This is a genomic window from Streptomyces sp. DH41 (genome assembly GCF_029813785.1).
In the GTDB taxonomy this organism is placed as follows: Bacteria; Actinomycetota; Actinomycetes; order Streptomycetales; family Streptomycetaceae; genus Streptomyces.
Genome location: NZ_JARVKY010000026.1, coordinates 1 through 112,571 on the forward strand (window position 1 = coordinate 1; position 112,571 = coordinate 112,571).

Consider the following 112,571-nt stretch of genomic DNA (forward strand, 5'->3'; position numbering starts at 1 on the left):
GTCTCCCGCCGGGCCCGCGCCGGTTCCGTGGTCCGCCGTTCTTCGGTCCGCGGTCCGCGGTCCGGCGGGGGCTCAGACCTCCAGTTCGGTCTCGATCCGGCGCAGTTGGTGGCGGGCCATCGCCAGGTTGGCGCGGCTCGCGTCGAGCACCAGGTAGAGGAACAGCCCGTTGCCGCCACGGCCCTTGAGCAGGCGGATCATGTGGTACTGGGTGTTCAGGGTGATCAGGATGTCCTCGATCTCCTCCTTCAGACCGAGGTGTTCCATCGTGCGCAGCTTGGACCGCACGACGTCGGTGTTGCCGGCGGCGGCGACCTCCAGGTTGAAGTCCTTGCCACCGCCCAGCGTGCCGAGGGCCATCCCACTGGTGTAGTCGACCAGCGCGGCGGCGGTGGCTCCGTCGATGGAGCTGAGGCATTCCTTGAGCGAGGTCTCCAGGTTGGCCATGCGTGGGTTCCTTTCCGGACGTGATCGGTACGCGATCGGTTGATCAGGTCGGCCGGCGGTGGCCGCCGGTCTGGGTGCTCGGTTGGTGGGTGGGCCGCTGCGGAGTGCGCACCGGCAGGGTGCCGATGGGGCGGGCCGGGTCAGCGGGAAGCGTCGTGACGTGTTCGGCGTCCGGGGTACGACCGCGGTCCTGGCCGATCCGGGCGACGACCAGCTCCCCGATCCGGGCGCCGCTGCGCCGGCCCTCCAGGTGCAGCCGGCCCACGTTGACCCGGCCGTCGGCGAGCAGGGTGAGCACGGCGGCCTGGCCGGCGGCGTAGGTGGCGACGTAGCCGTCGGCCCCGCGCAGCAGCAGTTCGCGGAACCCGCCGCGCGCGGTGGCGTCGGCCATGCGGTGCGCTACGCCGAGGGCGGCGGCGGTGAGCGCGGCGAGGCCCTCGGGTTCGGTGCCCGGCGCGTCGTGGGCCAGGACGAGCCCGTCGACGGTGGCCGCGAGCGATCCGGTCAACTGGGGTACCCGGTTGCGCAGTCGGTGCAGTTCGTCCAGGACGTCGCTCTCGACGGCCATGAGCAGTCTCCTTTCGGCACGCTGGCGACGCGCGCGGATCACAGGGCCTCCAGGGCGTGTCGAAGCCGTCGCAGCAGGGCCGTGTCCGGGTCGTCCCACACGACACCGTGCGGCTGAGGGGCCGGCGTGGGAGGCGTGGAGGCGGGCGGCGCGGCGGTGACGAGGCCGTCGGCGGCCAGGCGGCGCAGTTCGACGAGGGTGTGGTACGTGCGGCAGGCGAGCGCCGAGGCGATCTGAGCGGCGGTGCGGACGCCGTCGACCTGCGTCAGGATCCGGCCGCGCCGTACCGGCAGGTCGGCGGCGCCGGCGTCGGGCGCCCGGGTGAGGGGGACGGTGTCGATGTCGGGGCTCGGCCAGATGCGGTCCAGCAGGGCGCGTCGGCGGTCGGACTCGCGGACGACGACGTCCACCGGTACGGAACGCACCGCGCCGAGCCAGTGCACCGCACCCGGCCGGAAGCGGTGCGCGCGCGTGTCGTGGGCGAGGAGGAAGTACGCGGCGTCGAACAGCGCGCCCAGGTGGCAGACCTCCAGCGCCCCCGCGGCGAGCCGGCCGCTGTCGACGAGCCGGTGTCCGACCCGGGCCTGTGTTCCGCCGCGGTCGACCGCGTCCCACCAGCCGTCCGGCGCGACGGCGCCGCTGCGGGTGAGCAGTGCCTGGAGGTCCGGGGCGAAGGCGGACTCCACGTGTACGACACGGCCCGCCGACAGGTAGACGATGCCCCGCTCGCCCGACAGGGCGCCGGTCGCCCCTTCGGCCGCGAGCGTGCCGAGGGCCGCCGACGTCGTTTCGTGCGTGGTCCAGGTGGCCGTCACTCCGGTCATCCGAGCACCAGACGATCGGCTATCTCGGCGAGCCGGATACGGGCCAGGGCGAGGTTTCCCTCGTTGCGGTCCAGCCACAGGTGGAGGAAGACGGTGCTGTCGAACGGGGTGCTGACGAACCTGAGCAGGTGGTAGACGTCGGCGGTGGTGGCGATCAGGTCCTCGACCGGCGGCTCCTTCTCCGGCCCGACGGCGGGGTCGCTCACGCCGGTGGCTCCGGTGGTTCCGGTGGCCCGGGTGGTGGCCTTCTGGTCGCCGGCCGCCGCCAGGGAGCCGCTCTCCGCGACATGCCGGGCCAGTTCGGCGGTCTCCGCCGCCGTCGCCTCCCAGTCGCCGCCCGGCGCGTCGCCGACGGCGCCCAGGGCGAGACCGCTGATCCAGTCGACCAATGACGCGCCCCGAGCGCCGGGCAGGCGCATGGCTTCGAGCAGACTCTCGTCGATCCCGGGCACGCCGGATCCCCTCTCCTGCACGGCTGTGTACCGCGAACGTGACGCCGAGACTACGGAAAGTGCACCCACCCGGTCAGCGCTTTGGCATTTTCCAGAGGAACGTGCGCGCGCTCCGGCATACTGCGTTGTTTCGGCCGTGCGAGGGGCCTCGGGGTTCCCGCGGGCGCGGGACGGCGCGGGCGGGCTCGCCCCCCGGTGCGGGCGGTCGCCGCACACCCCGCGCCCGGGTGCGTGGGCACGCCGAGACGGGCAACTCGGGGTCCATGGCCCGACAGCATCTTCCCCATCGCGGGAAACACACGAAGGACGACACGGCCGACACCGCGAACGGGACGGCGCCGGACAGGACGACGCCCGGGGACTACGGTCCGGGCTCCTCCACCGAGCGCGCCGCTCCCGACTCCCCGACCGAACTGCCGAAGCGCTCGTGGTCCGCGCTGCTGCGGCGCGTGATCGCCGAGTTCAAGGACGACGAGCTGACCGACCGCGCCGCCGCCCTGACCTACTACGGGATCCTGTCGCTGTTCCCGGCCCTGCTGGTCCTGGTCTCGCTGCTCGGGATCGCCGGGCAGTCCGCCACCCAGGAGGTCCTGGACAACATCCAGAAGCTCGCCCCCGGTGCCGCGCGGGATGTCATCACCAACGCGGTGGAACAGCTGCGGGCCAAGGCCGGTCTGGGCTCCGTACTGGCGGTGGTCGGCCTGGTCGGCGCCATCTGGTCGGCCTCCGGCTACGTCGCCGCGTTCATCCGCTCGGCGAACGCGGTCTACGACATGCCCGAGGGACGCCCCGTGTGGAAGGTGCTGCCGCTGCGGGTGGCCCTGACCGTGGTGCTGCTCGTACTCGCCGTGGTCAGCGCGCTCATCGTCGTGTTCACCGGCAGCCTGGCCCAGCAGGTGGGCACCGCGCTCGGCGTCGGCGACACCGCGATGACGGTGTGGTCGATCGCCAAGTGGCCCGTGCTGGTCCTGCTCGTGACCTTCATGATCGCGATCCTGTACTGGGCCACCCCGAACGCCCGCGTCAAGGGCTTCAAGTGGGTCTCGCCGGGCAGCTTCATCGCCCTGCTGATCTGGCTGGTCGCCTCGGCCGGGTTCGCCTTCTACGTGGCCAACTTCGGCTCGTACAACAAGACGTACGGCACCCTGGCCGGTGTCATCATCTTCCTGGTGTGGCTCTGGGTGACGAACCTGGCCATTCTGCTCGGGCTGGAGTTCGACGCCGAGCTGGCCCGGCAGCGGGTGATCGACGGCGGCCATCCGCCCGGTGACGAGCCGTACGTGGAGCCGCGCGACACCCGGGCGTGGGACGAGACGGACCGGCGGCGCGCGGCACCGGGAGAGTGACTACGGGAGGATCGAGTCTACGTATCCCCCGTCGACGCGGACGGCCGCGCCGGTCGTGGCGGACGCCTGGGGCGAGCTCAGGTAGACCACGAGGTTGGCGATCTCCTCGGGCTCGATGAGCCGCTGGAGCAGCGACTGCGGGCGGTGCTCGCGCATGAAGACGCGCTGTGCCTCGTCCCAGGGCAGGTCCCGGTCGACCAGCTGGTACACGAAGTCCTCGACACCCTCCGTGCGGGTGGGCCCGGCGATGACGCAGTTCACCGTCACGCCGCTGCCCGCCGCCTCCTTGGCGAAGCCGCGGCCGACCGCGAGCAGCGCCGTCTTGGACACCCCGTAGTGGATCATCTCGGCCGGCACGGCGACGGCCGAGTCACTCGCGATGTACAGCACCCGGCCCCAGCCCCGTTCCCTCATGCGGGGGAGATGGGAGCGCGTCAGCCTGACGCCCGCGAGGACGTTGATCTCGAAATACCGGCGCCACTCGTCGTCGCTGATCTCCAGCGCGGGCACCGCGCCGAAGACGCCGAGGTTGTTCACGAGGATGTCGACGTCGGGCAGCGTCCGAAGGGCCCGCTCGGCGCCCTCCTCGGTCCCGAGGTCGGCCGCGACCGGCACGAACACGCCGTCCGGCACCTCGGTCCGCAGTTTCCGGGTGCTCTCCTCCAGGCGGGCCGCGTCGCGTCCGTTGACACCCACGGTGGCGCCTGCCCGGGCCAGTCCGGCGGCGATCGCCGCTCCGATGCCCTGCGAGGAGCCCGTCACCAGCGCGGTTCGTCCTCCGAGATCGAGGTTCATCGGATCGCTCCCTGTCGTGCCGTACGGTCGGTTCGCCGTGCTTCTGCCCACCCTCGCCCACGTCGCGCCCGGGGCCCCGCCGACCGCGCCGTTCACCGTGCCGCGACCCGCCCGGTCGGCGGACCCCGGGTGCGCTCCGCTGACCTGCGGCGTCGATACTTGCCTGTGTCCGTGCCCCTGATTCCCGAGGACTCATGCCGACCTCTGCCACCGCCCGCCCCACGACTCCGCCCACGGTGTGGCCCGCTCGCGGCCGCCATGTCGGTTCCGCCGCGGAGGACACCGTCCGGCACACCCTGCAGCGGCTCAAGGACAGCCACGTCATCGACGACTTCCTGGAGCTGCCCGACGAGCGGCCGGACGACGCCGCCGCCGGTGTCCGGATCTTCGAGGCGCGCTGGAAGGCCCCCGGGGCCGTCACCGTGCGGGCCAGGCTGCTCCTGGAGCCGGGCTCGGCGGGCGGGCAGGAGTGGACCGTCCTCGCGGAGGCCGAGGAGGCCTGGGATCCCTCCTGGCCCTCCCCCGCCACGATGTTCTGGCCCGACGACCCGGACGTCACCTGGGACCGCGACGCCGCCACGGGGCTGCGGCTGCGGGGCCTGAACACATTGCCGGACGACGACAAGGCCGTACGCCGGCTGCTCAAGGCGGCCGGGCGCAGCCCGTGGAACGTCCACGTCGTCGTGCACGAGGCGATGACCCCCGACCACCGCGGCCGGGTGCCGCTGGCACAGCGGCTGCCGCCCGGTCTGCGGCACCGCGTGGTCGAGCACCGCGCCGCGCCGCAGCAGCTGCGGGTGGTGAACTGGGCCCTGGAGGACTTCGGGGTCCAGGTGCCGCGCGGCGGCGCCGTGGTACTGCCCGGCACCCCCGCCCCGTCCGGCTACGACGCCCAGGACTTCTCCGTCCGCACCGTCTTCCTGGACGGCTCCGAGCCCACCGGCCTGATCGCGGCGGTGACGTCCTTCGACGCGCTGAGCCGGCCGCTGCCGGACGGCGCGGAGGAGGCCCTCACCGCGCTGCGCGAGGACTGGCGGCTGCTGACCGTGGAGGAGGAACTGGAGCGCGAGCGCAAGCTGGTGGCCATGTACGCCGAGGCGCTGGAGGCCATGACACAGTCCCGGGACCTGTACCGGGAGGCGGCGGAGAGCGCGGCCGAGGCCCTGGCCGCGTACCGGGAGTCCGCCGGGTCCGCCCCGGCCGGACCACCGCCGCCCGCGACTCCCGCGACCTCCCCACTGCGGCAGCTGACCCGCACGCTGGAACGGTTCAGGGTCTCCGGCAGGACGCCCCGCCCCGCGCCCGGCCAGGACGCCTCCCGACCGCCGGCCGAGCCCGGCGACTGACACCGCCGGACCAACGGAGCTCCGGACCACCGAACGCCGGGCGCCGGGCGCCGGCGCTCCGGCACGCTCGGCGCGAGACCGTCCCGACGGTGGGCGACCGCCGGCTGAGGGCACCCTCACGTGTCAGTCGGCGCGACGTGGATACGCGGACGGCACAGCCGCACGGCCCGTCCCGGAAGGTCACCGACGCCATGGACAGCCAGCACGAGAGCGCCGCCCCCGCTTCACCACCGGAGTCGTCCCGCTCGCAGACCACGCTCCGCGTCAACGGCAAACCGCACACCCTCACCGTCGACCACCGCCGGGTCCTGCTGGACCTCCTGAGGGAGGATCTCGGGCTCGTGGGCGCCAAGAAGGGCTGCGACCACGGTCAGTGCGGCGCCTGTACGGTCCTGGTGGACGGTCGCCGCGTCAACAGCTGCCTGCAGCTCGCCGTCACCCTGGACGGCTGCGAGATCACCACCGTGGAGGGCCTCGCGGGGGACGGCGAGGACCTGCATCCGATGCAGCGGGCGTTCCTGGAACGCGACGCCTTCCAGTGCGGATACTGCACCCCGGGTCAGATCTGCTCCGCCGTCGGCGTGCTCGCCGAGGCCGCGGCCGGGCACCCGTCCCACGTCACCGAGCCGGGGGCGCCCTCCGGCGAGCCCGTCGCGCTGGACCGGGAGGAGATCCGGGAGCGGCTGAGCGGGAACCTGTGCCGGTGCGGTGCGTATCCGCGTATCGCCGACGCGGTCGAGGACGTGATCTGAGTGAAGCCCTTCGCCTACGTACGGGCCGGCAGCGTCGAGGAGGCCACCGACGCGTTCGCCGCCCACCCCGGCGCCCGCTACCTCGGCGGCGGCACCAACCTCGTCGACCTGATGAAGCTCGGTGTGGAGACGCCCGCCGCCCTCGTCGACGTCACCCGGCTCCCGCTGGACGCGGTGGACGAACTGCCCGACGGATCGCTGCGCGTCGGCGCGACGGTCCGCAACAGCGACCTCGCGGCGCACCCCGCCGTCCGCGACCGCTACCCCGCGCTGTCCCAGGCACTGCTCGCGGGCGCGTCGGGACAGCTGCGCAACGCCGCCACCACGGGCGGCAACCTGCTCCAGCGCACCCGCTGCCCCTACTTCCAGGACCTGTCCAAGCCCTGCAACAAGCGGGAGCCCGGCACCGGCTGCGGCGCGCTGGAGGGCGTGCACCGCGACCACGCGGTGCTCGGCCACTCCGAGCAGTGCGTCGCCACCCACCCCTCGGACATGGCGGTGGCGCTCGCCGCCCTGGACGCGCGCGTCGAGTTGCACGGCCCCGAGGGGACGCGGAGCGTGCCCGCCGCCGACTTCCACCGGCTGCCGGGGCAGCACCCGGAGCGGGACACCGAGATCCACCCCGGAGAGCTGATCACCGGCGTGCTCCTGCCGTCCGCCACGGCCGGACTGCCCTCCGCGTACCGCAAGGCCCGCGACCGGGCGTCGTACGCCTTCGCCCTGGCCTCCGTCGCCGCCGTCCTGGACCTGCGGGACGGGGTGGTGGAACGCGCCGGGATCGCCTTCGGAGCACTGGCGCACCGGCCCTGGCGGGCCCGGCGGGCCGAGGACGCGCTGGTGGGCGCGGCGCCCACCACGGCGGCGTTCGAGCACGCCGTCGATCTGGAGCTGGCCGCCGCCGAACCGCTGCGGGACAACGCCTACAAGGTGCCGCTGGCCCGGCGGCTCGCCCTGGACGTACTGGGCCGGCTCGCCCCGCCCGCCACGACCTGAACCCGGCGTCCACGAGGAGGACTCCATGACCGGCACCGAGACCGTCCTGGGCGCTCCAGCCGAGCGCCGGGAAGGGCGGGAGAAGGTCACCGGCACCGCCCGGTACGCCGCCGAGTACGACTTCCCGGGCCGTGCCCAGGCCTGGCCCGTGCCGGCGGCGGTCGCGCGGGGCCGGGTGACCGGCGTCGACCCCGCCCCCGCGCTCGACATGCCCGGCGTCCTCACGGTGCTCACGCACGAGAACGCGCCCCGGCTCGGGGACCCGGACGACCCCACCCTGGCGCTGCTGCAGAGCCCGCACGTCCCGCACCGGGGCTGGTTCGTGGGCCTGGTGGTGGCCGAGACGCTGGAGGCGGCGCGGGCCGGCGCCGCCGCCGTCCGGATCACGTACGAGGCGGAGAGCCACGACGTGACGCTCACCGCCTCGCATCCGGAGGCGTACGTCCCCGAGTCGGCCAACGGAGGATTCCCGGCCGTCACCGGCCACGGCGACCCCGACGCTGCCTTCGCCTCCTCGGCGACGCGTGTCGACGTCGAGTACCGGATTCCGCCGCTGCACAACCATCCGATGGAGCCGCACACCAGCACGGCGGGGTGGGACGGCGACCGGCTGACGGTGCACTCCTCCAGCCAGGGCACCAGCGCCGTGCGCACGGAACTCGCCAGGCTGTTCGAGCTGCCCGAGGACCGGATCACGGTCCTCGCCGAGCACGTGGGCGGCGGTTTCGGGTCGAAGGGCACGCCCCGCCCCGACGTGGTGCTGGCCGTGATGGCGGCGCGGGTGACCGGCCGGCCGGTCACCGTCGCGCTGCCGCGCCGCTACCTGCCCGCCGTCGTCGGCCACCGCGCGCCGACCCTGCACCGGCTGCGTCTGGGCGCCGACGCGGGCGGCCGGCTCACCTCCCTCGTGCACGAGGTGACCACGCACACCTCCCGGGTGAAGGAGTTCGTGGAGCAGGCCGCGGTCCCCGCGCGCGTCATGTACGCCGCCCCCGCCCTGCGCACGCTCCACCGCGTCGCGCGGCTGGACGTGCCCACGCCGTCCTGGATGCGCGCCCCGGGTGAGTGCCCCGGCATGTACGCGCTCGAGTCCGCGGTGGACGAACTGGCCGCCGAGGCCGGCGTCGACCCGGTGGAGCTGCGGATCCGCAACGAGCCGGAGACCGAGCCCGACAGCGGCAAGCCCTTCAGCAGCAGGCATCTGGTGGAGTGTCTGCGCGAGGGCGCCCGCCGCTTCGGGTGGGAGGACCGCGATCCGCGCCCCCGCTCCCGCGGCGCCGGGGACCTGCTGGTCGGCAGCGGGGTGGCCGCGGCCACGTACCCGGTTCTGGTGTCGCCGTGCGCCGCCTCCGCTCGGGCCCTGCCCGACGGTGGGTTCCTGGTGCGCGTCAACGCCACCGACATCGGCACCGGCGCCCGGACGGTCTGCGCCCAGATCGCCGCCGACGCCCTCGGTGTCCCGCTGGACCGGGTCCGGATCGAGGTCGCCGACAGTGACATCGGTTTCGCGCCCATGGCCGGCGGCTCCTCCGGCACCGCGTCCTGGGGATGGGCCGTGCACGAGGCGTGTGTCCGGCTGACCGGCCGGCTGGCCGAGCACTCGGGGCCGCTGCCCGACGAGGGCGTCACGGCCGACGCCGACACCTCCGGCACCGCCGACGCCGAGAGTCCCTTCGCACGCCACGCGTTCGGCGCGCACTTCGCCGAGGTCACCGTGGACACGGTCACCGGTGAGGTACGGGTGGCACGGCTGCTGGGCGTCTTCGCGGCGGGGCGGATCCTCAACGCCCGTACGGCGCGCTCGCAGTTCATCGGGGGCATGACGATGGGCCTGGGCATGGCGCTGACCGAGGACAGCACCGTGGACCCGGCGTTCGGCGACTTCGCCGAGTCCGACCTGGCCTCGTACCACGTGCCCGTGCACGCCGACGTGTCGGCCGTCGAGGCGCACTGGCTCGACGAGGACGACACCCACCTCAACCCCATGGGCAGCAAGGGGATCGGCGAGATCGGCATCGTCGGCTCGGCGGCGGCCGTCGGCAACGCCGTCCACCACGCCACCGGCATCCGCTTCCGGGAACTCCCGCTCACTCCGGACCGGGTGCTCACCGCTCTGCTCGAACACGGCCATCCCGCGGGCATGCTGGGGACGTGAGCACACCGACTGGTCCGCGACGGATCTCCGGCGCGGACCAGTCGGTGTGCGAAGGACACCTGGCGGTCAGTCCGTCGCGCCGCTCGTCCCGGCCACCGGGCGGGCCGGCCGGCGCCCGGCGGGCGCCTGCGAGGCCACCCTCGCGCACAGGGCCGTGAGCGCGACCAGTGACGTCAGTACGGCGACGGCGACGGCGACCCAGGTGGGTGCCAGCGTGAGGTCCACGGCCTCGGACACGCGCGCCGACGGTGTCGCGCTGCCGTACAGCTTGGCCGAGGCCAGCGCCGCCGGACCCACGACCGCCGCGGCGAGCAGGGGTACGGCGGGCCGCACGGTCAGCAGCAACGCCAGCACCAGGCAGAGCGCCGACAGACCGAGGGCGGCTCCGTAGGCGCGGACGGACGCGTCGTTCTGGTGCAGCGGGAAGTAGGCCACGCCGCACCCGGCCAGGACGGCGACGGTGAGCCAGACCGGCCAGGCCGCGCCCCGGGCCGTACGGCGGGCCGTACGCTCGTGGGCGTGGGCGTGGTCGTGGTCGTCGTCGTGCGGTGCGTGGTCACGCGGCGCACCATCCTCGTCGCGGCCGCGTTCGCGGCGCGGTGTCCTGCGGGACGGGCGCGGTGTCCTGCGGCGTTCGCGGCCGCGGCGGTCACCTTCGCGTCCCCGGCGGTCCGCCGCGGCGAACACGCCGGCCAGTCCCGCCGGTCGGGGGGCGGGTTCCGGTGCGTCGTCCTCGCCGGCACCGTCCAGGGCCGCCCGCAGGCGGCGGGCGTCGGGGCTGTCCGGGCGTGCCAGTCCGTCCTCGGCCAGCCGGCCGATCAGCTGGACCAGTTCCTCGACGGGCCGGCCGGTGGCGGCGGCCCGTACGGCCTCCTGCCCGCAGTGCGGTTGCAGGGGTGTGCGGTGCAGCAGTTCCATCAGCCGGGTGACGTCCTCCACCGAGCGGCACTCCGCCGCGGCCCTGATCGCCTCGTCCGCGCTGTTCGAATGGCGCGGCGGCCGGGTCAGCAGGCCGACCAGCCGGGTGACGTCCTCCACGGACCGGTTCACGCCGACCGCGCGGAGCGCGTCGACCGTGGCCTGCGCGTGCTGCGGGGACCGCTCCAGCATCGTGATCAGGTCGACGATCTCCTCCAGCGGGCGGTCGGCCACGGCGGCACGGACCAGGTCGCCGACCGGATCGCCGTACTCCCGTACGACTGCGTCGGGGGCGGCCGGTTCCTGGCCGAAGGGCTCCTGAACGCCGAAGGGCTCCTGAAGGAAGGGGTCCTGTGGGACGGGCGCGGCTTCCTGCCGCGCAGGTGCCTGGGGCGGGGGTTCCCGGAAGGCGGGTTCTTCACGATCGGATTCTTGGCGACCGGGTTCGTGGCGGCCGGGTTCTTGACGGGAGGGTTCCTGACGGGCAGGCGAACGGGCGGCGAAGGGAGGGACGATCGACGCCTCCGCCTCGGCCTGCGCGCCCGGCGGACGTACCGGGTGCGTGCCGGTCGCCGTGGTCGTCTCCCCGGTGGGCAGATCCACGGCGGATATCGCGTACTCGGGCGAACGGGGTGATGAAGAGCCGGTAGTCATGATCTCTCCGTATGGGTGGGGGTGCGGCCGCCCTGCGTCCCCGACATGCGACTCGCGCTGTGTGCTGACCATTACTAAGCACGTCCACCACGCCGTGCCACTGGAGTGGGCCACAGGGATGAGAGACCCGTCCTCACTGTCTTATCGCCGCGCCGAGCGGGCATCCGGGAGAGCAGGCGCGTACCGCGCGCCATAAGGAGGGGCGGGGTGGATACGACCACGGTGGTGATCGTCGCGGTGGCGTCGCTCGCGGCGATCCTCCTCGCGACGGCGGTCGGCGTGCTGGTGCGGCTGGTCCGCACCCGACGGGACCTCAGGCGGGCCGGGCTGCCCACCGGTCCGCGATGGGTCTTCTGGGGCGCCGTCCTCTACTTGGTGCTGCCGGCGGACCTGGTGCCCGACCCGGTCTATCTGGACGACATCGGTGTGCTGCTGCTCGCTCTGCGCTCCGCGCGGAACTCTCTCGGCGGGCGGGGGGACGCGGCGGACGGGCGGAAGGACCCCGGCCCGCCCCATGACTACGCTGCGTAAGGAAACCATTCACCCGTTCGATTCGTATAAGTCTCTGGAAGCCGAAGGAAGTCGGCGGACCGGGCGACGGCGCACAAGGACCGTCGTCTGATCGGCGCAGCACCGACCAGGGAGAGACGATGCAACCGTTCGCGCTCAACTACGCACGGCCGGCAGTGGAGTTGGAGGCCACGACTCCCTACGTCTACGACTCCGGGCTGCAGTTGAACGTGCTTCTGGACGGGCGGGTGGCCGCCTGTGACCACGCGCTACTGAGAGAACTGGGGACCACGACCTCCACCGCGGGGTCGAAGACTCACTTCGACGACTGAACACGGGCCGTCGACAATGACCGTGTTGATCCTTACCTGTGAAGAGGACGTCACCGCGGACATGGTGGTCGTGCACCTGAACGCGTCGGGGGTACCGGTGGTCCGCCTGGACCCCGCCGACCTGACCGACTCCGTCGCGCTCTCCGGTGAGTTCGTGCACGGCTCCTTCCGGGGCCATCTGTCCTCGGGGGGCCGCCTGGTGAGCATCGGCGGACTGCGGTCCGTCTGGGTGCGCAGGCCGGGCGGCGCCGCCACGCGGGCCGCCGAGCCCTCCGCGTGGCTGACCGAGGAGTCCGGGCAGGCGCTCTACGGCATGCTCCGCGGCTGCGGGGCGCGCTGGATGAACCAGCCCGACGCGGCGCACCGGGCCCGGTACAAGCCCTGGCAGCTGCGGCTGGCCCAGCGGTGCGGGCTGCCCGTGCCGGCCACACTGATCACGACGTTCCCCCGGGCGGCGCGCGAGTTCGCCGGGCGCTACCCGGATCTCGTGGTCAAGCCCGTATCCGGCGCGCATCCGCAGGATCCGCCCCTGGCGGTACCGGCCAGCAGGGTGCCGCCCGAGGCCGACTTCTCCGCCGTCGCCCACGGCCCGACGCTGCTGCAACGCCGGGTCGCCAAGCGTGCCGACATCCGGCTCACCGCCGTCGGCGACGAGTTGCTGGCCGCCCGGAAGACGACCCTCGCGAGCCTGGGGCCCGACGACGTGGACGTCCGCTTCGCGGCGTCCCCCGAGCCCTGGCGGCCCGCCGAGGTGCCACCGCGCGTCGCCGAGGCCGTCCGCGCCTACCTTCGTGCGGCGGGCCTGTCCTACGGCGCGCTCGACTTCGCCGAGGACGGCGACGGCACCTGGTGGTTCCTGGAGTGCAACCAGTCGGGGCAGTTCGGCTTCGTCGAGGTGGACACGGGCCAGCCGATCGCCCGCACCATCGCCGAGTGGCTGGCCCGGCCCGGCGCCGAGGACCCGGCGGACGTGGGCGGCCCGGATACGACGGTCGTCGGATGAGGCCCGGGATCCCCGGCCGGCCGTCCCCTCAGTGCGGGCGCGGGCCGGGCAGCAGGGCGGCGGTGCGCTGCCAGCCGGCGCCCGGGGACGGCTGTCGTTCGGCGCCGGGCAGATGGCCGGGCGAGCGCAGCGGGCGCATGACGACCTCCAGTTCCCTGCTCACGCGCTCGGCATCCCGTCGCACCTGCTCGGGGACGTCACCGCGTTCGGCGACGAGTCGGTCGTAGATGGGAGAATCCTGGAACACCCGTCAACGTGCCTTTCGTGTCGTCCGCCCCCGCACGGAGGCGCGACTGAGCAGTCTAGGCGCCCGTCCACCCGATGGTGTGCATTCGGTCCAGGAGGTGACGGCCGCTCACGCGCCGGTGGTGGAGCCGGGCCGGACGATCATGAGGACCGTGACGGTGGCCCACAGCAGGTTGAACAGGCCGGTGAACATGGCGAGCCGGGCGGTACGGGCGTGCTCGACGGTCTGCCCGCCGTTCAGCCGCTCCAGTAGTTCCTCCTGCCGGGGCAGGACGAAGGCGACCAGGATGCCGGCGGCGGCCGCGGTCAGGGCGATGGACGTGATGAGCCACGCGTCCCCCAGGACGCCCATCGCCGCGGCGGTGGCGAAGCCGAGGACCGGCACCGCGATGCCGAGGCCGGCGTAGACCCGGCAGATGCGGTGCAGCAGCCGGACGGTGCCCACGTCCCCCGCGTCGGTCCCGCCTCCGGCCCCCACGGGCAGCGCCACCCCCACCCGTCGGGCGGCCGGCGGGAACATGCTGGCCGCGACGGTGACGGGCCCGACGGCGATGATGGCGGCCAGGACGTGGAGGGACAGCAGGATCTTGGTCATCGGTCGGGGCTCCGGAAGGCAGGATCGGTCGATGCGGTGGGAGCCACGTTAGAAAACCGCCGGGAGAGCGCACAGAGGCTGAAACGACAGCTTCCAACTGATTCCCGCCAACCCTCTGACCAGCCGGTGTCCGTCCCCGTGTCCGGCGGTGTCCGGCAGGACCGGACGGAACAAGGACTGTCCCGGGGTTCTGCGCCCGGCGGGAATCCGCCTATCGTGGCGCCCATGCACTCCGTGGCGATCCTGGTCCTCGACGGCGTGGTGCCGTTCGACATGGCGGCACCCATGCAGACGTTCGACTGGACGCGGCTGCCCGACGGGCGCAGCCCGTACCGGGTCCGGCTGTGCGCGGAGTCGCCCGACGTGCGCACGGAGGGACTCGCCCTCCGGATCGACCGGGGGCTGGAGGCGCTGGAGTCCGCCGACACGATCATCGTGCCGGGACGTTCCGAGGAGCACGGCCCGCCCTCGGAACGCGTCCTCGCGGCGCTGCGGCGGGCGGCCGGTGCCGGTACCCGGATCGCCTCGGTGTGCGTGGGCGCCTTCGTCCTCGCTCAGGCCGGGCTGCTGGACGGGCTGCGGGCCACCACCCACTGGATCGCGGCGGCGGAACTGGCCCGGCGCCATCCGCTCGTGGACGTGCGACCGGACGTGCTCTACGTCGACAACGGACAGATCCTCACCTCGGCGGGCGCCGCCGCCGGTCTGGACATGTGCCTGCACATGATCCGCCGGGACCTGGGCTCGGCCGTCGCCGCGCACGCCGCCCGGATGTGTGTCGTGCCGCTGGAACGGGAGGGCGGACAGGCCCAGTTCATCGTGCACGAGCGTCCGCCCGTGCCACGGGGCTCGGACCTGGAGCCACTGCTGGAGTGGATCGAGGACAATCTGGCCGGGGAGGTGACCCTCGGGGCGATGGCGGCGCGCTCGGGCATGAGCGAGCGCACCTTCAGCCGGCGCTTCCGCGAGCAGACGGGCACCACGCCGCTGCAGTGGCTGCTGCGGGCGCGGGTGCGGCGCGCCCAGTACCTGCTGGAGAACGGCGACCACTCGATCGAACAGATCGCGCGGCAGTCGGGGTTCGGCTCCCCCACCGCCTTCCGGGAGCGCTTCCGCCGGGTGGTCGGCACCACTCCGTACGCCTATCGCGCGGCGTTCCACGGTAAACCGCCCGAACCGGCGGTGCGCGCGTAGGGCCCGCCTCGGGTCGGCCCGGCGCGTCCGGCCTCACCGGCCCGAACCGAGGCGGGCCCCGGGCGCGGTGGTGTCACACGGCCAGCGACAGGCCGCTCTCCCCGCCCGGGTCCGCGGCGCGGGCCGTGTCCGGCGTCCGCCCCTTGGCGAGCAGCAACGCGTCCGCCTTGGCCACCGCCTCGTGGATGCTGGTCGTCGCCATCATCACGCACAGCGTGTAGCTGACGTCCGTCAGCTCGCGCGCCGTCGCCGGCCTCTCCCTCTCCGCCTGAGCGATACGCAGTGACGCGTACCGCGTCAGCAACTCCCTGACGACCTTCGGGTCCGGTTCGAGCACGAAGCGCCCCTCTCTCGAGTTTCGCTGCGTATGCCCGAGCCCGGCCGGAACATTCGCACCGTGCGCGTTCCTGCTCGCAATTGACGAAATTCCGTCGTTTCCTGTCCGACCGTCATCGCGAGGTCGCTGGCCGGACCGGACGGGCGCGCAACCGTGGCCCAGGGCCCGGGACCGGTGCGGAACCGCGCTCAGGCGACCTGGCCGCTGTGCAGTGCCGTGTACGCCCCTCCCCGGCCCAGGAGTTCTTCGTGGGTGCCGGTCTCCTGGATACGGCCGTCACCCATCACCACGATCCGGTCCGCTCCCCGCACGGTGGACAGCCGGTGCGCCACGACGAAGGTGGTGCGTCCGCTCAGCAGCCGGGCCAGCGCCTGCTGGACGAGTGCCTCCGAGCGGGTGTCCAGCGCCGAGGTGGCCTCGTCCAGGATGAGCACCTTCGGGTCCCGGATCAGCGCCCGGGCGATGGCCAGGCGCTGGCGCTGACCGCCGGACAGCCGTGCGCCGTGCTCTCCGACCAGGGTGTCGAGGCCCTGCGGCAGCCGGTCGACGAACTCCAGGGCGTTGGCGTCCCGCAGCGCCCCGCGCACCGCTTCCTCGTCGGCGTCGTCCATGCCGTAGGCGACGTTCTCCCGGATCGTGCCGTCGAAGAGGATGGACTCCTGCGGCACCACCGAGACGAAGCGCCGGTAGGTCCGCAGGTCGAGGGTGTTCATGTCGGTGCCGTCGAGCAGCAGCCGGCCCGAGGTCGGCCGCAGGAAGCCGATGACCAGGTTGAGCACGGTGGACTTGCCGGCCCCGGACGCGCCCACCAGCGCGATGGTCTCGCCGGGCCGGACCGCGAGCGTGAAGTCGCTGACCGCGGGTCGCCCGTCGCTCTCGTAGAGGTGCCCGACACCCTCGAAGGAGACGGCGCCGCGCAGCGAGGTGAGTTCCGTCTTGCCCTCGTTGTCCTCCAGTTCGGGCGCCTGGAGGACCTCGCCGACCGACCGGACGGACTCCAGCCCCTTGGTGATGACCGGGGCCAGCCCCGCCAACGTTGTCGTGGAGTTGGTGAGGGTGGTCAGGAAGGCGCTGAGCATGACGACATCCCCCGCGGTGACTCCCCACACGTCGTAGTACGAGATCAGCGCGGCGCCCGCGAGGACCAGCACGCCGACCACGTTGAGCACGACCCAGGCCAGCGATCCGAAACGGCCGTTGACCAGGTCCAGGCGGTTTCCGGAGGTCAGCAGGCGGTCCAGGGTGCCGTCCATGCGGCGCAGCGCCTTGCGCTCCAGCCCGTGGGCGCGCGTGACCGGTATGAGCCGGGTCATCTCCGTGACCCGGGAGGACAGGGCCTCGACCTCGTGGCGGAAGTGTTCGTTGTGGCTGCGCAGCCGGGCGCGGAGCCGGGCCACGAGAAGGGAGGCGGCGGGTACGACGATGAGGAAGACGGGCAGGAACTCGGGTGTGCGCACGGCGATGATGACCAGGCCGCCGGTCAGGACGGTGAACGCGCCGAGTCCCGTCTCGGCGGTCTGCTGCACCATCTGCTCCACCGTCTCCACGTCCCGGACCACCTTGGCCTGCAGGACGCCGGCGCTGACGCGCGAGTGGTAGCCGATGGACAGTTGCTGCATACGCGTGCACAGCGCGGAGCGCAGGGTGGTGCCCATGCGGCGCACGCTGCCGTACAGGAGGCGGACGTACAGCACGTGCAGTGGGTAGTTGACCACCAGGATGAACATGATGATCCCGGTACTGGTCCACAGGTTGCCGATCGGACCGCGCTGGACGACGGTGTCGATGATGGACGCGGTGATGAGGGGCAGCAGCCACACGGGGCTGTGCTTGACGGTGAAGACGACGACCGCCCCGGCCAGGCGGCGGCGGTCGGCACGGAACAGGTAGACGAGCGTGCGTATCGGGTGTTCGCCCCGGTAACGGTGGTCGAGCGGTTTTTCGAGCGGCGACGCCATGGGCGCGGTCCTCCTGGTGACCGAGTGGGGCAAGCGCTTTCCCATCCGCGCTTTCCTACCCTCTCGGCGAGGAGTACGCCACACCGTCCCGCGGGTCGGTACGCCGGTACTTCGGCACGTCGGCAGGTGTGCGTCGGTACGTCGGCGTGCCGGCGGGGCGGAAGGAGACCCGCGCCTTCTCCCCCGTGGAGGGCGCGGGCCTCGGTCTCCGAGTGTGCGGATCCGGTCCGCGGTGCCGGTCTCAGTCTCCGAGCGTGCGGATCCGGTCCGCGGTGCCGGTCTCAGTCTCCGAGCGTGCGGGCGAGTTCGGTCGTGGCCCGGGTGATCTCGCTGTCGTCCTCGGCCAGCAGCCGCTCCAGCTCGCCGCGCCGGGCGCGGACGGCCTGCCGTGCCGCGCGCTCCCATGCCACGGGGTTCTCCCGGTGGTTGAGCAGCTTGGGGTAGGCGGTGGCGGTGGTCTCCCACTGCCGGGCGTCGGCGATGTTCTTGAGCAGCTGAATGATCTGCGCCCGGCAGCTCACCTGGGGGCGCTGCGCCAGTTCCCAGAGGAAGGGAACGGTGGCGGCGGTCGCCTGTTCGACGACGAAGCCGTACTGACAGATGCGTTTGCGCAGATCGCCGAGGGCCGCGCCGGCGGCTTCCGCGTCACCCCAGGCGACCTTGCGCAGCAGCCGGGGAATGGCCGCGGCCGAGCCACTGGAGTCCTGGATCTCGCTCCAGGGCACGCCGTCCAGCCCCGCCAGGGGAGCGGCCGCGGACCTGGACGAGCCGTGCGGCTGCGTATGACGGTCGGTGCGCCGGGTGCTCGGTTCGGGTGTCGGAGCGCTGCGCATGGTGTGGGGCCCTTCCGCGGCAGTCGGGTCAGGTGAGGGGGCGGATCGGCGACTTGACCGGGACGGTCCTGCCCGCCTCAGGCCCCGGGGTCCGGCCCCGGGCCTTCGTGAGGGCGTCACCGCCGCACGGGCCGCGTCCGTGCTCCTGTAGCGCGGAGCCGCCGGACGGGGCGGAGAGGGGTGCGTCGCCCCGGGGGCCGGAGACGGCCGGCATCGGGTGACCGGAGCGTTGGACGCGCAGGTGACGACACGGCATCTCCCTGATCCGACGTCATGTGGGGGCGCCCACCGGGGGGTTGACGCCACGGCTATTATCCACGCTGACAGCGCTCGCGTGCAATTGCACGAGAAATTGCGCGAAAAGAATCGGACGGGAGCGCACGGGGACCGACGGGACTCGGTCCGCTCCCCCGGACGGCAAGGAGACCGCGGTGCCACCAGTGCGCAACGGAGTGCGGGCCAGTTCCCTGGACGCCAGCTGGACGAAGAGCCGGCACAGCAACGCCGAGGGCAACTGCGTCGAGGTCGCCTCTGTGGACGGGGGCATCGCGATGCGCAACTCCCGTGATCCGGACGGCCCCGCGCTCGTCTACACCCCGGCGGAGGTGGCCGCCTTCCTGGCCGGGGCGAAGGACGGCGAGTTCGACCACCTGCTGTGAGGTGAGAAGGCGCGGTACCGGCGTCGGCCGGGAGAGGGGCGAGCCGGCCACCGAACCGGCTCAACCACCCGTTTCTCACTGACGGATGCGGCGAACGGCGTCGAGGTGCGATAGTGTGTTTTCTCAAGTCTGCCGGTCTGCTGGGAGTCAGGATGTCCGCCGCGTCGCCTCACCTCTCCCGACTCGAACCCTATCTGGACCGGGCCGAGCCGGCGCCGACTCTGCTGAAGATGCTCGTCGGCGTTCAACTGGCGGGCTTTCGCGAGGACGCCGGCCTCTCCCAGGAGCAGGCGGCACGTGACCTCGGGTTCAGCGCGGCCAAGCTCTCGCGCATCGAGTCGGGCAAGGGCCGCAGGCCCCCGACGGAGACCGACGTCCGTGCGCTGCTGAAGCGGTACGGCACCGACGACTACGAGGCCTCGGTACTGGTCAAGCTGCTGCGGCGCGCCGGTGAACCGGGCTGGTGGCAGCGGTACGACAAGCGTCTGATGCCCGAGTGGTTCGACCGTCTGGTCGGTCTCCAGGAAGCCGCGGCGACCATCCGGACCTTCGAGATCCAGTACGTCCCCGGCCTGCTCCAGACGCCCGCCTACACCCGGGCCGTGGTCGAGCGCGGCCTGCCGAACGCACCCGCCGGCGAGGTCGATCGCCGTGTCGAACTCCGCATGCGCCGCGCGGAGTTGCTGCGTCGCGGCGATGCCCCGCAGCTGTGGGCGATCATCGACGAGTCCGTGCTGCTGCGTGTACTGGGCAGCCGCGAGACCATGCGGGAACAGCTCGCCCATCTCGTCGAGACGGCCGGGAAACCCCATGTGACGCTGCAGATCGTGCCGCTCGACGTGACGAACGCGTCGGCACCCGCGATACCGGTCACCTATCTGCGCTTCGGCGGCATCGATCTGCCCGACGTGGTCTACCTGGAGCACATCAGGAGCGCCAACTTCCTCGAGGACCGCGACGAGACCGAGGAGTACCGGGTCGCCCTGGACCGACTGGCCGATGAGGCGCTGACTCCGCGCGAGTCACTGGATCTGCTGCGCGAGACGATGGCACTGCGCTACCCCGCGAAGTAGCGCGGCAGCGGCACCAGGGAAGCGCCGCGCACGTCGCGCGCCGCCCCGAGCATTTTCCGCGTCGGCACTCGCCGCGGCGCCGGCGTCCCTCTGTCTGTCAGCGCAGGCGGCCCAGACCGCCGAACTCGATCCATTCGTCGGTGAGCTGGCGCGGGACCACGTCACTGTCAGGACGCCAGGTGGAGACCTCGACCAGGCCGGGCTCCAGGATGTCCATGCCCTCGAAGAGGGCCTCCACGTCCTTCGGCTCGCGAACCCGGCCCCAGTGCCCCTGTGTCGCCTGGTCCATGAAGTCCGTGACGAACTTGCGCACCTCCGCGTCCTCGCTGACCAGTTGGCACATCACCGCGTAACTCCCGGGCGCGAGCCGCTCGGTCACCCGGCGGACGACCGCCATCGGGCCGTCGGTGTCGCTGTCCGGGATGCAGTGGAAGACCGAGTTGAACAGCACGGCCACCGGCTGCGAGAAGTCGATCAGGCGCTGGGTGTCCGGGTGGTCGAAGATCTCCTCCGTGGCACGCATGTCGGCGTGTATGACGGCGGTCCTGTCGTTCTGGTCGAGCAGGGCCCGGCCGTGGACCAGCACCATCGGGTCGTTGTCGACGTAGATGACGCGGGAGTCGGGGGCTATGCGCTGTGCGACCTGGTGCACGTTGTCCTGCGTGGGCAGGCCGGAGCCATGGTCGAGGAACTGGCGGATGCCGTAGTCCTCCGCGAGGGTCCTGACGACCCGCTGCAGAAAGCGCCGGTTGTTCAACGCGAGCCGACGGGTGCTGGGTACGACCTTGTCGAGCTCTCCGACCGCCGACCGGTCGGCCGCGTAGTTGTCCTTGCCGCCCAGGTAGTAGTCGTACATACGTGCGGCGGTTGGCACGTTGGCGTCGATTTCCCTGGACAACCGCTTGTCGGCTTGCATCGTTCCCCCAGCTCCGTACCGCGCCAACTGCACTGGCATGACAGAGAGTACATCTTATGGACCTGGTCTTCAGGGAAACCAGTACTCGGAGGCAATGACCGCCAAGGCGCCCGCGTGGTAGGCGACTTGGCGGTCACTGGGCAGGTCAGCCGCGTGCGGCCAGGTACGCGTCGACGCCGGGCGCCTTGTGGGCCTCCTCCACTCCGACCAGGCCGCCGACGGCCTTGGCGTCGGGCTTCAGCACGTAGGTCGACCGGCTGGCCGGCGCGGTCACGTAGGTGAAGTTCTGCGGGGTGCCGAGGCCGGTGTCGGCGTTCTTCTGCGAACGGTGCGCCTTCACCACGGCCTCGCGGGTGAGGCTGCCGCCCTCACAGGCCTTCTTGAGGTCCGCGCCCATCAGCTGGGCGGCGTTGTACCCGGAGAGCACGCCGGAGTCGACCGGCTCGCCGGGGTACTTCGCGTTGTAGGAGGCGACCATCTTCTTGACGCCCGGCAGGTCGGAGCTGACCGCCGGTGCGGCGCTGACCACGTGGACCATGGCCTCCAGCGCCGGCGCCGCGGGCGTCTTCATCAGCTGCGGGGAGTAGCCGGGAGCGCTGCTGATGATCGGCACCTGGAGACCGCGGGCGGCGGCCACACCGGCGAGGGAGGCGGTCTGGGCGGGGCCCGCGCTGATCAGGACCGCCTTCACCCCTGCCTTGCTCAGCGCCGACACCTGCGCGGTCAGATCGGTGTCCGTGGCCTTGATCTTCTGGCCGACCACCTTCACCCCCGCCTGCTCGGCGGCCCACTCGGAGCCCTCCAGCGCGTTGGCGCCGTAGTCGCCCTCGAAGTAGACGTGGCCGATCGTGTCGCCCTTGGCGATCTTCTTGGAGCGGGTGAGGAAGTCGACGGCGGCGATCATGTCGAGGTCGTAGGTGGTGCCGAGAACCTGTACGGCGTCCATGCCGAGCAGGGAGGCGGCCCAGGCCTGCGGGAAGGTCAGCATGCTGTCCCGCTGGATGTCGTCGAGCAGGGCCGCGACCACCGGCGAGCCGATGACCTGGGGCAGGGCGACGACGTCCGGGGAGATGTCCGCGTAGGCGGTGACCGCCTTCTGCACGTCGTACCCGTGGTCCTTGACGACGATCTCGACCTTGCGTTCGCAGATGCCGCCCGCGGCGTTGATCTCGTCGGCCCACATCTGCTGGGCCTGCACGATGCTCTTGCCGAGGGTGGCGTAGGGGCCGGTGAGGTCGGTCAGCGCGCCGAGCTTGATGGCCTTGTCGCTGACTCCCGGGCCGGCCTTGACGCCGTCGGCGCCGTCCTCGGTGCTCCCGCCTTCCGCCTTGGTGCTGCAGGCGGTGCCCGCGAGCAGCACGGCGGCCAGCGCCGCGGCGAGGGCGGCGGTCCGGGCGGTACGGGGCCTCGTGTGCGTGACGTTCACGGGGTGTGCTCCTTGGCTCGTGCGGTGGTGTCGGGGGTCGGGGGCGTGGCTGAGGCGTCGGAAGGGTCGGTGGCGGGTGGCCTGCGGCGCAGGCGGGCGCGGGTCCGGCGGGCCAGCCCGTGCAGGCCGTCGGGGGCGTAGAGGAGGATCACGACGATCGCCGCGCCGTAGAGGTAGCGGGAGGCCTCGGTCGGGCCGATGGACCCGTCGCCGGAGCCCGGGGTCGCCACCAGCGGCAGCTGGTCGGCGTAGCGCGTCATCAGCAGCGGCAGCGCGGTGACGAAGACGGCGCCGGCGGTGGCTCCGGCCACGGAGCCGAGGCCGCCGATGACGATCATGGCGAGGTAGTCGACGGAGAGGAGGAGGGAGAAGTAGTCGGGTACGACGCGGCGGAAGGAGAGGGCGAGCAGGACGCCGGCGAGGCCCGCGTACATCGAGGAGACGACGAAGGCGGCCGAGCGGTACTTCGCCACGTGCACGCCCATCACGGACGCCGCGGTCTCGCTGTCGCGCAGCGCCACCAGGGCGCGTCCGGGGCGTCCGCGCAGCAGGCCGCGCGCGGTGAACCAGGTGAGCGCGAACAGGGCGAGGCCCAGGTACCAGAGCCGTTCCTCGGCGCCGAACGGCACGCCCAGAACGGTCAGTTCCGGGTCGGACTCGGCGAAGGTGAAGCCGCCGAGCTCCAGTGGCGGCACCGAGCTTCCGTTGAAGCCGCCGGTGACGGAGTCCGCGGTGAGCAGGACGTGGTGGCCGAGGAAGACCAGGGCGAGGGTGGCCACGCCGAGGTAGATGCCCTTCACCCGGCCGGCGACGGGGCTGAACAGTCCGCCCGCCGCGCCGGCGAGCAGCACGGCGAGGACGAGGGCGACGGCCGGCGGCAGCCCCGGCCCTGACTCCCCGGCCAGCCATACGTAGCCGTAGGCGCCGACGGCGAGGAAGAAGGCGTGCCCGAGGGAGAGCTGCCCCGCGGTGCCGCTGAGCAGGCCGAGCCCGACGGCGCCGATCGCCGCGGCCATGGAGAACAGGCCGATGCGCAGCCAGAAGGCGTCCAGGTAGAAGGGCAGGGCGCACAGGAGGAGGGCGGGCAGCAGGAGTCCGCCGCGCTTCACGAGGACGGAACGGAGGTCAGACACGGGCCGCTCCCTTCGCCGCGAAGAGTCCGGCGGGGCGCACCAGGAGGACCAGCACCATCACGGCGTACGGGGCCACGTCGCCGAAGCCCTCACCGAGGACGTGCAGATCGGACTGGTAGCCGGCGACGAAGGCCTCGGTGAGGCCGATCAGCATGCTGCCGACCAGGGCGCCGACCGGGGAGGCCATGCCGCCGAGGATGGCGGCCGGGAAGGCCTTCAGGGCGATCTGACCGGTGGTGCGCTCCAGCCCCGGTGCCGGGAAGGCGACCAGGAAGACCGCGGCGAGCGCGGCGAGGCCGCCGGCCAGGCACCAGGCGACGGTGCGTACGCGGGTGAGCCGTACGCCTATGAGCGCGGCCGCCTCGCCGTCCTCGGCCGCCGCGCGCAGCGACAGGCCCCAGGGAGTGAACCGGAAGAGGGCGAAGGCGGCGCCGATGGCGACGGCGGACACCAGGATCGCGGCGATGCGGCTGTCCGCGACGGTCACGGGACCCAGGTCGGTCACCGAGTTGCCCCAGGGGTCGCCGAGCGGCAGCAGGTCGCCGCCGATGCGCCGGGCCAGGTCGGTCACCAGGATGATGTCGATGCCGATGGTGACGATGGTCTGGACGTGTGCGGCCTGCGGGTCGGTCCCGACCCGTTGCAGCACCAGCCGGTCCAGCGCCCCGGCCACGGCGGCCGTCACGAGCACCGCGACGGCCAGCGCCCCGGCGAAGCCGATGTCGTCGTGGAGGACGGCGACGAGGTAGCCGCCGAGCAGCAGGAGCGAGCCGTGGGCGAAGCTCAGGACGCCGGACGCCTTGAAGATGGTGACGAAGCCAAGGGCGATCAGGGCGTAGACGGACCCCAGGGCGAGGCCGTTGAGGAGGTTGTCGAGGAAGCCGGTCATGCCGCGTCCTCCCCCGTGGTGCCGGTGCCGAGGTAGGCGCGCAGCACCTCGGGGTCACGCCGGACCTGGTCCGGGGTGCCGTGGGCGATGGCCTTGCCGAAGTCGAGGACGGTGACGTCGTCGGCGAGCCGCATGACCAGTCCCATGTCGTGCTCGACCAGCACGACGGACAGGCCGAGTTCGGCGCGGATCTCCCGGACGACTCCGGTCATGCGGACGCGTTCGGCGGCGTTCATGCCGGCCACGGGTTCGTCGAGCAGCAGTACACGGGGCTCCAGACAGAGGGCACGGGCGAGTTCGACCCGCTTGCGGTCGCCGTAGGACAGCAGGGCGACGGGCGCGTCGAAGTGGGCGCCCAGGCCGGTGAGTTCGGCGATCTCGCGGGCCTTGGCGAGGTGTTCGCGCTGTTCGCGCACGGCGCGCGGCAGCCGCAGGGCACTGGCGGCGAAGCCCGCGTGGGACAGGGCGTGGCGGCCGAGCATCAGGTTGTCGGCGACGGTGCCCTGGGTGGTGACGATGTTCTGGAAGGTACGGGCCACTCCCAGGGCGGCGATCTTGTGCGGGGCGAGCCTGGTCAGTTCGGCGTCGCCGAGCCGTACGGTGCCGGCGGCGGGCCGGTACAGCCCCGACAGGACGTTGAAGCAGGTGGACTTGCCCGCGCCGTTGGGGCCGATGACGGCGTGCACGGTGCCCGGGGCGACGGTGAAGGAGACGTCGTCGAGGGCGACGAGGCCGGCGAAGCGCACGGTCACGTTCCGGACCTGGAGTGCGGGGGGTGCGGCGGTACGGGTGGTCACGCGGCCCCCTTGCTGTCGGTGCCCTCGGCGGTGTCGCCCAGGTAGAGGCGGCGTACGGCGTCCGTCCGCGCGAGCTCACCGGCGGGCCCGGACAGCCGGACCTCGCCGACCTCGAGGACGTGGGCGTGTTCCGCGAGCGACAGCGCCATGCCGGCGTTCTGTTCGACGAGGAGTACGGCGGTGCCCTGGGTGTTGATCTCCCGGACGACCTCGGCGATGCGCTCCACCATCAGCGGGGCGAGTCCGAGGGAGGGTTCGTCGAGGAGGAGCAGGCGGGGTGCGGCCATCAGGGCGCGGCCGATGGCCAGCATCTGCTGTTCGCCGCCGGACAGCAGGCCCGCCGCCTGACGGGTGCGCTCGGCGAGCCGCGGGAAGAGGGTGAAGACCCGCTCCCGGGCCTCGCGGACCTGGGCCGGGGCGCGCCGGTTCAGGCCGAGCCCGCCGGCCCGCAGGTTCTCGTCGACGGTGAGTCCGGCGAACACCCGCCTGCCCTCGGGGACCTGTACGACTCCGGCGCGTACGGCGGCGACCGGGTCCCGGCCGTCGAGGGCCGTGTCGCCGTAGCGGACGCGGCCGGCCGTGATCGCGCCGCGGTGCAGGCGCAGTGTGCCCGACACGGCCCGCAGCAGCGTCGTCTTGCCGGCGCCGTTGGCACCGAGCAGTGCGACGACGCCGCCGTGCGGGACGGTCAGGGACACGGAACGGAGGGCGGACAGTGCGCGCCCGTACGTCACGTCGAGACTCTCGACGTGCAGCGCGGGTTCGCCGTCCGGTGGTGCTGCGGGCATCACGGCTCCTTGGGACCGTGCCGAGACCGGCACGGTGAGGGGAAGGGGGGAGCTCACGACAGCACGCGCGCCGGTGGCGGTACAGAGCCGCGGCCCGGATCGCTGCGGCGTCCCAGTCCCCGGCCGGAGAGTCTGTGCGGATGCCCAGAGGCGGACGGCGGGGGCCGCCAGGGCGGGGGCGCCCACGACACGGGAGCCGGGGCTCCGCAGGGCGACGCCGCGAGACCCTGGCGGGAGACGGCGCCCGCGTCCGCCGGGGCGCCGGGGGCGCCGGTGCCCGGAGCAGCACCCGTGGCCGGCGACTCCCCGCCCCGCCCCCGCCACGCCTCGCCACACCCCCGCCTCGCCACGCGAGAACACCACTCGCGCGGACGCGTGTCCGGCGCGATACGGAAGCCGGGAATCCGGAGTCGCGCGCATCCGGAGTCGCGCGCATCCGGAGTCGCGCGAGTCCCGGGCCGCGCGTCCCTCAGTCGCGCAGGACGCGCCGGGCGGTCAGGGCCAGGCTCATCTCGACCACGTCGGCCGGGCGGGCCAGGGACCGGCCGGTCAGCTGCTCGCAGCGGCGGAGGCGGTTGAGGACCGTGTTGCGGTGGCAGTAGAGGCGTTCACCGGCCCGCTGCGCCGAGCCGTCGCAGTCGAGCCAGGTGGTGAGGGTGTCCAGCAGTACCTCCCGGTCGGCGGGTTCGAGGCGCAGCAGGGGACCGAGGACCTTCTCGGCGAGTGCCCGGCCGAGCTCGGGGCTGGAGACGACCAGGGCCGCGGGAAGGTGGTCGGCCAGCCGGACCGTGCCGCCGGCCTCCGGGCAGATGTCCAGCGCCGTGTCGGCGAGCCTGCGGCCGTCGCCGACGGAGGCGAGTCCGACGACCGCGCCGCCGACGCCGATCCGCAGGCCGGGGACCGGGGCGCGCGGCGCGGACCCGGCCCCGGGCTCCTCCGGCTCCGGGAGCCCGTCGTCACCGGCGCCGACCAGGACGATGCCGTAGTCGGCCTCCGCCCCGGCGTGCCAGTGGACGCGGGTGCCGGACGGTACGGCGGCGGCGCGGGCGGCGTCGGATCGCGCCGGGTGGACGCCGGTGACGGCGACGACGACGTACCGGCCCTGCTCCGGCAGGCCCAGCACCCGGGCGGCCTCGGGCAGGTCGGCGATGCGGCTGGTGCCGTCGAGCAGCCCGGCCGCCAGCAGCCGGGCCCGGTTCTCGCGGCGCCGGCCGATCTGCCACTCGGTCTGCCGGTAGGCGTCGGCGACGAGGGTGCAGTGCTCGTCGACGAAGTTCCACACGTCGGCGGCCACGTGCACGAGGAGGCGTACGTCCTCGGGCGCGGTGCGGGAGGTCTCCTCGACCAGCCGCTGCCACACCAGGGAGCCGCCGAGGCGGAAGGCGTGCAGCAGGGCGTCCAGAGGGAGGCCCTGCTCGGCGCGGGTGGCGCCGATCCGCCAGGAGCAGCGGCGGGCCGCGTCCCGCGCGCCGCTGGGGTCGAGCAGCGAGGCCACGCTGTGCCGCAGCGAGCGCTGGGCCTCCTGCCAGGTGGCGGTGGGGTCCTTGGTGATGGCCGCGCGGTACGCGGGCTCCTGCTCCCGCAGCAGGGCCACCAGCCGGTCGGTCAGATCGGGCAGGTCGTCGAGCAGGGCGCGGGCGGCCCGGTGCAGGACACGCAGGGCGTCGGCGTCCATCAACGACGCGACGCTCGGTGTCCGCGGGCGTGGTACGGGCGTCAGCCCGACGCGGATCGCTCCTCGTGACCGTACGGCGTGCTGCATCGCGGTCCTCCCCAGGCCAGGGCTGGCGGGGGCGCCCCGCGACGGGCTGTCCGCCCGTGCCGGGCATGCCCCCTGACTCGTCCTGCCCGAAGGATGACATACCGTCCGGTCGGTCCCTAGGGTTGTGCACCGGTCTTTTCGGCCGGCCCGGCGTGCTCGGCCTGCTCGACCACGCGGGCCAGCTCCAGGCGGGACCGTACGCCGAGCGCGGCGAAGACCTTGCGGAGGTGGTAGTCGACGGTGCGGATGCTCACCGCGAGAGTCAGCGCGACCTCGCGGTTGGTGGCACCTTCGGCGACGTGCCTCGCTATGCGCAGCTGCTGCGGAGTGAGGCGGGTCAACCGGGTCGGCGTCCCCGCGTCGCCGCCGTGCGACGCCGCTCCGAGCGCCCGCAGCTCGCCGCGTGCCTGCGCCGCCCAGACGCCGGCGCCGCAGCGGTCGAAGCCGGCCAGCGCGGTGCCGAGGCGGCCACGGGCCTCGCGCGGCCGGCGTCGGCGGCGCAGCCACTTGCCGTACAGCAGCGCCGTGCGGGCCCGTTCGAAGTCGCCGCCCGCCTCCTCGTGCCGGGCGAGTGCCTGCCGGTAGAGGTCGTCGGCGCGGTCCGGCGGGGCGAGGAGGGCGTGGCAGCGGGCCAGCTGCGCGGCGGCCTGCGGATCGGCGCCGAACGCCGCCCAGCCCGCGAAGTCCGTGAGGACCGCGCCGGTGTCCTCGTGGCGGCCGGCGAGGACCGAGGCCTCCACGAAGCACGGCACGGCGAGCCGCCACACCGCGAAATGTCCGCGCCCGGGTCCGGGCAGCACCAGGAGTCCGAGCCGGTCGGCGGCGTCCAGCGGACGCCCCCGCCCCAGGTCGGCCCGGGCCGCCGCCCACTCCGCCAGGGTGGCCGCCTGGGCCAGTCCGTGGCGCCGTGCGGTGCTCAGCGCGGCCGTCACGTGCCGGGCGACGACGTCCGGCTCCTCCTCGATCGACGCCGCGAGGGCCAGCACCGCCCGGTGGTGGGCCGCCGTGTTGCGCTGCCCGGTCCGCAGCGCGGTGCGCAGCCCCTCCTCCGCGTGGGTACGGGCCTGTGGGTGCCGGCCGGCGCGCAGTTCGGCGTAGGCGAGGTACTCCAGTGCCCGTGGCACCAGCGCGTCCGACCCGAGCTGCCGGGCGGCGGCCAGGGCCCGCGCCCCGGCCCGGCGGGCGGCTTCCACGTCGCCGAGCAGCAAGGCGGCCGACGCCGACCTCAGCAGGCCCTCGGGCCGGTGGTCGGTCCTGGCCCGCTCCACCACCTGGCCGAGCGGTTCGGCGGCCCGGTCGAGCCGTCCCTCGAGCAGTGCCCGCATGCCGACGCGGTGGTCGCGCACCGGGTCCGGGGGCGGTCTTCCCGCGTCCCCCGGCACGGCGGCCGCGTCCACGGGCCGTGCCGTGTGGTGCGGGGTGTCGGTGTGCCGGGGGGCCGGGTGCTGATGCGAGCGGGGCGGTTCGGGCCCAAGTGTGGTGAGGCAGGCCGGCAGGTCGCCCGCCGCCCAGGCGGCGTCGGCGGCGGCCAGCGCGGCGGTCGCGGCGTCGGCGGGGGCGTCCGCGGCGAGCAGGGAGGCGGCCAGCAGCAGGGACTGGTGGGCGTCGCCGACGGGGCCGTCCCGGAGTTCCGTCAGTCCGCGGACCAGCTCGGCCCGCCCCCTCACCCCGGCCGGCGCGGCACAGCCGCGGGCCGCGGCGAGCAGGGGACGCGCCCGGTCGGGGTGGCCGGCGAGCAGGGCGTACTCGGCAGCGGCCGTGTACCGCTCCGCCCGGGCCGGGCCGTCGGCGGTCAGCTCGGCGGCCCGGGCGTACGCCGCCGCGCGCAGCCGGTACGAGGCCGGCACCGTGCCGTCGGCCGCCACCGCCGCGAGCCGGTCCGCGAGCGCCGGTTCGGGCGCCGGGCCGGTCAGGGACCAGGAACGGTGCAGCAGCCCGGGGAGCGGCTGGCCGCCGGCCTCCAGTACGTCGGCCAGCGCGCGGTGCGCGGCGCGGCGCCGGTCCGGCGCGGCGGCGGCGTGGACCGTACGGCGGACCAGCGGGCCGTGGAAGCGGAGCCGGTCGTCGGCCAGCGCGAGGGGCGCGGGAAGCGGTTCCAGGGAGGGGACCGGCGCGGACGCCGGCCGCAGGTGCCGTACGGCGTCGAGGACCGGGCCGGCGTCGACGTCCGGTCCGTCCGACGCCCGCACGGCCGCCGCCACCGTCAGCAGCAGGTCCCGGGCGGGTGCGGACAGGCCGGTCAGCGACCCGCCCGCCACCTCCGCCAGGGTCCCGGCGTCGGCCAGGGGTCTGGGCAGGGGACGGTGGCCGCGCAGTTCGGCGGGTGACAGCCGGTGGACGAGGGCGAGGAGCAGGGCCGGGTTGCCCTCGGCCTCGGCCAGCAGTTCCTCGCGGACGGCCGGGTCGGCGGCGCCGCCGGTCACGTCGTCGAGCAGGGCGCCGGCCTGCGACGGGCTGAGCGGGTCCAGGCGTACGACGGGCAGGTGGGCGAACTCCGGGTCGACGGCGCGGTCCGAGGCGACGGAGAGGAGCAGACCGACGCGGCCCGCGGTGTGCGGGAGCCCGGCCGCTCGGCCCAGCGCGGCCCGGGCCCGGGCGTCCCACAGATGCGCGTCGTCGGCACACACGAGCACAGGCGCCTCGCCGGCCGCCGCCCGCAGGGCACCGAGCAGTTCCTCGGCGGTGCCCCGGGCGCCCCGGTCCGGGCCGGGCCCGAGGTCGAGTACGGGGCCGGCCCGGAAGGAGCGGGCGGCCCATCGGAGGAGGGCGGTCCTGCCGAGTCCGGGTTCGCCGGTCACGAGGAGGTGGCCGCTGTGGGTGCTCAGCCCCTCCAGAAGGGCGCGCACCGCCTGCCGTTGCGCGCTTTGGCCGTGGATCCGCACGGCCGTACGTACGGTCGTCTCTCCGGTCATTCCCGGGAGGTTACGCGCGCGTAACCTGACGCGGAAGCCACCGGTCCGCCCCGGCCCGCCGGGTGTCGGCCGTGTCACCTGCGGTTGTGGACCGTGCGGCCGGATCCGTGCACTGTGCCGCTGCCCAGCGGCCTTGGCCCGGGGCCGTGCGGCGGCACAGCGGGCCGGCGGCGGCCGCGACGTGCCCGCGACCGCCGCCGGATGGTGCCGGATGGTGCCGAGTGGTGCTGTGGGGAGTGCCGGGAGCGTCAGGAGCCGTGCGGGCAGTTGCCCCGGTACTCCTCGATGGTCAGGCTCGGCCGGGGCAGCGGGCAGATGAACTGCTCGTAGCGGGTGTCGTTGTCGATGAACCGCTTGAGCCAGGAAATGCTGTACTTCGCGATCGTCGTGTCCGACGTGTTCGGCGTGAAGTGGCTCGCGTTGTTGAGCTCCAGGTACGCGCGGTCCGTCCTGGACGGCAGGCTGGAGTAGAACGGCTCGGAGTGCGAGGAGACCGGGGCGATGCTGTCGCCGTCGGCCCCCACGATCAGCGTCGGGGTGCTGACCTCGGGCCAGCTCTTGTCCAGGTTCCAGGGGGTGAGGGGGATGGCCGCCTGGAGTGAGGGCCGGGACTTCGCGGCCTCCAGGGATCCCCCGCCGCCCATCGAGTGGCCCATGACGCCGAGCCGGCTGCTGTCGACCCGCCCGCGGACGGAGCTGCGCTCGGTGAGGTAGTCCAGGGCAGCCAGCAGCTGCCGGCCCCGGGAGGCGGGCTGGTCCAGCGTGGTGTTGGTGTCGATGGTGAACACGACGAAGCCCTGTGAGGCCAGCCGCGGACCGAGCCAGGCGATGGAGGACTCGTACGCGGTGAAGCCGGGTGAGATCACGACGGCGCCGAACGTGCCGTCACTGGTGCTCGTCGGGTAGTAGATCGTGCCGCCGCCGAAGCCGGTGACCGCGAGCGAGGAAACGCTGGTGTCCGCCACGGAGTACGGGCCGCGCAGTGCCTCGATGCTGGACTCGGTGGGCGCCGGGCCGCGCTCGTAGGGGTTGTCCGCGGCGGCCTGGGCGCCGGGGCTGGTGAGGGTGGAGAACGCGACGACGGCGGCCACGGCCGCCGTGACGCCGGCGAGCCGCCGCCGCGCTCCGCGGAACGCCGGGCGCGCGGCCCGGGAGGCGGCGTGGGTGTGGGGGTTCTGCTGCACGAGGAGTCGTCCTCTCGGTCGTGGCGAGGGGCCCGGCCGGTGATCGCACACGGGCCCGGAACACGTGGGGTCGCGTCCCGGGACATCCGCCGGACGGGCGTCGCCGATGAACTGGCGGTGCCACTGTCGGCGGGCGGTGCGGTCGGGGGGATCGGCAGAATCACCGGTCTCGTACGACGGGTGGGGCGGCGGGGCCGACCGGGCGACCGGGCGACGGGGCCGACCGGGCGAGGGGGCCGGGCGTGCGGCGTCGCGGTCCGCGGGCGTCTCCGGCTCGATGGCCAGAAACACGCGCCGACCGGGCAGGCGAGCAGACCGGACAGAGCGGGCGAACGAACGGCCGCGCGGGCCGGGCGCTCGGACCGGGCGGACCGGCAGGGGAACGGGCAGGGCTTGTGGTGGCGCCGCGTCCTGCCGCCGGGGGCTTGCCCGGGGACCCGGTCGGTGTGACACGCTCGGCACCGGCCGGGCTGTCGTACGCCGGTCGTCATGGAGGAACGTCGGCGGCCCCGCACCGGGTCCCGCACCGTGGAGAGGCGACGGCATGCGTATCGGACTGCTCGGCACCGGTCCCTGGGCGGACATGACGCACGCCCCCGCCCTGCGCCGGCACGACAGCCTGGACTTCGTGGGGGTGTGGGGGCGCCGCCCGGGCGCCGCGAAGGAGCTCGCGGACCGGCACGGCACGCGTGCCTACGACGACGTCGACGCCCTGCTGGCGGACGTGGAGGCCGTCGCGTTGGCAGTGCCTCCGGCCGTGCAGGCCGTGTTGGCGGTACGCGCGGCGCGGGCCGGGTGCCATCTGCTGCTCGACAAACCGCTGGCGGCGACGGTGGCGCAGGGGCAGGCGGCGGTCGAGGCGGTGCGGGTGGCGGGCGTCGCCTCTGTCGTCTTCTTCACCGCGCGGTTCCAGCCCGAGACCGAGGCGTGGATCACCGAACAGGCCGCTTCGGACGGCTGGTTCACGGCACAGGCGCAGTGGCTCGGTGCGGTGTTCGCCGCCGACAGCGACAGTCCGTTCGCGGACTCGCCGTGGCGGCGGGAGAAGGGTGCCCTGTGGGACGTCGGGCCGCACGCCCTGTCCGTGCTGCTGCCGGTTCTCGGTGACGCCCGGCGGGTGGCCGCGGCGGCACCGGGGCCCGGGGACACCGTCCATCTGGTCCTCGACCACACCGGCGGTGCCTCGAGCACACTCACGCTCAGCCTGACGGCGCCGCCCGCCGCGGCGGGTGCGACCGTGGAGCTGCGCGGCCGGGCCGGTGTGACGCTCCTGCCGGAGACCACCGAGGGGCCGGTGCCCGCTCTGCTGCGGGCCGCGGACGCGCTCCTCGCCAGTGCCCGGGGTGGACGTCCGCACGCCTGCGACGCCGCGTTCGGCCTGCGGGTCACCGAGACCCTCGCCGCGGCCGAGGCCCTGCTGAACCGCCGGCAGTGATCGTGGTCAGCCGCCGGTCCGCTCCCGCTGGAACGGCTCGTCGCTCCACCGGAACCAGGCCCGCTCGCCCTGGATGTGCAGCAGGAACTCGGCGACCGGGCCGTCGGGAGAGACCAGCCGCACGCGCCGTTCGATCTCGGCGTAGACCGTCTCCCACTCCTCCCGGTGTCCCTCGTCGTCCCGTTCGACCAGGGCGATCTCGCGTGCGAAGAGGTCCTGGACGGCGTCGAACCCCGGCCCGGCACGGAACCGGCCCGAGAGCCAGGGGAAGTCGGCGTCGTCGATCAGGATCTCCCCGACCTCGGCACCGGCACCGGCACCGGCATCCGCACCGTCCGCTCCCTCCTCCGCGTCCGGCGCCGCGCGTACGTACCAGGTCTCGCCCTCGAACCCCACATCGCCTCCGCCACCCGCACCGCTGATCACTGTGCGGGACAGCATGCCACCCGGCACCGACACCGGACCGGAGGACTTCCGGCCCGGTGCGTTCCGGTCCTCTGCCTTCGGCTACCGGCTACCGGCTACCGGCTACCGGCTACCGAGCGATACGGGACGGAAGTTGATCCGTTCCCGCACGACCGGGTAGCCGGCCTTGGTGAAGTTGGCGGCCATGGGGTGGTTCCCCCGGTCCGTCGCGGCGGAGATGGACTCCGCGCCCCGCTCGGCCAGGAAGTGGGTGCACTCGGCCAGGAGGTCGTAGGCGTACCCGTGTCCGCGGTGTTCCGGCAGGACGCCGATGAAACCGACGCACGGACCGGACGGGTTGTGCACCGGGATGTGGATGCCCGCGAGCTCGCCCCGCGGGGTGTACGCCACCTGCCACCACTCCCGCGGCGACGGGCACCAGCGGAAGAAGTCGAGCTCCGCCTGTGCGGCCTGGTCGAGTCCGCCCTCCTCGATGTCCATCAGCGCGTGGGCGTCCAGGGTGACGGAGTGGATGCGGCGCAGCGCCTCGAAGAACACCGCGTCGTCGGGTTCGGGACGGAAGTCCAGGCGGCCAGGCCGCGCGGGGAGGCCGCACTCCGGGGTCCAGCGGTACAGGAAGCGTTCGACCAGGAGGTCGTACCCGCCGGCCCGTGCGGCGGTGAAGCGGGCCTCGGTGGCGGCGCGCAGTGCGGGGTCCTCGCGCCAGGTGCCGGGCGGGTTCAGTTCGAGTTCGACCTGCCAGGGGGCGGTGCGCAGGAGCTCGGCTCCGGCTTCCTCCTCGCCCTCGGCGACGTCGAACCAGTTGACGTTGACCGGTTCGGTGTCGTCGGGGCCGCCCCACCAGGCGCCGCGGGCGACGACGGTTCCGTCGCGCAGGGCGACGCGTTGCCAGTCGGGGCGGTGGCGGGTCAGCCGGTGGCCCTCACGGGCGCCCAGCGGGTCGGGCAGGGTGTCGAAGAGATGTGCGTCGCTCGCGTCGAGCGCGCGGATGACCAGATCGGTCACGGATTCCTCCGGGATGCGTCATGCGTGGTGCGCTCCCGGTCGGTCGAGGTACGCCGGGGCAACGGGGAGGGAGCGCGGGAGCGGGGCGAACTGCACGGTTCTGCCCTCCTTCCGTCGGTCTCAGGGCGTGGGCCACACGGTACGGAGGGCCGCGTGAGCACGGCCACCGGTTTTCCGGCACGGACTGCCGGCACCGACTGCCGACGTGCACCACCGCACCGGACCACCGCACCGGGCTCCGCGACTGGACTCCCGCACTGGATCGCGGGCGCGGATCGCGAGCCCGGATTAAACGGGCCTTAAACAGTGGTTAAGCCTTCCCCGCGCGGCGGCGTGCACCCCAAGTCCCATCTGCGGCAACGGGTTCGAGGGGCCACTCAGACGGTTGGCCGGGCCATCCGTTCTGCGTACCATCGGCCCACGTCGTGAGAGCGCTCTCAGGCACCGCTCTCCTTCTCCCTGTCATGTTCCGATCACTCTGGAGACCCCCCCACATGACTCCTCGTCACCAGCGCCCGCTCGGCCGCCGCAAGCTGCTCGTCGCCCTCGGCGGAGCCGCCGTGGCCGCCCCCGTCGCCGCCGTCGTCGCTCCGCACGCCCTCGCGGGCGTCGGCTCGGACGGCGAACCGGCCGCCCCCGAGGCCAGGGCCGCGGGCGTCCTGCCACTGACGATCGTCAACAGCACCGGCTCCTTCGGCAACGCCGACGTCCACGTCTACATCGTCGGCAACCAGGACGGCCGGCAGGTGCGCGTCACCCCCGACGGCGCCGTCGTGCCCGTGGCCCTGTCGGACAACGGCGCCGACGGCTACACCGACTACGCGATCGGCCTCGCCGGCAGCGGCGAGACCAGGCTGAACCTGCCCCACCTCTCCGGCCGGATCTACGTGTCGCTCGGCGCGAAGCTGAAGTTCAAGGTGGTCGCGGACGGCGCCGGCAACGCGGCGCTGCAGTACCCGGCGGGCTGGGTCGAGTCCGATCCCAACTACGGGGTGCTGCACGACTGCGCCGAGTTCACGTACAACTCGGCCGGGATGTTCTGCAACACCACCATGGTCGACATGTTCAGCGTGCCGCTCGCCATCCGGCTGACCGGCGCCAAGGACCAGACCACGGGCACCGTACGCACCGGTGGGCGGACGGCCGCCTTCGACGCGCTGCGGCGGACCGAGGAGTTCTCGCCGCTGGTCGTGGACGACACCCGGATCATCGCCCCCGGGCACGGACTGGACGCCGGCCTGTTCCCCAAGGACTACCTCGCCCCGTACATCGACGAGGTCTGGAGCACCTACACCGGCAAGGATCTCAGGATCACCACCAATGCCGGGACCTTCACCGGCCGGGTGCGCGGTGACCGGCTGACCTTCGACGGGCCCGCCCAGGTGTCCTTCGCCAAGCCGTCCACCCGGGACGTGCTGTTCTGCGACGGTGCCCTCGCCGCCCCCAACGACGGCACGACCGGCCCCGTCGCCGCGGTCCTCGGCGCCGGCTTCAACCGTTCCACGCTGCTCTCCTCGGCCGCCCAGCCGACGACCGACCCCTCGGCGTTCTACGGGACCGCGCTGACCAACCACTACTCCAAGGCGGTGCACGCGGTCACCGAGGACGGCAGGGCGTACGGCTTCGCCTTCGACGACGTGGCGGACTTCGCCTCCTACATCCAGGACACCGCGCCCACCGGGTTCCGGCTGACGCTCACCGCGTTCCAGAGGTTCTAGAGGGCGCGGCGGGTGGTGGGCGGCGCCCCGGGAGCGTCGCCCCTCCGGATGCGCGGGCGGCTTCGGCATTGAATGGTGTTATCGGGATATTCGGGACCGACAACAGCACGGCACCGAAGCAGCGATCCGGATCCGAGGAGCACTGATCATGTCGACGTCACAGCCCGATGCCTCCCGGCCGTCCGAAGCCCGCGCGGGCGACGACCGCGCCACTCCGGACGAACTGCTCCACACCCGCAACGGCACCGACGTGTCCCCGGAGGACCTGGTCCTCGCGGCCGGCCGGGACGTCACCCCGAAGAACCTCGAATGGGCCAGGCGCAAGCTGGACGAGGAGGGTCCCGCCGCCCTCGACAAGCTGCTGCCCTGACCGGGCGGCCCGGACGTCACGTGGCCCGGGCCGGTGCTCAGAGCACCGGCCCGGGCCATGTGACGCGTGAGCGCGCTCGGCCGCGGTCCCGCCGACCGGTCCGGCCGGGGCCCTACTGGCCGGTCTCCCGGTCCGGCAGCGCCGTCTCGTCCTCCACGACGTGCATGGCGGCCTCCTCGGCGCCCGCCGCTCCCCCGTCGATGCCGACGTCGTCGGCGACGGTCTCCTTGGTCGTGTCGGTGCGTACGCCCTCGTCGGGGGCGACCAGCCGTCCGGAGCGCTCGGTGCCCGCCTCGGGGTCGACCGGCTCGCCCTCGCCACCGGGCTTGTCGCCCACCCCGTCGCCGTCCGGCGCGGACACGTCGGGCGTCTCCTGGGCCAGCCGTTCGTCGAGGCTCTCGCCGTCGTGCTGCTCGGCGGCGGTGGTGCCGTGCTTGGTCACGCCGAGGGGCTTCTCCGGCGGGGAGTAGCCCTCGTCGAGCGTGTCGTCGTAGGTCCGCTCGTCGACGGCGTCCTGGAGGTCGAGGGGCGCGGCGTCCTCCTGCTCCTCGTTGGTTCCGGTGGGCTGGTAGACGTCGTCGGCCATCGGGTCCGTGCCCATCGCTGCCTCCCTCTCGCGCTGCGTCGGCTCGTTGGTCCGGGTGTCCGGTTCGCGTTTCCCGATACGCGATCTCTAACCCGTTCCCGATACGCGATCTTCAGCCCGTTCCCGGTACGCGGTTTCCGACCCGTTCCCGGTACGCGGTCTCCGACCCGTTCACCGGGCCCGGGCTCTTCACCCCCGCGGTGCGACGCGAACGGTCAGGTCGGTGATGCGGTGCGGGGCCCAGTCGCGGGCGTAGCCGGACGGGGCCCCGCCCGGACCGGTGACGGCGGCGACCGGGATGCGGCGGGCGGTCTCCACGATCTCGGCGGCGGTGGTGTTCTCGTTGTTGCCGCTGGTGGAGCCGGAGGAACAGCCGGTGTAGTAGCCGATCGGGATGGACTCGTGCCCGGTGACCAGACAAGGTGGACGGACACCGAGCCGGTGCAGCTCGTCGGCGACGCGGGCCCAGTCCTCACGGCTTGCGACGTTTCGGTCCACGGTGCCTTCGAGGACGACGAGCTGCACCGTCAGATGCCCGGCCAGCGCGAGCGCGACGAGGGACGCGGCCACCGGACGCCACCGGCCGCGTTCCGTCCTGGCCAGGTGCCACAGCGCGTCGGCGACCGGGATGGCGAGCAGGGCGTAGGCGGGCTGCAGGAAGCGGGGCGCCGCGTACCCGATCATGAACAGGTACGGCAGCGCGGCCGTCACGGCGCAGACGAACGGGATCAGTGTGCGGGCGGTACGCCGGGCCCGGGCCGCGACGACGACGCCGAGGACGGCGACGGCCGGGAGGAGGATCCACCACGCGGTGACCACCGGGTGCGGCATCGATCCGGTGCACGGGCGGCACAGGCCCCGTCCGCCGAGGCTGCGCATCTGGTCGTCGACGGCGATGTTCCAGCCGAGGCCGCCCTGGATCTCGGAGGCCCTCGACAGCCGCTCCCCGAGGCCGCCGTACCAGCCGTACGCCTCGATCACCCACTCCACTCCCCCGGCCGCCAGGCCGCCCGCGAGGGCGAGCAGCAGCAGCCAGTGGCGGCGGACGAGGACGAGGACCAGCAGGGGGACGGTCACCCACACCGCGTCGGTGGGCCGCATCCACGTCATCAGAGCGGCCCCGGCCACCACGCCCCACAGCGCGGCCCGGCCGGCCAGCCCCTGCCAGGCGCGCAGGAAGCAGCCCACGCAGATCAGGGCGCCGATCGCGACCCAGTAGTTGGGCATGGCCTGCGGACCGTAGAAGAGGGTCACCCACAGGGTGGCGAAGAACGCGCCGGCCGTGGCCAGGACGCGGGCCGGGAACAGGCCCTTCCAGGCCCGCAGGGCGAGGTACAGGCCGACTCCGGACAGGACGGCGAGGTAGACGCGCAGCAGTTCGGTGGAGGACGACCAGGAGGCGACGGGCGCCACCAGCAGCGAGACGCCGCGGGAGCGCGGTGCGCTGAAGAAGGCGGCGGGGTGGTGGGTGGTGACCTGGCTGGTGTAGACGATCTCGTCCCAGCCGAGCCCCATCCACGGATGGACGAAGGCCAGTTGGACCACGGTGAAGACGGCGGCCACCGCCGCGAGCAGGGCGCCGTCGCCGAGGCGCCGTCGGGTACCGGACGTCGTCGCCGCCTCGTCCCGCCGTCTGCCGGCGAGCATGGCGTTCGCGCCGTCGGCCATCGTGCACCCCTCACCCCCGCTCGTCGCGGGGCCGCTCGTCCTCACCTCCTGCCGCCGGTGGCGGGAGCCCGGAAACCGGGAAACCAAGGTCAAACTAACCCGCGTGCCACGGATGCGCAGGACGCTGCTCGGCCAGTCGAGCCGTCTCGTTTCAGCCCCTCTCACCCGCGTCCGGCGGGTCAGTGAACGTTGGGGCGGCGGTGCGGGGGCTGTTCGGGGGTGGGGCGCCGTTCGGGTGCGGGGACGGCGCGGGAGACGGGGCCGTCCCCGTTCACGGTCAGCGCGCTCCCGTGGTGGTGGATCGTCAGGGGGGAGCCGCTCAGCAGCGTGTACGTCGCCTTGTCGGCGCCGATCTCCACGCGCAGGCACCGGCCGCGGAACTGGAGCCGGAAGGCGAGGCGGCTGAACTTCTCGGGCAGGCGGGGCGAGAACCGGAGGCTGTCGCCGTCCCGGCGGGTGCCGCCGAACCCGGCGACCAGCGCCATCCACGTACCGGCGAGCGAGGCGATGTGCAGGCCGTCGCGGGTGTTGTGCTCCAGGTCCGCCAGGTCCATCAGGGCGGCCTCGGCGGCGTAGTCATAGGCCAGGCGGAGGTGTCCGGTCTGGGCGGCGACGACGGCCTGGCAGCACGCGGACAGGGAGGAGTCCCGTACGGTCAGCGGCTCGTAGTAGGCGAAGTTGCGGGCGATCTGGTCCTCGTCGCAGTGGGCGTCGAACCAGCTGCCGCAGGTGTACATCGCCAGTACGAGGTCGGACTGCTTGATCACCTGCTTGCGGTAGAGGTCGAAGTAGGGGAAGTGCAGCATCAGCGGGTACTGGTCGGCGGTGGTGCGGGCGAAGTCCCAGCGCTGGTGGCGGGTGAAACCCGAGTGCTGTTCGTGGACGCCGATCTCGTCGTTGTACGGGATGTGCACGGACTCGGCGGCGTCCCGCCAGGCGGCGCTCTCCTCGTCGTCGACGCCGAGCCGGGCCGCCTCGTCCGGGTGGCGTTCGCACACCTCGGCCGCGGCGAGCAGGTTCGAGCGCGCCATGAGGTTGGTGTACGTGTTGTCGTAGGCGATGGCGCTGTACTCGTCCGGGCCCGTGACGCCGTCGATGTGGAAGACGCCGTGGTGGTCGTGGTGGCCCAGTGAGCGCCACAGCCGGGCCGTCTCCACCAGGAGTTCGACGGCGGTGTCGCGTTCGAAGTCGGTGTCGCCGGTGGCCGCCGTGTACCGCACCACCGCGTGCGCGATGTCGGCGGCCACGTGGAAGGCGGCCGTGCCGGCCGGCCAGTACGCGGAGCCCTCGGAGCCGTCGATGGTCCGCCACGGGAACGCGGCGCCGCGCAGCCCGAGCTGGGTGGCGCGGTCCCGGGCCGCGGGCAGGGTGTCCCGGCGCCAGCGCAGCGCCTCGGCGACGGCCTTGGGTTGGTGTACGTCAGCACGGGCAGCACGAACATCTCGGTGTCCCAGAACGCGTGTCCGTCGTAGCCGGAACCGGTCAGTCCCTTGGCCGGGATCGCCCGCTGTTCGGCGCGGGCCCCGGCCTGCAGGACGTGGAAGAGGGCGAAGCGGACGGCCTGCTGGATCTCCTCGTCGCCGTGCACCTCGACGTCCGCCCGGGCCCAGAAGTCGTCGAGGTAGGCGCGCTGTTCCGCCACCAGGCCGTCCCAGCCGCTGTGTGCGGCGGCGGCGAGTGCCGCCTCGACCTGGTCGCTCATCGCGGGCCGGGAGCGGGCGCCCGACCACCCGTGGGCGACCGTCTTCCGCACCCGCAGCCGCTGTCCCGGCTCCAGCACGGAGGTGACGGTCAGGCGGGCCACGTCCGTGTTGCTCTCGCTGCTGGTGGTGATCTCCCCGGGGGCGTCGACGACGTGGTCGGCGGCCACGGCGACCCTGAGACCACTGCGCCGGGTCCGGTGGACCAGCCGCAGCCGGGACCCGATGGCCATGTCCTCCTCGGGCTCCAGCGGGGACCGCAGCGCCTTGGCCGCCCGGGGGTCGCCGTCGGGGTCGGGCAGGCTCTCGTTGGTGACGAGCTCCGACTGGATGACCACCCGGGCCCGGCTGTCGACGGGTTCGACCTCGTACTCCACGGCGGCGATGGCCCGTTGGGTGAGGGAGACCAGCCGGGTGGAGCGCACCCGGACGGTCGTCCCCGCCGGGGAGGTCCACTCGCAGGTCCGCTCCAGTACGCCGCGCCGCAGGTCCAGGGTGCGTTCGTGCTTGGTGAGCCGCCCGTAGCGCAGGTCGAAGGGTTCGTCGTCGACGAGCAGCCGCAGCAGCTTGCCGTTGGTGACGTTGATGACGGTCTGGCCGGACTCGGGGTATCCGTAGCCCGCTTCGGCGTAGGGCAGCGGGTGCAGTTCGTGGACGCCGTTGAGGTAGCTGCCGGGCAGGCCGTGCGGTTCGCCCTCGTCGAGGTTGCCGCGCCAGCCGACGTGCCCGTTGGACAGGGCGAAGACGGACTCGCTCTGGGCGAGGAGGTCGAGGTTGAGGGCCGTCTCGCGCACGGACCAGGGTTCGACGGCGTACGTCCGGTTGGTGATCATGCCCGGCCTCCCAGTTCGGCGAGGTCCTCGACCACGCGGTCGGCGCCGTGGGCGTAGAGGGCGTCGGTCTGGCCGACGCGGTCGACGCCGACGACGTAGCCGAAGTGCCCCGAGCGTCCCGCGTCCATGCCGGCCAGCGCGTCCTCGAAGACGGCGGCGCGGGACGGGTCGACGCCGAGGTCGCGGGCGGCGGCCAGGAAGGTGTCGGGCCGTGGTTTGCCGGGCAGTTTCCGTTGCCGGGCCACCACTCCGTCGATCCGTACGTCGAACAGACGCTCGGCGTCGATGGAGCGCAGGACGTCCTGGGTGTTGGCGCTGGAGGAGACGATGGCGGTGGCGAGCCCGGCGGCGCGGACCGCGTCGATGTAGCGCAGCGTGCCCTCGTACGGCTCCACGCCGTCGGTGCGGATCTTCTTCAGGAGCAGTTCGTTCTTGCGGTTGCCGACGCCGTTGACGGTCCGCGCGTCCGGCGGGTCGTCCGGGTCTCCCTCCGGCAGTTCGACGCCGCGGGAGGCGAGGAAGGAGCGGACGCCGTCGGCGCGCGGGCGGCCGTCGACGTACTCGCCGTAGTCGGAGTCGGTGAAGGGGCGGAAGTCCGCGCCGTCCCGCTCGCGCAGGAAGGCGTCGAACGTCTCCTTCCAGGCGGCGGCGTGCACCACCGCCGTCCTGGTGACGACCCCGTCGAGGTCGAAGAGACAGGCCTGGATGTCGTCGGGAAGTCCGAGCTGCGTGGTCATACCGGACACAGTTCCCCGCCGGGGCGGATCCGATCAGGTGACACACTCTGCGGTGTGCCGCTGACTTTCGACGACCTCCTCGCCCGCGCCCGCTCCCTGCCGCGCGGCGGGCGGCGCGCGATCCTCGGCATCGCCGGGAGCCCCGGCGCCGGGAAGTCGACGCTCGCCGGGCATCTGGTGCGGGAGCTGAACGAGACCGGCGAGCCGTGGGCCGCGCACGTCCCCATGGACGGCTTCCACCTCGCCGACGCCGAACTGGACCGGCTCGGCCGCCGGGACCGCAAGGGCGCGCCCGACACCTTCGACGCGGCCGGGTACGCGGCACTGCTGCGCCGGCTGCGCGAGGAGGCGGACGGCGGCGAGGAGGCGGAGGGCGACACCGTGTACGCGCCCGGATTCGAGCGGGAGCTGGAGCAGCCGATCGCCGGGGCCGTGCCGGTGCCGCCCTCGGCCCGGCTGGTCGTGACGGAGGGCAACTACCTGCTGCTGGAGAGCGGCGCGTGGGCGCGGGTGCGCTCCCGGCTCGACGAGGTGTGGTTCTGCGAGCCGGCGGAGACCGAGCGGGTCCGCCGGCTGGTGGCGCGGCACGAACGGTTCGGCAAGTCCCCCGAGGACGCGGTCGCCTGGGCGCTCGGCAGCGACCAGCGCAACGCCGACCTGGTCGCGGCGAGCCGGGACCGCGCCGACCTCGTGGTACCGGAGGGGGCGGTGCCCCTCACCCGGCCGTGATCCACGGCCGTCGGGTCACGACCGCGAATCGCCTGGTCGACCGGCTACGGCGCGGTCATTCCTCGTCGTAGTCGTCGGCGCGGACATGCGCCTCCTCCAGGGCCTCGCGCATGGTCCGGCCGGTGCCCCCGGGCGGGCGGGGCGCGTCCTCGTCACGCTGCTCGAGAACGTCGTCGGTGGTGTCGGTCTTCGGCCGGTTCTCTTCCGGGACGGTCATGACGGGGACTCCTCGTCCGTGCTGTGTTTCCGTGGGTGCTGTGTTCCGTAGTGCTGCGTTCCGTGTCGTGGAACCGCGCTCTGTGTCGCGACACCGCGTTCTGTGGTGCCACGTTCCGTGGAGGCCTTCGCCTCCGTGACGGCGGGTTCCCGGACAACTCGGTGCTATCCCCCACGGGGGCGGATGCCGATTCATCAGGAGGGCACTGCCGGTCGCGGGCGAGGTGCCCTTGGGGCCGCGCGGGCCCCGGTACGGCCGCTGACACCGCCCGGCCAGTCATGGGGGGTGAGCTATGTTGACCTCCGTGGGAGACAGAGGAGGCGCGCCCGTGCCATCGCCGCAGCAGGCACGCGCCCAGGCATCGGTGATCACCTCGGGGCGGGCGGCCCCCGAATCGCAGGCCTCCCCCACGTCCCGGCTCAGGACGTTGTTCGACCGGCCCCGTCTCTCCCCCGGACAGCGGCGCATCGCCCAGTACCTCATCGAGCACCTCACCGAGGCGGCGTTCCTGTCGATCACCGACCTCGCGGACCGGGTGGGCGTGAGCCAGCCGTCGGTGACGCGGTTCGCCTCGGCGGTCGGCTTCAGCGGCTACCCGGCGCTGCGGGAGCGGCTCCAGACGATCGCGCTGGGCACCCGCGGCGGCGCCCCGGCCGCCGAGGAGAACCAGGGCAACGAACTCCAGGCGGCCGTCGACGCCGAGATCGAGAACCTGGAGAACCTGCGGCGCGACTTCGCCGACGCCGACCGGGTGATCGGCGTCGGCCGCGAGCTGGCCGGCTCGGCACCGCTGACCGTCCTCGGGCTGCGCATCTCCGTCTCGCTCGCCGAGTACTTCGCCTACGCCGCCCGCCGGGTCCACCCGGACGTGCGCCTGGTGACGCGGGGCGGCAGCGTCGCCTACGACGCCCTGCTCCAGTCCCGGGAGGCGGGCGGCACCTGGGTGCTGGCCTTCTCGATGCCCCGGCACGCCCACGAGACCCTGGACGCCGTGCGGGTGGCACGCGGTGCCGGACTCAAGGTGGCACTGATCACCGACCTGGCGCTCGGCCCCGTCGTGGACGAGGCCGACATCACCTTCGCGACCGGCACGGGGCCGCGGCTGGTCTTCGACTCCTACGCGGCACCGGGCGTGATGTGCGCGGCGCTGCTCCAGGCCATGACCGACGCCGATCCCGAGCGGACGCAGGCCCGCCTGGAGGAGTACGAGCAGGTCGCCGAACAGCACCACTTCTTTCTCCGGGACTGATCCGGCCTCGCACCCCGGGGACGTCCGGGGTGTGCGGGGCGTACGGGGCGATTGGTCGGCGCGGACCGGGGCGTCCACGTCAAGCAGGCATGAATGTTTTCATACGCCTTGCAAAGCGGATGGCATATATAAATACTTCTCACGGATCGCGAACCGGCCACGCCGGAGCGCGTCCGCGCCTGCGCGAGCATCCCCGACCACCGCCGACTCCTACCCGCTCGGCGCACCCGGGGTGTTCCCTCGGGCATCGCCCGCGCGAGCGCCCACGGTGGTCCAGGTCCCCTTGGGCCGGACCGCCCCCATCCGTCGCCCCACCCCGTCGACGCCGCACACCCGGAGGCGATGATCATGCCCCTGACGACCACGCGCACCAGCCCGGACTGGCCCTGCCAGGTCAAGGCCCCCGGCAGCTACGACTGGGAGCGCTCGGCGGCCAGGTGGCTGCGCGAGCTGGTGCCCGCCCGCTATGCCGGTTACCCGGCGCTGATCCGCCACCCCGTGCTGCTCGCCCGCCACGCGCAGATCCAGGTCCAGCACGAGATCCGGGTGGCCCGCACCGCACTGCGGACCGCACGGGCGGATCTGCCCCGGCTCGGCCTGCCCGAGTCGGTCATCGAACACACCATCAAGCTCTACGCGGCGGAGGTTCTGCAGTTGCAGCACATCGCGCGCAGCGTACGGGCGGTCACCGAGGCACTGGTCGAGCGGGGCACCGCCGGGCGCTGCTGATCCGGCGCGGGGCCCGCGCCGCACCCGCCCCCCCACCTGGGACCCGGGATCTGACTCCTGAGACCTGGGATCCGAGGCCCGAGACCTGTCGCCGTCAGCGTGAGGTCAGTCCACCGGATGGCCGGGCGGGATGGTGTGGGCGTCGGAGAGCCGCAGCAGCGGTCCGCCGGAGGTCTCGCGCCCGCCCCACTCGACCGGGTCGAGGACGAAGCCGACGTGGTCGCCCCCGGCGGCCCGTTCTACGACGCGGCCGACGAACCACGCCTCGGCGTCCTCCAGCACGACCGCCCCGCCGTACCCCTCACGCCAGCGGACCTGCTGGAACTTGTCGACCCGGTCACCGGTCCGCCCACCGAAGACCTCGGCCGTCCCGCGCTGGTCGCGGGCGAGCAGGTGGACGGCCAGGACGTCGGCGGCCCGCGCCACCCGGAAGGTCCGGTTGACCTCGGAGAGCCAGACGACGAACCGCACGGGGTCGAGGGAGCACTGGGAGGCGAAGCCCACCAGGCAGCCCGCGCGTTCCCCGTCCGCCGCGGCCGTCACCACGCACATGTCCGGGTCGAGCCGGTCGAGGAACACGTCCATACCGGCCATGCTAGCCAGGCACGCCGTGGGCGGGGTCACGCCGCGAGCAGGCGCCGCAGGGCCGTCCGCAGGGCCGTGACGAACGAGTCCCGGCCCGCCTCGTCGAGGGCATCCAGCGACAGGTAGGGGTTGAGGTCCTCCAGCTCGACCAGGAGCAGCTCACCACCGGGGGCGCGGCAGGCGTCGACGCGCTGGATGCCGTGGCCGATGCCGTTCCACTCGATGAACCGCCGCGCGAAGTCGAGGTCCTGTGGGGTGGCGTCGTACGGCTCGAGCCGCCAGCGCCGGTCGGGGTGCGGCGCGTACAGGGCGTACTGGAAGTCGTGGTCGACGAAGTAGAAGGAGACCTCGTAGGCGAAGTCGACGCGCGGCTGGACGAGGACCTCCCCGGCGTCGCCGCCCACCGCTTCCCGGACGCGGTCCGCGGGCACGAACCGCAGGCCTGCCGAGTCCGCGCCGAGCCTGGGCTTGACGACGTATTCGTCCGCCCGGGGCAACCGGTGCAGGTCCTTTGGCCGGTCGACGGTCGGGATGACCGGAAATCCCGCCTCGGTCAGTTCGAGGAGGTACTGCTTGCCGGCCATGTCCGCCCTGCCGGTGAGCTGGTTGTAGACGCGGGTGCCGCGCTCGGCCGCCCGCCGGCGAAAGGCGTCGTAGGCGGCCTGATGACCCAGCACGGGACCGCTGTTGCGGACGACGACGGCGTCGAAGGCGTCCAGCAGCGCCGCGGCGTCGCCGGGATGGCACAGGGCCAGGTCGAAGTCCTCGCGCAGCCGGGAGGTGAGGAAGATGTCCTCGTCGCAGTAGCGCCGCCCGCGCGCCTCGTAGGCCAGGTCGGTGACGTACAGGATGCGGGGGCGGGCGGATACCATGCGGGACTCCTCGGTGCTGACCGGAAGTGATCGTATGCGACCGGTACGTTTGGGCGGCAAGGGAACTGAGTTCCCTCTGTCGCTGCACTGAGTGTCACCGACGTCGGTGAGCTGCTACGTTCCCCTTCATGAGCTCCAGCAGTGCGGCGCCCCGCAGCGGGGCCGGGACGGACGCGGCGGGCGCCCGGCCGCCGATGCGGCAGGCGCTGGTCGCGGCGGCCTTCCAGCTGTTCCTGGAGCGGGGCTACGAACAGACGACCGTGGACGACATCGTCGCGCTCGCCGGTGTCGGACGGCGGTCGTTCTTCCGCTACTTCCCCTCCAAGGAGGACGTGGTCTTCCCCGACCACGAACGGTGCCTGGCCGACATGACGGCCTTTCTGGCCTCCTCCCCCGAGGATGCCGACCCGGTGCGACGGGTCTGTGACGCGGCTCGCCTCGTGGTGCGCATGTACGCGGAGAACCCGGCCTTCTCGGTGCAGCGTTACCACCTGACCAAGAGGGTCCCGGGGCTGCGCGCGTACGAGCTTTCGGTGGTGTGGCGCTACGAACGCGCCCTCGCCGCGTACCTGCGCGGGCGCCTGGGCGGGCACCCGGGCGGGCGGCGGGACGGGAGCATGCGCGCCGACGTGATCGCGGCCGCCGTGGTCGCCGCGCACAACAACGCCCTGCGGTCCTGGCTGCGTTCGGAGGGGCGGGACGACGTGGGCGCCGCGGTGGACCACGCGCTGGGGTACGCGCAGTCCACGTTCGGGGGCCTTCCCGTACCGCCCCTGACCGACGGGCCCGAGGACGTGGTGGTCGTCGTCTCGCGGCGGGGAACGCCCTTGTGGCAGGTCGTACGGGAGGTCGAGACCGCGTTCGCCCGCGACTGACCGGCCGACGGCCGGGGAAGCACCGGTGCCGGTCGCGAAGAGGCCGAATCGAGGGTACCGAGTGCCTTTACGCGTGGCACTGAGTGCCATACGCTGTGCAGCGTGCACGGAGGCACGGCGAGCCGCGCACACGCGTGCCCGGTGACCGCGCACGCGGATTCCGGCCCGAGTGCAGGGAGTTGCCCAGCGTGTACCACCACTCAGGAAACGTCGCTCAGCAGGCAGCGGGCTCCGCGACGGGCGTGCTCGATCCCAAGGCCCCAGGGTCCCCTCAGGCCTCGGACACCGAGGCGGTCTTCTACCAGCGCTGCACCTGGTGCGGCACGGCCATGTACCACCGGGTGCTGTGCCCGGTCTGTCGCGGGAGCGACCTGCGGACGGAGCGCAGCGAGGGCACGGGCACGGTGCGGCACGCCACGGTGGTGCACCGCAACACACCCGCCGCACGCAACGTGTCCCTGGTCGAGATGGCCGAGGGCTTCGTGCTGCGCGGCCGGGTCATGGGCCCGCTCATCGGCATCCACAGCGGGGACCGGGTCCGGCTGTCCACGGCCAAGGACCCGGTACGGGGCCAGCCGGTCTTCCAGCTGGTCGACGAACCGTACCGGGCATGGACCTGAACGCCGGCCGGCTTTCCCCGAGGCCCCCAGGCTCCCAGGTGTGCTCCGTCGGCCCATGGGCAAGGCCGCCGTTCAGGACGTGAGAGTGATCCGGATGCCCACGGTGCCGTCCACGCGCCGGCGCAGCCGGCTGCCGAGCAGGGTGAGCCGGCCGACGATGCCGTACTTGCGGGCGATCAGCCGGCGGTAACGGCCGGTGGTGGCGGGGTCGCAGATCTCCGCGGTCGCCGGGACCTGTTCGCCGGTCGGGTTGCCACGCAGGTCGCAGGGGCCGACCAGCACGTCGGCGCGGTTGCGGACGCGCTTGACCTTCCAGGAGTCGGCCGCCGTCCAGACGCCGAGCGTGTCCCCGTCCCGTATGACCCACACGGGGGTGGCGACCGGAGTGCCGTTCTTCCGGTAGGTGGTGACCAGCAGGTACTTGCCGGCGCCGAGCCGGGTCAGTGACGAGTCGTCCATGGTCCGGAGTTTAGGGCCTGCGAGGGGCATCGGGTCGGCTGAGGGACTACCCCTTTCGACCCACGGGGACTACCTCTTTCGACCCGCTCAGGGGGCGCGCGCACCGCGGTCGGACGGGGCCGCGCGCCCTCGCCTCACGCCAGAGCCACCGTCATCCTCCGCACCGCCTCGGTGAGCACCTCGGGCGAGGTCGCCAGGTTGAGACGCACGTGTCCCGCCCCGCCGGTACCGAAGGGGATACCGGAGCTGAGAGCCACCCGGCCGCGGTGGAGGAAGACGTCCGCCGGGTCGTCGCCGAGGCCCAGCGCGCGGCAGTCGAGCCAGGCGAGGTAGGTCGCCTCGCCGGGGCGGTGGACGACCCCGGGCAGGTGCTCGGCCAGCAGCTCGGTGAGCAACCGCCGGTTCTCGTCGAGCCCGGCCAGCACGGCGTCCAGCCAGGCGGTGCCGTCGCGCAGGGCGGCGGTGTGGGCGAGGATGCCGACGTGGCTGGGTCCGTGGCCGACCTCCTCGGGCATCCGCGCCAGATCGGTGGCGGCGCCGGGCCCGGCGAGGGCGAGCGCCGCCTTGAGGCCGGCCAGGTTCCAGCCCTTGGACGCCGACATCAGCGCCAGGCCGCGCTCGGCGCCGGGCACGCTCAGGTAGGGCACGAACCGCGCGCCCGCGGTGACGACCGGCGCGTGGATCTCGTCGGCGACGACCCGGACGCCGTACCGCTCCGCGAGGGCGGCGACGGCGGCCAGCTCCTCGGCGGTGTGTACGGTGCCCGTCGGGTTGTGCGGGCTGCACAGCAGGTAGGCGGCGTGCCCGCCGTCGGCGACGGCCCGCCGGAACGCGTCCTCCAGCTCCCCGAGGTCGATCCGCAGGTCCGCGCCGAGCGGCGCTTCGACGACGCGCCGGTCCATGTGGCTGACGAACTGGTAGAACGGCGGGTACACCGGTGGGTTGACGATCACCGGGTCGCCGGGCTCGGTGACCAGCCTGAGCATCTCGACCACGCCCAGCATCACGTCGGGCACGATCGCGGTGCGTTCCACGGCGAGGTCGTCCCAGCCCCACCGCTTGCCGGCGAAGCCGGCCAGGGCCTCGGCGTAGGCGGTGCCGACGGGGTAGCCGGTGTCCCCGAGTTCCATGGCGTCGGTGACGGCGCGCACGACGGGCTCGGCGAGCGGCACGTCCATCTCGGCCACCCACAGCGGCAGCACGTCCGCGGGGTGGGTGCGCCACTTCATGCTCGTACGGCGGCGCAGCTGGTCCAGGGTGAGCGCGTGCAGGGGGTTCGGTTCACGGGGCTGGTCCTGCGGGGTGCTGGTCATGGCCACAAGATAAAGGGCCGTGACGCGGCCGGGGAACGGGTCGTCCGCACGCCGCGTCACCTCCCCGACGAGCCGTCCGCCGCGATCCCACCCGGACCGCCGGCCCGGTGAACGCGGGCGGGCCCGCCCCCGTATGGGAGGAGGGCGTCCGACGTCCGGAGGCCCTCGCGGTGGCGACGCCGCGTGTTCGGTTCCGGGAGCACACGCATGAGGCACGCACGACGACGCATCGTCCGGCGAACGGCACGGCTGGCGGCCGTCGGTGGACTCCTTCTCGGGGCGACGATGGTCACCCGGGCCGTGGCGAGCGAGCCCCCGGACGTGAGGGCCGCGCCGCACACGTCGGCGCGGCCCGCGTCCGGCACCGGCGCCGCCCTCGTGGCACGGCTGGGCACCTCCCGTACGGCGGGCCACTGGGTCGGCTCCGACGGGCAGCCGGTCGTCGCGGTCACCGACGAGGGCACCGCCGAGGAGGTGCGGCGGGCCGGCGCCGAGGCGAAGGTGGTGCGGCACAGCATGTCCGAGCTGAAGTCCGCGGCCGCGACGCTGCGTTCGGCGCCCCGGGTGCCCGGCACTGCGTGGGCCCTCGACTACCGGTCGAACGAGGTGGTGGTACGCGGTGACAGCACGGTCTCCGGATCCGACTGGTCCCGGCTGACGGGCGTCGCGGAGGGCGCCGGCGGCTTCGTCCGCATGGAGCGCACCGAGGGCGCGTTCACGACCCGCCTGAACGGGGCGGAGCCGATCCTGTCCACGGCGGGGCGCTGCTCGGCGGGCTTCAACGTGACGGACGGACAGCGCGACTTCATCCTCACCGCCGGCCACTGCGGGCCGACGGGGTCCGTCTGGTTCGGTGACGGCGGGGGCGACCGGCAGGTCGGCAGGACGGTCGCCGAGAGCTTTCCCGGGGACGACTTCTCCCTGGTGGAGTACGCGAACGGTGAGGCGGGCGACGGCGCCGACGTGGTGGCGGTCGGCGCCGGCAAAGGGGTGCGGATCACGGGTACCGGTGAACCGGCGGTCGGGCAGCGGGTGTTCCGCAGCGGCGGCACCAGTGGTCTGCGCGACGGCCGGGTGACCGCGCTCGACGCGACCGTGAACTACCCGGAGGGCACGGTCACCGGCCTCATCGAGACCGACGTGTGCGCCGAACCCGGGGACAGCGGAGGCCCGATGTTCTCCGAGGGCATCGCCCTGGGGGTGACGTCGGGCGGCAGCGGTGACTGCGCCAAGGGGGGTACGACGTTCTTCCAGCCGCTGCCGGAGGCCATGGAGTCGCTCGGTGTGCGGCTGCTCGTCTCGGCGCCCCAGGGGGCGGCGGGACCGGGAGCCGCGCCCTCGTCACCGGCCGCCACGGGAGGCGGTGGCGGGAGCGGTGGATCCGCGCCGGGGGCCGCGGCGCCCGTGACGGGCGTCGACGGCTCTACACCGCTCTCCCGTCTCACCGACCGCCGGAACGTCGGCCCCGGCATGCTCGTCGTCGCCGGCAGCCTGATCGCTCTGGTGGCCACCCGGTGGATCCGCGCGGAACAGGACCGCAAGGCCTACAGGCGGCACTACTCGACGACGTGGGGGTGAGCTGACCACCCCTCGCCTCGGCCGGAGCCCACCCGCTCTCAGCCCAGGGTCAGCAGCACCGTGGCCGCCGCCGCGCCGATCAGACCCACGGCCTGTCCGCGGCCGACCCGTTCGCGGAGGAGGGCGAGGCCGAGGATCACGGGCAGGGCCGGGTAGAGGGAGGCGAGGACCACGGCGACCGACAGCAGCTGCCGCTGGGCGGCGAGGAGGTACAGGATCAGACCGAGGGCGGCACCGGCGCCGATCAGCAGCGCCTCGGCGGACCGGCGCGGCGGCAGGCGCAGGCGCCCGGTGTGCCCTGCCGCGGCGGGCAGCAGCAGGAGTACGGCGGCGACGCGGCCGGCCGCCACGGGCCACAGGCCGCTGTCGGGACCGGCCTGCCCGAGGGCGAGGTACTGGACGGCGACGCCCGCGCTGGCGAGCAGTCCGTCGGTGACGGCGTGGCCGGGGCCGGCGCCGCCGCCGGAGACGAGCCAGAGCGCGGGCACGGTGACGGCGATCCCCGCCCAGGCGAGGGGGCCGGGGCGGTCTCCGAGGACGAGTACGCCGCACAGGACGGAGAGCGCGACGCCTGTGACGGCGCTCACGGGCACCACGACGCTCATCGCGCCGCGGCTCAGGCCCCGGTTGAGGAAGTGCATGGCGACGCCGCTGCCCAGGCCGGACAGGGCGCCCCACAGCAGGTCCGCGGGGCGGACGCCGGGGGCGGTCACGAGGAGGGCGGCCACGCAGGCGAGCGCGAGTCCGCCGACCTGGCCGAGGAAGGTGACGGCGGCGAAGTGGACGCGCCGGGACAGCAGGCCGCCGGTGAAGTCGACGAGGCCGTAGCAGACGGCCGAGGCCAGTGCGAGGAGGGCACCCATCCGGTGTGGGTGCCCGGGGCCGGGGCTCCGATGCGCCGAGGAGCCTCAGGCGCCGGTCAGGCGGCCTTCGCGGGCTCCGGGGGCGCGGTGGCCCACTCCATGACGAGCCGCTGGTACTCCGCGCGCTGCTCGACGCTCAGTGTCCCGCCCGACCGGAGCCACAGGGCCCGGATCTCCTCGTTGACCTCGGCAGCCGATCGCTCGGAGGAGGGTTCAACAGTGGTGGACATGCTGTGAAGCATACGGCGCCCGGCGTGAAGACGATGTGAGTAATCGCGAGCTAACCGGACATACCGGACCGTGTTGCTGATCACGTCGAACGTCTCATCTGTCAAGGCCTACCGGCGAGTTCGTTCACATCACTTGTGTTCTGGCGCACACGGCCCACCCCTTCACACCTGCGCCGCTCCCAGTACCAGCACCTGGATCGCCAACACCGCGGCGCCGCGCGCCCAGTCGTGGAAGTCGGACACCCTGGTCTCCAGACCGACCGGCTCGGCCCGCGGGTGCCGGTTGTCGCGGATGGTGTTCTCCACCACCTTTCCGGCCACGTCCATCAGACCCACCCCCTCCCCCGCGAGCAGGATCTTCTGCGGCATCACGAAGTTGGCGATCTGCGCCACCAGAGTGCCCAGGGCCCGCCCCGCCTCCTCCACGACCCGGGCGGGCATGGGCTCCCCGGCGGCGGCGGACGCGAGGATCTCCTCGTAGCCCAGGTCGCGGCCGGTGGCGGCCCGGACCTGGTAGCGGATGTTGGGGATGGTCAGCAGCGAGACGGCGCTGCCGCGCCGGCCGTCGGGGGTCAGCGGACCGTACGGGTCGAGGATCCAGTGGCGGCCGAAACCGCGGTCCTCGTCCCCCGAGTACGGCACCCGCTTGCCGCCGAGCACCAGCCCGTACCCGACGCCGGCGCCGATGGTGAGGACGACGAACCGGTCCAGGCCGCGCCCCGCCCCGAACCAGGTCTCGGCCTCCACGAAGGCGGCGGTGTCGTTCTCGACGACGACCGGCAGCCCGGTGCGCTCCTCGACGAGGGGGGCAAGCGGGACTCCACGCCACCCCAGGAAGGGCGATTCGCCGACCACCGCCCGGCCCTCGACGAGTCCGCCGACGCCGATGCCGATGCCGGCGACCCGGGGACGGCCCCGGGACAGCTCCCCGGTCATCTCCGCCAGGACGTCCGCGACCCCGCCGGGGTCGTGCGTGCTGAGCGCACGGTCGTGACGTGCGACGATCTCGCTCCTGATGGTGGTGACGACGCCGTACACCGTGTCGCCGGTGATCTTGAAGCCGATGAAGTACCGGGAGTCGGTGACCACGTCGAGCGGCTGCGACGGACGCCCCTGGCGGACCCCGGCCGGTGCCCCCGCCTCGGGGACCTCGACCAGCAGCCGCGACTCGATGAGCGGCTTGGTCAGCCGGGTGAGGCTGCCCGGCGAGAGGTCGAGCCGCCGGGCGAGCTCGGTACGCGACAGGGGTCCGTGCACGAGCACCTCGATCGCCACGGAGCGTTCCGTGGGGCTCAGCGGAAGCCAGCTCTCGGCACTGGTGGGCATGAGATCGAGCCCTCCACTTTCTTCCGGACCGGAAACAACAAGGCTACTTCAGGCAAGTTTGCCTTCGAAAAGGATGTTCGCGCGACCTCTTGACGCATCGATTGTTCCAGCCCAAAAGTAAACGAGGACGAGCCGCCGCATGCGAGGGAGTCTGCCGATGACCATCGCCTCCAGCAGCCCTGCCGGGAAGCGGGGTGACGGACGTCTCGCCGCGGTGTTCATCGCGCCGGCGCTCCTGGGCTTCGTGGTCTTCCTGCTCTGGCCGACGCTGCGCGGGATCTACCTGAGCTTCACCCGCTTCAACCTCCTGACCCCGGCCGAGTGGGTGGGCCTGGACAACTACGTGCGGATGGTCAACGACCCCATCTTCTGGGAGTCGATGCGGGTCACGGTCGTCTACGTCGTCATCAACATCGGCGTGCAGACGGTCTCGGCCCTGGCCATCGCCGTGCTCCTCCAGCGGCTGACCCAGTCGTCACTGCTGCGCGGGATCGTGCTCACGCCGTACCTGATGTCCAACGTCGTGGCGGGCATCGTCTGGCTGTGGATCCTGGACACCCAGCTCGGCGTCGGCAACGAGATCGTCACGGCGCTGGGACTCGACCGCATCCCGTTCCTCGCCGACGAGACCTGGGCGGTCCCGACCATCGCGCTGATCAACGTGTGGCGGCACGTCGGGTACACCGCGCTGCTGCTGTTCGCGGGGCTCCAGGCCATCCCGGGCGACATGTACGAGGCCGCGAAGGTGGACGGCGCGAGCGAGTGGCGGATGTTCTGGCGGATCACGATGCCGCTGCTGCGGCCGGTCCTCGCGGTCGTCCTCATCATGACGGTGATCGGTTCGTTCCAGGTCTTCGACACGGTCGCCGTGACCACCGCGGGAGGACCGGCGAACGCCACCAACGTGCTCCAGTTCTACATCTACGGCGCCGCCTTCGGCCGCTTCCAGTTCGGATACGCCTCGGCGATGTCCGTCGCCCTGCTCGTCGTGCTGAGCGCCATCACCTTCGTCCAGTACCGGCTCACCCGCGCCGGCCAGAGTGACCTCGGCTGACGGAGAGGAGAACGAGATGACCGACACGACCTCCACGGCCGACGCGGCCTCCGTGGCCGGCCCGGTCCCCGCGGCCGGCCGGACGCCCGTACGGCGCGGCAGGCGCGGGCGGCTCTCCCCCGGGCGGATCGTGGCCTGGGCGGTGATGGCCGCGATCGTGCTCATCACCCTGCTGCCCTTCTACTGGATCCTGCGCACCGCTCTGTCCACCAACAGCGGACTGGCCGGCCACCCCGCCGACCCGCTGCCGGTCGACCCGACCACCGGCGGCTTCGAGCGGGCGCTCGGCCTGCAGTCCTCCGAGGAGGCGATCGCACAGGGCGGCTCGGGCAGCGGACTGAGGTTCTGGCGGTACCTGCTCAACTCGGTGTTCGTCTCCACCCTGATCACCGTCTGCCAGATCCTCTTCTCGGCCATGGCCGCGTACGCCTTCGCCCGGCTGCGCTGGCGGGGCCGGGACGCCGTGTTCGGCCTGTTCCTGGCGGGACTGATGGTGCCGGCGATCTTCACCCTGCTGCCGAACTTCATCCTCGTCAAGGAACTCGGCCTGGTGGACTCCCTGCTGGGCATCGCCCTGCCTACGATGTTCATGACCCCGTTCGCGGTGTTCTTCCTGCGGCAGTTCTTCATGAGCATCCCCCTGGAAGTGGAGGAGGCGGCCCTGCTGGACGGCGCCGGGAAGGTGCGGGTCTTCTTCCGGGTGCTGCTGCCGATGGCGGCGACGCCCGTACTGACACTGGCCGTGCTGACCTACATCACGTCCTGGAACGACTACTTCTGGCCGCTGATGGTCTCCTACAGCGACAGCTCGCGCGTGCTCACCGTGGCGCTGGCCGTCTTCCGCGCGCAGACCCCGACGACCGGGACCGACTGGTCCGGCCTGATGGCGGCCACGCTCATCGCGGCCCTGCCGATGCTGCTGCTCTTCGGTCTCTTCGCGCGCCGCATCGTCACCACCATCAGCTTCACCGGCATCAAGTGAGGGGACGGACATGCGATTTCGTACGGCCGCCGCTCTGACCGGGGCGCTGGCGCTGTCCCTGGTGAGCGGCTGCGCTGGGGGCGGCGGCGCCGGATCGTCCGCGAACACGGTGACGTACTGGCTCTGGGACACCAACCAGCTGCCCGCGTACCAGGCGTGCGCCGAGGACTTCGAGAAGCGGAACCCGGGCCTGGACGTCAAGATCTCCCAGATGGGCTGGGACGACTACTGGACCAAGCTCACCGCGAGCTTCATCGCGGGCACCCAGCCCGACGTGTTCACCGACCACATCCAGAAGTTCGGCCAGTTCGCCGACCTCAAGGTGCTGGAGCCGCTCGACGACCTGGGTATCGAGGACTCCGACTACCAGCCCGGTCTGGCCGCCAGCTGGCTCGGCGAGGACGGCCACCGCTACGGCGTCCCCAAGGACTGGGACACCGTCGCCCTCTTCTACAACGAGAAGATGGCCAAGGACGCCGGGCTGAGCGCCGAGGAGCTGGGCGGCCTGTCCTGGAACCCGCGGGACGGCGGCACCTTCGAGAAGGCCGTCGCGCACCTGACCGTGGACGAGAAGGGCAGACGGGGCGACGAGCCCGGCTTCGACAAGGACAACGTCGAGGTCTACGGCCTGGCCACCAACGGGGGCGGTGACGGCGACGGCCAGACCACCTGGAGCCACTTCGCCGCGTCCGCCGGGTGGACCTACACGGACAAGGAGCGGTGGGGCACCGAGTACCGGTACGACGACGACACCTTCCAGTCGATGATCGAGTGGTACTTCGGACTGGCGGACAAGGGATACATGGCCCCCTTCACCGACTACTCCGTGTCCAACCAGGCCAACGCCCAGGTCGCCGCAGGCAAGGCGGCCACCGCCTTCGACGGGGCGTGGATGCTCTCGACGTACGCCGGCTTCGAGGGCGTGGACTTCGCCACCGCCGTCACTCCGGCCGGCCCGACGGGCAAGCGGGCCACGATGATGAACGGCCTCGCGGATTCCGTCACCAAGGACGCCCGCAACAAGCCGGGCGCCATGAAGTGGGTGAAGTACCTGGCCTCCGAGGAGTGCCAGCGCACCGTGGGCGGCTACGGCATCGTCTTCCCGGCCACGCCCGGCGGCACCGAGGCGGCCGTCGCGGCCTACGAGGAGAAGGGCATCGACGTGACGGCCTTCACCCGGCCGGTCGACGACAAGGAGAACTTCCGGACCTTCTCCTACCCCATCACCAACTACGCCGCGGACGTGCAGGCCCTCATGCGCCCCGCCATGCAGGACGTCTACGGCGGCGGAAAACCGGTGAGCGGCCTCGACGAGACCAACGACCAGATCAACCTGATCCTCGACCAGTGAAAGGCACATCATTCATGACGTTCTCCCTCGGCATCGTTGGCGCAGGCCAGTTCTCCGGCCAGTTCGCCAAGCTGTTCCAAGCCCACCCGGGTGTGAGTGACGTGTACGTCACCGACCTGCTGCCACAACGGGCCGAACAGCTCACCGCCGCCGAAGGTCTCGCCGGCACCTTCCCGACCTATGAGGCGATGCTGGAGTCCAGGGCGGTCGACGCCGTCGCGATCTTCACGCAGCGCTGGACACACGCCCCGCTGGTCCTCCAAGGGCTGGGCGCGGGCAAGCACGTGTTCTCCGCCGTGCCCATGGCGATCAGTACGCAGGAGATCGCGGAGATCCTCGACGCGGTCAAGTCGACCGGACTGACCTACATGATGGGCGAGACCAGCCAGTACAACCCGGCGACCGTGCACGCCCGCAACCGGATCGCCGAGGGCGCCTTCGGTCGGCTCTTCTACGCCGAGGGCGACTACGTCCACGACATGGACCTGGGCTTCTACGAGGCGTACCAGTACAGCGGCGGCGAGGGGTGGAAGTCCACCGCCAGCTATCCACCGCTGCTGTACCCGACGCACTCGGTGGGCGGGGTGCTGGGCGCCTGGCAGACGCACGCGGTCAGTGTCTCGGCGCTGGGGGTGGTGGACGAGCGCGGCGACGGTGTCTTCGACCGGTCGGTCAGCCAGTTCGACAACGACGTCTCCAACGCGACGGCGCTGTTCGAGGTGGCCGGCGGCGGGTCGTTCCGTACGAACGAGTTCCGGCGGGTCGGCTATCCCTCACACATCCGTGAGTCCCGTTTCCGGTTCTTCGGTACCGAGGCGAGCATGGAGCAGCTCGCCACGGTGGCGCTGTGGCAGGACAAGACCGGAGTGGAGGACATCAGCGAGCTGCTGGAGCCCAAGCCGACCACGTCCCCCGACGATCCGTCCCTCCAGCACATCGCGCCGGAGCTGCGGGCCGCCTTCACCTCGGGTTCGGCGCCGGTGCACGACCGGGCGCGGCTGCCGCGGGAGTTCGACGAGATGCGCAACGGACACGAGGGCAGCCACCACTTCCTCGCGGACGACTTCGTGACCGCGGTCAACTCCCGGACCCTGCCGCCCGTCAACGCGTGGGTGGCGGCCCGCTACACCCTGCCGGGCATCGTCGCGCACGAGTCCGCGCGGCAGGGCGGGGCCAGGCTGGAGATCCCGGACTTCGGGGACGCTCCGCAGCTGTGACCCGAAGGCGTGAGCCGGGCGCCCGGGTCCGCCGGGTGCCCGGGTCCGCCGGGTGCCCGGCTCGCGGCCGTACACGTGGACGGCGTCGCCCTTCGCCAGCCGTCCCGGCCCGGTCTCCCGGCCCGGTCTCCCGGCCTGTCGGCCGCCGTCAGTCCGTGTCGTCCCACTCCTGGACCGCCTGCCGGAACCCGGTGTTCACCGCGGTCAGACCGCCGTCGACGACCAGGGTGGTGCCGGTGATCCAGGACGCGTCGCGCGAGGCGAGAAAGGCGACGGCCGCCGCGATGTCCTCCGGTTCGCCGACCCGCCCCAGCGGGTACAGCCGCCGGACCGCCGCCAGGTCCTCCTCCCGCCCCTCCCAGGCCGTGGTGCGCACGGTCCCCGGCGTCACGAGGTTGACGCGGACACCGCGCGGCGCGGCGTGCCCGGCGAGGGTGCGGGTGAGGGAGGCCAGGCCCGCCTTGGCGGCGCTGTAGGCGTGGTTGCCGAAGTCCTGGACGCCGTTGACCGAGCCGACGCTCACGACGGCGCCGCGCCCCGAGGCCGCCAGGTGAGGCAGAGCGGCGCGGCAGCAGCGGTAGGCGCCGGTGAGGGTGACGTCGAGGTCGCGGGCCCACGCCTCGTCCGGTTCGTCCTCGAAGAGCGGGGCGTCGGGCGTACAGGCGTAGGCGTTGTTGACCAGCACGTCGAGGGTGCCGAAGGTGTCCACGGCGTGGGCGACGGCCGCCTCGACGGAGGCCCGGTCGGCCACGTCGCAGACGAACGCCTCGGCGGTGAGCCCGTGTTCCGTCAGCTCCGCCGCCGTGCGCCGCGCGGCCGAGGCGTCCACGTCGGTCAGCAGCACCCGCGCGCCCTCGGCGGCGAACCGGCGCGCGGTGGCCGCGCCGATGCCCCGGGCGGCGCCCGTGATCAGTACTCCGTGGTCGGTGAACCGCCCTGTGTCCGTCATGGCCCGACGGTACTGCCGCGGCGATCACCGCGGCAGGTAGCGTGCGCCCATGTCCGAGTTCCTGCAGCAACTCCCCGCGCTCATAGGTGTCGTCGTCGGAGCGCTCGGTTCGTATCTCGCCGTGGTCCGCAGCGACCGGGCCCGGTTTTGCCGCGAGACCGCGGCCCGCTGGGAGGAGCGCAGGCTCGCGGTCTACGCCGACTACGCGCGCACCCTCAAGACCTCCGTCACGCTGACGTACCGGATCGCCGCGCACCTCGGCAACGACCCGCACCCGCACCCGTTGCCCCCGCGGGAGGCCGCGCCCGCCCAGGCCGAGGCGACCCTCGCCCGGGACCCGGCAGGCGAGGCGCTGATCCTGCTGGGCGGCCCGGAGGTGGTGGAGAAGGCCCGGGCCTGGGTCCTGACGGTGATGGAGATGGAACACTTCCTGCGCGAGGAGACGCGTGACCCCGACGCCTGGCAGGCCCTGCTGGAGCGGCAGCGCGCCGGACGTGAGGGCTACTACACGGCCGTACGGAAGGATCTGGCGCTGCCGCCGGGCCACGCGGCCCGCCGGCCGCTGCCGCCCGTCAGCGGTAACCGGTGACGTCGGGCGGCTTGTCCGCGTCCTGGACCTCGACGATGTAGCGCCAGGCGTCCGGGCGGCTGCCGTCGAGGTCCGTGAAGCCGTACTCCTGGGCGAGGCCGCCGCTGGAGAGGGACCGGCCGTTGAAGCGCGCCACGTCCGGGTCGGCGGCGAGAGCGGTGACGGCGCGGCCGACGTAGCGGGGCGTCTCGGAGATGGCGAAGTGCGGGACGCGGTCGAGGGCGTCGCGCCAGTTCTCCTCGCGTACGCCGAAGTGGTCGAGCATGATCTCCGAGCGCAGCCAGCCGGGGGTGAGCGCGACGGCCGTCGCGCCGCGCGGGCCGAGTTCGTGGCCGAGGGCGAAGGCCATGCGCAGGACGGACGTCTTGGCGAGGTCGTAGAAGAAGGAGACGCGGTAGTGGTCGCGGTTGTAGTCGTCGGTGCCGTCGGTGACCTCGACGACCAGTCCGCCGGGGTGGCGCAGCAGCAGCGGCAGGGCGTGGTGGCTGGTGACGGCGTGGGTCTCGACCGCGAGCCGCAGGAGCCTGAGGCCGTCGTCCAGGTCGTGTTCCCAGACGGGGTTCTCCCAGTCGAAGAGGTTCTCGCCGCCCCAGATGTCGTTGACCAGGACGTCGAGGCGGCCCTGTTCGCGGCCGACGCGGTCGATCAGTGCGGCGACCTGCGCCGGATCGAGGTGGTCGGTCGGTACGGCGATGCCCTGGCCGCCGGCCTCGGTGACCAGGTCGGCGGTGTCCTCGATGGTCTCGGGGCGGTCGTACTCCGAGCGCCGGGCGCGGGTGCTGCGGCCGGTGACGTAGACGGTGGCGCCGGCCGCGCCCAGTTCGACGGCGATGCCGCGTCCGGCGCCCCGGGTCGCCCCGGCGACCAGTGCGACCCTACCTGCCAGCGGTTTCTCCGGTGACTGTTTCGGTGACCCTGCCATGTCCGGCTCCCGTTCCTCTCGCGCACGAGCGATGTCGTGATCGAGAGTGCCCCGGAAACCGGACATCCTCTGTCATCTTTTAGGCGTGTCAGTGCCCGCGCTTGATCCACTCGTCCAGGTGCGGGGCCTCGGCGCCGATGGTGGTCGGGTCGCCGTGGCCGGTGTGGACCTTCGTCTCGGGTGGAAGAACCAGCAGCCGGTCGCGGATCGAGTCGATGATGGTCGGGAAGTCGGAGTAGGAACGGCCGGTGGCGCCGGGCCCGCCCTGGAAGAGGGTGTCGCCGGTGAAGACGGCGCCGAGTCCCGGGTCGTACAGGCAGACCGCGCCGGGCGCGTGCCCCGGAGTGTGCAGGACCGTCAGGTCGGCTCCGGCGGCCTCGATGACGAGGTCGTCCTTCAGCCAGGCGTCGGGGTCCCGGTCGGGATGGGTCTGCCGCCACAGCGGCAGGTCGTCGCGGTGCAGCCAGATGACGGCGCCGGTGCGCTCGGCCAGGGCGGGCGCGGCGTTCACGTGGTCGTTGTGGGCGTGGGTGCACACGATGGCGGTGAGCCGGCGGTCGCCGACGGCCTCGGCGATCGCGTCGGCGTCGTGAGCGGCGTCGATGACGATGACCTCGTGGTCGTCACCGACGAGCCAGACGTTGTTGTCGACGTCCCAGGTGCCGCCGTCGAGGCTGAACTGACCGGAGGTGACGAGGCGTTCGATACGGGCGGCCATCACAGCACCACGACCGAACGCAGCACGTCACCGGCGTGCATCCGCTCGAAGGCCTTCTCGACCTCGTCCAGCTGGATGGTCTCCGTGACGAACTTGCCCAGGTCCAGGCGGCCCTGGAGGTGGAGGTCGATGAGCATCGGGAAGTCACGGGAGGGCAGGCAGTCGCCGTACCAGGACGACTTCAGCGAGCCGCCGCGCCCGAAGACGTCCAGCAGCGGCAGTTCCAGCTTCATCTCGGGCGTCGGTACGCCGACCAGGACGACGGTGCCGGCCAGGTCGCGGGCGTAGAAGGCCTGCCGGTACGTCTCCGGGCGGCCGACCGCCTCGATGACGACGTCGGCGCCGAAGCCGCCGGTCAGCTCGCGGATCGCCTCGACGGGGTCGTTGTCGCGGGAGTTGACGGTGTGGGTGGCGCCCATGCCCCGGGCGGTCTCCAGCTTGCGGTCGTCGATGTCCACGGCGATGACCTTCGCGGCCCCGGCCAGGTGGGATCCGGCGATCGCCGCGTCACCGACGCCGCCGCAGCCGATGACGGCGACGGTGTCACCGCGGCCGACGTTCCCGGTGTTGATCGCGGCGCCGATGCCGGCCATCACCCCGCAGCCCAGCAGGCCTGCCACCTGTGCGGAGACGGCCGGGTCGACCTTGGTGCACTGTCCGGCGGCGACCAGCGTCTTCTCGGCGAAGGCGCCGATGCCGAGGGCCGGGGAGAGCTCCTGCCCGGTCGAGGCGAGGGTCATCTTCTGCTCGGCGTTGTGGGTGTCGAAGCAGTACCAGGGCCGGCCGCGCAGACAGGCCCGGCACTTGCCGCACACCGCGCGCCAGTTGAGGATCACGAAGTCACCGGGGGCGACGTCGGTGACGCCTGCGCCGACCGACTCGACCACGCCCGCGGCCTCGTGGCCCAGCAGGAAGGGGAAGTCGTCACTGATGCCGCCCTGCTTGTAGTGCAGGTCGGTGTGGCACACCCCACAGGCCTGGATACTGACCACGGCCTCTCCCGGTCCGGGATCGGGCACGACGATCGTCTCGATCCGCACGGGCTCGTCCTTGCCCGGTGCGATCACGCCGCGTACTTCCTGCGCCATGGTCCTGACTCCTTCTTCGGCCGTTCAGCGTTCCTGACGACCCTACGCGCAACCGCTCGGCAAAGGGCAGGTGACAGGCGGTATGGAGGGTGCGCCGGGTTCCCGCCCGCGAACCGGCGGGCGGTGCCGCAGGGCCCCGGCGTAGCCTGAGTCGTCCGCCCACCTGCCGAAGGAGTGCCGTGAGCACCGCAGAGACGGAGACCGGTCCCCCCGCCTGGCGACTGCTCCTGACATACGTACGGCCGCACCGCCGCACCCTGTTGGCGGGCGCCCTGCTGTCGCTGGCCACGGGAGCCACCGGGCTGATGCTGCCGCTGGTGGCGCGGGAGCTGATCGACGACCTGTCGCACGACCGCACCATCGCGGGCGCGCTGCTGGCCATGTCGGGCCTCGTGGTCGCCAACGCGGCGCTGGGCGGGCTGGGTTCGTACGTGCTGAGGCGCACCGCCGAGTCGGTGGTGCTCGGCGCGCGGCGCTCCCTGTCGTCGTATCTGCTGCGGCTGCGCATCACGGCCGTGGACCGCACCGAGCCGGGTGACCTGATGGCCCGGATCACCTCCGACACGACCCTGCTGCGCGAGGTCACCACCGACTCCCTCGTCGGGCTCGGCACCGGCGGGCTCACGCTGGTGGCGACGCTGGTGATGATGGGCCTGGTCGACCCGGTGCTTCTCGGGGTGACGCTGGCGGTGGTGCTGGGGGCGGGGACGGTCCTGGGGCTGATCGTGCCGCGCATCAACCGGGCGAGCCGGCAGGCGCAGGACGCGGTGGGCGTGATGGGTGCCGCGCTGGAGCGGATCCTCGGCGCGCTGCGCACGGTGAAGGCCTCCGGCGCCGAGCCCCGGGAGGAGCGGGCGCTGCACGCGGCCGCCGAGGAGTCGTGGCGGCAGAGTGTGCGGGCCGCCAAGTGGTCGGCCGCCGCGGGCAACACGGCCGGGCTGGCCATGCAGATCGCCTTCATCACGGTGCTCGCGGTGGGCGGTGCGCGGGTCGCGACGGAGGCGATCGACGTCGGCACGCTGGTCGCGTTCCTGCTGTTCGTCTTCTATCTGATGTCGCCGATACAGCAGGTCGTCGGTGCCGTCACGCAGTACCAGACGGGCAAGGCGGCACTCGCGCGCATCCAGGACGCGCTGCGGCTGCCCGCGGAGCCGCCGGTCCGCCCCGCCCCACTGCCGTCCCCGGGCGCGGAACCGGCCGCGGTGGCCTTCCAGGACGTCCGCTTCCGCTACGCCGACGACCTGCCGTACATCCACCACGGGGTGACCTTCGACGTGCCGGCCCGGGGCATGACGGCGTTCGTCGGACCGTCCGGCGCTGGCAAGACCACCGTCTTCTCCCTCATCGAGCGGTTCTACGACCCCGGTTCGGGGGAGATCACGCTGGACGGACGGAGCCTGGCGGACTGGGAGCTGGCCTCGCTGCGTGCGGCGATCGGGTACGTGGAGCAGGACGCCCCGGTACTGTCCGGCTCGCTGCGGGACAACCTGCTGCTGGGCAACCCGGAGGCGGACGACGGTGCCCTCGCCGCGGTGGTCAAGACGACCCGGCTCGACGGTCTGGTCGCCCGGCTGCCGAACGGCCTGGACACGCTGGTGGGGCACCGCGGCACCAGGTTGTCGGGCGGTGAGCGTCAGCGGGTGGCCATCGCCCGGGCCCTGCTGCGGCGTCCCCGGCTGCTGCTGCTCGACGAGGCGACCTCGCAGCTGGACGCGGTCAACGAGGCGGCGCTGCGCGACACCGTGGCCGACGTGGCCCGCACGACCACGGTGCTGGTCGTCGCCCACCGGCTCTCCACGGTGACGATGGCCGACCGGATCGTGGTGATGGACGCGGGGCGCGTCCGCGCGGTCGGCACGCACCGGGAGCTGGTGACCGCCGATCCGCTGTACGCGGAGCTGGCGGCGACCCAGTTCCTGGCCGCCGGCGGCTGAGCGGCGCCGGACGCGCGCGGGCCGCGGCCGCGCCGCTCACGGGTGTCCGCCTACCGCCGCGGGAGCCGGTGCAGCTCGACGTCCCCGAGTCGGCCGTCGGCGACCGTGGCCGTCATGTAGGTGCAGTGCGGCTGACGGCGCCGGTCGGTCGGCGAGCCCGGGTTGAGCAGGCGCAGGCCGGTGTCCGCGGTGGTGTCCCAGGGGATGTGGCTGTGCCCGAAGACCAGGACGTCGAGGTCCGGGAAACGGGCCGCGCAGCGTGCCTCGCGGCCCTGGGCGGCGCCCGTCTCGTGGACCACCGCGAAGCTCAGGCCGCCGAGGTCGGCGTACGCCACCTCGGGCAACCGGGCGCGCAGAGGGGGCCCGTCGTTGTTGCCGTACACGCCGACGAGTCTTCGGCTGCGGCTCTCCAGCAGGTCGAGGGTGGCGGTGTCGACCCAGTCCCCCGCGTGCAGGACGACGTCGGCCCGCGGGATTTCCGCCAGCAGCGGCGCGGGCAGTTCCTTCGCCCGCTTCGGCAGATGGGTGTCGGACACGAGCAGCAGGCGCACGTGCCCAGCGTAACGGCCGGTGTGACGGAGGGACCTCATGGCGCGACGCGTCGCTTGAGCGGCTCCCACCATGAACGGTTGTCCCGGTACCAGGCGACGGTCCCGGCCAGCCCGGCCGTGAAGTCGCGGCGGGGACGGTAGCCCAGTTCGTCGCGGGCCTTGCTCCAGTCGACGGAGTAGCGCAGGTCGTGGCCCTTGCGGTCCTCGACGTGCACCACCCGGTCCCAGCCGGCGCCGCAGGCGTCGAGGAGCAGGCCAGTGAGATCGTGGTTGGTCAGCTCGGTGCCGCCGCCGATGTTGTACACCTCGCCGGCCCGGCCCAGGGTCCGCACCAGGTCGACGCCCCGGCAGTGGTCGTCCACATGCAGCCAGTCGCGGACATTGCGCCCGTCCCCGTACAACGGGACCGGCAGGCCGTCGAGGAGGTGGGTGACGAACAGCGGCACGAGCTTCTCGGGGAACTGGTGCGGTCCGTAGTTGTTGGAGCACCGGGTGACGCGTACGTCCAGGCCGTGGGTGCGGTGGTACGCGAGGGCCAGCAGGTCGCCCGACGCCTTCGAGGCGGAGTACGGGGAGCTCGGCCGCAGCGGGTGGTCCTCCGTCGCCGATCCGGAGTCCACGGAGCCGTAGACCTCGTCGGTGGAGACGTGCACGAAGGGGCCCACACCGTGACGCAGGGCCGCGTCCAGCAGAGTCCGGGTGCCGACGACGTTGGTGAGGACGAAGTCGGCGGCGGCGTCGATCGAGCGGTCGACGTGGGACTCGGCGGCGAAGTGCACCACCTCGTCGGTCCCGGCCATCAGCTTGTCGACGAGCGCGGCGTCACGGATGTCGCCGTGCACGAAGTCGAGCCGGGGGTGGCCGAGGTCGAGGTTGGCGAGGGTGCCCGCGTAGGTGAGGCTGTCCAGCACCGTGACCCTCGGCGGCTCGGGCGCGTCGGAGGCGAGGAGCGTCCGGACGTACCGGGAGCCGATGAATCCGGCGGCGCCGGTGACCAGGAGGTTCATGAGCGGTGCTGTGCCTTGCTGCGGTGGGACGTACGGGTGGGGACAGAGCCGCGGGGGCTGCGGGGGCGCCTTGACGTTACCCGCGTGCCCCGTGTGGTCCGCGGCCGGCCCGGACGCGCACCGCGCCGGCACGAAGGCCGGCGCGCTGGGCGGTCTCCACCGCCCACGGGGCTCGGTCGGTCAGTCCTCGCCCCGGACGATGTTCGACTCCTGGCCCGATCGCGGTGCGCGTGCGACGTTGCCGTCCTCGACGGCCGGTATCCAGGTGCGCATCACGCCCCTGCCGCGCAGGCGGCGGGCTTTCGACCAGCCCGTCTCCAGGCGACGGGCAACGGGTTTCTCGCTGGTGTCAGCGGTCACGAGGCATCATCTTCCTTCCGCGTCCGGTGCCGTTGACCTACGGGTCCCCGGCCGTGACCGCGTGAAACGCCGGGCGCCCCGCACCCCTACGGGTTGGGCCGAGCCACGCTGATGTCGCCCAGCGCCGACTCCGGGTCGCGCTCCATGGCCAGGTCGCCGAGGGAGACGATGCCCACCGGGCGGCCGTCGTCGACGACGGGGACACGGCGTACGGCGTGCTCGCGCATCAGCCGGACGGCGTGGCTCAGCTCCTCGTCGGACCGTACGGTCACCATGTCGTCGCTGCACGCGCCGGCCACGGTGGTCTGTTCCGGGTCGCCGCCCTGCGCGACGGACCGGATCACCAGGTCGCGGTCGGTGACCAGCCCGCGCAGTTCGTCGCCGTCCGTGACCAGGACGGCACCGAGGTCCTGGTCACGCATGATGCGGGCCACCGCGGTGACGGAGGCTTGCGGCTCCACGGTCACCGGGTCGCCGGTCATGATGTCGCGGACGTACTGGGTCATGGCGTGTTGCCTCGTTCCTTCGCTCGCTCGTGGTCTGGCCGGCGGGTACCCGGCGCGGCGGTGCCGGCACCTCGTCGTCGGTGCCGATCCGGTGCGGTGCCGAACCGGTAGGCCGCCGAGGGGAGGCTCACCGGCCCAGCGGGATCTCGCTCCAGACCTGCTTGCCGCCGCTGACCGGCAGCGTCCCCCACGTCGCCGACATCGCCTCGACCAGGAGGATGCCGCGGCCGCCCGTCGCCTCCCAGCCGATGCTGGTCGGCTTGACGGGCGTACGGGGCGAGGCGTCGGCGACCGCGACGCGCAGCCGGTCGCCGATCAGAGTGAGGTCGAGACGGACCTTGCCGTCCGTGTGCACCAGGGCGTTGGTGACCAGTTCGGAGACGATCAGGAGGGCGCCGTCGACGGCGTCGTCCGAGACCCCCCAGACGCGCAGGGTGCGCCGGGTGAAGCGCCGGGCGTGCCGCACGGCCTCGGGCAGCCGCCACACCGACCAGCTCTCCCGCAGCGGGCGCAGGGCCATGCCGTCGTAGCGCACCAGCAGGAGGGCGACGTCGTCGCTGCGGCGGGCGTCGCCGAGCAGGGCGTCGGCGACGAGCCCGAGGTGTGCGGGGTCGGCGGCGCCCAGCGCGTGCGCGAAGCGGTCCAGGCCCTCGTCGATGTCGGCGTCGGCGGACTCCACGAGACCGTCCGTGGTGAGGGCGATCAGCGTGCCGGGCCCGAGCCCCAGCGGGCTCATGGGGAAGTCGGCCTGCGTCAGCACGCCCAGCGGGGGGCCGCCCTCCACCTCCGCGATCTCCGTCGTGCCGTCGGGGTGGCGCAGTACCGGGGGCGGATGCCCGGCCCGGACGCACCAGGCGGAGCCCTCCTCCATGTCGAGGTCGACGTAGACGCAGGTCGCGAAGAGGTCGCTCTCCATGTCCATCAGCAGCCGGTTGGCGTGGGAGACCACCACGTCCGGCGGATGGCCCTCGACGGCGTAGGCGCGCAGGGCCGTACGCATCTGGCCCATGAGGGTGGCGGCGGCGGCGCTGTGGCCCTGGACGTCGCCGATGACCAGGGCGACGTGATGGTCGGGCAGCGGGATCACGTCGTACCAGTCGCCGCCCAGCTCGAGTCCGGCCGTGCTGGGCAGGTAGCGGGCGACGGCGACCGCGCCGGGCAGCTTCGGCAGGCGGCGCGGGAGCAGCTGGCGCTGGAGCATGCCGACGAGTTCGTGCTCGGCGTCGAAGGCGTGGGCGCGCATCAGGGCCTGCCCGGCGAGGCCGGCGGAGGCGGTGAGCAGGGCTCGTTCGTCGGGGCCGAAGTCGTGCGGGGTGTCCCAGCCGATCAGGCAGGCGCCGGCGATGCGGCCGGCCGCGGGCAGCGGCAGTACCGCGAGGCCGCCGGGGCCGACGTCGGCGAGGGCGGGTTCCAGGTCGCCGGTGCCGGCGGGCCAGATCCGGGCGCGGCCCTCGCGCAGCGCGGCGGCGAGGGTGGGCATGGCCCGGACGGGCGCGTCGGGCCACTCGGTGCGCCACTCCAGCCGCCACAGCTCGGGCCAGGACTCGGGCTCGGGCGGGTCGAGGACGGTGACGACCAGCCGGTCGTTCTCGACCTCGGCCAGCGCGATCCGGTCGGCGCGCAGCGGCCTGCGCAGGGCGGCGACCACGGCCTGGCTGACGTCGCGGACGGTGCCGGCGGTGGCCAGCGCGGCGGCCAGACGCTGGACGCGGGCCACGTCGGTCACGTCCGGGCGCAGGGTGGAGGCGTCGACGACCGTCCCCATGAGGCGGGCCGGGTGGCCCTCGCCGCCGGGCAGCAGGCGCCCGCTCAGCCGGAGCCACTTCGGCGGGCCGGTGGGCCGGAGCACCCGGAACTCCAGCTCGCGGTCGCCGATGGACATGTGGTCGGCCTCCGTCACCGACATCAGCGAGGGCAGGTCCTCCGGCACCGTCAGGCCCAGCAGCGTCTCGACCTTGCCGTCGAACTCGCCCGGGGCGAGGCCGAACAGGCGCAGGATGTCGTCGCCGACCTCGACCCGGCCGGTGTCCATGGCCAGGGTGAAGGCGCCCGGCTGAAGCTCCCTGGCCCCCTCGTCCTTGGCGGCCGCGGCCGGGACGGGGCAGGTGAGGGCTTCGGCGATCAGTTCGAGGCACGCGCGGTCGTCGCTGTCGAAGCCCTCGGGGCGCTCGGTCAGGGCGAGGAGGCACCCGCCTCCGTCCCCGCGCACGGGCAGGGTGGCGAGGGAGAAGCCGCTCGACGGCACACGTCGCGACTCGGCCGACCCGGCGAACTCCTCGGGCCCGAGCCACACCGGTGTCCCGCCGCGGTGGGCGTCCGCCACGGGGGAGCCGCCGGCCGCCGGGTAGCTGTCGCGCACGCCGTACAGGGTCCGCGGCACACCGGCCGACTCGACCAGGCAGAGCAGCTCGCGGTTCTCGCCGGGCGTGTAGAGGGCGGCGAAGGAGGCGCCGGCGAAGACCAGCGCCTGTTCCAGGACACGGCGCAGGCGCTCACCCGGGTCCGGGCCGGACGCGATCGCCTTCAGGGCACCCTCGGTACGCGGCGTTCTCGATCCGCGTCCCGCACCGCCCTCACTGACCACGCCGCCATTACAGCGCTTATGGGACACCTGCGCAGCCCCTGCGGGCGGGGAAACGGCGGATCAGGGGCACGAAGGGGAGTCGCGGGCCTGGTGGGGACGTGCCGATGCGACGCTCGCCGTGCGTGGCGGGCCCAGGGGGAGGAGATTGGAAGCGGGGGCCACCGGGGTGGCCGTGCGAGGAGGTGGTCGGCGTGTCCGACGATCGGTCGTCCTCGCCCTCGTCCTCGCCCTCCTCCTCGTCCGGGTCCTTCTCCTCCTCCGCGTCCACGTCCTCCTCGTCGTCCGTGCCTTCCGCATCGTGGACGTCGGACGGAAGCCCGGTGCTGTCCCTGGCGCTGGCCTCGATGATGGAGGAGGTACACGCGCACTCCGGGGCGGTGTACCTGCTCGGCGCGGACCCGCCCTCGCTGAAGATGGCCGTGATGGCCGGGCTGCCGAGGGCGTTCGCCGCGCCCTGGGAACGGGTGGCGCTGCACGCGCCGATCCCGGTGGCGGACGCGGTGCGTGAGCGACGGCTCATCTGGGTCGGCGACGGTGAGGAGATGGCCCGGCGCTATCCCCGCGTCGCCGTGGTCCTGCCCTACCCGTTCGCCCTGGTCGCGCTGCCCGTCGCCACCGAGTCCACGGCGTACGGCGCGGTCTTCCTGACCTGGCCCGGTACACGCCCCGCGGAGCTGTCCGAACGGGAACACGAGCAGCTGACGGCGGCCTGCGCACGGCTCGCGCTCCGGCTGGAACGGGCGGCCGAGGCGAGCCTGCCCGTGCATCCGGAACCCGATCTGCTGGCCGCCCCGGTGGCCACAGGCGCGCCCGGCACACTCGGTTCGCTGGAGGCCGTACGGATGGTGGGGCGGCTGCCGTACGGGCTGTGCTCCCTCGACCTGCACGGACGCGTCGGCTTCGCCAGCCCGGCGGCGGCCGAGCTCATGGACGTGCCGGTCGACAGACTGCTCGGCACCCAGTTGTGGACGTCGGTCCCGTGGCTCAACGACCCGGTGTACGAGGACCGGTACCGGGCCGCGCTGCTCAGCCAGCGTCCCACGTCCTTCGTGGCGCTGCGTCCGCCCGGCGCCTGGCTGTCGTTCCGGCTGTATCCGACCCGGACCGGGCTCAGCGTCCGGATCGTCAGAGCCCGCGGGGTGTCACGGCCGGGCCGGGGCGGGCCGGCCACGGACGCGGCCGCCCCGCCCCGGCTGGTGACGATCTCCCAGGTGGTCGGCCTGACCGGCGCGCTGTCCGAGGCGGTGAGTGTGCAGGACGTGGTGCAGCTGATCGCGGACGAGATCGCCCCGACCGTGGGCAGTCAGGGTCTGGTCGTCCTCGGTTCGCGGGCCGGCCGGCTGCACGTGCTGGGGCACCGCGGGTATCCGGACCCGTTCGCCGTGGAGCGCTTCGAGGGGATGCCGCTGACCGCGAAGCTCCCGGGTACGCAGGTGCTGAGGACGGGGGTGCCCGCGTTCTTCGAGTCGGCGGAGCAGCTGGAACGCCTGTACCCGGCGCGGCAGAGCAGACAGGACGACTTCGCGGCCTGGGCTTTCCTTCCGCTGATCACCTCGGGGCGGCCGGTGGGCACCTGTGTGCTCGCCTACGAGCGGCCGCACTCCTTCACGACGGAGGAACGGGCGATCCTGACCAGCCTGGCCGGACTGGTGGCACAGGCCCTGGACCGGGCCCTGCTCTACGACGCCAAGCAGCGGCTGGCGCACGGGCTGCAGGAGGCCCTGCTGCCGCACTCGCTGCCCGCGCTGCCCGGTATCGAGGCCGCCGCCCGCTATCTGCCGGCCACCCGGGGCATGGACATCGGCGGCGACTTCTACGACCTGGTGCCGGGCCGGGGCACGGCGGCGGCGGTGATCGGGGACGTCCAGGGGCACAACGTGACCGCGGCCGGGCTGATGGGGCAGGTGCGCACCGCGGTCCGCGCGTACACGACCGTCGGCCAGGTGCCCGAGGAGGTCGTGCGCAGCACCAACCGGCTGCTGATCGATCTGGGCACCGAGCTGTTCGTCAGCTGTCTGTACCTGCGGATCGACCCGGGTCGCGGCCGGGCCGTGCTGGCCCGCGCGGGTCATCCGCCGCCGCTGCTGCGCCGTCCGGACGGGCGGGTGGGCGTGCTCGAGGTCGCCGGCGGCCCCCTGCTGGGCATCGACGCCTCGGCCCCGTATCCGCGCACGGAGGTCGATCTCGTCCCCGGCTCCCTGCTCGCCCTCTACACCGACGGTCTGGTGGAGTCCCCCGGTGTCGACTTCGAGGACGCCCTCGCCGACCTGGGGCACCGGCTGGCCGAGGCCGGGGACCTGCCCCTGGACGAGCTCGCCGACCACCTGGTGAGCCACGAGGCGGGCGCGGAGGAACGCCCCGACGACATCGCCCTGATGCTGCTGCGGGCGCGCGGCTGAGGCGCGGGCGCCTGCCCGGCGGGCCTGACGGGCGCGGGCTCGGAGCCGGGGTGCGGGAAGGGGGGCGGTCCGGTCCTCCCGCCGGAGGGCCGGACCTCCCATGCCGACCGGTCCCACTGGGGCCGGCCGGTGGTTCGGAAACCCGTGTCCGCGGTGTGGGGGTTCGGATCAGCCCGTCGGACCGGAGCCGTCCGCGCTGCCGGCACCCGTACCGTCACCGGCGCCCCCGGCACCGGCCTCTTCCCCGCCGGACTGGTCACCGTCTCCCGCCGCGTCGCCGCCCAGGGTGGCGCCGACGGCCTCCAGGGCGGTGGTGACCGGCTGGAAGAACGTCTCGCCGCCGACCGCGCAGTCGCCGCTGCCGCCGGAGGTCAGGCCTATCGCCAGGCCGTCCTGGGTGAAGAGGGAGCCGCCGCTGTCGCCGGGTTCGGCGCACACGTCCGTCTGGATGAGGCCGGTGACCGTCCCCTCGGGGTAGTTGACGGTGGCGTCCAGGCCGAGGACCTGGCCGTCGGCCAGTCCGGTCGTACTACCCATGCGGAAGACCCGCTGCCCGACCGTCGCCTCCGCGGCCTGGCTGATCCGGACGGTCTGGTCCCCGAGGTCGACCTCGCTCGGTGCCTCGGTGGCGGGGTCGTCGTACCTGACGAGCGCGAAGTCGCCCTCGCCGGGGAAGACCGCCTGGTCCACGGTGGCGATCGGCTGTCCGCCCTGCGCGTCGGACCACTGGTCGTCCGCGACGCCGCAGTGACCGGCAGTCAGGAAGGCGGGTGAGCCGTCGCCGGCGGTGACGTTGAAGCCGAGCGAGCAGCGCGCACCGCCGCCGAAGACGGCGTCGCCGCCCGACACGAACGTCTTGAAGGTGCCGGCGGACTTCTTGAGGGTCGCCATGCCGGAGCCGAGGCTCTCGACGGTGGACTCCAGTCGGTCCCACTTCGCGCCGGTGACCGTGCTGTCGGCGGTCACCAGGATCTTGTTGGTGCGCGGGTCGACCGCCCATGAGGTGCCCGGGATGGTCGCCTCGGACCGCAGGGTCCGCGCGCCGCCGCTCAGCTCGCCCATGCTGTTGTCGACCTCGCGGACCTCCGCGCCCGCCTTCTTCGCCCGCACGATGACCTGGTTGTCGTCGCCGGGTACGACGTTGACGACGAGCCGCTGCTCGCCGGTGTCGTAGTACGACCCGGCGAAGGCGTCGCCGAGCAGGCCGGCCAGCCGCGAGGCGAGATCCGACGCGTCTGCCGCCTTCAGGGTCCTCGGCGCCGCCGCGGCGTCGTCCGGGGTACCGCCGTCCTGCGAGGCGTTGGCGTTCGGCAGCAGGACGGCGGCCGCGCCGAGCGCCACCACACCGCCTGCCGCCATCGCGGCCCTGCGCTTCGGAATTCGCTTGTGACTCAACCTTCTCGACCTCCTGGGACGGGGTCCGTGCCGCCGGTGCGGCAGCTGTCGGGGGCGCCTGGACGGCTGTTGGTACGCACAGGCCGGACGGGCCGTTCAATCACGCCGGATCAGCACGCTCCGCTTACGTCCGGCGACGTTCCGTTCCGATCACGGAGCGGAATCACTGCTTCAGGGAATCTGCACATCGAATGCCCAACCCGGTCATCCTCGTTGGAGGATCTGCACAACCCGGGAGCGTCCCGTACGCCTTTGGGGCGGGTGTGCCGGATTCCCCCACGCCGGGGCAAGGGATGGCACGGGACGATGTCGCGCACCATGTGAAGAAGTCGCCGCGAAGGCGTGCCCGCACCTGCACGCTTCAGCGCCAGGGGGCCGCAAGCGCCCAGGTGAGAGGGGTGATTGATTGGAAGCGCGAACCGGCGGCGTGTTTTGATCCATCGCACCGCGGGGGCCGCGGAGGGTTCCGGAAAGGGGCGCCCGGCGCCCGCGGTCGCGGCCGTCATCTGTCCCCAGAGGGGGCCGCTCCCCCCTTGTGAAATGGCTATACGAAGGGAAGTTCCATCATGAACTCCACCCCCCAGGTTGAGACCGTCGAGATCTCCGACGCCGACCTCGACAACGTCTCCGGCGGCCTGAACGTCAACGCCGTCGGCACCGTCACCGGCCTGGTGGACGGTATCGCCCCGGTCTCGGGCCTGCTCAACACGGCCGTCGGCACCGTCGAGGGTGTCACCGGCCTGAACACGGCCCCGGTCACGGGCCTGGTCGCCGGTCTCTGATCGCGCCCATGTGCCGCTGAGTCCCGGAGCCATCCAGGCTCCGGGACTTTTCGGCCGTTGTGCCGCGGTTCGCCCTCCGCGGCTTCGCCGGAAGACCCTGGGATACGTCCGACGTGCAGTTCCGCCAACAGGCCCTCGCAAAACTCCAGTCACCGGAGGAGCTCGATCTTCCGGTGCGTTTCGCCCGCCCGCAGGGCTGGCTGGTGCTGTCCGTGACGGTGGTCGCGATGGCCGCCGCGTCCGTGTGGGCGGTGAGCGGCTCGGTGACCTCCACGGTCACCGCACCCGCCATCCTCACGCACGGGCAGGGCAGTTACCTCCTGCAGAGCCCGGTCTCCGGCCAGGTCACCGCCGTCCTCGCACGCCAGGGCGAGCGGCTCGCCGCCGACTCCCCCGTGCTGAAGGTACGCACCGCCGAGGGCGAGACCGTCGTCCGCGCGGTCGGCGCCGGCCGGGTCAGCGCACTCGCCGCGACCGTCGGGCAGATCATCGACACCGGCGCGAACGTCGCCTCCGTGGAGAAGGTCGCCCACGCCGGCGACCCGCTCTACGCCACCGTGTACGTCCCCGCCGAGAACGCCGCCGCCATCCCCGCGCACGCCTCCGTCGACCTGACCGTCCAGTCGGTGCCGACGCAGGAGTACGGCGTCCTGCACGGCGAGGTGAGGTCGGTGGACCGCTCCGTGCAGTCGGCGCGGACGATCTCCGCGTTCCTCGGCGACAGCCAGCTCGGGGAGCAGTTCACCAAGGAGGGCAGGCCAGTGGCGGTGACGGTCCGGCTGGACACCTCGAAGTCCACGAGGAGCGGCTACGCGTGGTCGTCCGCGGACGGGCCGCCGTTCGAGCTGACCTCCATGACCATGGCCGAGGGTTCCATCCGGCTGGCCGACCAGCGACCCGTCGATTGGCTGCTGCCGTGAGTACCGCACAGGAGACCCGGGGCAGACGCCGCGCCGCCCCGCCGAAGCGCAGGGTGCCCAGGAGCGGGACGAAGACCGTCCGCACACCCACCGTCCTCCAGATGGAGGCCGTGGAGTGCGGCGCCGCCTCCCTCGCGATGGTGCTCGGCCACTACGGCCGGCACATACCGCTGGAGGAGCTGCGCATCGCCTGCGGCGTCTCCCGCGACGGCTCCCGGGCGAGCAATCTGCTGAAGGCGGCGCGCGGCTACGGCTTCACCGCCAAGGGCATGCAGATGGACCTGGCCGCCCTGGCCGAGGTGACGGCGCCGGCCATCCTGTTCTGGGAGTTCAACCACTACGTCGTCTACGACGGCGTGGGGCGCCGCTTCGGCCGCCGCGGGGTGTTCATCAACGACCCCGGCAAGGGCCGCCGTTTCGTGTCCCTGGAGGACTTCGACGGCAGCTTCACCGGCGTCGTGCTGACCATGGAGCCCGGCGAGGACTTCACCCGGGGCGGACGCAGACCGGGCGTGCTGGGCGCGATGCCGGCCCGGCTGCGCGGCACCGCGGGCACGCTGCCCGCCGCCCTGCTGGCGAGCCTGCTGCTGGTGGCCGTCGGCGCGGCGGTGCCCGCGCTCAGCCGCACCTACATCGACATGTTCCTGATCGGGGGGCAGACCTCGCTGCTCGGCGTGCTGTTCGCGTCGATGGCGGCCTGCGTGCTGCTCACGGTGGTGCTGACCTGGCTCCAGCAGGCGAACCTCTTGCACGGCCGCATCATCTCCTCCACCCTCTCCAGCGCCCGCTTCCTGCGTCATCTGCTGCGGCTGCCGGTGACGTTCTTCTCCCAGCGCAGCCCGGCCGACCTGGTGCAGCGCCTGCAGTCCAACGACGCCGTCGCCGAGACACTGGCCCGCGACCTCTCCGCGGCGGGCGTCGACGCGATCGTCGTCGTCCTGTACGCCGTACTGCTGTACACGTACGACCCCCAGCTCACCTTCGTGGGCATCGGGGTGGCGCTGCTCAACATCCTCGCGATGCGGATCGTCATCCGGCTGCGCGCGACCCGTACGGCGAAGCTGCGGGCGGACACGGCGCGGCTGACGAACACCGCGTACACCGGCCTGCAACTGATCGAGACGATGAAGGCGACCGGCGGTGAGGACGGCTACTTCCGCAAGTGGGCGGGGCAGCACGCCACCACCCTGGAGGAGCAGCAGCGGCTCGGGGTGCCGAGCGCCTGGCTGGGCGTGGTCGCGCCGACGCTCGCCACCCTCAACAGCGGACTGATCCTGTGGATCGGCGGCATGCGGGCGGTCGAGGGGCACATCTCGGTCGGGCTGCTGGTCGCGTTCCAGGCGCTGGTGGTCCGCTTCACGGCCCCGCTGACCCGGCTGAACGGCGTCGCGGGCCGCATCCAGGACTTCGCGGCCGACGTGGCCCGGCTGAAGGACGTGGAGAACTTCCGGACCGACCCGCTCTACGACCGCCCCGGCACCGCCGACTCCACCCGCCGGCTGCACGGCCACGTCGAGCTCCAGAACATCTCCTTCGGCTACAACCCGCTCGACAAGCCCCTGCTCACCGGCTTCGACCTGACCGTCGGGCCGGGGCAGCAGGTGGCCCTGGTGGGCGGCTCGGGCAGTGGCAAGTCCACCGTGTCCCGGCTGATCTCGGGGCTGTACGCCCCGTGGGACGGTGTGATCCGCGTCGACGGTCAGCGGCTGGAGGACATCCCGCGCGGGGCGCTCGCGTCCTCCGTCTCCTTCGTCGACCAGGACGTGTTCCTCTTCGAGGGCTCCGTCCGCGACAACGTGGCGCTGTGGGACCCGTCGGTCCCGGACGACGCGGTGGTGGAAGCCCTGCGCGACGCCGCGCTGTACGACGTGGTGGCGCGTCGCCCGGGCGGCATCCACAGCCGGGTCGAGCAGGACGGACGGAACTTCTCCGGCGGGCAGCGCCAGCGACTGGAGATCGCGCGGGCCCTGGTGCGCCGGCCCAGCATCCTGGTCCTCGACGAGGTGACCAGCGCCCTGGACGCGGAGACCGAGCTGGTGGTCATGGACAACCTGCGCCGGCGCGGCTGTGCCTGTGTGGTGATCGCGCACCGGCTCAGCACCGTCCGGGACAGCGACGAGATCGTCGTACTCGAGCACGGCACCGTCGTGGAGCGCGGACGGCACGAGGAACTGGTCGCGCACGGTGGCGTGTACGCGGCGCTGGTCAGGGAGCGGTGAGATGACGACCCCGCACGAAGGACAGGGCGACCTCGTCCTCGGGGCGCTCGGCTCCCTGGGCACCCGGGTCGACCGCGCCGGCTTCAACCGCCTGGACCTGGAGGGTCCGCAGGTGCTGTGGCTGGTGGCGTCCGGCGCGGTGGACCTGTTCGCGGTCGACGCCGGGGAACAGGGCCACTGGCACCACCTGGGCCGCCTGGAGGCCGGCTCGATGCTGCTCGGACCGGTCGCCGGGCCCCAGCACACGCTGGTCGCGCGTCCGCTGCGGGACTGCGTGGTGCACCGGATCGGGCTGCGCGAGCTGTACCAGCCGGCGAGCACGCAGACGTGGTCGTACGACGAGTACGGCAACCCCCAGTACGTACCGCCGACGACGAGCCCGCTGGAGTACGCCCTCGCCCTGGGCGTGGGCCGCGGCCTGACCGTCCTCTTCCAGGCCCCGATGGCCACGGAGCGGGCCGCGGCACCCACCGACGACGACGTGTTCTGGATGCAGGTGCCGCCCGGCAGCGTGCAGTACGGGGCGCTGTACGGCGACGAGGCGGCCGCCGACCTGCTGATGGACCCGGCGCTGTGGCAGAGCCTGGTCGATCAGCAGTACCGGCTGCTGACCACGCTGGACCGCTGGATCGAGCAGCTGGAGCGCACCCACGAGACCCGTACGGCGGCCGGTATCAAGGCCGGTGAGGCGGTGCGCGCCCAGGCCGACCGGACGCTGCTGGCCTCCATCGGCAAACGGTCCGGGCAGCGCACCACGGCCGCCGACGCGGACGCGACGTACGCGGCGTGCGGGCTGGTCGCCCGCGCCGCCGGGATCCCGTTCGCCGAGCCCTCCCGCGACGGCGCGGAGAGCGAACGCCTCGACCCGGTGGAGCGGGTCGCCGTCGCCTCGCGCGTGCGCACCCGGACCGTGCGGCTGGACGGCCGCTGGTGGCGGGACGACGTCGGGCCGCTGGTCGGTCACCGGGCCCTGTCGGGAGCGCCGGTGGCGCTGCTGTGGCGGCGCGGCGGCTATGTGGCCGTCCATCCGGCGACGGGCCGGGAGACACCGGTCGAGAAGGCGAACGCCGAGGAGTTCGAGCCGCGTGCGGTGATGTTCTACCGGCCGCTGCCCGAGCACCGGCTCAGCCCGTTGCGGCTGCTGCGGTTCTGCATGCGGGGCACGCGCGGTGATCTGACCGCTCTGCTGCTCGCCGGACTGGTGACGGTGGGACTCGGCGCGCTGGTGCCGATCGCCACCGGCAAGGTGCTCGGCGAGTTCGTGCCGAAGGCGCAGACCGGGCTGATCGCGCAGGTCTGTCTCGCGGTGATGCTGAGCGGCGTCGTCGCGGCGGCCTTCATGCTGCTGCAGAACCTCACCATCCTGCGGCTGGAGGGACGTGTCGAGGCGGCCCTCCAGCCGGCGGTGTGGGACCGGCTGCTGCGGCTGCCGACGAGGTTCTTCACCGAGCGCTCCACCGGTGAGCTGGCCAGCGCGGCCATGGGCATCAGCGCGATCCGCAGACTGCTGGCGGGCGTCGGTCCGACGGTGGCCCAGTCGGTGACCGTCGGGGCGATGAACCTGGGGCTGCTGCTCTGGTACAGCGTGCCGATGGCGCTCGCGGCGCTCGGCATGCTGGTGGTGGTCGCCGCCGTGTTCCTGGGGCTCGGGCTGTGGCAGGTGCGCTATCAGCGGCGGCTGGTCAAACTCACCAACAAGCTGAACAACCAGGCGTTCCAGACCTTGCGCGGGCTGCCCAAGCTTCGGGTCGCGGCGGCCGAGAACTACGCGTACGCGGCGTGGGCGGAGCAGTTCGCGCGCAGCCGTGAGCTCCAGCAGCAGGCGGGACGCGTCAAGAATCTGAACGCGGTGCTCGGCGCGGTGTACCTGCCGCTGTGCACACTGCTGATGTTCATGCTGCTGGCCGGTCCGGCGCGCGGTTCGATGTCGGCGGCCGAGTTCCTCACCTTCAACGCGGCGGTGACGATGCTGCTGACTTCCGTCACCCAGCTGACCGGCGCGTTCGTGTCGGCGGTGGCCGCGCTGCCGCTGTTCGAGGAGATCAGGCCGGTCCTGGACGCCACGCCCGAGGTCCGTACGGCGAGCACCCGGCCCGGGCCGCTGTCCGGGGCGATCGAGGCGCGCCGGCTGTCCTTCCGGTACACCGACGACGGGCCGCTGGTCCTGGACGACGTGTCCTTCGGGATCCGGCCGGGCGAGTTCGTGGCGGTCGTCGGCCCCAGCGGCTGCGGCAAGTCGACCCTGCTGAGGCTGCTGATCGGCTTCGACCGGCCGTTGTCGGGCAGCGTGCTGTACGACGGTCAGGACCTGGCCGCGCTCGACCAGTCGGCGGTGCGCCGGCAGTGCGGGGTGGTGCTCCAGCACGCGCAGCCGTTCACCGGCTCGATCCTGGACGTCATCTGCGGCACCGAGCCGTACACGCCGGAAGAGGTGATGGCGGCGGCCGAGATGGCGGGGCTCGCGGAGGACATCAAGCGGATGCCGATGGGCCTGCACACGATCGTCTCGGGCAGCGGGGCGGTCTCCGGCGGTCAGCGGCAGCGGCTGATGATCGCGCAGGCGCTGATCCGCCGGCCGCGTGTCCTCTTCTTCGACGAGGCGACCAGCGCCCTGGACAACGAGACGCAGCGCACGGTGATCGAGTCCACCAAGGCGCTCAACGCCACCCGGATCGTCATCGCCCACCGTCTGTCCACGGTGCTGGACGCGGACCGGGTGATCGTGATGGAGGACGGCAGGGTCGCCCAGCAGGGCCCGCCCGCCGAGCTGCTCGCGGACACGGGCGGCAGGCTGCACGAGCTGGTGCGACGGCAGCTGGCCTGAACCCCGGGCACCGCGGGGCCACCCGGTTTTGGCCGTACCGCCCCGGGATCCGTTGGACCGGCGCGTAAATGGGTACCTGCGCCTTCATGCGTATCAGCGTGGTGGATGTGGGATCGAAGACGGTCCGGCTCATGGTGGCGGACGCGGAGGGCGGGGTGCCGCTGCCGGTCCACACCGCGAAGTGGCGGCTGCGGCTGTCCGAACAGGTCAGGCCGGGTGACCCGGTCCCCGAGGAGGCCGTGGAGCGGCTCGTGGAGGCGGTCGCCGACGCGAACCGGACCGCGGCCCGCTGGGGGGCGGCGGAACCACTGGCCTTCGCGACCGCCGTGGTGCGTGCCGCGCCCAACCGGCGTGAGGTACTGCGCACCGTCCGCGCCCGCACGGGCACCGCCCTGTGCACCCTGCCGGGCGAGGTGGAGGCGGAGCTGACCTTCCTCGGCGCCCGCCGCTGGATGGGCTGGCGTGCCGGACCGCTCGCCCTGCTCGACATAGGCGGCGGCTCACTGGAGATCGCCTTCGGCCGTGGCCGGCTGCCCGACTTCGTGGCCTCGCTGCCGCTGGGGGCGGCGCGGCTGACCCACGAGTTCCTCGCGGGCGGCGAGGAGGCACCGCCACCGGAACAGGTCCGGGCGCTGCGCCGCAAGGTCCGCCATCAGCTGCGGGACGTCGCGGCGCGGATCCGCTGGGAGGGGCCCCGCACCGCGGCCGCCACCTCCCGCACGTTCCAGCAGCTCGGGCGGTTGTGCGGGGCGTCGCCGGGTCGGCACGGCCCGTTCATGGAGCGGCAGCTGCGCTGCTCGGACCTCGGAGAGGCGATCGGCCGGCTGGCCGCCCTGTCCGCCGCCGAGCGGGCCCGGCTGCCCGGCATCTCCGCGCCGCGGGCGGCGCAGAGTCTGGCCGGGGCGGTGGTCGGGCACACCGCGATGAAGCTGACCGGGCTGGAAACGGTCACGCTCTGTCCCTGGGCCATCCGCGAGGGCATTCTGCTGCGCCACATCGAGGACGGGCCGTCCTGGTGGGCGGAGGTCACCCGCCGCAACGACGAGGCGGCCGTCCCGGCCCCGGTGCCCCTGCGTGTGGCGACCACGTCCAGCTGACCACGGTGGGACCGGCCGCGCCCGAGCCCTGAACATACGACCGAGCGAACGGTACGAGGAGAAGGAGACATCCGTGTCCGAGGACGGCGACCGCACCGACAAGCGGCCCGAGACCGCCATCGACGAGGTCCTGCGCGAGATCAAAGAGTCCAGGCCCCGCGACGCGGAGTCCGACGAGGGCCCGCGCCGGGGTGAGGCGGGCGACGCCACCTCGCCGAACGCCGCGGCCCAGGAGGACGCCCAGGGCGAGTGACAGGTGAGTGACTCCCCGCGGGCCGGGATGCCACCTTGGTGTCCGGGTACTCGCGACGCCATGGAGTACGACCGTGAAGGACCACAGCCGCCGACGGCCCGGGGCCCGCTCTCCGAGGCCGTCGGCGCGTATCTGCTCGGGACGGGCCCGCTGCCCGGCCCGGAGGTCGTCGCCGCCGCGCCGGCGTACGGCGACGACCTCCAGCTCGCCCTGTACCAGTGCTACGAGCTGCACTACCGGGGCTTCGCCGGTGTCTCCCCCGGCCTGGAGTGGGACCCCGGGCTGCTCCGCACCCGGGCCGCCCTGGAGCACCGTTTCCTGTCCGCGCTGCGCGCCGACACCCAGGTCCACGACAGCGTGGAGGACGCGGTCGGGGAGCTGCTCGTCGAACCGGTCGACGGAAAGGGCGTCAGCCACTTCCTGCGGGACGAGGGCGAACTGTGGCATCTGCGCGAGTACGCGGCGCAGCGCTCCCTGTACCACCTCAAGGAGGCCGACCCGCACGCCTGGGTGCTGCCGCGGCTGTGGGGGCGTGCGAAGGCGGCGATGGCGGCGGTGGAGTTCGACGAGTACGGCGGCGGCCGTCCCGACCGGGTGCACGCCCGACTGTTCGCCGACCTGATGACGGACCTGGGTCTGGACACGGCATACGGACGCCATCTCGACGCGGCGTCCGCCGAGTGCCTGGCCACGGTGAACATGATGTCCCTGTTCGGCCTGCACCGTGCCCTGCGCGGCGCTCTCGTGGGCCATTTCGCGGCGGTCGAGATCACCTCGTCGCCCGGTTCCCGGCGGCTCGCCGAGGCGATGCGCCGCACCGGCGCCGGGCCCGCCGCCGAACACTTCTACGACGAGCACGTCGAGGCGGACGCGGTGCACGAGCAGATCGTGCGGCACGAGGTGATCGACGGTCTTCTGGAGCAGGAGCCGCACCTCGCGGCGGACGTCGTCTTCGGCATCGACGCCACCGGGTACGTCGAGGAGCGCTTCGGCGCCCGGCTCCTCGCCGACTGGCGGGCCGGCCGGTCGTCCCTGCGCACACCGCTGTCCGGCCTGTCCCGCGAAGCTACAGAAACCTCTCATATTCCGTGACGGCCGGGGTACGTGGGATCCGTGAATTTCATGGTGCTACCGGGCGTCTATGCCCCTCAGGAAGACACCGCTCTGCTGGCCGGAGCGCTGTCCGACGAGTCGCTCCCACCGGGCGCGGCCGTACTCGACGTGGGGACCGGCTCGGGCGCCCTCGCCCTGGCGGCGGCGCGTCGGGGCGCCCGGGTGACCGCGGTGGACGTGTCGTGGCGCGCGGTGTGCGCGGCGCGGGTGAACGCCGCTCGGGCCGGGCTGCGGATCCGCGTCCGGCACGGCAACCTCTTCACGCCCGTACGCGGTGAGTCGTTCGACCTCGTACTGGCCAACCCGCCGTACGTACCGGCGCCGGGCGGCGGCCGCCGGCCACGCGGGGCGGCGCGGGCCTGGGACGCGGGTCACGACGGGCGGCTGGTCCTGGACCGGATCTGCCGGGAGCTGCCCGCCCTGTTGCGACCGGGCGGTGTGCTGCTGCTGGTGCAGTCCGCGCTCAGCGAACCCGAGCGGACCGTCGGGCATCTGCGCGCGGCCGGTCTGAAGGCGGCCGTGACGCGGCGGCAGCGGATCGCGTTCGGTCCCGTGGTGCGCGGCCGGGAGCCCTGGCTGCGGCAGCGCGGGCTGCTGGCGCCGGCCGACGACGAGGAGGAACTGGTGGTCGTCCGTGCCGAACTCCCCGTCTGACCCCCCACGTCCCCCCGACTCGGGCGCCCCGCGCCGGATCAAGGTCCAGCGCCGGGGGCCGCTGCTGGTGGAGGGCCCGGTGGAGGTGGAGCTGGAGGACGGGACGACGGTGTCGTCCGACCGTTTCCGGGTCGCGCTGTGCACCTGTCGCCGCAGCCGGCGCTACCCGTGGTGCGACACCAGCCACCGTGCCAGGTCGTCCGGCACCGGTGACGGTTCCGGGCCGGCGGCGAAGGGCTGACAGCCCCCTCCCGGCTGGTGGCTCCCCCGACTCCCGCGGTTGCGGGGAGGACGGCGGACGGCCCCACTCCGTCCGCCGTCCCCGGTGCGGGACCTCGCGTTCCGTACGGCGGCGCTCGCACTCCCCAGTGGCGAGCGCCGGTCACGCCGCACGGACCGGGCGGTCCCGGTCCCTCAGAACGTGAAGACGCTCGCGCTGCCCGCGTTCTTCACGCACTCGTTGGCGAAGGTGCGCTCGTAGGAGACGTGCCGGCCCTGCCAGACACCGTCGACGGTGACGACGACAGGGGCGTACTCGCGGGTGCACAGCACGCCGGAGTCGGCCGTCAGGGCGTCGAGGTCACCGCCCGCGCCGCGCAGTTCCGCGCAGGCCGACGCGGCGTCGGGGTGGGTTCCGGAGGCCGTCGGGGTACAGGTCAGGGTGACCGCGCGTACCGGTGCGGCGGTGGCAGCGCTCTCTCCGTGCCCCACGGTCAGCACGAGGGCCGAGGGGGCGTGGAGCGACGCGGGGGCGGTGGCCGGGGAGGCTAGGGAGGCCCCGGCGAGGGGCCCGCAGACGGCGGTGGCCGTCAGGCCCAGAGTCGCTGCCCAGCGCGCGGTGTTCCGCATTGTGTGCATCCTTCCGCTCGATATGAGGGTGTCGCCGGCCCGGCTCGATCGGTGCCGGAACGGCGAGCGCGAGTCTGCCGAGTCCGTCGCCGAAACACATCTCGACCCCATGGGTTTCGGTAACATTGCGTATTGAATCAGTGGCGTGAAGTCACGAGATTCGAACGTTCCAAGTCCGGAACAGGGCGGTTCTTGATCGGTTATTGCGGCTTGAACTGGCCGAATGGCGCGATCCGCACGATCACCAATCGGCCTGAAACATTCCTGAAACAGGTGGGTCTCCCCTGCCCGGCCCCTGCCTCTCCCCTGACGGCGGGGCTCGGCATACCCACGGGTATGGTGCTCGCGACGCGAGCTCGACGACGAGGGGCGGGATGCGGGGATGGCGAAGCACTGGGCGGACTTCCAGTACGAGATCTACCTGAACGGGATGACGGGCGCCGTGCCGCGGCTGCCCACGGACCTGACCCGGCTGGAGGAACTGACCGAGCGGCGCCTCGGCCCCGGCCCCGTCGGGTACGTCGCGGGCAGCGCCGGTGACGGCAGCACCGCGCGCGCCAACCGGGCGGCTCTCGACCGGCGCCGGATCGTGCCGCGCATGCTGCGGGACGTGCACGAACGCGACCTCTCCCGCGAGGTGCTGGGCCGCCCCCTGCCCGCCCCGCTGGCGCTGGCACCGGTGGGCGTCCTGTCGATCATGCATCCGGACGCGGAGCCGGCCGCCGCCCGGGCCGCGGCCGCGCAGGGCGTGCCGTACATCCTGTCCTCTGCCTCCAGCACTCCCCTGGAGCAGGTCGCCGAGGCGATGGGCGACGCCGAGCGCTGGTTCCAGCTGTACTGGCCGAAGGACCGCGAGGTGGCCCGCAGCTTCCTGGACCGGGCGAAGGCCGCCGGGTACAGCGCGCTGTTCGTCACGCTGGACACGCCCCTGCTGTCCTGGCGCCCGCGCGACCTCGACCAGGCGTACCTGCCGTTCCTGCACGGGGTGGGGACCGCCAACTACTTCTCCGACCCGGCGTTCCGGGCGGGGCTGGCGAAACCGGTGCACGAGGATCCGAACGCGGCGGTGATGCATTTCGTCGGCATGTTCTCCGATCCCGCCAAGTCCTGGCCGGATCTGGCGTTCCTGCGGGAGAACTGGGACGGCCCGATCGTCCTCAAGGGCGTCCTGCACCCGGACGACGCCCGGCTCGCCGCCGACGCCGGGATGGACGGGGTGGTGGTCTCCAACCACGGCGGCCGTCAGGTGGCCGGTTCCGTCGCGGCGGCCGACGCCCTGCCGCGTGTGGTGGAGGCGGTCGGCGACCGGCTCACCGTGCTGTTCGACAGTGGTGTGCGCACCGGCGACGACGTCTTCAAGGCGCTCGCGCTCGGCGCGCGGGCGGTGCTGCTCGGCCGCCCCTACGTCTACGGTCTGGGGCTCGACGGGCAGGCGGGCGTCGAGCACGTCATCCGCTGCCTGCTCGCCGAACTCGACCTCACGCTGGCCCTGTCCGGGCACTCCTCACCGGCCACGCCCGGCCCCGCGGACCTCGTCGAGGACCCCGCCTGACCGGGCCCCCGTGCCCCGCGCCGGGCATCAGCCGGTCCCGCTCAGCCGCCCGACAGCTCGACCCGCCGGGCGCCCGGGGCGTCGGTGCCGTCGATCGACAGGGAGCCCTCCGCCGCCGGTACCGGATCGGTCCGCCAACGCTGGCCCTCGGAACCGTCACGCACCTTCACCACGATGTCGGCGTCCGTGGTGACGGTGGTGGCGGCGAGGGCGAGCTGTTTCTGCCAGCGCGGCACCAGCTCGCCCGGTCCGGTCAGGTCGTGGCGCACGTCGTCGCCCCGCTCGGTGCCCCCGTCGGCGCACGCACCGAGAATGACGACTCCGGCGTCCGCCCGCGAGTCGAGACACAGTCCCGGGTCGGCGACGCTGCGCAGCAGCCCGTCGTCCTCGTGGGTCCACTGCTGGGTCCACGCCTCGGAGCACGCCGACAGCCGGGTGCCCGCGCCGGCCCTCGGCTCGCCCCGGACGTCGAGGCAGAGGTCCGCGGCGACGTTGCGCAGACGCGTGCGGTCGGCCGCCGTGGGCAGCCCGGCCCTACCGGGCGACTGGGGGCGGCTGGTCGCGGAGGACACGCCGTCACCGTCGACGGCACTGGTGGAGGCGGCCGGGTCGGCACCGCCGCCGTCGTACGACCACACGCTCACCACCAGCACGATCGCCATCACCGAGGCCGAGGCCGCGCCGAACTGCCTGAGCATCGACCGGCCGGGGCGTGGCCGGCCCGGGATCCGGCGTACGGGCACGGGGATCCGGGCCAGCAGCCCGGGGCGTCCGCCCCGGTGCCGGGCGGCGTCCTTGGTGAGGGTGCCCAGTGTCGCCCGCCCCGGACGGGAGTCGAGATAGCGCCGGGCACCCCAGCCGAGCACCGCTTCGGTGATCAGCGTGCCCAACTCCCCTTCGAAGTGGCTTAGTTGCTCGGCCGCGTGACGGCAGTGACGGCAGTCCACGAGGTGTTTTCGCACATCCGGCAGCAGCGCGCCGCCCCGGCGGATCGGGACGTCCAGGAGGCGGCTGTGGAAGCGGCAGTCCTGGGTGGGCGCCAACTGTCCATGGGCGTGCAGACAACCTTCGCGGAATTTCTCACGCGCTTGTTCGAGAGTGGCCGACGCGATGTCGGTATCCATGCCGAGCAGACCGGCCGGGACACTTATGGACTCCCCTTCGACTTCCGTGTGCCACAGCAAACAGCGGGCCGGTCCGGGAAGGGACGCGAATGCGCGCGCGGCCAGCGTGCGGTTTTCCGGAGTCAGGGACTTCGCCGCCCGCATACCACGCCCGCCGGCGGGTTTGAGCAGTTGCGGAAGGACGCCGGATATTTCGTCGTCGGCGGACCACTGCCGGACCGTGTCCCGTACGGCCACCAGCAGTCGCGGACGCAGGGCGGTCGCGGGCTCGCCCTGGGCCAGCCGGTCCAGGAGCCGGTGCCAGGCGGCGGCGGTCACCATGGCGGTCACCTGGGACGACGTGGCGAGGCAGATGGTGGCGTAGTCGTGGGCCGGCTGCCAGTGGCGCGCCGACAGGAGCGCGGCGGCCCGGGCGGCCTCGTCCGGGCCGCCCCTCAGCCGCGCGGCCAGGGACTCGTCGGACTCCCCGGGATCCCCGCCGGAGGGCGGGTACGCGGGCCGGGGAGGGTGGGGGGTGGGCACTGAGATGTTTCCTTCCCACGCACAGGTGACTCAGAAGGTCCGGTCGCTGAAAAGGGATTCCCGATTGGTGTATACCTTTTGGCGCGGTGCGGGGGAGCGGGAATTCGCCAAGGCGAAATCCGACCTGGTTCGTCAAGGCGCGTGCGAGACCCGGCCTTTACCCCCCGCACGGGTGCTTCACTCTCGCACAAACCGCTCATGGTCAACAAGGCGACCGGGCAACCTCGGCCCCATGTGAAAGTTGGTCAGGATCCGCGGCAACTCATGCGGCTCGCACCGGCTTTCGACTTTCCGCACGCGCTCCGTGTCCGTGTCCGTGTCCGTGCCCGTGCCCGTGCCCGTGTGGAACACGGGCACGCGCCGGCGCGTCGCGCCCGGGGTTTCAGAGCTGCCAGGAACGCAGCCGGTCGGCCGCGCCGTAGACGTCGGCCCCGCCGGACATCAGGTCGCGCGCGAGGTCGACGAGTGCGCCGTAGGGCGGGTCGATGCCGACGCCGCTGGCGTACATGTAGGCGACGGCCGTCGCGCAGGCGAAGCGGGCGTTGGCGGCGGGCAGCGGCCTGAGCACGGCGAGGGTGTGCAGCAGGGCGGCGGCCCGCCAGGCCGGGTCGGAGTTCACGCCGAGGCGGGGCGGGTCGACGCGGTGCCGGGCCACGGCGGCGACCAGCGCGGAGAAGTCGTTGACGGTGGGCTGCTCCGGCAGCACTTCCTCGTGGCGCTGGAGCAGCCAGGGCACATCGATGTGCAGGACCGGCGCCATGGGTCAGGCGGCCCGCCCCTCGCCCTGGACGGGCGGTTCGTCATCGGGAAAGGCGGCCGCGAACTCGTCGGCGTGGGCCGAGAAGAACCGGCGGAAGGCCTCCGCCCCCTCCTGCAACGCCCGGTGCCGGGCTATGTCGGCGGCGGCGGCCTCCCGCACGAGCGCCTTCATCGACGTACCGCGCTCCTTGGCGATCTGCCGCAGGTCCTCAAGCTCGCGGTCGCTGAACTCCACGTTCAGAGCTGGCATGCCTCCCACGGTACCGCGCGGGTACTGACCCGTAAATACTCGCAGGTCGGAGCAGCGTTACGGCGGTACCGCGGGAGGCGGGCGGGACGGTTGCGCGGGTCAGCCCTGGTCGGCCACGAACGAGGCCATCCGGGCCAGCGCGGCGTTCCAGTTGATGGTGTGCTCGTTGGTCGACCAGGACTGGATGTCGTCGATGAAGCAGAACTGGGCGACACAGCCCTGGAGTTTGCTCTGTGCGAAGGGATCCTGGATGTTCGAGTTCGGACCGCCGGACAGGGTGCCGTCGGGCGGCGCCGGCAGCGTCGGGTCGAGCTGCTTGGCGTACCAGCGGCTGTGCTGGTTGTGGGCGTTGACCTCACCGTAGCCGGTGACGTACGACATGTTCAGCGCGTTGCGGCCCAGGATGTAGTCCATGCTCTGGAGCGCGCCGTCACGGTACTTCGAGCCGCCGGTGATGTCGTAGGCGCTGGCGAGGACGACCGCGTTGTTCAGCATCTGGTGGCTGGAGCCCCAGTCGTAGACGTTGTCCTCGGGGGCGTAGGGCATGCCGTAGGGGTGCGCCTTGAGCGTGGCCAGGTACCGGTCGGCGCCCTGGACGACGGAGCGGCGTACCTTGTCCCTGCCGGGGAGCCGGTTCGGCACGGTCGCGAGGTCCAGGCGGGCCGCCGCGGCGGTGCGCGCCCAGTCGAAGCCGAGCGGGCCGAAGATGTCGGCGGTGTGGACCCGGGAGTTCAGCACGTACTCCTTGAAGTCCCGCTCCCCCGTCGTCAGGTACAACTCGGCCGCCGCCCAGTAGAACTCGTCCTCGACCTGGCTGTCCGGGTAGGCCCCGCCGCCGATGCCGTCGCTCTCGTCGGCGAGCACGTCCGGGTGGGCCAGGGCCGCCGCCCAGGCCTCGCGGGCCGCGTCGAGCGCCTTCGCGGCGAACTCCCGGTCGTAGGGGCGGTAGAGGCGGGCCGCCTGCGCCGCCGTCGCCGCCAGGTTGAGGGTGGCCGCGGTGGTCGGCGGGTGCAGTTCGCGCTTCTGCGGGTCGTCGCTGGGCAGCAGCGGCAGCCCGGTCCACGCCTCGTCGTGGATCTTGTGGTGGGCCATGCCGGCCAGCGGCTGCCCGTTCGGCACCTGCATCTTCAGCAGGAAGTCCAGCTCCCAGCGCACCTCGTCGAGGATGTCCGGCACCTTGTTCCCGCTCTCCGGGATGTCGAGCGTGCCGTCCCCGAGCTTCGACGGCTCCCCGGTGCGGGCGTGCAGCGAGCGCTCGTAGGTGCTGAGCAGCTCCCAGGTGGAGATGCCGCCGTTGACGACGTACTTGCCGTGGTCGCCGGCGTCGTACCAGCCGCCGGAGACGTCGAGGCTGTAGTCGCACACGCCCGGCTGGCAGGGCACCTCGGTGTCGCCCTGGTTGGGTGCCACGCCCACGTGTCCGGCGGGGCGGCCGTAGCCCGGGCGCAGCTCGTCGCTGATCGGGGTGCCGCTGCGCTGCGTGTAGTAGTACTTCGCGGAGTCGGTGCGCAGCTTCTCGTAGGCGGCCGTGCCGATGTCGAACGGGCGGCTGGTCTCCCCGTCGGCGACCAGGGTGTAGCCCTCGCCGCGCTTCTTGTGGCGGCCGAAGTCGATCGAGTGGACGTTCTGCCCGGAGGAGACGTCGACGCCGCGCGGCTTGCTCCAGCCGTGGGCGACGACCCGGCCGCGGTCGTTCTTCAGCTGCCAGCGCAGGCGCGTGGTCTCGTCGGTGACGAGGGTGGCGTTCTTCGGGCCGGACGGCAGGTAACCGACCTGGTTCACCCGGACCCGCGGCCCGGTGTCCGGCACGTACGGCTCGGGTGCCACGCCGCCGAGCAGGGACACGTCGTCCACGCAGAACCGCCAGGCGTCGGGCGTGCCGCCGAGCTGGAAGCCGACCTGGCCCTGGGTGGTGTCGACGGGTGAGGTGAAGGTGTAGGAGTAGGTGTTGCCGGAGACACTCAGCTGCGGGCTGACCTCGTGGTACGTGTCGTACGGGGACACGGACAGGCCCACGATCGCCCGGACCACGTGGTCGGCGGGCGTGCCGGTCGCGGAGAAGGAGAACCTGTACGACTCCCCCGCGACGAGGGTGATGTCGTTCTGGCCGACGGCCGCGTCCCAGCGGTTGGTGGTGCCGCCGGGGGCGTCGGCGCACAGCCGGCCGTCGGACACGGCGGCGGTGACGTTGCTGCTCGTCCACCAGGAGTCGGTGCCGTTGTCGAAGGTGCCGTTCTTGACCTGCTCGGTCTCCTCGGCTCCGGCCGGGGATGCGGGCAGCGCGGTGACGGCGGCCGCCAGCAAGGCCGTCAGGGAGACGAGGGCGGTTCTGCGTCGTGTCAGGCGTCGTGTCACGTGCGGACTCCTCGGGGGAGGCGGCGCTCACTCCTATGGGAGCGCTCCCAAATGCGGTCGCAGGACATGCTTGTGGGAGACATGACACCCCGTCAACGGTCTGGACGAGACTGGGCAGCCGAGACGCCTCCGGCCGGGACGTCCCGCTGCACGTCATCACCGAGACCGCATGCCACGCCGGACGTCTCGACGCCGCACGAGAACCTCTCTACGGCCGACGATGGATGGTTCTGACCTGAAGCACGGGCACGACGGCATCCGCGCACGCCCGCTCCTCGAACGCGTCCACGTTGATCGGCAGGCTCTTCAGGTCGCCGCCGCGAAAGCGTCGACGCCCGTGAGGTCGGCCGACAGTGCCCACAGGCGCGCGGCTTGCCCGGGGTCGGTCGCGTGTGCGTGCACGCCGCCTTCCGAGCCGTCGCCGGCCGGTTCGGCGATGTCGCAGTCCTCGCAGTACACGCCGCCCATGCCTGCCAGCTGGGGGGAGGTCGCGGCCCACACCTGCGTCGCCGCGCCCTGCCCGGGCGTCTTGAAGGTGGGATCGGTCGGGTTGCCGTTCTCGTCGATCCAGCCCGCGTCGACCATCTCCGCCTTGGCGAGGTGGCGCTGCAACGGGGTGAGGATGCTGCCCGGGTGCACGGCGAACGCTCTGACTCCGGCGTCGCGGCCGAGCGCGTCGAGCTGCACGGCGAACAGCACGTTCGCCGCCTTGGCCTGCCCGTAGGCCTGCCATCTGTCGTAGCCGTGCTCGAACTGCACGTCGTCCCAGCGCACGCCGGTGATGCCGTGGGCGCCGGAGGAGACGGCGACCACGCGTGCGCCACCGGGGGCGATCGCCGGCCAGAGATGGTTGACCAGCGCGTAGTGGCCGAGGTGGTTGGTGGCGAACTGCGCCTCCCACCCCGGGCCGACCCGCGTCTCGGGGCAGGCCATGACCCCGGCGTTGTTGATCACGATGTCGACCGTGCGCCCCGAGGCCAGGAACCGCTCGGCGAAACCGCGGACGCTTTCGAGGTCGGACAGGTCGAGGTCGTCGGTCTCGACACCGTCGATGCCCTCGACAGCCTCCTGAGCGGCCGACCGCCGCCGGGCGGGGACCACGACGCGGGCTCCGGCACCCGCCAGGGCGCGGGTCGTCTCCAGACCGAGTCCCGAGTAGCCACCGGTGACGATCGCCGTGCTGCCGGACAGGTCGGTCCCGCTCAGGACGTCGTCCGCGGTGCTCCGGGCGCCGAAGCCCGATCCGATCTTGTGTTGAGGTGTCGTCATGGCGGAGAGGCTAGATGCTGGACCGCGCTCCAAGGCAAGGGCCGGTGGCGAACGTCCGGGCCCGGCCCTTGCGCCGTGCTGGATCACCACCATCACCGACGGGATGGCGGTGATCCGGCACGCCCTGCTCGACATCGCGCGCACGCACGACCTCGCCCTCCTCAGACGGCGGGCGCCTCCAGCCGGCTGATGCGCAGCGCTCCCTCCGCCTCGTCGGGGTGGCGGCTGGTCATCGTCAGGCGGACGCGGGAGCCGCGTACCGCGTCGAAGGTGATGACGGTCGGCGCGTCCGACTCGGTGGCCCAGTCGGTCCGCGTTCCCTCGGCCGCGCGCCAGGCGCGGCCGTCCCAGACGGCGACCTCGACCATGGCGGGCAGGGTGTGGGCGGCGTCGACGGTGAAGGAGACCTCGATCCGGTCGTAGGCGCGCCGGCGGCCGTGGTCGACCGAGACCCAGTCCTCGGCGCGGGCCCCGTCGAAGGCGGGCAGCAGTGCGGTGGCCGCCTTGTGGAAGCCGTTGGACCACCCGGTCGCCGGGTCGCCGTCGAGCATGGCGGCGGGGAGTGTGTCGGGGCGGCCGGAGTAGCTCGCGTCCGCGTGCGGGAGGTCCACGGGCGCCGGGTGCTCGGGCCGGAACTCCGGGGCCGGTGTGGTGGCGCGGGACTCGGCGCGGCGGGCGCGCACGGTCGCCGTGTCCGTACGCAGCCCGTCCGCGCGGGCCGTCACCCGCACCGTGCCCGGCCGGGTGCCGGACCGCACGATGGCGAGGGCCTTGCCGTGGAAGGCGGTGCGGGTACTGGCCTGGTAACGCTCGGCGCTCTCCTGGCGGCCGTTGTCCACTCCGGCCAGGGAGCCGCCCGCGACGTCGAAGGAGATCAGGTGCTCGGCGCCGGGCACCACGACCCCGCGCCGGTCGACCACCTCGGCGGTCACGAAGACCAGGGAGCGGCCGTCGGCGGCGACGCTCTCCCGGTCCGGGGTGAGGCGTACGGCGTGCGGTGCCCCGGCGGTGCGCAGGACGTCGGTGGCCACCGCCCTGCCGTCCCGCCGGGCGACCGCCTTGAGCTCGCCCGCCTCGAAGGGCACCTTCCAGGTCAGGTGGAGCTTGCCCGCACTACCGTTGGGGCTGGTGTAACTGCCGGGGTAGGGGCCGTCGGTGAAGGTCTTGTCGTCGCCGGTGGCCTCGGTGGTCTCCAGGTACGTACGGCCGTCGACGGTCTTCTTCGTGTCGAACGTGCGGGTGCCGAGGGACCTGCCGTTCAGGAACAGTTCGATGGTGTCGACATTGGCGTACGCCCAGACCTCGACCGTGTCGCCCTCGCGGTGGTTCCAGGTCGTCGGCAGCAGGTGGACCATCGGCTCGTCCGTCCACTGGCTCCGGAAAAGGTGGTACATGTCCTTCGGGAAGCCGGCGGTGTCGACCGCGCCGAAGAAGGACGCCTTCACCGGGAAGACGTCGTACGGCGTCGGCTCGCCGATGTAGTCGATGCCTGACCACAGGAACTGCCCGGCGAACCACCTCCGGTCCCGGTCCTTCTTGTGGCCGTACTCGCCGCTCATGGTCCACGAGGCGAGGTTGTTGTCGTAGGACGAGGTGGCGCGCTTGCCGGGTGTCTGGTTCTCGCCGGTGTTCAGGTGCTGCGGCTCCTGGTAGGTGCCCCGCGTGGAGGTCTCGGACGAGGACTCGGACTCGAAGAGGAACAGGTGCGGGTAGGCCGCGTGCAGGTCGTCCACCGACTTGGCGGTGTTGTAGTTGAGGCCGAGGCCGTCCAGCTTGGCCAGCATCAGGTCGGCCGCGGAGCCCTTGGCCGGCATCCGGCGGTACTTGTCGGAACCGATGACGAGCGGTCGGGTGTCGTCGGCGGCGCGGATGGCGTCGATGATCCGGTCGGCCATGGCGAGTCCGGCGGTGGAGGTGGAGTCGGGGACCTCGTTGCCGATGGACCACACGACCACGGCGGGCGAGTTGCGGGCCGCGAGCACCATCTCGGTGGCGTCCCGCTCGCCCCACTCGTCGAAGAACCGGCCGTAGTCGTGGCTGTTCTTGCCGGTGCGCCAGCAGTCGAAGGCCTCCACCAGCATGATGATGCCCATCTCCTCGCAGACCTCGATCATCTCGGGCGCGGGCGGGTTGTGGGAGGTGCGGAAGGCGTTGACGCCCATCGACTTCATGATGGTCATCTGGCGCCGGATCGCGTCGATGCTGACGGCGGCGCCGAGCGCGCCGAGGTCGTGGTGCAGGTCGACGCCCTTGATCTTGGCGTGGGCGCCGTTGAGGTGGAAGCCCTCGACGGGGTCGACGTGGAAGGTGCGGATGCCGAACGGGGTGCGGTAGGTGTCGACGGTCCTGCCGCCGACGCGCAGTTCGGTGTGCAGGGTGTAGCGGTGCGGGGTCGCGAAGTCCCACATCCGGGGGCGGGTGACGGTGAGTTCGTGGGTCTCGCTCGCCTCGTCGGTGACGTCCGCCGTGGAGGCGGCGCGGGCCACGGTGCGTCCGTCGGCGTCCTTGACCGTCGAGCGGATCTCGACCTCGCGCGCGGTGCCCGAGGCGTTCACGACCGAGGTCCGCACGCGGACGACGGCGCGCTCGTCGCTGACCCGCGGGGTGGTGACGTACGTGCCCCAGCGCCGTACGTGCACCGGTTCGGTGACGACGAGGCGGGCCTCGCGGTAGATGCCGCTGCCGGAGTACCAGCGGCTGCTCGGCAGCCGGTTGCGCACCTGGACCGCGAGGATGTTCTCGGTGCGGCCGTCGGTGTGCACCAGGTCGGTGAGGTCGAGGGCGAAGCCCGTGTAGCCGTAGGGGTGGCGGCCGGCCTCCTGGCCGTTGCAGTGGACGCGGGCGTCCATGTAGACACCGTCGAACTCGACCGAGATCCGCTTGCCGGCGAGGGCGGGCGGCAGGGTGAAGGCGAGGCGGTACCAGCCGAGTCCGCCCGGCAGGAAGCCGGTTCCGCTGGTGGTGCCGTGCTCCGTGGTGGGCGTCTGCTCGATGCTCCAGTCGTGCGGGACGGCGACCTCGCGCCACTGCGAGTCGTCGTACGCGGGGTCGGCGGCGTCGGTGGGGTCTTCGGCCGCTCCGTCGGGGTCGACCAGCCAGAACCGCCAGCCGTCGCGCAGGGCGACGGTGTCGCGGCCCGCCCCGCTCCCCGTGGTGTCCGCGGCCCACGCCGACGAGGCGCCGCCCAGCACCGCCCCGGCCGCCGGCGTGGCGGCGGTGGCGATCAGAACCGATCTGCGCGTGACCGTCATGGCGGATCTCCCTCATCAAGCTCATCAAGGCTCAGAAGTACTCACAACTGATCGTGAACAAACAGATTCTGACGTCGCGCCACACGCGGTCGTCAAGACCACGGAAAGCACTTTCTGCCCCGGGCGGCCCGGCCGATCGGTGTCCCGTGCGTCGGCCGCGCGGTCGCGGGCCCGGTGGTTCGGGTCCGCGCGGATCCCGGACGCACTAGGCTGGGGGCAGGTGACGCGCTGTTCACTGTGGGTGTGCGCAATGGAGTGGCGACGATGAGTCCGGTCAACCCGTTCGACGATGCCGCCACGGCCCGCGCAGTCGTCGACGACTCCGGCACCCTGCGGGAGTGGAACGAGGGCGCCCGACTGCTGCTGGGCCACCCCGCCGCCGACGTCGTGGGGCGCCCCGCCGCGGGGCTGCTGGCCGACGGCGGCGACGGCACGCGCCCCGGGCCCGGCGACGGCCGCTGGAGCGGCACCCTGGCGCTGCGGCACCGCGACGGGCACACCGTGTCCGTGTGGGTGCTCGCCCACCACAGACCGTCGCGGGACGGCCGCCCGGGCACATGGCTCGCCGTCGCCCCGCCGGTCCCCGGTCCCGACCGTGCGGACGACCCGTTGGTCAGAGCGGCCCTCACCCAGTCCCCCTGCGCCACCATGATCTTCGACGACCGGCTCCGGCTGCGCGGGGTCAACGACGTCATGGCGCGGCTCCTCGGTCTCCCGGCGGACCGCGTCCGCGGTCTGCGGCCCACCGACATGGGCAGCAAGCGGCAGAACACGGAGTTCGAACAGCACATGCGGCAGGTGCTCGCCACCGGCCGTCACTACGACATGCACACCCACCTCAAGGCCACCGGCGAGAGCCGCGCCCACGCGTGGCACGCCCGAATCGCACCCCTCACCGACGCCGACGGGCAGGTGCGCGGCGTCTGCGTGAGCGCCCACGACTTCACGGAGCAGCACCTCTCCCGGGAGCGCCTGCAACTGGTCAACGAGGCCAGCGTGCGCATCGGCACCACCCTCGACGTCACCCGCACCGCCCAGGAGCTGGCGGACGTGTGCGTCCCCACGCTCGCCGACTTCGTGAGCGTCGACCTGCTGGACCCGCAGGAGCACGGCGACGAGCCCGCCGCCGCGCCGGCCCCGCCGGTGGGTCTGCGCCGCGCGGCCCACCAGTCGGTCAACCCGGGCTGCCCGGAGGCGGTGGCCGAGCCGGGCCGACTGGACGTCTATCCGGCCGGATCGCCCCAGGCCGAGTGTCTGGTCGCCGGGCGCGCGATCGTGGCCGCGGTGCCCAGCGGCGACCTGGAACGGTGGCGGGAGTGGGACCCCGTGCGCGTCCGGCGGGTGGAGGAGTACGGCATCCACTCCACGATGTCCGTGCCGCTCCAGGCCCGCGGTACGACTCTCGGCGTCGCGGTCTTCACCCGGTTCCGGCGACCGTACCCCTTCACGGACGACGACCGGCTGCTGGCCGAGGAGGTCTCCGCCCGTGCCGCCGTCTGCATCGACAACGCCCGCCGCTACTCCCGCGAGCGCGAGACGACACTGACCCTGCAGCGCAGTCTGCTCCCCCGGTGGCTGCCGCCCACCGCCGCGGTGGAGGCCGCCTCCCGCTATCTCCCGGCGGCCCGCTCCGGGGTCGGGGGCGACTGGTTCGACGTCATCCCGCTGTCCGGGATGCGGGTCGCCATGGTCGTCGGGGACGTCGTCGGCCACGGCATCCAGGCCTCGGCCACCATGGGCCGGCTGCGCACCGCCGTCCGCACCCTCGCCGACATCGACCTGACGCCCGACGAACTGCTCACCCACCTCGACGACCTGGTCGTCCGGCTGTCCGAGGAGTCCGGCGACGACGGCGCGGGCGAGGTCGGCGCCACCTGCCTGTACGCCGTGTACGACCCGGTGTCGCGGCGCTGTTCCCTGGCCCGGGCCGGGCATCCGTCGCCCGTCCTGGTCCCGCCCGACGGTCCGCCCCAGCAGCTCGGGCTGCCCTCGGGGCCCCCGCTGGGCGTGGGCGGGCTGCCGTTCGAGTCCGCCGAGCTGGAGCTGCGCGAGGGCAGCGTGCTGGCGTTCTACACCGACGGGCTGGTCGAGAGCCGTGACCGGGAAGCCGACGCCGGTCAGGCGCTGCTGCGCGAGGCCCTGACGGCCCGCGCCGACTCCCTGGACACGACCTGCGACCGGGTGCTGCGCGCCCTCCTCCCGCCGGACGGCGGCGCCGCCGACGACGCCGCCCTGCTGCTGGCCCGCACCCGGGGGCTGCCCGCCGGCCAGGTCGCCACCTGGGACATCCCGGCCGATCCGTCACTGGTCGCCCCCGTCCGCAAGCAGGTCGTCGAACAGCTGTCCGCCTGGGCCCTGCTGGAGGCGTCCTTCACCGCCGAGCTGGTGGTGAGCGAGCTGGTCACCAACGCCATCCGGTACGGCTCCTCACCCATCCGGCTGCGGCTGATCCACGACACGGCCACGCTGATCTGCGAGGTCTCCGACACCAGCCACACCGCGCCGCATCTGCGCCGGGCCAAGACCTGGGACGAGGGCGGCCGCGGTCTGCTGCTGGTGGCCCAGCTCACCCAGCGCTGGGGCAGCCGGCACACGACCGAGGGCAAGACGATCTGGGCGGAACTGGCGCTGCTCGACGAGGAGTGAGCCCCCGTCTTCCGCAGTGCGCCCCCGCACCCCTCGTTTCCCGGTCCACGCGGCGGGACACTCGAAGGCACAGGGCGTACGGCACGGCCGCCACACGCGGCGGGCCGTACGCGGGAAGCTGACGGGAGTGTGGAGAAGCGATGGCGAACACGTCCCAGCCCGTACGCCGTACGGCCTTGCTCGCGAGCGCGGTCGCGCTGCTCGGCCTGGTGGGCGCCTGCGGCAGCGAGAGCAGCACGTCGAGCGCCCCACAGCCCACCAAGGTCCCTCGCACGACCAGCGCGGACACCGGTGCCGCCACCCGCGCCCCCACCGTGCCGGCGGCCACCACCGCGCCCGGTGACACCGCCGGATCGGCCTCCGCCTCCGCCCGTACCGACGGCCGCTGCCACACCTCCGAACTGCGCGCGGCCGTCGGCCGCGTCGACCCGGGGGCCGGGCAGCGGAACTTCCCCGTGGTGCTGACCAACACCTCCGACCGCACCTGCACCCTGTACGGCTATCCGGGCGCCGCCTTCGTGGACGCGTCCGGCAAGCAGTTGGGCCCGGACCCCGAACGCGCTCCCGCCTCCCTGGAGACTCTCCGGCTGGCACCGGGGAAGAGCGCGTGGGCGGGGCTGTCCTTCTCCAGCCCGCAGATCAGTGGCGCCCGTACCGCCACTCCGGCGGCGCTGCTCGTCACTCCGCCGGACGAGCACGACCCGCTCAAGGTGGCGTGGACGGCCGGTGAGGTGCCGGTGGGCGGCGGCGAGTCGTCGGTGTCCGTCACCGCTTTGGCCGCCGGAACGGGCCCGTGAGGCGCACGCCGGCCCGGCCCCCGAGGCGTCATGTCCGCGATCCGTACGGTCAGTGCCCGGCGATCGGGTGCGGCGCGTAGGGCCGCTCCAGCTCCTCGATCTCCTTCTCACTGAGCGTCAGCTCGACCGCCGCCACGGCGTCCTCGATGTGCCGCGGCTTCGACGCGCCGATGATCGGCGCGGTCACCGTGTCCTGGTGCAGCAGCCAGGCGAGGGCCACCTGGGCGCGCGGGACGCCGCGGTCGCCGGCGATGCGGGTGACGGCTTCGACCACGGCACGGTCACCGTCCTGATAAAGGGTGCTGCCGAAGTTGTCGGTGGCGCTGCGCTCGGTGGCGGTGTCCCAGTCCCGGGTGAGACGGCCGCGGGCGAGCGGGCTCCAGGGCAGCACACCGACACCCTGGTCCGCGCAGAGGGGCAGCATCTCGCGCTCCTCCTCGCGGTAGACGAGGTTGTAGTGGTTCTGCATGGACACGAACTTCGTCCAGCCGTGCCGTTCGGCGGTGTACTGGGCCTTGGAGAACTGCCAGGCGTACATCGAACTGGCCCCGACATAACGGACCTTGCCCGCCTTCACCAGGTCGTGCAGGGCCTCCATCGTCTCCTCGACGGGCGTGTGCGGGTCGTAGCGGTGGATCTGGTAGAGGTCGACGTAGTCGGTGCCCAGGCGCCGCAGGCTGTGGTCGATCTCGGTCATGATCGCCTTGCGGGACAGTCCGCCGCCATTGGGCCCGGGCCGCATCCTGCCGTGCACCTTGGTCGCCAGCACGATGTCGTCCCGGTTGGCGAAGTCGGCGAGCGCCTTGCCGACGATCTCCTCGCTGGTGCCGTCGGAGTAGACGTTGGCCGTGTCGAAGAAGGTGATGCCCGCCTCCAGCGCCTGCCGGATCAGCGGACGCGAGGCCTCCTCGTCGAGGGTCCACTCGTGCGTGCCGCGGTCGGGAACGCCGTAGGTCATGCAGCCCAGGCAGATCCGTGACACGTCCAGGCCCGTCGAACCGAGCTTCACGTACCGCATCGTTGCTGCTCCTGTCTTCGGGATCATCCGTACCAGTGGGAGCGTACGTCTTCGTACGGACGCGTCTCGCCGGGGCACCGGGTCGCTACCGAACGGGCCGCGGGCCGTGGATACGGCGGTCCGTCTCCTCGATGCGTACGTCGTTGATGCTCGCCTCCCGCCGGGTCATCAGGCCGTGCGCGTCGAACTCCCAGAGTTCGTTGCCGTAGGAGCGCCACCACTGGCCGTCGGCGTCGCGGGACTCGTACCGGAAGCGGACGGCGATGCGGTCGCCGTCGAAGGCCCACAGGTCCTTGCGCAGGGCGTACTCGTGCTCGCGCGCCCACTTGGCGGTCAGGAACTCGACGATGGCGGCGCGGCCCGAGAGGAAGGTGTCGCGGTTGCGCCAGACCGAGTCCTCCGAGTAGGCGAGCGCGACCTTGTGCGGATCGCGGGTGTTCCACGCGTCCTCGGCGGCCTGGACCTTCCGGGCGGCGGTTTCACGGGTGAACGGCGGCAGGGGCGGTCGGTCGGTCGTCATGACGGAACCTCCGTGCGGAGAAGCGGAGAAGCGGAGAAGCGGGGAGACGGGGAAGCGGGGAGACGGAGAAACGGGCGGAGAACGAGCGTTCTCCATGACGGCTGCTACCGTAGGAGAACGTGCGTTCTCGCGTCAAGGAACGCGTCGGGGAAGGTGGGGTCTTCATGGACGGCGAGGTCGCCCGCGAGCGGGCCCTGGACGCGGCGGAGCGGCTCTTCTACGGGCGGGGCGTCCGGGCCGTCGGCATGGACGACGTCCGCGGCGACTCCGGTGTCTCGCTCAAACGCCTCTACCAGCTCTTCCCGGCCAAGGAGCAGCTCGTGGTGGCCTGTCTGGAGCGGCGCGACGTGCGCTGGCGGGGGCAGCTGGCGGAGTACGTCGACCGCTACGAGGAGCCCGGCCGCCGGATCCTGGCGGTGTTCGACTGGCTCGGGCAGTGGTTCGCCGAGCCGGACTTCCGCGGGTGTGCCTGGATCAACGCGTACGGCGAGCTGGGGGCCACGTCTCCCCCGGTGGCCGACCGGGTACGGGCGCACAAGAGGGCGTTCCGTGAGTTCCTCGACGGCCTGGCGACCGGGGCGGGACTGCCCGCCGCGACGGGCGGGCAGCTGTTCCTGCTGGCCGAGGGTGCCATGGTGACGGCGGGTGTCACGGGCGGTACGGCGCCCGCGCGCCAGGCACGTGAGGCGGCGCGGGTGCTGCTGGGCGCCGCCGGGGCGGGGGACTTCGCGGCCGACGCCGCCGGTGTCAGCCCACCGTCTGCGACACCGTGACGGCGCCGACCGGGCAGGCGCGGGCCGCCTCCCGTACCAGTGGGCTGCCGCCGCCGTCCTCCCGGCCGGGCCGGACCGTGCTGTAGCCGTCGTCGTCCTGGGTGAACACGTCCGGGGCGGTCAGGGCGCACTGGCCCGCGCCGATGCAGGTGTCCTTGTCGATGCCGATGTGCATGTAAGGAGCCTCCTACCAGGCCACGGGGAGTTCCAGCATTCCCTGGATCGTGTCGCCGGGTTTGAACGGGATCTCCCCCGCGGGGGCGGCCAGGCGCAGCGTGGGCAGCCTCTCGAAGAGGGTGCCGAGCGCGATCTCCAGCTCGGCGCGGGCCAGGTTCTGGCCGAGGCACTGGTGGATGCCGAAACCGAAGGCGACGTGGTGGCGGGCCGGGCGGTGCCAGTCGAGGGCGTCCGGGTCGGGGTAGACGGTCTCGTCGCGGTTGATGACGGAGGTCGAGAAGACGACCCCGTCGCCGGCCCGGATGGTCTGCCCGTCCACGTCGATGTCCTCGGTGGCAAGCCGCAGCAGCCCGTCCGCGATGGACAGGACGCGCATCAGCTCCTCGACCGCGCCGGGCAGCAGTGCGGGGTCCTCGCGCAGCTCGGCCAGGCGCCGGGGATCATCCAGGAGGGCGAAGGTGCCGAGCGAGATCATGTTGGCGGTCGTCTCGTGCCCCGCGACCAGCAGGATGACCGCCATCGCGACCAGCTGTTCCCGGTCGATGGCCCCCTCGCTCAGCCGGTGCCGGACCAGGTCGTCCAGCAGGCCCTCGCCGGGCGCCTTCCGCTTGCGGTCGATCAGGTCGCCCAGATACTCCTCCAGTCGGCTCCGGGCGTCCTGGATGTCGGCGGCTGACGGGCCGCGCAGCAGCCTGCGGGACTGTTCCTCGAAGAAGTCGTGGTCGGCGTAGGGGACGCCGAGCAGCGCGCAGATCACCATCGAGGGCACGGGCAGCGCGAAGGCCGTCACCAGATCGGCGGGCGGGCCCTGCTCGATCATCGCGTCGAGCCGTTCGTCGACGATCCGCCGGATGCGCGGACGCAGGGCGGCCGCGCGTTTGAGGGTGAACTCGGGGAGCACCATCCTGCGCTGGGTGCGGTGTTCGGGATCGTCGACACCGAGCAGCGCGGTCCTGCGGTCGCGTACCGCGGCCAGACGCGCCGAGGTGGCGGGAAAGCCGTCCCTGGTGCGGTCGGTGGACAGCCGTTGGTCGGCCAGCAGCCTGCGGGCGGCGGTGTGTCCGGTCACCAGCCAGGCCGGGCGGCCGTCGAAAAGGGTGATCCGGGCCAGCGGCCGGGCGGCGCGCAGCGGGTCGTAGCCGGCGGGCGGGTGGTAGGGACAGGTGCGGTCCTGCGGGAAGGCGACGGGTCGCGTCGTGTCCCTGTCCGTCGTCGTGTCGGTGTCCGTCGTCGTGTCGGTGTCCGTCGTCGTGTCGGTGTCCGTCATGGAAGACCTCGCAGACGAAGAGTGCGTCGTGCCGATCTTCATTAGATGCCCCGGGCATCTACGCGGCGACGTGAAGTTCGGCCAGATCGGTGGCGGGGGCGAAGTGGCCGGGGATCGCCGCCTCCCCCTTGGGCGGTGGTCGCCCGCGCCACGGCGGGGCTGTCCTCGTACACGTGGTGCCGGACGACGGGACCGTCCCGCACGGTCGGGTGCGGGGGCGGACGTGGCCCGATAGGGCCGCCGGGTGGCCGCGGCGGCCTGCCGGATCTCGCCGAGCGGCACGGCGTCCTCGCCGTCGACCGGGTTCCACTCGGTCCGGTCGGTGGCAGCGGGGTGGTCGCGCTGTGGTGCCGGGGCCGGCGGGTGGGATGAGGTAAGGATGGAACCTGCACCGGCCGGTGTTGCACCTCGGTGCGAGTCAGCTGTACGACGCGACGATGGGACGGATGCCATGCCTCTTGAGGGCGAGTACGAACCCAGCCCGACGCAGTGGGTGCGTGAACAGGTGGAGCTCTACGAGAGTTCGGGCGGCACGAAGGGCACGACCCTGAGGGACACGGGCCTGCCCGTGATCGTGCTGACCACGCGCGGCGCCCAGAGCGGCAGGATCCGCAAGACGCCGCTGATGCGCGTCGAGCACGACGGGCGTTACGCCGCGATCGCCTCCCTGGGCGGGGCGCCGAAGCACCCGGTCTGGTACCACAACGTCAAGGCGGATCCGCGTGTGGAGCTCCAGGACGGCCCGGTCCGGCAGGACATGACCGCCCGTGAGATCACCGGCGCGGAGAAGGCCGAGTGGTGGGAGCGTGCCGTCGCGGCGTTTCCACCGTACGCCGAATACCAGGAGAAGACGGACCGGGAGATTCCGGTCTTCGTCCTGGAACCGGCCGACGGGAGCTGAATCCGGCGGGCGAGATTTTCCCGGGTCCGTGTGCATGGACCGGCATCTGCCGGGAACACGTCGTTCAGGCCCCGCCGCGTTCCCCCGTCGCGGCGGGGCTTTCCGCTGCCTCCCGCGCCGGCCGGTCGGTGACGTCCAGGAAGACCTGCCGCGCTTCCGGTACGGTGCGCGCGATCGACCTCTTGATGCGCACGGCGACCTCCTCCACCCGCTCGCTGTCCATGCCCGGCACGAGGTCGACCCGCGCGGCCACGAGGGTGGAGTCGAGGCCCGTCCTCATCGTGAACAGCGCCTCGACGCTGTCGATCTCCGGCTGGGCCCGCAGCAGCGACCGGATCCGGCCGCTGGCCTCCGGGTCGGCGGCCTCGCCGATCAGCTGGTCGCGGGCCTCGCGGCCCAGCCGGTACGCCACGAACACGAGCAGCGCGCCGATCGCGAGCGAGGCGCAGGCCTCCCAGACCACCTGTCCGGTGACCATGTGCAGGACCATGCCGGTCATGGCGAGGCTCACGCCGAGCACCGCGGTGCCGTCCTCGGCGACGACCGTGCGCAGGGCCGGGTCGCGCAGCCCGGTGGCGAGTCCGCCCTGGCCCCGCACCTGGTGCAGGGCCCGCAGCAGCGAGCCGCCCTCGGCGAGCAGGGCGACCGCGAGCACGATCAGCCCGGCGACGTAGCCGCCGAGCTCCTCCCGGGCGCCGGTGCGCAGGGCCTCGACGCCCTGGTAGACGGAGAAGCAGCCGCCCATGACGAAGATGCCGACGGCCGCCAGCAGCGACCAGAAGAACCGCTCCTTGCCGTATCCGAAGGGGTGCCTCCGGTCGGCGGGGCGGCGGCTGCGGCGCAGGGCGGCGAGAAGGAAGACCTCGTTCATGCTGTCCGCCACCGAGTGGGCCGCCTCAGACAGCAGCGCGGGCGAGCCCGCGACGAAGCCGCCCACCGCCTTGGCGACGGCGATCACCAGGTTGGCCGCGAGGGCCACCAGCACGGTGACGCGTGTCCTTCGGTCGGCCTTCCCGTCGGCGTTCCTGTCGGCCTTTCCGTCGGCTTCGCGGTCGGTGTCGCGGTCGGTGTTCCGGTTCTGCTTCGCTTTTGAGGCTGTCCCACTCACGAGGGGCCGAATGCCCCCGGCCGGTGAGGCTCACACCCCCTTGTGGGTGGCCCACCAGTGCCGACGGCCGAAAACGGGGAACGCGTCCACCAGAGCACTCGAAGGACTGGGAGGCAGGCCCATGAGCGGTGACGGCGGGACGCCCGGCAACAGCGGCTACGGCAGGAAGGCGTTCAAGCGCTCCAAGAGCCACTTCGCGGACCGGATCACCGCGGACGGCCGGGACGGCTGGCCGGTGGCGTCCGGCCGGTACCGGCTGGTGGTGAGCCGAGCCTGTCCGTGGGCGAGCCGCGCCCTGGTCTCGCGGCGGTTGCTCGGTCTGGAGGACGCCCTGTCGCTGGCGGTCACCGATCCCCTCCAGGACGACCGCAGCTGGCGCTTCACCCTGGACCCGGACGGCCGCGACCCGGTCCTCGGCATCCGCTACCTCAGCGAGGCCTACGACCGGCGCGAGACCGGCTACCCGGGCGGGGTGAGTGTGCCGGCGATCGTGGACGTACCCAGCGGGAAGCTGGTCACCAACGACTACCAGCAGATCACCCTGGACCTCGCGACCGAGTGGACGTCCCTGCACCGTCCGGGCGCGCCCGACCTGTATCCCGACGCCCTGCGCGACGAGATCGACGAGGTGATGGCGGGCGTCTACGAGGACGTCAACAACGGCGTGTACCGGGCGGGCTTCGCGACCGGCCAGGAGGAGTACGAGGCAGCGTGCGCGGGGGTGTTCCGGCGTCTGGAACAGCTGGTGCCCCGGCTGGAGCGGCAGCGCTATCTGGTCGGCGACACGATCACCGAGGCGGACATCCGGCTGTTCACGACACTGGTCCGCTTCGACGCCGTCTACCACGGCCACTTCAAGTGCAACCGCTGGAAGCTGACGGAGAATCCGGTGCTGTGGGGGTACGTCCGCGACCTGTTCCAGACGCCCGGCTTCGGCGACACCGTGGACTTCGACCACATCAAGCGCCACTACTACCAGGTGCACACCGGCATCAACCCGACCGCCATCGTGCCCCTGGGCCCGGACCTGTCCGGCTGGCTCACGCCCCATCACCGGCAGGAACTGGGCGGCCGGCCGTTCGGCGACGGGACGCCGCCGGGGCCGGTCCACGCCGACGAGACGGTTCCGGTGCGGGGCAGGGCCTGACCGTACGGCCCGGCACCGCCGATTCACTCACCGCACACAAGGAGATCACGTGGCCAGGAAGAAGAAGCAGAAGCTCCCCCTCGCCTACAAGCCCGTCGGCTTCGCTCTGGGCTGGGTGGGAGGCTCGCTGGCCGGGCTGGCTTTCCAGAAGACATGGAAGGTGATCCGGCACGAGGACGACGCGCCCGACGCTCTGGACCCGGACCGCGGCTGGGGGGAGATCCTGCTCGCCGCCGCGATCCAGGGCGCCATCTTCGCCGCGGTGCGCAGTGCCGTGGACCGCACGGGCGCCAAGGTCGTCGAGCGCTCGACCGGTGTCTGGCCCGTCGGTGAGAAGGGCGGCCGCGACTGACCGCACCGGGGCCCCGCCCCTCCCCCGCCGCCCACGGCACCCGGCAGGCTGTAGCTAGCCCTGCTTGGGTGCCGTCGGCGCGGTACGGCGCAGGGTGAAGGAGTGGCCCGCCGGGTCGGAGTAGCCGCGCTCCTCGTGCACTCCGAGTGCGTCCTTCGCGTCCATGGGCCGCCCGCCGAGTCCGACGACACCGCGTTCCGCCTCGTCCAGATCGTCCACCCAGAAGTCCAGGTGCGCCTGGAGGGAGTTCTCGGGCCGGGGCCAGCTCGGCGGGGTGGCGTTGACATCCCGCCGGAACGCCATACGGAAGCCGTCGGTCGACCGGATCTCGATCCGGTTGGCGGTCGCCTCGCTCTCTTCCGCGCCCAGCAACCCCTTGTAGAACTCGGCGAGCTTCTCGGGCTCGGCGCAGTCGAGCACCACGACGCCCGCGTTGACCAGTGCCATGTCTCCTCCGAAGGATTCCGGGCGCGGGGCCGTCGTGCCCCGCGCCCTGTACCTTGCGGATATCCCGGCCCGGCCGAATCAGTCGGCCGGCAACCACCGGCCGTCGCGCATCAGTTCGCGCTCCTCGAGCTCGTTGGCCTCGCGCCACGCCTGGATCCGCCGCGGGTGGATGCGGAAGTACAGGTAGGGCGTGGCGAGCGCCCGGGGGTCGAAGCCCGTCTTCGCGGCGAACAACTCGGCGTCCTGCTCAGGCAGTTCGACAGGCTTCACGGTCTCGACGGTGCCCTCGACCATCACCACGTCACGGGTCGGTCCGATGCCGACGCGCGCCCTGCCGCTCGCCGCCAGGTTGCGGCCGGTGGGACTGGCGGCGGGGGTGGAGAAGAGCAGGTAGGAGCCGTTCCAGAGGAAGGACAGGGGGACGAGGTAGGGCACGCCGGACGCGCCGTCGGCCGTGGCCACCCAGGCGTCCTCGTCGTGGTCCAGGCGGTGCAGGGTGTCGTGCTTGCGCTGTTCGGCGCTGCGGGCGGGTGGCGGGGTCATCGGCGGACGGCCTCCTGGTGCTGATGCGTCGTCATGGACGGTCGGTGGCCCCGATGGTGCCATGCGGCGGGAGCCGTAACGAAGATCACGACCGGGCGCCGTGTAGATCATTTAGGGTCGGGGCAGCCTCGTACTGCTTCTCGGTTCAATTTTCGATCCGTGAAGCCCAGTTCGAGTGTGCGGGTGGCCCGGTGACCACCCGCTCGCAGGGCCGGGGGGACTCTGCGTTTCGTCTCCCGAAAGGAAGCACATGTCTCAGGACGTCCGGTTCGACCTCCCCTTCGACACTCCCGTCAGCCCGCATCTCGCCCACGCCCGCGACCGTCATCTGCGCTGGGTGCGCGAGCGGGGGCTGGTGCGCAGCCGGGCCGGGTTCGAGGAGTACCAGTCGTGGGACCTGGCGGAGGCCGCGGCCCGTACCTACCCCCACGCGTCGGCGGACGACATGGTCGTCCTGATGAACTGGTTCTCCCTCGCCTTCCTCTTCGACGACCAGTTCGACGCCGGCCGGCCGGACCGCGCGGAGCGCATAGCGGAGGTGGCGCGGGAGCTCATCGCCACACCGCTGCGCCCGGCGGGCACCCCACCGCGCGTGGAATGCCCCATCACCCTGGCCTGGGCGGAGGTCTGGGGCCATCTCTCGGATGGCATGTCCCTGACTTGGAAATCGCGGTTCGCCGCGTCCTGGGGGCGCTTCCTGGTCGCGCACTGCGAGGAGGTCGACCTGGCGGCCCACGGCCGGGCCGGGACGCTCGGACTCGACGACTACACCGTCTTCCGGCGCCGTACGGTCGGCATCCACCACAGCATCGACGCGGGCGAACGCAGCCGCGGCTTCGAGGTGCCCGCCTCGGCGATGGCGCATCCGCTGATGGAGCGGATGCGGGACCTGGCCGCGGACACCATCGGCTTCATGAACGACATCCACTCCTTCGAGCGTGAGCGCCGCCGCGGGGACGGCCACAACCTCATCGCCGTCCTGCACCGGGAGCGGGGCTGCTCGTGGCAGGAGGCCGCCGACGAGGCGTACCGCATGACGACCGGCTGCCTCGACGAGTACGTCGCTCTCGAGGCCCGCGTACCGCTGATGTGCGACGAACTGGGCCTGGACGCCGACGAGCGGGCCCGGGTGACGATGGGTGTCGAGGCGATCCAGCACTGGATCAACGGCAACTACGAGTGGGCGCTGACCACCGGCCGGTACACCACGGCCAAGGAGGGTCCGGTGGCCACCGCCGAGCTGGCCGGACGGGGATCGGTGGACGACCTGCTGACCGTGTGAGGCGAGCGCGTCGCCCGGCCGGACGCTCCGGCCGGGCGACGGCGCCTCCGTCGGCGATCCACGACGGCGATCCGCATCCGCGGTCCGCGTCGGCGGACGCTATACGGCGAACTCGACCGGCAGGCTGTCCAGCCGCGACTCCCAGGTGGAGGCCGTGGAGGTGAGTTCGGCCGGCGGCACGGCCAGGCGCAGCCCGGGCAGGCGGTGCAGCAGGACATCCACGGCCGTCTCGATGATGGCCTGGCCGATGTTCTGGCCCGGGCACTCGTGGGGGCCCGCGCTGAAGGCGAGGTGCGAGGCGTTGCCCTGCACCGAGACGGCGGTGTCCGGGCGGATCTCGGGGTCGTGGTTGCCGGCCGCGAGGCCCAGCACGAGCAGGTCGCCCTCCTTGACCGGGCAGCCGCCGAGTTCCAGGTCGGCGGTGGCGAACCGGCCCGGCAGCACGGCCAGCGGCGGGGAGTTCCACATCACCTCCTCCACGAGCGTGGACAGGTTCAGCTGGCCGCTCACCAGGCCGGAGAGCCAGGAGGTGTCGGTGAGCAGGAGCTGGAGCGCCCGGGCCAGCAGGTTGCTGGTCGTGGTGTGGGCCGTGATCAGGACCAGGCGCAGGTGGTTGACGATCTCGTCCTCGTCGAGACCGGAGTGGTGCTCGATGAGGCCGGAGGCGAAGTCGGAGCCGGGCTCCCGCCGCTTGCGCGCGGCGAGTTCACCGAGGATGTCCATGATGCGCCCGTTGTGCGTGAGGGCGTCCGCGCCGCCCTGGATCACGTGTGCGCTGGACTCGGCGAGATTGCGTCCCTCCCGCTCGGCGAGTCCGAAGACGCGGGTGAGGACCAGCATGGGCAGGTACTCCGCGAAGTCGGCCACCAGGTCGGCACGGCCCGCGTCGGCGAAGGCGTCGATCTGCTTGTTGGCGAAGTGCGTGGCATGCCGGCGGATGCCCCGGCCGGCCACGGCGTACAGGTTGTCGGTGACCGCCCCGCGCAGCCGGCGGTGCGGTTCGCCGTCCTGGGAGACGCAGTCGGGGCGCCAGCCCACCATCTGCATCAGCGGGGACGTCTCCTCCACGCGGCCGTCCCGGAAGTCCCGCCAGATCCGCGAGTCGCGGCTGAACTGCAGCGGGTTGTCCAGGACCCGACGGTTCTCCCGGTACCCGAGGACCAGCCAGGCGGGGACGTCGCCCTCCAGCAGCACCGGTGCGACACTGCCGTGCTCCTTGCGGAGCCGCGCGTAGATGTCGTGCGGGTCGGTCGCCGCCTCGGGGCCGTAGAGCCGGGTGACGTCCTCGCCGTGGGCGACGGGGCAGCCGCCGCCGGTGGGGCCGGACGGGGTCTGGTCGTCGTTCATCGGGGCTCCAGGGCGGCGGCCGAGCGGTCCTTCAGATGCCGTATCAGCGTGACGAGCACGTCGCGGCTGGCCGTGCGGTCGCGGGCGTCGAAGGCGACGACCGGCGTGTGCGGCGGGATGTCGAGCGCGTCCCGGATCTCCTCGACGGGGTAGTGGCGGGAGTCGGGGAAGACGTTGAGCGCGATGACGAAGGGGACCTTCTGCCGCTCCATTTCCTCGATCGCCCGGAAACTGGAGGCCAGCCGCCGGGTGTCCACCAGGACGACCGCGCCCAGCGCACCCTTGAACAGGCCGTTCCACAGGAACCAGAATCTTTCCTGGCCCGGGGTACCGAACAGGTAGAGCATCAGCGTGTCGTTGAGGCTGATCTTGCCGAAGTCCAGGCTGACGGTGGTCTGCGTCTTGTCGGCGACGCCGATGAGGCGGTCGACGTCGGCGCTGGCCTGGGTGAGGGTCTCCTCGGTGGTCAGCGGCTTGATGTCGCTGACGGAGCGGACCATGGTGGTCTTGCCCGTGCCGAAGCCGCCGGCGATCATCACCTTCACCGAGCGGGTGTCCCCGGCCGTCGGTGATCCCGGTCGGTCAAAGCCTTTCAAGTCCACTGAGTACCTCCTCAAGGAGCGCGAGGTCGGGCCCGCGGCCGGCGTCGTGTGCCGGGATGGGATCACGGGCTTCGATACGGCCTGCCTGGAGCAGGTCGGACAGCAGCACCGCGAGAATGTTGAAGGGCAGGTGGAGGTGGGCGCCGAGTTCGGCCACCGACAGCGGTTCGCGGCAGCGCCGGAGTATCTCCTCGTGCTCGTGCTGCATCCCCGGTAAGGGGACGGCGCGGGAGACGACGAGGGTCGCCACGTCGAGGGTCGACGCCGATCCGCCCGGCCCGCTGCGCCCTCCGGTGAGGACGTAGTAGCGCTCGAGCCCGGACGGATCGGTCGGTCGGCGGGGAGCACTCATCCAGAGTGCTCCTCCTGGCGCGGAGTGGTGCCGAGGAGCTCACCCATCCTGCGGGCCAGGTCGCGCATCTGATGGCCGAGCAGGCCTTGGTCGAGGCCCTCGCGGGCGAGCACGCCGAGGTACGTCTCCAGGCCCGCGCGGACGACGAAGAGGTGCCCGCCGTCCACTTCGATCATCGCCAGCCGCAGCTGTCCCGCGTGCTGCGGGAACTGCTCGGCGACCGGCTGGGCCAGCGCCTGCAGTCCGGCCACCACGGCGGCGAAGCGGTCCACGTCGTCGGGGTCTTCGGCGCCGTAGGAGGTGATGGCCTTGCCGTCGCTGGAGGCCACGAGGGCGAAGCGGATCTCCTGGATGCTCTCCACAAGGTCGCGGAGCGCCCAGCTCACGTCGGTTCCCTGGTGCGTCATGGGGACTAGTCGCTCTCTTCAGTGCGGTGCTCGGTGGACGCGCCACCGGTGGTCGTGTCACGGGCGTCGGCGGCCCCCGGCGGGGACGCGCCGGCCACCGCGTCGGGGTCTCGTCCGGCGGTGGCGAAGGCGGCGAGACCGGCGAACGAGGCGTCCGGCGGTACGGCGGAGACGGCGGCCCGGTCGCTCGGGCCGGGCCCGGCGGCGTACGCGGCGGACCCTGGGACGGTCCGGGTCTGCCCGGCGGTCCGCCCGGCGGCCGGCTCGGCGCGCCTGCTCCGGCGCCGGGGCAGCCCGCCCGGGGTGGTCTCCACGGCGCCGGTCCCGGCATCGCCGTCGGTGGGGGCGGGCACGGTGGACGGGGCGGTGGTCAGGGCGACGGCCGGTTCGGAATCCGGGGCCGCGATGGCGGGCGGTGCCGTGGGGGCCGGCGGGGCCTCCGGAGCGCTCGCGGTGGCCGTGGCGGCCGCCGGCAGCGGGCTGAAGTATTTGTGCGGTACAACGATTACGACAGAGGTGCCCAGCCACGGCGAGTCGGCGAAGGTGACGCGGATGCCGTAGCGGCGGGCGAGGGCGCCGACGACGCGCAGACCGATGTTGGCGTCCTCCGAGATGCCGCCGAGGCCCGGGCCGGGCGAGGTGCCCGCGAGGGCGTGCTCGGCCTCGCGCTTCTTCTCCTCGCTCAGACCCTTGCCGGAGTCCTGGATCTCGATGCCGACACCGTTGGGGACCTCCTTGCCGGAGACGACCACCGGTTCGGTGGGCGGCGAGTAGCGCGCGGCGTTGTCCAGCAGGTGGGCGAAGACCAGCGTGAGGTGGTCCACCAGACCGCCGTCGACACCGAGTTCCGGCAGATGTCGCAGCTGGACGCGGTGGAAGTCCTTGATCCGGCCGATGCCACCGCGCATCACGCTCAGCAGCCGCTGCGGCTCCTGCCACTGCCGGCCCGGGCGGTCGGACCCGCCGAGCACACCGATGCTGGCGGCGAGGCAGTCGGCGGGGCCGATGGCCTGGTCGAGTTCCATCAGGCCCCGGGCGACGGCCGGCAGCCGTCCGTGCTCACCCTGCAGCTCGTGCAGGCGGCCACGGAGTTTGCTGGTCAGGACGTGGATGCGGTTACCCACACCGATGACCGCCTGTTCGGCGGAGGTCGAGCGGTCGAACTCCGCCTCGACGCCGATCAGCGCGGTTCTGAGGACCTTGCGCAGTTCGGCCTGGAGGTCGGCTCCGACCTTGGCGCACTGCTCCACGGTCGGCAGGATGTCGTCGATGGCGTCACCGGCGCGCAGCCGGCGCATCGCGTCGGGCAGCTGCTCGTCGGCGAGCCGGGAGACCGCGGCCAGCTGGTGGCTCAGCTGCTCCTGCCAGGCCCCGGTCTGCTCGGCGAACCGGGTCTCGTAACTCGTGGCCTGCTCGGCCAGCCGGTCCTCACAGGCCCGGGAGTGTTCCGTCAACCGTGCCTCGTACGTCTGCGCCTGCTCGGTGAGCCGCGCGTCCAGCGCGGCGCGCTCGGCGGAGAACTTTCGCTCCAGGCCGGCCACGTGCTGCTGCCACTGCTGGGAGTGC

Annotated in this window: 106 protein-coding genes and 1 pseudogene (1 of these 107 running past the window's edge); 44 read left to right on the top strand and 63 right to left on the bottom strand. The window is 72.8% G+C overall.

What is annotated here, in order from left to right; all coding sequences use genetic code 11:
• Positions 1-72 precede the first annotated feature (72 nt).
• The 4 genes from QC283_RS32140 to QC283_RS32155 are packed head-to-tail and all read right to left on the bottom strand — an operon-like array spanning position 73 to position 2,291.
• Positions 73-447, bottom strand: coding sequence for a hypothetical protein (locus QC283_RS32140; RefSeq protein ID WP_279565267.1), 375 nt, complete (start codon positions 445-447; stop codon positions 73-75).
• A gap of 43 nt (positions 448-490) precedes the next feature.
• Positions 491-1,015, bottom strand: coding sequence for a roadblock/LC7 domain-containing protein (locus QC283_RS32145; RefSeq protein WP_279565268.1), 525 nt, complete (start codon positions 1,013-1,015; stop codon positions 491-493).
• Positions 1,016-1,053: 38 nt separating this feature from the next.
• On the bottom strand, positions 1,054-1,839 hold the full coding sequence (locus QC283_RS32150) for a hypothetical protein (protein ID WP_279565269.1): 786 nt from the start codon (positions 1,837-1,839) through the stop codon (positions 1,054-1,056).
• The gene (locus QC283_RS32155; RefSeq protein ID WP_279565270.1) at positions 1,836-2,291 is read right to left on the bottom strand and encodes a hypothetical protein; all 456 of its coding nucleotides are present in this window, start codon (positions 2,289-2,291) and stop codon (positions 1,836-1,838) included. The genes QC283_RS32150 and QC283_RS32155 overlap by 4 nt, the downstream gene beginning before the upstream one ends.
• A 263-nt stretch (positions 2,292-2,554) precedes the next feature.
• On the opposite strand from QC283_RS32155, the gene QC283_RS32160 reads away from it, so the two are divergent.
• Positions 2,555-3,637 carry a YihY/virulence factor BrkB family protein gene (locus QC283_RS32160; RefSeq protein ID WP_279565271.1) on the top strand — a complete coding sequence of 361 codons (1,083 nt, stop codon included), beginning with the start codon at positions 2,555-2,557 and terminating at the stop codon, positions 3,635-3,637.
• On the opposite strand, the gene QC283_RS32165 is transcribed toward QC283_RS32160, so the two are convergent.
• Positions 3,638-4,432 (bottom strand): SDR family NAD(P)-dependent oxidoreductase, encoded by a 795-nt coding sequence (locus QC283_RS32165; RefSeq protein WP_279565272.1) that lies wholly within the window; start codon positions 4,430-4,432, stop codon positions 3,638-3,640. It lies immediately after the preceding gene.
• A 194-nt stretch (positions 4,433-4,626) separates the two neighbouring features.
• On the opposite strand from QC283_RS32165, the gene QC283_RS32170 reads away from it, so the two are divergent.
• The 4 genes from QC283_RS32170 to QC283_RS32185 all read left to right on the top strand — a co-directional run bounded on the left by QC283_RS32170 (position 4,627) and on the right by QC283_RS32185 (position 9,678).
• On the top strand, positions 4,627-5,778 hold the full coding sequence (locus QC283_RS32170; RefSeq protein ID WP_279565273.1) for a hypothetical protein: 1,152 nt from the start codon (positions 4,627-4,629) through the stop codon (positions 5,776-5,778).
• 191 nt (positions 5,779-5,969) lie between these two features.
• Positions 5,970-6,530 carry a 2Fe-2S iron-sulfur cluster-binding protein gene (locus QC283_RS32175; protein ID WP_279565274.1) on the top strand — a complete coding sequence of 187 codons (561 nt, stop codon included), beginning with the start codon at positions 5,970-5,972 and terminating at the stop codon, positions 6,528-6,530.
• Positions 6,531-7,523 (top strand): FAD binding domain-containing protein, encoded by a 993-nt coding sequence (locus QC283_RS32180; protein ID WP_279565275.1) that lies wholly within the window; start codon positions 6,531-6,533, stop codon positions 7,521-7,523.
• Positions 7,524-7,548: 25 nt separating this feature from the next.
• A complete protein-coding gene (locus QC283_RS32185) occupies positions 7,549-9,678 on the top strand; it encodes a xanthine dehydrogenase family protein molybdopterin-binding subunit (protein ID WP_279565276.1) in 2,130 nt (709 codons plus the stop codon).
• Between the two features lie 66 nt (positions 9,679-9,744).
• On the opposite strand, the gene QC283_RS32190 is transcribed toward QC283_RS32185, so the two are convergent.
• Positions 9,745-11,250 carry a hypothetical protein gene (locus QC283_RS32190; RefSeq protein WP_279565277.1) on the bottom strand — a complete coding sequence of 502 codons (1,506 nt, stop codon included), beginning with the start codon at positions 11,248-11,250 and terminating at the stop codon, positions 9,745-9,747.
• 207 nt (positions 11,251-11,457) lie between these two features.
• On the opposite strand from QC283_RS32190, the gene QC283_RS32195 reads away from it, so the two are divergent.
• The 3 genes from QC283_RS32195 (at position 11,458) to tgmB (ending at position 13,095) form a co-directional block, all read left to right on the top strand.
• Positions 11,458-11,781 carry a YkvA family protein gene (locus QC283_RS32195; protein ID WP_279565278.1) on the top strand — a complete coding sequence of 108 codons (324 nt, stop codon included), beginning with the start codon at positions 11,458-11,460 and terminating at the stop codon, positions 11,779-11,781.
• A gap of 119 nt (positions 11,782-11,900) precedes the next feature.
• Positions 11,901-12,092: a putative ATP-grasp-modified RiPP gene (tgmA, locus tag QC283_RS32200; protein ID WP_003978169.1), complete on the top strand. Its 192-nt coding sequence runs from the start codon at positions 11,901-11,903 to the stop codon at positions 12,090-12,092.
• A 16-nt stretch (positions 12,093-12,108) separates the two neighbouring features.
• Positions 12,109-13,095 (top strand): ATP-grasp ribosomal peptide maturase, encoded by a 987-nt coding sequence (tgmB, locus tag QC283_RS32205; RefSeq protein WP_279565279.1) that lies wholly within the window; start codon positions 12,109-12,111, stop codon positions 13,093-13,095.
• Positions 13,096-13,123: 28 nt separating this feature from the next.
• Here the strand turns inward: tgmB and QC283_RS32210 are convergent, their stop codons facing one another.
• Positions 13,124-13,342: a hypothetical protein gene (locus QC283_RS32210; RefSeq protein WP_279565280.1), complete on the bottom strand. Its 219-nt coding sequence runs from the start codon at positions 13,340-13,342 to the stop codon at positions 13,124-13,126.
• 108 nt (positions 13,343-13,450) lie between these two features.
• Positions 13,451-13,936: a hypothetical protein gene (locus QC283_RS32215; protein ID WP_279565281.1), complete on the bottom strand. Its 486-nt coding sequence runs from the start codon at positions 13,934-13,936 to the stop codon at positions 13,451-13,453.
• A gap of 225 nt (positions 13,937-14,161) precedes the next feature.
• Between QC283_RS32215 and QC283_RS32220 the strand changes: the two genes are divergently transcribed.
• Positions 14,162-15,130 (top strand): GlxA family transcriptional regulator, encoded by a 969-nt coding sequence (locus tag QC283_RS32220; protein WP_279565282.1) that lies wholly within the window; start codon positions 14,162-14,164, stop codon positions 15,128-15,130.
• Between the two features lie 73 nt (positions 15,131-15,203).
• On the opposite strand, the gene QC283_RS32225 is transcribed toward QC283_RS32220, so the two are convergent.
• From QC283_RS32225 to QC283_RS32235, 3 genes are all read right to left on the bottom strand, one after another.
• On the bottom strand, positions 15,204-15,467 hold the full coding sequence (locus QC283_RS32225) for a DUF5133 domain-containing protein (protein ID WP_279565283.1): 264 nt from the start codon (positions 15,465-15,467) through the stop codon (positions 15,204-15,206).
• A 188-nt stretch (positions 15,468-15,655) separates the two neighbouring features.
• Positions 15,656-17,425: an ABC transporter ATP-binding protein gene (locus tag QC283_RS32230; protein ID WP_279565284.1), complete on the bottom strand. Its 1,770-nt coding sequence runs from the start codon at positions 17,423-17,425 to the stop codon at positions 15,656-15,658.
• Between the two features lie 281 nt (positions 17,426-17,706).
• Positions 17,707-18,258 (bottom strand): hypothetical protein, encoded by a 552-nt coding sequence (locus tag QC283_RS32235; RefSeq protein WP_279565285.1) that lies wholly within the window; start codon positions 18,256-18,258, stop codon positions 17,707-17,709.
• A 431-nt stretch (positions 18,259-18,689) separates the two neighbouring features.
• On the opposite strand from QC283_RS32235, the gene QC283_RS32240 reads away from it, so the two are divergent.
• On the top strand, positions 18,690-18,917 hold the full coding sequence (locus tag QC283_RS32240; RefSeq protein WP_279565286.1) for a DUF397 domain-containing protein: 228 nt from the start codon (positions 18,690-18,692) through the stop codon (positions 18,915-18,917).
• A gap of 152 nt (positions 18,918-19,069) precedes the next feature.
• On the top strand, positions 19,070-19,990 hold the full coding sequence (locus tag QC283_RS32245) for a helix-turn-helix domain-containing protein (RefSeq protein ID WP_279565287.1): 921 nt from the start codon (positions 19,070-19,072) through the stop codon (positions 19,988-19,990).
• 97 nt (positions 19,991-20,087) lie between these two features.
• On the opposite strand, the gene QC283_RS32250 is transcribed toward QC283_RS32245, so the two are convergent.
• The 9 genes from QC283_RS32250 to bdeA form a co-directional block, all read right to left on the bottom strand.
• Positions 20,088-20,906 (bottom strand): SAM-dependent methyltransferase, encoded by an 819-nt coding sequence (locus tag QC283_RS32250; RefSeq protein ID WP_279565288.1) that lies wholly within the window; start codon positions 20,904-20,906, stop codon positions 20,088-20,090.
• A 145-nt stretch (positions 20,907-21,051) separates the two neighbouring features.
• Positions 21,052-22,332: an ABC transporter substrate-binding protein gene (locus tag QC283_RS32255; protein ID WP_279565289.1), complete on the bottom strand. Its 1,281-nt coding sequence runs from the start codon at positions 22,330-22,332 to the stop codon at positions 21,052-21,054.
• The gene (locus tag QC283_RS32260) at positions 22,329-23,465 is read right to left on the bottom strand and encodes a branched-chain amino acid ABC transporter permease (RefSeq protein WP_279565290.1); all 1,137 of its coding nucleotides are present in this window, start codon (positions 23,463-23,465) and stop codon (positions 22,329-22,331) included. Before QC283_RS32260 ends, QC283_RS32255 begins: the two co-directional genes overlap by 4 nt.
• Positions 23,458-24,354 carry a branched-chain amino acid ABC transporter permease gene (locus tag QC283_RS32265; RefSeq protein WP_279565291.1) on the bottom strand — a complete coding sequence of 299 codons (897 nt, stop codon included), beginning with the start codon at positions 24,352-24,354 and terminating at the stop codon, positions 23,458-23,460. Before QC283_RS32265 ends, QC283_RS32260 begins: the two co-directional genes overlap by 8 nt.
• A complete protein-coding gene (locus QC283_RS32270) occupies positions 24,351-25,151 on the bottom strand; it encodes an ABC transporter ATP-binding protein (RefSeq protein WP_279565292.1) in 801 nt (266 codons plus the stop codon). Before QC283_RS32270 ends, QC283_RS32265 begins: the two co-directional genes overlap by 4 nt.
• Positions 25,148-25,939: an ABC transporter ATP-binding protein gene (locus tag QC283_RS32275; protein WP_279565293.1), complete on the bottom strand. Its 792-nt coding sequence runs from the start codon at positions 25,937-25,939 to the stop codon at positions 25,148-25,150. Before QC283_RS32275 ends, QC283_RS32270 begins: the two co-directional genes overlap by 4 nt.
• A gap of 469 nt (positions 25,940-26,408) precedes the next feature.
• Positions 26,409-27,701: a PucR family transcriptional regulator gene (locus tag QC283_RS32280; RefSeq protein ID WP_279565294.1), complete on the bottom strand. Its 1,293-nt coding sequence runs from the start codon at positions 27,699-27,701 to the stop codon at positions 26,409-26,411.
• Positions 27,702-27,817: 116 nt separating this feature from the next.
• A complete protein-coding gene (locus QC283_RS32285) occupies positions 27,818-30,613 on the bottom strand; it encodes a helix-turn-helix transcriptional regulator (protein WP_279565295.1) in 2,796 nt (931 codons plus the stop codon).
• Positions 30,614-30,861: 248 nt separating this feature from the next.
• The gene (gene bdeA, locus QC283_RS32290) at positions 30,862-31,797 is read right to left on the bottom strand and encodes a bis(hydroxyethyl) terephthalate hydrolase (RefSeq protein WP_279565296.1); all 936 of its coding nucleotides are present in this window, start codon (positions 31,795-31,797) and stop codon (positions 30,862-30,864) included.
• 544 nt (positions 31,798-32,341) lie between these two features.
• Between bdeA and QC283_RS32295 the strand changes: the two genes are divergently transcribed.
• Complete coding sequence (locus QC283_RS32295; RefSeq protein ID WP_279565297.1) at positions 32,342-33,232, top strand: Gfo/Idh/MocA family protein; 891 nt, start codon at positions 32,342-32,344, stop codon at positions 33,230-33,232.
• Between the two features lie 6 nt (positions 33,233-33,238).
• Here QC283_RS32295 and QC283_RS32300 read toward each other — a convergent pair whose 3' ends face one another.
• A complete protein-coding gene (locus QC283_RS32300; protein WP_279565367.1) occupies positions 33,239-33,628 on the bottom strand; it encodes a hypothetical protein in 390 nt (129 codons plus the stop codon).
• Between the two features lie 132 nt (positions 33,629-33,760).
• On the bottom strand, positions 33,761-34,663 hold the full coding sequence (locus tag QC283_RS32305; protein WP_279565298.1) for a GNAT family N-acetyltransferase: 903 nt from the start codon (positions 34,661-34,663) through the stop codon (positions 33,761-33,763).
• A gap of 494 nt (positions 34,664-35,157) precedes the next feature.
• Here QC283_RS32305 and QC283_RS32310 point away from each other — a divergent pair, with 494 nt between their 5' ends.
• Together QC283_RS32310 and QC283_RS32315 are read left to right on the top strand one after the other, a co-directional pair.
• Positions 35,158-36,381 (top strand): glycoside hydrolase family 64 protein, encoded by a 1,224-nt coding sequence (locus QC283_RS32310; protein ID WP_279565299.1) that lies wholly within the window; start codon positions 35,158-35,160, stop codon positions 36,379-36,381.
• 148 nt (positions 36,382-36,529) lie between these two features.
• Positions 36,530-36,751 (top strand): hypothetical protein, encoded by a 222-nt coding sequence (locus QC283_RS32315; protein WP_279565300.1) that lies wholly within the window; start codon positions 36,530-36,532, stop codon positions 36,749-36,751.
• A gap of 112 nt (positions 36,752-36,863) precedes the next feature.
• Here QC283_RS32315 and QC283_RS32320 read toward each other — a convergent pair whose 3' ends face one another.
• The 4 genes and pseudogenes from QC283_RS32320 to QC283_RS32335 form a co-directional block, all read right to left on the bottom strand.
• Positions 36,864-37,352, bottom strand: a complete 489-nt coding sequence (locus QC283_RS32320) for a DUF5709 domain-containing protein (protein WP_279565301.1) — start codon at positions 37,350-37,352, stop codon at positions 36,864-36,866.
• A gap of 174 nt (positions 37,353-37,526) precedes the next feature.
• On the bottom strand, positions 37,527-39,005 hold the full coding sequence (locus QC283_RS32325) for a hypothetical protein (protein WP_279565302.1): 1,479 nt from the start codon (positions 39,003-39,005) through the stop codon (positions 37,527-37,529).
• Between the two features lie 179 nt (positions 39,006-39,184).
• Positions 39,185-41,538 (bottom strand): annotated as a pseudogene (locus QC283_RS32330) (glycoside hydrolase family 65 protein).
• A complete protein-coding gene (locus tag QC283_RS32335) occupies positions 41,535-42,275 on the bottom strand; it encodes a beta-phosphoglucomutase family hydrolase (protein WP_279565303.1) in 741 nt (246 codons plus the stop codon). Before QC283_RS32335 ends, QC283_RS32330 begins: the two are co-directional and overlap by 4 nt.
• A gap of 54 nt (positions 42,276-42,329) precedes the next feature.
• Between QC283_RS32335 and QC283_RS32340 the strand changes: the two genes are divergently transcribed.
• Complete coding sequence (locus QC283_RS32340; RefSeq protein WP_279565304.1) at positions 42,330-43,004, top strand: nucleoside/nucleotide kinase family protein; 675 nt, start codon at positions 42,330-42,332, stop codon at positions 43,002-43,004.
• Positions 43,005-43,059: 55 nt separating this feature from the next.
• Here the strand turns inward: QC283_RS32340 and QC283_RS32345 are convergent, their stop codons facing one another.
• Complete coding sequence (locus QC283_RS32345) at positions 43,060-43,221, bottom strand: hypothetical protein (protein WP_279565305.1); 162 nt, start codon at positions 43,219-43,221, stop codon at positions 43,060-43,062.
• 328 nt (positions 43,222-43,549) lie between these two features.
• Between QC283_RS32345 and QC283_RS32350 the strand changes: the two genes are divergently transcribed.
• Entirely contained in the window at positions 43,550-44,470 is a 921-nt protein-coding gene (locus QC283_RS32350) for a MurR/RpiR family transcriptional regulator (protein ID WP_279565306.1), read from the top strand.
• 342 nt (positions 44,471-44,812) lie between these two features.
• Positions 44,813-45,199: a hypothetical protein gene (locus QC283_RS32355; RefSeq protein WP_279565307.1), complete on the top strand. Its 387-nt coding sequence runs from the start codon at positions 44,813-44,815 to the stop codon at positions 45,197-45,199.
• Between the two features lie 105 nt (positions 45,200-45,304).
• On the opposite strand, the gene QC283_RS32360 is transcribed toward QC283_RS32355, so the two are convergent.
• On the bottom strand, positions 45,305-45,793 hold the full coding sequence (locus QC283_RS32360; protein ID WP_279565308.1) for a flavin reductase family protein: 489 nt from the start codon (positions 45,791-45,793) through the stop codon (positions 45,305-45,307).
• A 26-nt stretch (positions 45,794-45,819) separates the two neighbouring features.
• A complete protein-coding gene (locus QC283_RS32365; RefSeq protein WP_279565309.1) occupies positions 45,820-46,656 on the bottom strand; it encodes a hypothetical protein in 837 nt (278 codons plus the stop codon).
• Between the two features lie 128 nt (positions 46,657-46,784).
• On the opposite strand from QC283_RS32365, the gene QC283_RS32370 reads away from it, so the two are divergent.
• Together QC283_RS32370 and QC283_RS32375 are read left to right on the top strand one after the other, a co-directional pair.
• Positions 46,785-47,531, top strand: coding sequence for a TetR family transcriptional regulator (locus QC283_RS32370; protein ID WP_279565310.1), 747 nt, complete (start codon positions 46,785-46,787; stop codon positions 47,529-47,531).
• A 188-nt stretch (positions 47,532-47,719) separates the two neighbouring features.
• Positions 47,720-48,151, top strand: a complete 432-nt coding sequence (locus tag QC283_RS32375) for a Zn-ribbon domain-containing OB-fold protein (protein ID WP_279565311.1) — start codon at positions 47,720-47,722, stop codon at positions 48,149-48,151.
• A gap of 72 nt (positions 48,152-48,223) precedes the next feature.
• On the opposite strand, the gene QC283_RS32380 is transcribed toward QC283_RS32375, so the two are convergent.
• Positions 48,224-48,610 (bottom strand): PPOX class F420-dependent oxidoreductase, encoded by a 387-nt coding sequence (locus QC283_RS32380; RefSeq protein WP_279565312.1) that lies wholly within the window; start codon positions 48,608-48,610, stop codon positions 48,224-48,226.
• Between the two features lie 134 nt (positions 48,611-48,744).
• A complete protein-coding gene (locus QC283_RS32385; protein WP_279565313.1) occupies positions 48,745-49,923 on the bottom strand; it encodes a MalY/PatB family protein in 1,179 nt (392 codons plus the stop codon).
• Between the two features lie 207 nt (positions 49,924-50,130).
• Here QC283_RS32385 and QC283_RS32390 point away from each other — a divergent pair, with 207 nt between their 5' ends.
• Positions 50,131-51,501, top strand: a complete 1,371-nt coding sequence (locus tag QC283_RS32390) for a S1 family peptidase (RefSeq protein WP_279565314.1) — start codon at positions 50,131-50,133, stop codon at positions 51,499-51,501.
• 38 nt (positions 51,502-51,539) lie between these two features.
• Here the strand turns inward: QC283_RS32390 and QC283_RS32395 are convergent, their stop codons facing one another.
• From QC283_RS32395 to QC283_RS32405, 3 genes are all read right to left on the bottom strand, one after another.
• The gene (locus tag QC283_RS32395; protein ID WP_279565315.1) at positions 51,540-52,364 is read right to left on the bottom strand and encodes an EamA family transporter; all 825 of its coding nucleotides are present in this window, start codon (positions 52,362-52,364) and stop codon (positions 51,540-51,542) included.
• 56 nt (positions 52,365-52,420) lie between these two features.
• Positions 52,421-52,606: a hypothetical protein gene (locus tag QC283_RS32400; RefSeq protein ID WP_279565316.1), complete on the bottom strand. Its 186-nt coding sequence runs from the start codon at positions 52,604-52,606 to the stop codon at positions 52,421-52,423.
• A gap of 150 nt (positions 52,607-52,756) precedes the next feature.
• Positions 52,757-53,920, bottom strand: coding sequence for an ROK family transcriptional regulator (locus QC283_RS32405; RefSeq protein WP_279565317.1), 1,164 nt, complete (start codon positions 53,918-53,920; stop codon positions 52,757-52,759).
• 157 nt (positions 53,921-54,077) lie between these two features.
• Between QC283_RS32405 and QC283_RS32410 the strand changes: the two genes are divergently transcribed.
• From QC283_RS32410 to QC283_RS32425, 4 genes are read left to right on the top strand one after another with little or no spacing between them, the layout of a single operon-like run.
• Positions 54,078-54,974, top strand: coding sequence for a carbohydrate ABC transporter permease (locus QC283_RS32410; RefSeq protein WP_279565318.1), 897 nt, complete (start codon positions 54,078-54,080; stop codon positions 54,972-54,974).
• Positions 54,975-54,990: 16 nt separating this feature from the next.
• The gene (locus QC283_RS32415) at positions 54,991-55,956 is read left to right on the top strand and encodes a carbohydrate ABC transporter permease (RefSeq protein ID WP_279565319.1); all 966 of its coding nucleotides are present in this window, start codon (positions 54,991-54,993) and stop codon (positions 55,954-55,956) included.
• Between the two features lie 10 nt (positions 55,957-55,966).
• On the top strand, positions 55,967-57,307 hold the full coding sequence (locus tag QC283_RS32420; RefSeq protein ID WP_279565320.1) for an ABC transporter substrate-binding protein: 1,341 nt from the start codon (positions 55,967-55,969) through the stop codon (positions 57,305-57,307).
• Positions 57,308-57,321: 14 nt separating this feature from the next.
• The gene (locus QC283_RS32425) at positions 57,322-58,524 is read left to right on the top strand and encodes a Gfo/Idh/MocA family protein (protein ID WP_279565321.1); all 1,203 of its coding nucleotides are present in this window, start codon (positions 57,322-57,324) and stop codon (positions 58,522-58,524) included.
• Between the two features lie 148 nt (positions 58,525-58,672).
• Here QC283_RS32425 and QC283_RS32430 read toward each other — a convergent pair whose 3' ends face one another.
• Positions 58,673-59,473 (bottom strand): SDR family NAD(P)-dependent oxidoreductase, encoded by an 801-nt coding sequence (locus QC283_RS32430; RefSeq protein ID WP_279565322.1) that lies wholly within the window; start codon positions 59,471-59,473, stop codon positions 58,673-58,675.
• Between the two features lie 49 nt (positions 59,474-59,522).
• On the opposite strand from QC283_RS32430, the gene QC283_RS32435 reads away from it, so the two are divergent.
• A complete protein-coding gene (locus tag QC283_RS32435; RefSeq protein WP_279565323.1) occupies positions 59,523-60,062 on the top strand; it encodes a hypothetical protein in 540 nt (179 codons plus the stop codon).
• On the opposite strand, the gene QC283_RS32440 is transcribed toward QC283_RS32435, so the two are convergent.
• From QC283_RS32440 to QC283_RS32450, 3 genes are all read right to left on the bottom strand, one after another.
• Entirely contained in the window at positions 60,046-60,984 is a 939-nt protein-coding gene (locus QC283_RS32440; protein ID WP_279565324.1) for an SDR family oxidoreductase, read from the bottom strand. The genes QC283_RS32435 and QC283_RS32440 overlap by 17 nt on opposite strands.
• 88 nt (positions 60,985-61,072) lie before the next feature.
• Positions 61,073-61,702, bottom strand: a complete 630-nt coding sequence (locus tag QC283_RS32445) for an MBL fold metallo-hydrolase (RefSeq protein WP_279565325.1) — start codon at positions 61,700-61,702, stop codon at positions 61,073-61,075.
• The gene (locus QC283_RS32450; protein WP_279565326.1) at positions 61,702-62,790 is read right to left on the bottom strand and encodes an S-(hydroxymethyl)mycothiol dehydrogenase; all 1,089 of its coding nucleotides are present in this window, start codon (positions 62,788-62,790) and stop codon (positions 61,702-61,704) included. The genes QC283_RS32445 and QC283_RS32450 overlap by 1 nt, the downstream gene beginning before the upstream one ends.
• A 179-nt stretch (positions 62,791-62,969) precedes the next feature.
• Here QC283_RS32450 and QC283_RS32455 point away from each other — a divergent pair, with 179 nt between their 5' ends.
• On the top strand, positions 62,970-64,724 hold the full coding sequence (locus QC283_RS32455; RefSeq protein WP_279565327.1) for an ABC transporter ATP-binding protein: 1,755 nt from the start codon (positions 62,970-62,972) through the stop codon (positions 64,722-64,724).
• A 50-nt stretch (positions 64,725-64,774) separates the two neighbouring features.
• On the opposite strand, the gene QC283_RS32460 is transcribed toward QC283_RS32455, so the two are convergent.
• From QC283_RS32460 to QC283_RS32480, 5 genes are all read right to left on the bottom strand, one after another.
• On the bottom strand, positions 64,775-65,275 hold the full coding sequence (locus QC283_RS32460; protein WP_279565328.1) for a metallophosphoesterase family protein: 501 nt from the start codon (positions 65,273-65,275) through the stop codon (positions 64,775-64,777).
• Positions 65,276-65,310: 35 nt separating this feature from the next.
• Entirely contained in the window at positions 65,311-66,282 is a 972-nt protein-coding gene (rfbB, locus tag QC283_RS32465; protein ID WP_279565329.1) for a dTDP-glucose 4,6-dehydratase, read from the bottom strand.
• A 180-nt stretch (positions 66,283-66,462) separates the two neighbouring features.
• Complete coding sequence (locus tag QC283_RS32470; RefSeq protein WP_279565330.1) at positions 66,463-66,642, bottom strand: hypothetical protein; 180 nt, start codon at positions 66,640-66,642, stop codon at positions 66,463-66,465.
• A gap of 86 nt (positions 66,643-66,728) precedes the next feature.
• Positions 66,729-67,148, bottom strand: coding sequence for a CBS domain-containing protein (locus QC283_RS32475; RefSeq protein WP_279565331.1), 420 nt, complete (start codon positions 67,146-67,148; stop codon positions 66,729-66,731).
• A 127-nt stretch (positions 67,149-67,275) separates the two neighbouring features.
• Positions 67,276-69,732, bottom strand: a complete 2,457-nt coding sequence (locus tag QC283_RS32480) for a SpoIIE family protein phosphatase (protein WP_279565332.1) — start codon at positions 69,730-69,732, stop codon at positions 67,276-67,278.
• A gap of 182 nt (positions 69,733-69,914) precedes the next feature.
• Here QC283_RS32480 and QC283_RS32485 point away from each other — a divergent pair, with 182 nt between their 5' ends.
• A complete protein-coding gene (locus tag QC283_RS32485; RefSeq protein ID WP_443032721.1) occupies positions 69,915-72,131 on the top strand; it encodes a SpoIIE family protein phosphatase in 2,217 nt (738 codons plus the stop codon).
• Positions 72,132-72,299: 168 nt separating this feature from the next.
• Here QC283_RS32485 and QC283_RS32490 read toward each other — a convergent pair whose 3' ends face one another.
• Positions 72,300-73,526, bottom strand: coding sequence for a S1 family peptidase (locus tag QC283_RS32490; RefSeq protein WP_279565333.1), 1,227 nt, complete (start codon positions 73,524-73,526; stop codon positions 72,300-72,302).
• Between the two features lie 566 nt (positions 73,527-74,092).
• Between QC283_RS32490 and QC283_RS32495 the strand changes: the two genes are divergently transcribed.
• The 9 genes from QC283_RS32495 to QC283_RS32535 all read left to right on the top strand — a co-directional run bounded on the left by QC283_RS32495 (position 74,093) and on the right by QC283_RS32535 (position 83,629).
• The gene (locus tag QC283_RS32495; protein ID WP_003978108.1) at positions 74,093-74,308 is read left to right on the top strand and encodes a hypothetical protein; all 216 of its coding nucleotides are present in this window, start codon (positions 74,093-74,095) and stop codon (positions 74,306-74,308) included.
• A gap of 113 nt (positions 74,309-74,421) precedes the next feature.
• Positions 74,422-75,228 (top strand): HlyD family efflux transporter periplasmic adaptor subunit, encoded by an 807-nt coding sequence (locus tag QC283_RS32500; RefSeq protein WP_279565334.1) that lies wholly within the window; start codon positions 74,422-74,424, stop codon positions 75,226-75,228.
• A complete protein-coding gene (locus QC283_RS32505) occupies positions 75,225-77,447 on the top strand; it encodes an NHLP family bacteriocin export ABC transporter peptidase/permease/ATPase subunit (RefSeq protein WP_279565335.1) in 2,223 nt (740 codons plus the stop codon). The genes QC283_RS32500 and QC283_RS32505 overlap by 4 nt, the downstream gene beginning before the upstream one ends.
• 1 nt (position 77,448) lies before the next feature.
• Positions 77,449-80,271: an NHLP bacteriocin export ABC transporter permease/ATPase subunit gene (locus QC283_RS32510; protein WP_279565336.1), complete on the top strand. Its 2,823-nt coding sequence runs from the start codon at positions 77,449-77,451 to the stop codon at positions 80,269-80,271.
• 86 nt (positions 80,272-80,357) lie between these two features.
• Complete coding sequence (locus QC283_RS32515) at positions 80,358-81,368, top strand: Ppx/GppA phosphatase family protein (RefSeq protein ID WP_279565337.1); 1,011 nt, start codon at positions 80,358-80,360, stop codon at positions 81,366-81,368.
• A gap of 73 nt (positions 81,369-81,441) precedes the next feature.
• Positions 81,442-81,621: a hypothetical protein gene (locus QC283_RS32520; protein ID WP_279565338.1), complete on the top strand. Its 180-nt coding sequence runs from the start codon at positions 81,442-81,444 to the stop codon at positions 81,619-81,621.
• Positions 81,622-81,681: 60 nt separating this feature from the next.
• A complete protein-coding gene (locus tag QC283_RS32525) occupies positions 81,682-82,713 on the top strand; it encodes an iron-containing redox enzyme family protein (protein WP_279565339.1) in 1,032 nt (343 codons plus the stop codon).
• 30 nt (positions 82,714-82,743) lie between these two features.
• Complete coding sequence (locus QC283_RS32530; protein WP_279565340.1) at positions 82,744-83,388, top strand: HemK2/MTQ2 family protein methyltransferase; 645 nt, start codon at positions 82,744-82,746, stop codon at positions 83,386-83,388.
• On the top strand, positions 83,369-83,629 hold the full coding sequence (locus QC283_RS32535) for a CDGSH iron-sulfur domain-containing protein (protein ID WP_279565341.1): 261 nt from the start codon (positions 83,369-83,371) through the stop codon (positions 83,627-83,629). Before QC283_RS32530 ends, QC283_RS32535 begins: the two co-directional genes overlap by 20 nt.
• Positions 83,630-83,802: 173 nt before the next feature.
• Here QC283_RS32535 and QC283_RS32540 read toward each other — a convergent pair whose 3' ends face one another.
• Positions 83,803-84,237 carry a protease inhibitor gene (locus QC283_RS32540; RefSeq protein ID WP_279565342.1) on the bottom strand — a complete coding sequence of 145 codons (435 nt, stop codon included), beginning with the start codon at positions 84,235-84,237 and terminating at the stop codon, positions 83,803-83,805.
• A gap of 382 nt (positions 84,238-84,619) precedes the next feature.
• Between QC283_RS32540 and QC283_RS32545 the strand changes: the two genes are divergently transcribed.
• Positions 84,620-85,789 carry a lactate 2-monooxygenase gene (locus tag QC283_RS32545; protein ID WP_279565343.1) on the top strand — a complete coding sequence of 390 codons (1,170 nt, stop codon included), beginning with the start codon at positions 84,620-84,622 and terminating at the stop codon, positions 85,787-85,789.
• Between the two features lie 41 nt (positions 85,790-85,830).
• On the opposite strand, the gene QC283_RS32550 is transcribed toward QC283_RS32545, so the two are convergent.
• The 6 genes from QC283_RS32550 to QC283_RS32580 form a co-directional block, all read right to left on the bottom strand.
• Positions 85,831-87,435, bottom strand: coding sequence for an RICIN domain-containing protein (locus tag QC283_RS32550; RefSeq protein WP_279565344.1), 1,605 nt, complete (start codon positions 87,433-87,435; stop codon positions 85,831-85,833).
• 382 nt (positions 87,436-87,817) lie between these two features.
• Complete coding sequence (locus QC283_RS32555) at positions 87,818-88,195, bottom strand: toxin Doc (protein WP_279565345.1); 378 nt, start codon at positions 88,193-88,195, stop codon at positions 87,818-87,820.
• A gap of 3 nt (positions 88,196-88,198) precedes the next feature.
• Entirely contained in the window at positions 88,199-88,444 is a 246-nt protein-coding gene (locus tag QC283_RS32560; protein ID WP_279565346.1) for a hypothetical protein, read from the bottom strand.
• A 99-nt stretch (positions 88,445-88,543) separates the two neighbouring features.
• Positions 88,544-90,787, bottom strand: coding sequence for a glycoside hydrolase family 9 protein (locus QC283_RS32565; RefSeq protein ID WP_279565369.1), 2,244 nt, complete (start codon positions 90,785-90,787; stop codon positions 88,544-88,546).
• Positions 90,788-91,105: 318 nt separating this feature from the next.
• The gene (locus QC283_RS32575; protein WP_279565348.1) at positions 91,106-92,068 is read right to left on the bottom strand and encodes an SDR family NAD(P)-dependent oxidoreductase; all 963 of its coding nucleotides are present in this window, start codon (positions 92,066-92,068) and stop codon (positions 91,106-91,108) included.
• Positions 92,069-92,229: 161 nt separating this feature from the next.
• Complete coding sequence (locus QC283_RS32580) at positions 92,230-95,319, bottom strand: glycoside hydrolase family 2 TIM barrel-domain containing protein (protein WP_279565349.1); 3,090 nt, start codon at positions 95,317-95,319, stop codon at positions 92,230-92,232.
• A gap of 264 nt (positions 95,320-95,583) precedes the next feature.
• On the opposite strand from QC283_RS32580, the gene QC283_RS32585 reads away from it, so the two are divergent.
• Together QC283_RS32585 and QC283_RS32590 are read left to right on the top strand one after the other, a co-directional pair.
• Positions 95,584-97,965 (top strand): SpoIIE family protein phosphatase, encoded by a 2,382-nt coding sequence (locus QC283_RS32585; protein WP_279565350.1) that lies wholly within the window; start codon positions 95,584-95,586, stop codon positions 97,963-97,965.
• Between the two features lie 140 nt (positions 97,966-98,105).
• On the top strand, positions 98,106-98,762 hold the full coding sequence (locus QC283_RS32590; protein WP_279565351.1) for a DUF4232 domain-containing protein: 657 nt from the start codon (positions 98,106-98,108) through the stop codon (positions 98,760-98,762).
• A gap of 49 nt (positions 98,763-98,811) precedes the next feature.
• Here QC283_RS32590 and QC283_RS32595 read toward each other — a convergent pair whose 3' ends face one another.
• Positions 98,812-99,780, bottom strand: coding sequence for an aldo/keto reductase (locus tag QC283_RS32595; RefSeq protein WP_279565352.1), 969 nt, complete (start codon positions 99,778-99,780; stop codon positions 98,812-98,814).
• 85 nt (positions 99,781-99,865) lie between these two features.
• Positions 99,866-100,300 carry a nuclear transport factor 2 family protein gene (locus QC283_RS32600; protein ID WP_279565353.1) on the bottom strand — a complete coding sequence of 145 codons (435 nt, stop codon included), beginning with the start codon at positions 100,298-100,300 and terminating at the stop codon, positions 99,866-99,868.
• 164 nt (positions 100,301-100,464) lie between these two features.
• On the opposite strand from QC283_RS32600, the gene QC283_RS32605 reads away from it, so the two are divergent.
• Positions 100,465-101,073, top strand: coding sequence for a TetR/AcrR family transcriptional regulator (locus QC283_RS32605; protein WP_279565370.1), 609 nt, complete (start codon positions 100,465-100,467; stop codon positions 101,071-101,073).
• On the opposite strand, the gene QC283_RS32610 is transcribed toward QC283_RS32605, so the two are convergent.
• Both QC283_RS32610 and QC283_RS32615 read right to left on the bottom strand, forming a co-directional pair.
• Positions 101,048-101,248 (bottom strand): ferredoxin, encoded by a 201-nt coding sequence (locus tag QC283_RS32610; protein WP_279565354.1) that lies wholly within the window; start codon positions 101,246-101,248, stop codon positions 101,048-101,050. The genes QC283_RS32605 and QC283_RS32610 overlap by 26 nt on opposite strands.
• Before the next feature lie 12 nt (positions 101,249-101,260).
• On the bottom strand, positions 101,261-102,517 hold the full coding sequence (locus tag QC283_RS32615) for a cytochrome P450 (RefSeq protein WP_279565355.1): 1,257 nt from the start codon (positions 102,515-102,517) through the stop codon (positions 101,261-101,263).
• A 451-nt stretch (positions 102,518-102,968) separates the two neighbouring features.
• Here QC283_RS32615 and QC283_RS32620 point away from each other — a divergent pair, with 451 nt between their 5' ends.
• A complete protein-coding gene (locus tag QC283_RS32620; protein ID WP_279565356.1) occupies positions 102,969-103,418 on the top strand; it encodes a nitroreductase family deazaflavin-dependent oxidoreductase in 450 nt (149 codons plus the stop codon).
• Between the two features lie 64 nt (positions 103,419-103,482).
• On the opposite strand, the gene QC283_RS32625 is transcribed toward QC283_RS32620, so the two are convergent.
• Positions 103,483-104,403, bottom strand: coding sequence for a cation diffusion facilitator family transporter (locus QC283_RS32625; RefSeq protein WP_279565371.1), 921 nt, complete (start codon positions 104,401-104,403; stop codon positions 103,483-103,485).
• 244 nt (positions 104,404-104,647) lie between these two features.
• Here QC283_RS32625 and QC283_RS32630 point away from each other — a divergent pair, with 244 nt between their 5' ends.
• Complete coding sequence (locus tag QC283_RS32630) at positions 104,648-105,673, top strand: glutathione S-transferase family protein (RefSeq protein ID WP_279565357.1); 1,026 nt, start codon at positions 104,648-104,650, stop codon at positions 105,671-105,673.
• Between the two features lie 49 nt (positions 105,674-105,722).
• Positions 105,723-106,025: a DUF4235 domain-containing protein gene (locus QC283_RS32635; protein WP_279565358.1), complete on the top strand. Its 303-nt coding sequence runs from the start codon at positions 105,723-105,725 to the stop codon at positions 106,023-106,025.
• A 54-nt stretch (positions 106,026-106,079) separates the two neighbouring features.
• Here QC283_RS32635 and QC283_RS32640 read toward each other — a convergent pair whose 3' ends face one another.
• Together QC283_RS32640 and QC283_RS32645 are read right to left on the bottom strand one after the other, a co-directional pair.
• On the bottom strand, positions 106,080-106,472 hold the full coding sequence (locus QC283_RS32640; RefSeq protein WP_279565359.1) for a VOC family protein: 393 nt from the start codon (positions 106,470-106,472) through the stop codon (positions 106,080-106,082).
• A gap of 78 nt (positions 106,473-106,550) precedes the next feature.
• On the bottom strand, positions 106,551-107,015 hold the full coding sequence (locus QC283_RS32645; RefSeq protein WP_279565360.1) for a pyridoxamine 5'-phosphate oxidase family protein: 465 nt from the start codon (positions 107,013-107,015) through the stop codon (positions 106,551-106,553).
• A 250-nt stretch (positions 107,016-107,265) separates the two neighbouring features.
• On the opposite strand from QC283_RS32645, the gene QC283_RS32650 reads away from it, so the two are divergent.
• The gene (locus tag QC283_RS32650) at positions 107,266-108,297 is read left to right on the top strand and encodes a 7-epi-alpha-eudesmol synthase (protein WP_279565361.1); all 1,032 of its coding nucleotides are present in this window, start codon (positions 107,266-107,268) and stop codon (positions 108,295-108,297) included.
• A 99-nt stretch (positions 108,298-108,396) separates the two neighbouring features.
• Here QC283_RS32650 and QC283_RS32655 read toward each other — a convergent pair whose 3' ends face one another.
• The 5 genes in view from QC283_RS32655 to QC283_RS32675 are tightly spaced (at most 5 nt apart) and all read right to left on the bottom strand, a layout consistent with a single transcriptional unit that may run on beyond the window.
• Positions 108,397-109,644: a cytochrome P450 gene (locus QC283_RS32655; protein WP_279565362.1), complete on the bottom strand. Its 1,248-nt coding sequence runs from the start codon at positions 109,642-109,644 to the stop codon at positions 108,397-108,399.
• Positions 109,641-110,246: a GTP-binding protein gene (locus tag QC283_RS32660; protein ID WP_279565363.1), complete on the bottom strand. Its 606-nt coding sequence runs from the start codon at positions 110,244-110,246 to the stop codon at positions 109,641-109,643. The genes QC283_RS32655 and QC283_RS32660 overlap by 4 nt, the downstream gene beginning before the upstream one ends.
• Positions 110,227-110,598 carry a DUF742 domain-containing protein gene (locus QC283_RS32665; RefSeq protein ID WP_279565364.1) on the bottom strand — a complete coding sequence of 124 codons (372 nt, stop codon included), beginning with the start codon at positions 110,596-110,598 and terminating at the stop codon, positions 110,227-110,229. Before QC283_RS32665 ends, QC283_RS32660 begins: the two co-directional genes overlap by 20 nt.
• Entirely contained in the window at positions 110,595-111,005 is a 411-nt protein-coding gene (locus QC283_RS32670; RefSeq protein WP_019327713.1) for a roadblock/LC7 domain-containing protein, read from the bottom strand. Before QC283_RS32670 ends, QC283_RS32665 begins: the two co-directional genes overlap by 4 nt.
• 5 nt (positions 111,006-111,010) lie before the next feature.
• Positions 111,011-112,571 carry the 3' portion of an ATP-binding protein gene (locus QC283_RS32675; RefSeq protein WP_279565365.1) on the bottom strand. It continues 242 nt past the right edge of the window, so only the last 1,561 of its 1,803 coding nucleotides appear in the window; its start codon lies off the right edge, out of view — the gene reads right to left on this strand; the stop codon is at positions 111,011-111,013.

Excerpts from the sequence above, each read along its gene's own strand:
- QC283_RS32510 (WP_279565336.1), top strand. The coding sequence starts at position 77,449 with ATGACGACCCCGCACGAAGGACAGGGCGACCTCGTCCTCGGGGCGCTC.
- QC283_RS32555 (WP_279565345.1), bottom strand. The coding sequence starts at position 88,195 with ATGGCGCCGGTCCTGCACATCGATGTGCCCTGGCTGCTCCAGCGCCAC.
- QC283_RS32145 (WP_279565268.1), bottom strand. The coding sequence starts at position 1,015 with ATGGCCGTCGAGAGCGACGTCCTGGACGAACTGCACCGACTGCGCAAC.
- QC283_RS32280 (WP_279565294.1), bottom strand. The coding sequence starts at position 27,701 with ATGCAGCACGCCGTACGGTCACGAGGAGCGATCCGCGTCGGGCTGACG.
- QC283_RS32605 (WP_279565370.1), top strand. The coding sequence starts at position 100,465 with ATGGACGGCGAGGTCGCCCGCGAGCGGGCCCTGGACGCGGCGGAGCGG.
- QC283_RS32175 (WP_279565274.1), top strand. The coding sequence starts at position 5,970 with ATGGACAGCCAGCACGAGAGCGCCGCCCCCGCTTCACCACCGGAGTCG.
- QC283_RS32140 (WP_279565267.1), bottom strand. The coding sequence starts at position 447 with ATGGCCAACCTGGAGACCTCGCTCAAGGAATGCCTCAGCTCCATCGAC.
- QC283_RS32170 (WP_279565273.1), top strand. The coding sequence starts at position 4,627 with ATGCCGACCTCTGCCACCGCCCGCCCCACGACTCCGCCCACGGTGTGG.
- QC283_RS32645 (WP_279565360.1), bottom strand. The coding sequence starts at position 107,015 with ATGACCCCGCCACCCGCCCGCAGCGCCGAACAGCGCAAGCACGACACC.
- QC283_RS32430 (WP_279565322.1), bottom strand. The coding sequence starts at position 59,473 with ATGACGGACACAGGGCGGTTCACCGACCACGGAGTACTGATCACGGGC.
- QC283_RS32160 (WP_279565271.1), top strand. The coding sequence starts at position 2,555 with ATGGCCCGACAGCATCTTCCCCATCGCGGGAAACACACGAAGGACGAC.
- QC283_RS32220 (WP_279565282.1), top strand. The coding sequence starts at position 14,162 with ATGCACTCCGTGGCGATCCTGGTCCTCGACGGCGTGGTGCCGTTCGAC.
- QC283_RS32230 (WP_279565284.1), bottom strand. The coding sequence starts at position 17,425 with ATGGCGTCGCCGCTCGAAAAACCGCTCGACCACCGTTACCGGGGCGAA.
- QC283_RS32285 (WP_279565295.1), bottom strand. The coding sequence starts at position 30,613 with ATGACCGGAGAGACGACCGTACGTACGGCCGTGCGGATCCACGGCCAA.
- QC283_RS32575 (WP_279565348.1), bottom strand. The coding sequence starts at position 92,068 with ATGACGACACCTCAACACAAGATCGGATCGGGCTTCGGCGCCCGGAGC.
- QC283_RS32540 (WP_279565342.1), bottom strand. The coding sequence starts at position 84,237 with ATGCGGAACACCGCGCGCTGGGCAGCGACTCTGGGCCTGACGGCCACC.
- QC283_RS32360 (WP_279565308.1), bottom strand. The coding sequence starts at position 45,793 with ATGGCCGGTATGGACGTGTTCCTCGACCGGCTCGACCCGGACATGTGC.
- QC283_RS32295 (WP_279565297.1), top strand. The coding sequence starts at position 32,342 with ATGCGTATCGGACTGCTCGGCACCGGTCCCTGGGCGGACATGACGCAC.
- QC283_RS32450 (WP_279565326.1), bottom strand. The coding sequence starts at position 62,790 with ATGGCGCAGGAAGTACGCGGCGTGATCGCACCGGGCAAGGACGAGCCC.
- QC283_RS32600 (WP_279565353.1), bottom strand. The coding sequence starts at position 100,300 with ATGACGACCGACCGACCGCCCCTGCCGCCGTTCACCCGTGAAACCGCC.
- QC283_RS32380 (WP_279565312.1), bottom strand. The coding sequence starts at position 48,610 with ATGGACGACTCGTCACTGACCCGGCTCGGCGCCGGCAAGTACCTGCTG.
- QC283_RS32435 (WP_279565323.1), top strand. The coding sequence starts at position 59,523 with ATGTCCGAGTTCCTGCAGCAACTCCCCGCGCTCATAGGTGTCGTCGTC.
- QC283_RS32410 (WP_279565318.1), top strand. The coding sequence starts at position 54,078 with ATGACCATCGCCTCCAGCAGCCCTGCCGGGAAGCGGGGTGACGGACGT.
- QC283_RS32655 (WP_279565362.1), bottom strand. The coding sequence starts at position 109,644 with ATGAACGACGACCAGACCCCGTCCGGCCCCACCGGCGGCGGCTGCCCC.
- QC283_RS32400 (WP_279565316.1), bottom strand. The coding sequence starts at position 52,606 with ATGCTTCACAGCATGTCCACCACTGTTGAACCCTCCTCCGAGCGATCG.
- QC283_RS32580 (WP_279565349.1), bottom strand. The coding sequence starts at position 95,319 with ATGACGGTCACGCGCAGATCGGTTCTGATCGCCACCGCCGCCACGCCG.
- rfbB (WP_279565329.1), bottom strand. The coding sequence starts at position 66,282 with ATGAACCTCCTGGTCACCGGCGCCGCCGGATTCATCGGCTCCCGGTAC.
- QC283_RS32630 (WP_279565357.1), top strand. The coding sequence starts at position 104,648 with ATGAGCGGTGACGGCGGGACGCCCGGCAACAGCGGCTACGGCAGGAAG.
- QC283_RS32275 (WP_279565293.1), bottom strand. The coding sequence starts at position 25,939 with ATGCCCGCAGCACCACCGGACGGCGAACCCGCGCTGCACGTCGAGAGT.
- QC283_RS32530 (WP_279565340.1), top strand. The coding sequence starts at position 82,744 with ATGGTGCTACCGGGCGTCTATGCCCCTCAGGAAGACACCGCTCTGCTG.
- QC283_RS32395 (WP_279565315.1), bottom strand. The coding sequence starts at position 52,364 with ATGGGTGCCCTCCTCGCACTGGCCTCGGCCGTCTGCTACGGCCTCGTC.
- QC283_RS32670 (WP_019327713.1), bottom strand. The coding sequence starts at position 111,005 with ATGACGCACCAGGGAACCGACGTGAGCTGGGCGCTCCGCGACCTTGTG.
- QC283_RS32385 (WP_279565313.1), bottom strand. The coding sequence starts at position 49,923 with ATGACCAGCACCCCGCAGGACCAGCCCCGTGAACCGAACCCCCTGCAC.
- QC283_RS32310 (WP_279565299.1), top strand. The coding sequence starts at position 35,158 with ATGACTCCTCGTCACCAGCGCCCGCTCGGCCGCCGCAAGCTGCTCGTC.
- QC283_RS32475 (WP_279565331.1), bottom strand. The coding sequence starts at position 67,148 with ATGACCCAGTACGTCCGCGACATCATGACCGGCGACCCGGTGACCGTG.
- QC283_RS32650 (WP_279565361.1), top strand. The coding sequence starts at position 107,266 with ATGTCTCAGGACGTCCGGTTCGACCTCCCCTTCGACACTCCCGTCAGC.
- QC283_RS32250 (WP_279565288.1), bottom strand. The coding sequence starts at position 20,906 with ATGCAAGCCGACAAGCGGTTGTCCAGGGAAATCGACGCCAACGTGCCA.
- QC283_RS32320 (WP_279565301.1), bottom strand. The coding sequence starts at position 37,352 with ATGGGCACGGACCCGATGGCCGACGACGTCTACCAGCCCACCGGAACC.
- QC283_RS32165 (WP_279565272.1), bottom strand. The coding sequence starts at position 4,432 with ATGAACCTCGATCTCGGAGGACGAACCGCGCTGGTGACGGGCTCCTCG.
- QC283_RS32325 (WP_279565302.1), bottom strand. The coding sequence starts at position 39,005 with ATGGCCGACGGCGCGAACGCCATGCTCGCCGGCAGACGGCGGGACGAG.
- QC283_RS32425 (WP_279565321.1), top strand. The coding sequence starts at position 57,322 with ATGACGTTCTCCCTCGGCATCGTTGGCGCAGGCCAGTTCTCCGGCCAG.
- tgmB (WP_279565279.1), top strand. The coding sequence starts at position 12,109 with ATGACCGTGTTGATCCTTACCTGTGAAGAGGACGTCACCGCGGACATG.
- QC283_RS32665 (WP_279565364.1), bottom strand. The coding sequence starts at position 110,598 with ATGAGTGCTCCCCGCCGACCGACCGATCCGTCCGGGCTCGAGCGCTAC.
- QC283_RS32355 (WP_279565307.1), top strand. The coding sequence starts at position 44,813 with ATGATCATGCCCCTGACGACCACGCGCACCAGCCCGGACTGGCCCTGC.
- QC283_RS32345 (WP_279565305.1), bottom strand. The coding sequence starts at position 43,221 with ATGACCGTCCCGGAAGAGAACCGGCCGAAGACCGACACCACCGACGAC.
- QC283_RS32615 (WP_279565355.1), bottom strand. The coding sequence starts at position 102,517 with ATGACGGACACCGACACGACGACGGACACCGACACGACGACGGACACC.
- QC283_RS32390 (WP_279565314.1), top strand. The coding sequence starts at position 50,131 with ATGAGGCACGCACGACGACGCATCGTCCGGCGAACGGCACGGCTGGCG.
- QC283_RS32560 (WP_279565346.1), bottom strand. The coding sequence starts at position 88,444 with ATGCCAGCTCTGAACGTGGAGTTCAGCGACCGCGAGCTTGAGGACCTG.
- QC283_RS32235 (WP_279565285.1), bottom strand. The coding sequence starts at position 18,258 with ATGCGCAGCGCTCCGACACCCGAACCGAGCACCCGGCGCACCGACCGT.
- QC283_RS32525 (WP_279565339.1), top strand. The coding sequence starts at position 81,682 with ATGGAGTACGACCGTGAAGGACCACAGCCGCCGACGGCCCGGGGCCCG.
- QC283_RS32315 (WP_279565300.1), top strand. The coding sequence starts at position 36,530 with ATGTCGACGTCACAGCCCGATGCCTCCCGGCCGTCCGAAGCCCGCGCG.
- QC283_RS32215 (WP_279565281.1), bottom strand. The coding sequence starts at position 13,936 with ATGACCAAGATCCTGCTGTCCCTCCACGTCCTGGCCGCCATCATCGCC.
- QC283_RS32590 (WP_279565351.1), top strand. The coding sequence starts at position 98,106 with ATGGCGAACACGTCCCAGCCCGTACGCCGTACGGCCTTGCTCGCGAGC.
- QC283_RS32370 (WP_279565310.1), top strand. The coding sequence starts at position 46,785 with ATGAGCTCCAGCAGTGCGGCGCCCCGCAGCGGGGCCGGGACGGACGCG.
- QC283_RS32445 (WP_279565325.1), bottom strand. The coding sequence starts at position 61,702 with ATGGCCGCCCGTATCGAACGCCTCGTCACCTCCGGTCAGTTCAGCCTC.
- QC283_RS32515 (WP_279565337.1), top strand. The coding sequence starts at position 80,358 with ATGCGTATCAGCGTGGTGGATGTGGGATCGAAGACGGTCCGGCTCATG.
- QC283_RS32440 (WP_279565324.1), bottom strand. The coding sequence starts at position 60,984 with ATGGCAGGGTCACCGAAACAGTCACCGGAGAAACCGCTGGCAGGTAGG.
- QC283_RS32420 (WP_279565320.1), top strand. The coding sequence starts at position 55,967 with ATGCGATTTCGTACGGCCGCCGCTCTGACCGGGGCGCTGGCGCTGTCC.
- QC283_RS32545 (WP_279565343.1), top strand. The coding sequence starts at position 84,620 with ATGGCGAAGCACTGGGCGGACTTCCAGTACGAGATCTACCTGAACGGG.
- QC283_RS32245 (WP_279565287.1), top strand. The coding sequence starts at position 19,070 with ATGTCCGCCGCGTCGCCTCACCTCTCCCGACTCGAACCCTATCTGGAC.
- QC283_RS32185 (WP_279565276.1), top strand. The coding sequence starts at position 7,549 with ATGACCGGCACCGAGACCGTCCTGGGCGCTCCAGCCGAGCGCCGGGAA.
- QC283_RS32495 (WP_003978108.1), top strand. The coding sequence starts at position 74,093 with ATGAACTCCACCCCCCAGGTTGAGACCGTCGAGATCTCCGACGCCGAC.
- QC283_RS32610 (WP_279565354.1), bottom strand. The coding sequence starts at position 101,248 with ATGCACATCGGCATCGACAAGGACACCTGCATCGGCGCGGGCCAGTGC.
- QC283_RS32265 (WP_279565291.1), bottom strand. The coding sequence starts at position 24,354 with ATGACCGGCTTCCTCGACAACCTCCTCAACGGCCTCGCCCTGGGGTCC.
- QC283_RS32585 (WP_279565350.1), top strand. The coding sequence starts at position 95,584 with ATGAGTCCGGTCAACCCGTTCGACGATGCCGCCACGGCCCGCGCAGTC.
- QC283_RS32150 (WP_279565269.1), bottom strand. The coding sequence starts at position 1,839 with ATGACCGGAGTGACGGCCACCTGGACCACGCACGAAACGACGTCGGCG.
- QC283_RS32405 (WP_279565317.1), bottom strand. The coding sequence starts at position 53,920 with ATGCCCACCAGTGCCGAGAGCTGGCTTCCGCTGAGCCCCACGGAACGC.
- QC283_RS32595 (WP_279565352.1), bottom strand. The coding sequence starts at position 99,780 with ATGCGGTACGTGAAGCTCGGTTCGACGGGCCTGGACGTGTCACGGATC.
- QC283_RS32190 (WP_279565277.1), bottom strand. The coding sequence starts at position 11,250 with ATGACTACCGGCTCTTCATCACCCCGTTCGCCCGAGTACGCGATATCC.
- QC283_RS32620 (WP_279565356.1), top strand. The coding sequence starts at position 102,969 with ATGCCTCTTGAGGGCGAGTACGAACCCAGCCCGACGCAGTGGGTGCGT.
- QC283_RS32335 (WP_279565303.1), bottom strand. The coding sequence starts at position 42,275 with ATGACCACGCAGCTCGGACTTCCCGACGACATCCAGGCCTGTCTCTTC.
- QC283_RS32415 (WP_279565319.1), top strand. The coding sequence starts at position 54,991 with ATGACCGACACGACCTCCACGGCCGACGCGGCCTCCGTGGCCGGCCCG.
- QC283_RS32365 (WP_279565309.1), bottom strand. The coding sequence starts at position 46,656 with ATGGTATCCGCCCGCCCCCGCATCCTGTACGTCACCGACCTGGCCTAC.
- QC283_RS32640 (WP_279565359.1), bottom strand. The coding sequence starts at position 106,472 with ATGGCACTGGTCAACGCGGGCGTCGTGGTGCTCGACTGCGCCGAGCCC.
- tgmA (WP_003978169.1), top strand. The coding sequence starts at position 11,901 with ATGCAACCGTTCGCGCTCAACTACGCACGGCCGGCAGTGGAGTTGGAG.